Here is a 112,833-nt window from a genome sequence, read left to right as displayed (position 1 = left end):
ATCAAAAGAATGCCCGACGATGAGCTGTATATCATTTATACATCCGGTTCAACCGGGCAGCCCAAGGGAGTACGGTTATTAAATAAAACGCTCAATAACCTGATTAAGTGGCAACAAGATGTATCTGAGTGCGGTCAGGGAGATTGTACTTTGCATTTTATGTCACTTTCTTTTGATGTATCGGTTCAGGAGATCTTCGGCACGTTAGCCTGCGGTGGGCGCTTATATATCGCCAGTGAAGAAGAGCGGAGAGACCTGGATCATCTGCAAGAGGTTATCCAGGAGCAGGGAATTAATCGGCTCTATTTCCCCTATGTTGCTTTGCAACAGTTCGCGCATTTGAGCGCATTGGCCAACAGGCAATTCCCGAGTTTAAAAGAGGTCTACTCCACTGGGGAACAGCTCGTACTCACTGCGGATATTAAACATTTTTTCAGGCAACCCGTTCGCCTGATTAATCTCTATGGTCCCTCAGAAAGCCACGTCTGTTCCGCATATGTGCTGCCGCCGGAGAGCGATAAATGGGGAGATGCAGCGTCCATTGGTTACCCTCTACCCGGATTCACTCTGCTGGTGGTGGATGCGCATCTGCAGCTGGTTCCCGCCGGCGTCGCCGGTGAACTGCTTATCGTTAGCGATTTTCTCTCTCCCGGCTATCACAATAAAAGTGAAGAAAGCGCTCGACGTTTTATCTCTGCTGAGGGCTTTGCCGCACAAAGTTGCCACGCGTATCGTACCGGTGATCTGGTGAGGCTGGAGCATGACGATCGGTTCAGCTATCTTGGCAGGCTAGACAATCAGTTAAAAATACGCGGTTTTAGGATCGAACCGTCTGAAGTCGAGGCGGCCATTAATGCCCTGGAGGGCGTGCAGGTTTCAGCGGTAGTTGGCAGGGCAGATAATTCAGGAAGCAAGCAGCTCATCGCCTTTATTGCTGGCTTATTGGATGATAAAGGCAATCAAAAGGATAAGATCAAACGCGGCCTTCGCCTGGTGCTGCCGGAGTATATGGTTCCCACAGAGTTGGTCTTTGTGGATAAGCTGCCGACCACGCCTAGCGGGAAAATCGATCGTAAGGCATTGCTTAAGGTGGATATTATTATTGAATCATCCACGCAGATGCCGGAGCGGTCTCTGACCAAAACGCAGGAGCAGGTCAGGGCGCTATGGGAAACGCTATTTCCGGGTCGTCATATCGCACTGCACGATGATTTTTTCGCCATTGGTGGACATTCTTTGTTGGCCACACAGCTGGTTTTTCTGCTGCGTAAGGCGTTCGATTGCGATATTCCTCTACGTTTGTTATTTAATCATCCGACCTTGTCGGCTATGGCTGAGTCCATCGACGGCTATATTGCCAGTGAAAAGGGGCCCGTCGATGCCGTTGATCGTTCCTTTGTTCAGGACGGATACGAACGCATACATTGGCAGGGGGGAGTGCGTTCAACCCCTGGGCTGACGCTGCTCACCGGGGCGACAGGATTTTTGGGCATCTACCTGCTGCGTTCATTGCTATTGGCCGGGACCCAATCCGTGCTCTGTATGGTAAGAGCCAGGACAGATGAGCACGCGTTGGCTCGTTTGCGTGAAAATGCGATGCGTTACGGAATCGCCGATGAGATTGATTTTTCCCGGGTTGAAGTTTGCCTCGGCGATATTGGTCAGCGCAATTTAGGGTTAAGCTCTGAAGCGTATAGCCGTTTGGCAGAGCGAGTAGACACGGTATTCCATGCGGCCGCACAGATTAATTTTTTGCTCTCTTATTCTTCGGTAAAACAGTCAAATGTGCAGGGTACGCTGAATATTTTAGCTTTCTGCGGTTGTGGCGGACGAAAAACGCTGCACTATTTATCCACTATCGCGGTCTTTTCTCCACGCTATCCGCAATCGCCTATCGTGGAACATTGTGTTCCGGGGCATCCGGAAGCACTGTCGATAGGTTACACGCAAAGTAAGTGGGTGGCTGAACGCTATGTTATACAGGCCAGAGAACAGGGACTTGATGCTAACGTATTCCGCATAGGACGTATTGGCGGAGACAGCAGAAGTGGGGCCTGCCAGAGCGATGATTTTTTATGGCGACAGATAAAAACTTTTATCCAGATGGGATTGGCACCCGATCCGTCTTCACTATCAACGGACCTGCTGCCTGTCGACTTTGTCGCTGAAGCGATAGTTGCATTAGCGCGTTCAGAAGCTACGCGACAGGAAAACTTCCATATTTTCCATCCGCAGAGCACTCGATTTGACCCGGTGTATCGGGCGATTCGTTCTCTGGGCTATCCGTTGGAAACGACTTCTGACGGCGAGTGGTTGCAACAACTTGAGCTGTGTGTCACCCAGGGGCGCGAGGTTGCGCTGGGACCGGTCATTCATCTCTTTAAAGAGAATTTGTTGGATACTGGCGATAACGCCTACGGTAATCCAGAGACGACTAAGCGTATTACACAACTGGGTTTGCGCTTTCCTGAACTGTCGGAGGAGACGTTCAAACGTATGATTGTTTATTTCCAGCGGCAGAACGAAATTGTCTAACAAGACTTTTATCAATTTCATCAAGAGGATAATAAAATGGTTCCGGCGTTATTTGATAAATATATTTCGGCAGTGATGGAGAAGTCATCGGATAAGCTGGCGTCCCTTTTCTCTGTTAACGGGCGTTTGTCGTTGCCTTTTCGTCGCAACAGGGAGGTGATTGTTGGACGTGAGAATATTCGCTTACACTATGCTAATGGCTTTGGCGTTGCGCCCTTACGCTTTACCTCCATAGAGGATGAACGATTTCATTATACGAATAATCCCGATGTCGTCATTGTTGAATATAAACTACATGGGAATACTCTGCCGGATGGAAAACACTTCTCTTTGTTATATGTTAATGTGATTGAAATAAATAATGGTGAGATAATTGAGTTAATAGATTATGAGGATGTTTTGAACAGAGAATATATCTTTCAGGATTAGCAGGACAGTTCTTATGTTGTTAATGGGGGCAAAAGGTATGATGACTTTTCCTTCCTTGAAGGGATGTGGTAAAATAGTAAGCTTAACTTATTGTAAACGGCATCAGGAGAATGTATGGAAATGAATAAAAAAGTGGCTAGTGGTTCTGAACGCGAAATATCATTGAATCGTCAATTTGAAGATGCTTTAGGAAATTTGCAATGCGTACTTGTTGCTCGTCGCTCGTTGATTAATCCTGATGGTATTAACTGGCCACAATACGATACGTTGTATATTTTACGCCAGTTCCAGCCCATGACTCCAAGCGCAATTGGTGAAAAGCTCGGTTTTGCGCGTAGTAAAATGTCCAAGATCCTGCGGATGTTGAAAGATAAGCACTTTGTTGAACAGGAATCGGCAGAAAGCGACAAACGAGAAATGCTGACGCGGATTACGGAAAAAGGTATTGAGTTCCTGCATTCTGCAGAATCCAGCAGGCGCATAATGGCTGAGCAGGTGGCATCGTGCATGTCGCAGGGTGAAATTGCTATTTTCGCTGAGCTTTGTACAAGGGCTGCAAATATATTACATGAGAATATTAAAGGTAAACTCGAAGACACCAGCGAAAATTAATAAGGTTTATGGTGATAAAACGCTAAACTGGTCGCTGGCGTGGAGTTCTCTTTGCCCAATGTCCAACCCAATATATGGCATAAGGATTGTGCTAAAACATTACTATGGGATGATGTTGGACGCCAATTATATATGTCAAAAATGGGAAGGTTTTTACCGCAGGACATAAATAAAGTTAGACTAGACTGGTATAGTTAGTGTGTTATTCGCCAAACGTTGCATCATCGTATTGAGATTTTAGTTATTTTTGATTAAGCGTCATAACAACCTGTGCTGATAAACGCGTCGTCAAATAACTGTACCGGCTTTGGCGTCAGAGACTTGTCGCGAAGAACTTTTATGCAAAGCGCGACACGCCCGGCGAAGGGTATATCAATGATTGCGTTTTCAACGCGTTTTATCTAGAATCCTCGCTTTCGGAGATAGAAAATGTCCGTCGCAGATTCCCTTCTTGCTTATTCCTTTGCCGCGCTGCTGCTCACGCTGACCCCGGGTCTTGATACCGCGCTCATTTTGCGCACCTCCACCGTTGAAGGCGGAAAAAAGGCCTTTCAGGCGGCATTGGGTATTGATACTGGGTGTTTTATCTGGGGCGCGGTGGTGGCCTTCGGCCTCGGGGCGCTGCTGGCGGCATCGGCCCTGGCGTATGACCTGCTTAAATGGTGTGGGGCCGTCTATTTATGCTGGCTGGGCATTCAGTTAATTCTCAAACCGCGCAGCCACTTTAACAGTCAGGAAATAGCCGCGCCGTCGGCCAGCAACTGGTTTTTAAAAGGGATGCTGGGCAATGTGCTGAATCCGAAAATGGGGATATTTTATGTCTCTTTCCTGCCGCAGTTTATACCGGCGGGCCACTCGCCAACCATCTGGACATTTCTGCTGGTCGCTATTCATGTTGCGATTGGTACGCTCTGGTCGTTAACGCTGATTCTGGCCAGCCGGTACGCCGCCGGTCTTCTGAAAACACCGACCTTCATCCGCTGGATGGATCGCGCAACCGGCGGCGTCTTTATGCTGTTTGCCGCCAAACTGGCGCTCAGCCACCGCTAAAACATGCTGGACATGGACGTCCAGCCCTCACGTCATACTTCGTCGCCCGGCGAAGCGTTTCCCGGCATTCCCCGTAAAGTCATCGGCAGACAGGCCCATACGTCGCTTGCGCGTTGGGTTGACCGATATCATAATAAAAAGAGAATTATATAAATTTATAATTCTCTTTTTGAGAATAATCGCGGAGGTAGCGGGTGAACGTTTTTGAACTCAGGCCGGGGTTAAAGGCCTTTCTGCTAGCGCTGGCCGGTTCGGCGGTGCTGATGATTGGCATGGGCTACGGGCGTTTCGCCTATACCGGGATCCTGCCACTGATGCTGAACGAGCAGGTGCTCTCGCTGCGTGAAGGCAACCTTGCCGCTTCGGCCAACTACGCGGGTTACCTGGCCGGCGCGCTGCTGCTGGCGAAAGCCAGGCCCGCGGACGCCAGAGTGTTAAATCAGCTTTCCGTATTGCTCACGCTGCTGTGCCTGACGTTACTCGGCTGGCTGGTTTCGCCGCTGGCCATTATCGCGGTACGCGGAATAGCCGGACTGTTAAGCGCGGTTACGCTGATTGCCGCCTCCCTGTGGCTGCTGCAGCATATGAAGCACCATAACGGCGCGCCGGTGCTGTATTCCGGCGTCGGCATGGGGATATTTTTGTCGGCGGAATGTATCTCGCTGGGCAAGACCCTGGCGCTCTCCAGCCAGCAAATATGGCTGCTGTGCGCAATAAGCGCCGGCGCGCTTTTCATCCTGGCGCTGCGCCTGTTGCTGAGCCCGGCAGACTATCTTATTGCCTATCAATCGCCTGCTGGCGTACAGGACCAGCAGGCGCAAGGCCGCGTGCGTGAAGCGTGGAAGCTGCTGCTGGTTTACGGCCTGGCCGGCTTTGGCTACATCATCACCGCCACCTACCTGCCGCTGTTTCTCAGCGGCTCGCTGAACGCTATCGATCCGGTGCAGATCTGGGCCATTTTCGGTCTTGCCGCTGTGCCCTCGTGCTTTATCTGGCACCGGCTGGTCATCAGGTTTGGCTACCGTCGCGCGTTCACCCTTAATTTGCTGATTCAGGCCGTCGGCGTCATTCTCCCGGCGTGGAGCCACGCATTGCCGTTTTGTCTGCTGAGCGCGCTACTGGTCGGTTTTACCTTTATGGGAACGGTGACTATTGCGCTGCCGCAGGGAAGGCGGCTGAACCATCTGGTCTCATTCAATATGATTGCCGCCATGACCGCGACCTATGGCGTCGGGCAGATTGTCGGCCCGCTGGTTGCCGGCGCGCTGTATGAGCGCAGCGGGTCGTTTAATCCTTCGCTCAGCGCGGCGGCAGGGGCGCTGGTGGTGGCCGCCGCGCTGGTTGCCGCCGGAGGGCGGCGAGCGTCAAAGGTCGGAGGCTGATGTAAGAAGCTGGCGCATTTTATCGAGGGCGGGGGACGCGTAGCCTTTACGCCAGATAAGCTGCGTGACCGCCTGACCGACCGGGCGCACCCGGCTGGCTTCAGGCAGCGTCAGCGTATCGAGCACGCTCTGCGGCAGTATGCCGGCGTAGCCGCCGGAGGCGATACAGGCGAGCATCGCGTGATAGGAGCCGACGTCCTGGATCTCGCTCTCCGCCGCCTCGGATTGCGCCAGATACGCTTCACCCATCGCCCGGTAGGTACAGCCCTCCGCGAAGGCGGCAAAGCGAAAGCGTTGGCGATCCGCGGGAAGCACCAGTACCAGCTGTTCTTGAAAGAGCGGCAGATATTCCAGGTCTTCGGCGGGGGAAGCGCCCTGCGGCAGGCATACCAGCGCGCAATCGAGCGCGGCGTCCAGCACCTGCAGGGTCAACTGGCGGCTGGGTTGGGTTTTGAGCGTCAGTATCACCTCCGGGCACTGGGCATGAAACCGGGTAAGCAGCGGCGGCAGGCGGCTGGCGGCGGTGGCGTCCATCGCCCCCATGCGTAAATTACCGCCCGGGGTGGCGGGGTGCAGAGCCTGCCGGGCCTCCTCGGCAAGGCTGAGGATTTTCAGCGCATAGGCCAAAAAACGCTCCCCGGCGGGCGACAGCGGCATCTTCTTGTTACCGCGGGCAAACAGCTCAACGCCCAGCTCTTCTTCCAACTGGTGAATGCGGGTCGTAATGTTGGACTGCGCCCGCCCCAGCAGCTTTGCCGCGCGGGTGACGCTCTGTTCTTCCGCCACCGTTTTGAAAATCTGTAATGTGGTGTGGTTCATACTTTTATTCTTAATTTGAAAATAATGTTGATCTTATCATCTCTAAAAGAGATTTTAATTGCCTCAACGCACAAATTTCATCAGGGCACACCATGAGCAACCGGCTTACGCGGCAGCTTGATATTGATTATCCCATTATTCAGGCGCCGATGGCCGGCGTGTCGACGCCGGAGCTGGCGGCCGCGGTTAGCGACGCCGGCGCGCTCGGCTCGCTGGGGCTGGGATCCTCCACGGTAGAGCAGGCCGAGGCGCTTATCAACCACACCCGGCGCTTAACCACCCGTCCGTTTAACGTCAACGTTTTTTGCCACGCCCCGGCAATAAGGGACCCGCAGCGTGAAGCGCAGTGGCTGGCGCGACTGCGCCCTGAGTTTGCGCGCTTTGGCGGCCTGCCACCGGAGACGCTGGCGGAAATCTACCTGAGTTTTCAGCAGCAGCCGCGGATGGCCGAGCTTTTGCTCGATCTTACTCCGGCGGTGGTCAGCTTCCATTTTGGTGTTCCGGAGCGAGGGGTCGTTGACCGGCTGCGTGAAAAAGGCATCGTTACCCTGGCGAGCGCCACCAGCGTGGAGGAGGCGCTGCTGGCCGTAGAGCAGGGCATCGATATGGTGGTGGCGCAGGGCTATGAGGCCGGCGGTCATCGCGGCATCTTCGATCCCCAGGCGCCCGACGGGCAGATGAGTACCTTTACCCTGATTCAGGCGCTTAAGCGGCGCATTGATATTCCGCTTATCGCCGCAGGTGGCATCATGGACGGCGCGGGAGTGAACAGCGTAATGCATCTCGGCGCCGAAGGCGCGCAGCTGGGAACGGCTTTTCTGCTGTGCCCGGAATCGGCAGCGGACGCCGGCTACCGCGAGGCGATTAAAGGCGCGACTGACGGACACACCGTGTTAACGTCGGCGATTTCCGGGCGCCCGGCAAGATGTTTGGTTAACGGCTGGCGCGCAATAAACGATCGCCACCTCGTACCGGATTATCCCGTGGCCTATGACGTCGGGAAAGCGCTGGCATCGGCGGCGAAAGCGCAGGGGGACCGCCAGTACGGCGCGCACTGGGCCGGGCAGGGCGTCAGCCTGATTCGCGAGCTGCCGGCGGCGGAGCTGATTCGGACCCTGGTAAACGAATGCGGGTTTTAAGCGCGGATGGCGCGCAGCCATCCGCTTAGCGTTAACGCCGGTGGGCGAGGCCGCGTACCAGACGGTCGCCGGCCATCTGCACGCCCTGCACCAGCGCGACCAGAATGAGCACCGTGCCGACCATCACCTCGTTATTAAAGCGCTGATAGCCGTAGCGAATGGCCAGATCGCCCAGCCCGCCGCCGCCAATCACGCCCGCCATCGAAGAGAAGCCGATCAGCATGACGATGGTCAGCGTGATGCCTGCCAACAGGGTTGGCAGCGCTTCCGGCAGCAGCGATTTAAAGATAACGTGCCAGATGTTGCCGCCCATCGATAAAATCGCCTCGATACGCCCGTAATCCACTTCATCCAGCGCATTCTCCGTCAGCCGCGCAAAGAACGGAAAGGCGCCAATGGTGACCGGAACCACCGCGGCGGTACTGCCGAGGGTGGTGCCGATAATCAGCCGGGTAAAAGGGATCAGGGCGATCAGCAGGACGATAAACGGCAGCGAACGACCAAAGTTGATAATCGCGCCCAGCACGGCGTTGAGTTTCGGCATCGGCGCCAGGCCATTGCGGCGCGAAACAAACAGCAGCACGCCGGTCGGCAGCCCGAGCAGCACGGTAAACAGCGCCGCCAGGCCGACTATATAAACGGTATCTACCGTGCCCTGAAGCAGCAGCGGCCAGAGATCTTCCCAACTCATGCTACTCCGCATAATGGCCTCCCGTGAAAACCGTGGCGGGCGAGGAAATCCCGCTCCGCCTGAGGATCGTGCAGCAGCGACTGCCGTAGCCGCGACCATGGCGCCACCAGCAAATCGGCGATTCTGCCGCTTTCAATAATCTCCCCGTGCTCCAGCAGCGCCGCGTGGTCGCAGAGGGTTTTCACCACGTCCAGTTCGTGGGTGATCAGCACGATGGTGAGGTTCAGCTGTTGATTGATATCCGCCAGCAGGCTGAGTACCGAGGCCGTGGTCTCGGGGTCGAGGGCGCTGGTGGCCTCATCGCACAGCAGCACGTCCGGCCTCGCGGCCAGCGCGCGGGCGATCCCGACACGCTGTTTTTGCCCGCCGGAAAGCTGTGACGGAAAGGCGGCGGCTTTGTCCGCCAGCCCGACCAGTTCCAGCAGCTCCGCCACCCGCGCCTGCCGCGCCGCTTTCGGCACTTTGGCTATCTCCAGCGGCACCGCGATGTTGTCGGCGACGCTGCGGGCGTGCAGTAAATTAAAGTGCTGGAAGATCATCCCGGTGCGCAGCCGGTACTCGCGCAGCGCGGTTTTATCCATCCGGGTAATATCGTTCCCGTTCACAATAATGCGGCCCGACGTGGGCCGCTCCAGCAAATTCAGGCAGCGTATCAGCGTACTTTTGCCTGCGCCGCTGCGCCCAAGGATGCCGTAAACGGCTCCTTTCGGCACCTGCAGAGAGACATCGTTTAGCGCCGGTCGGCCTGTTCCGGCATAGGTTTTACTCAGCCCGGCAATCTCAATCATGACTGAGGGGCAACCGGGATCACCGAGCCGTTATACTGCTTACGAATAAATTCGGCGACCTGCGGCGAAGTGAGGTCTTTGGCCAGCGCCTTGATGCGCGGATCGTTTGCCAGCGCCGGCGTTGTCACCAGGATATTGGCGTACGGGTTGTTGGTCGCGCTCTCCAGACCCAGCGCATCTTTGGCTGGCACCAGCCCGGCTTCCAGCGCGTAATTGCCATTAATCACCGCCAGGTCGACGTCATCCAGCGACCGCGGGATTTGCGGTGATTCAATCTCAAGGATTTTCAGGTGTTTCGGGTTTTCCACAATATCTTTCGGCGTCGCCAGGGTGGTCGCCGGGTCGGTGAATTTGGCCGCCAGCTTAATCAGCCCCTGATTTTGCAGCAGAAACAGCGCGCGGCTCAGGTTGGTGGTGTTATTCGGTACCGCCACGGTGGCGTTCTCGGGCAGCGATTTAAAATCTTTATGCTTGCGCGAATAGATCCCCAGCGGCTCAATATGCACGGTCGCCGCGACGGCGAAGGTTTTACCCAGCGCTTTCTCCTGATCTTTCAGATAGGGCACGTGCTGGAAATAGTTGGCATCGACGTCGCCGTTGGCCAGCAGTTCGTTGGCGTTAACGCCGCTGGTGAGTTCGACAATTTTCAGGTCGAGGCTGGGATCGATCTTTTTAATGTAGTTAAGGATTTCGGCGTGCGGCACCGGGTCCGCGGCGACGCGCAGCGCGGCGGCCTGGGCGGAAGTCCATGCCAGAGAGAGAGACAGTGCAACCCCTGCCAGTTTAAATGCGGCATATTTCATCATCTTATTCCTTGTGTTTGTTGTTATGTTTAAACGATCAATTGCTCGGCGCGTTCGCGAAAAACATCCTGGTAGTAGCGTTCGGCGACATCAGGATGCGAACGCAGACGCCCTTTCAGGTAATTCCAGCCCACTTCGCGTAGCAGCGGGTTTTGCGGGTCGCTATCCGGTCCGAGGGCTTCGCGGGCCAGCTCGTCAGGTAGGGTGTAGACGGGGACCACGGCATCCAGCTGGGCGCCGAGGAAAAAGGCTATCGACAGCCGCTGCTGGTCGGCGGGCGGCGAAACGACCCGGTGCACCGTTGCGCGCAGATAGCCATTGGTCGCCAGCTCCAGCAGTTCGCCGATATTCACTACAAAGCTGCCCGCCAGCGGGGTGGCGTCAATCCAGCGGTCGGGGGAGACTTCGACCTGCAATCCTTTCTGCTCATCCTGCAACAAGAAGCTGAGGAAACCGGAGTCCTTATGCGCGCCAACGCCCTGGGCGCTCTGGGTTTCCTGCTGGCCGGGATAGCGGATTAGCTTGATATGTTCGTTGGGTTTTTCGCCGTACAGGCCATCAAAGGCATCCAACGGCAGGTGCAGCGCTTCGGCGAAGGCGCGCAGCAGGGTGATCCCAACCTGGGTCATTTCCCGTTGCCAGGTTAACAACGTTGGTCTGAGCGAGGGCAACGCCTCTGGCCAGAGATTCGGCCCCTGCAGGCGCTGCCAGCGCGGAGCGCGTTCGTCAAGCCTGAGCGCCGGACGTTCGGCGCCGATATCGAACTGCTCGCGCCAGTCGGGCTGACCGCGGGTTAATTCCGACGCGGCGCGGTTGTAGCCGCGAAAATGTGGGGAGTGAATCATCGCCACGCTCTGCTTTTGAGCGTCGGGAAGGGCAAAAAAGGCGCGGGATTGCTCCTGTACGGCCTGCTGCAGCGACTCATCAACGCCGTGGTTGATCAGATAAAAGAAGCCGATATCGCGGGCGGCGTGGCGCAGGTCGGCGAGAAACGCCGCTTTTTCAGCGGGATCCGCGTAGCGGGCCAGATCCAGTATCGGTAAAGTTGTCGCGTTCATTGTGTTCTCCGAAGGCGGTATTCAGATGTTTTCGTCGGTACAGGTCCAGGGTTCGGGGACAACAACAGCGCATGATCGATTCCTCAGTCGGGTGGTTGAAGCCAGCTTGCCTTAAGCGAAAATATTCAACCAATAACGTTCTTTTCTAATTTATGACCGAGGAGGGTTCTGTGCTTTTGCGAATTTTGGATAAGGGAGAGGCGGGGCGGTTGCGATTGGCGTCTGGAGCCAGTATGGTGAGCAAAATTTTTAATTCAGGTAAAAGACGCAATGCAGCACCCAAACGATCCTCTGCACGGCATCACGCTGGAGGCGCTATTAAACGCGCTGGTCGCGCAATATGGCTGGGCCGAACTGGCGAAACGCATCAACATTAACTGCTTTAAAAGCGATCCGAGCATTAAATCGAGTCTGAAGTTTTTACGCCGCACGCCGTGGGCGCGTAAAGAGGTGGAAGCGCTGTATATTGATTCGCTGTCCGGTGCAGAGACAGCAAAAGAGGACGCGCCGGCGGATAATCCGTGGGCTCACTGGCAGAAAAAGTAAGGCGCGCAGCGGATAATTCCGCGCGCGCCTTGCGCTGTGTGTTACTGAAGATTGCCTGCGGTCAGGCTCTCTTTATCAAAGGCATGGCTGACATCTATATGATTCTGATGCACAGACGTATCGATATTTGAACCTGCCTCCGGGCGCGCAAAGCTATTCTCTGCGGCCATCGCGCCGGACGAGAGTGTAGCAGCCAGAAGCAGTGCGGTGACTACGCCGATATTTTTCATGTTGTGTTCCTTATTTCATCGTGTTGTCGCTGTCGCCTGTTTCTTGCGGCGGCCCGGCAATGTTGTCGATTTTATTTAGTCAGCTCAGCGGTCATATGTACGCGGTTATTGAACTGTGCGCTGGTGATTTTGTAGGACGCGCCTTGTTCTGCGGCCTGAGCGGCAATTTTGGCTTCTGCGCGGTCCAGAGTGGACGCGCTGGCGCTGATGCTCTGGGCAAAAGAGCCGAAAGAGATCAGGGAGAGAGCGGCAACTGCAACGAAAGTTTTGATGGATTTCATGGTCGTATTCCTTAAGTGTTTTATCAGTGTTGGAGCGTTGTTGCCCCGATGTGATAAATGATAGGCCAACATGGTGATAATGAAAATCGAAACAATTTGCTCTCATCATTCAGTAAATTTGAATGATAAATGACGGTTTCCGCCATCCTGTTTTGCTAAGAAGATCTGATTACAATCCCGCCTCATTGTCATAACAAATATATAAAAAGTTATTTTTTAACTTTCGATAGACTATTTTCTTGTTTGCTATCGTCTGAACCCCGGCAATATAGTTTTTACACAGCAATCAATGCCGATAAGCAGCGGTTTTTTAAATCCTTCACGACTATCTCATTATGATGACTCTCAATAAGATCAGTAAAAGTTTCTCCGGGGAAAGCGTACTAAAAGAGGTATCGCTTAGCGTTAATTCCGGTGAGATTATTTGCATTATTGGCCCCAGCGGCTCAGGAAAAACCACGTTGTTGCGCACGCTTAATTTCTTAGAGCCCGCCGATAGCGGGAAAATAAAAATAGATGATGTGGCGCTGGATTGCGCAACGGCGGGGAAAAAAGAAATTGAAAAACTACGCGGTAAAACCGCCATGGTTTTTCAGTCGTGGAATCTGTTTCACAATCTTACCGCAGTGCAAAATATTACCGAAGGATTGATTTACGCTAAAAAACGTCCGCGTCAGGAGGCGCTCAATATTGCTGAGCGGCTTTTAAAGCAGGTGGGTTTGCTGCATAAAAAAGACCACTATCCCCACAGTCTTTCCGGTGGCCAAAAGCAGCGTATCGGGATTGCGCGCGCGCTGGCGATGAGCCCCGCCGTGCTGCTGCTGGATGAGCCGACCTCCGCGCTGGATCCTGAAAAAGTGGGTGAGGTGCTTGAGCTTATTCAGACCATTGCCGCCGCGGGCCAGACGATGATCATCGTCACCCACGAAATGGCGTTCGCCCGCCAGGTCGCTTCCCGGGTGATATTTATGGAAAACGGCGAGATTGTCGAACAGGGTCCGGCGGAACAGATATTTGGCGCAGCCCAGCAGGGCCGCACCCGGGCTTTCCTTGCGCAACTGCACTATCACGCCTGAGGCTGAAGATGAACAATAACCCGCTGTTTAGCTGGCAGGATATTGCCGGGATACTGCCGAAGCTGCTGGAAAACCTGCCCGTGACCCTCGGGATAGCGCTGGCGTCGCTGCTCCTTGGTTTGACGATCGCGCTGCCGATCGTGGTGCTGCAATTTAGCCGCATTAAGCCGCTCAGAGCGGCGGCAAACGGGTATACCGACATTCTGCGCGGCGCGCCCCTGGCGCTGCTGATCCTGCTGTTTTTCTTCGGCGGCAAATTAATCCTCACCGCGCTGTCGCTGCCGCCGCTGCTGATTAGCGATACCACCTTTGCGATTTTGTCTATTTCGGTCAGCATTAGCCCTTATTTTGCTGAAATGATGCGTTCAGCATGGGGCGCGGTGGATAGCGGCCAGAAAGAGGCCATTACCAGCCTGAATATCCCCTGGCATACCGGGCTGCTGCGGATCATATTCCCTCAGGGATTCATTATTGCCGTCCCGGTGTTTGGTAATCTTTTAATTAACCTGGTGAAAATGACTTCACTGGTCAATATCATTGGCATTGTTGATATTTTTGGTCGCGCGCAAAAGATTTCGCAAAATAGCTATGGAGCTAAACAGGTGGCGGCCTTTATCAGCGTTATTATCGTCTACTGGGTACTGAATAGTTTTATTCTCTATTTGACTACTCGTATTGAAAAGAAATATCAGTTCCTGCTGGAGTGATAGATAAACATGTTTAGCCTGACGTTCATTCGGGATAATTTTACTTTTATATTAAGCGCGTTGCCGGTCACGCTGGCGATAACATTATTATCATTGCTGTTTTCCACGCTGCTGGGCGCGGCGCTGGCGTGGGCGATTATTCGTCAGATTCCGGGCGTTCAGGTTGCGGCGAAGGTATTCCTCTCCTTTGGCCGTTCGGTCCCGGTACTGGTGATGCTGTATTTCTTCTTTTACGTCTGGCCGTGGGTGGCCGTCGGGCTGTTTGGCGGCCCGCAGGACACTATGTTCGGCTATAAACTCTCGCCGCAGGCGGCGGCGGTCACTGCGCTATCGTTGATTTTCAGCGCTTATTTCGCTGAAACCTTTCGCGCCGGGTGGAACGCGGTTGATAAGGGGCAGCGGGAGGCAGCATGGTCAATTGGGCTAAGCGGATTCACGCAGTTCCGACGCATTATTTTGCCGCAGGCGGCGGTATCCGCGTTGCCGAATTTTACCAGCGTGCTGATCGATCTGATTAAAGACACCTCGCTGGTTTACACCATCACCGTTGTTGATCTGATGGCGAAAGCCAATATCGCCGCCGCGCGCGGGTTTCATTTTGTCGAAGCCTATTGCGTGGTGCTGGTGATTTATATCCTGCTGTGCCTGGCGATTGCCAGAGCATTGCGCAGTGCAGAAACGTTTCTGAGCGCCCGCTGGCAAGGAAACGGACAAAAAAGTGGTCCACGGTTATCATTTTGGGGAAAGTATTTTGAAAAATAAAATATTACTGGTGAGTTCGCTCGCGTTGGCAATGGGAATTACCGGCGCGCAGGCGGTTGAGAAAAGCGCTAATGCCAAAACGGTTGAGGTGGTCGTCAATGCTAACGGTTTTCCCTTTAGCTTTGTTGACGATAACAACAATATTACCGGTTACGATGGCGACCTGTTAAAGGTGCTGGACCAGCGGTTAACCGACTATACGTTTCATTTTAATGCGGTCTCGCGCGACGCGATGATCGTCGGCCTATCGACCGGCGCCTATACCCTCGCGGCGGATCACTTTTATCTCACCAAAGAGCGGGCGGAAAAATACGACCACTCAGACGAGCCGACCGGGATCAGCGATTTGCGTCTGATTGTGCGTAACGATGAGAACGATATTCATAACCTTGGCGATCTTGCCAGCGGTAAGAAAAAACTGGTGCCGATCCACACCTCCGACGCCCGGTATACGGTGATTGAAAACTACAATAAAAAACATCCGGGCCAACAAATTAACCTCCAGCCCAACGGCGAACAGTCCGCCGCCGATATTTTCAAAGCCGTGGCCTCCGGAGAATACGATGCGGCGATTTATCCCATTGGCGCGCTGCTGGCGCTAAATAAGGCGCTAAATCTAAATCTGAAAGCTTCGGATTCCGTCGGCCTGTTTCCTAACGTCTATTTGTATAAAAAGAATACCGACCCGCAGCTGATCAAAGCGATTGACGCGCAGCTGGTTGCCCTGAAAAAGGACGGCACGCTCGCTGAGCTCTCGCGAAAATGGTACGCCGAAGATGTGTATGCCCTGCCGGGCGCCAGCGACGTGAAAGTGAATACCGACTGGGAATAAGCGCATGACGCCAATAAGTTCCGAAACGGCGCATAACGCCGCCAGCTTAAACGATGAGGTGACCCTGGCGCTGCGCGCCATTACTGAAAAACGCGCGGCAACCATCGGTTATTTGTTGGACGAAAGCCGCCAGCGCCAGATCGCCGATGATTTTGCCCGCGAGGCAATACGTCATTATGGCCGCGATCTCGGGTATAAGATCCGCGCGCAAATGGAGGATGAACGGGATTTGCAGGCGTTTGCCGGGCTGTTTACCCGCGGTCTGGAATCTCAGGTTTATGAGATGGAACCCGTCAGCATCGGCCGGGCCGAGTTTATCGTGCTGTTTCACTACTGTCCTTATGTCAACTGCTGGCGGCAGCAGGGGCGAGGCGCCAGCGACATTGCGACGTTGTGCGATATCTGCATGGAAGGCGATCATGCATTAACCGACGCGTTTCCGGGGCTGCATTTAGAGGTGCAGACCGCGCTGGCCCGCGGCGATGCCGCCTGTCGGCTGCGTTTTTATCAGGCAGAGGAGCGGGAGGGAGAATGACAACCTTAACGTGGGACCACGCGGTCCAGTTTGTTAATCAGCCTGAAGCGGCGATAGAGGCGCTGAGCGGGCAAAAGCTCAACGCGGTGGCCGGTGGGCGCCATCCGGGCTGGGGGACCCGGAATGCGCTGAGCTATTTCGGCCTGACCTATATCGAATTTCTGGCGATTGCCGATGGCGCAGAGCTGCTCTGCGCCGCAGAGACGTTTTTACTCTCCCGGGATGCCTCACGGCTGCTGCCGGAAAATGAAGCGCTGTATCGGGTGGCGCTGCGTAGCGACGATATTGCGCGCACGCATGCGGAGCTACATCAACAGGGCCTGCGGGTTTCGCCGATCGTCAACGGCCAGCGCAACGATCCGCAGGGCAACGTTATCAGCTGGCGGATCTTCACCATTGACGGCGACTTTGATGGCCTGGTCTATCCGTTCGTTCTGCAATGGGGCGAAGAGGATGACGCCCGGTTGATCCGCCTGCAGGCCCAGGGTCTCGCTGCGCCGCATCCGCTGGGGGAGATAGAGCTGCAGCGCGCGGTTTTTGCGGTTCACAATCCCCGGGCGGTACGCGACCGCTGGCAGCGGCTGTTTGGTTTTACCCCGCAAGGCGAACTCGGGCTGGAGGTGGGCGGCCGTGAGTTTATCTTCCGCCACGGCGCGGCGAACCAGCTGACTGAACTGGTGTTTCGCGTTGCCGAACCGGCGCTTAAAGGCCGGCGCTTTCGCGTTGGCAACGGCGAATATCTCTTTGAATAAGGAGCAGGAACGATGGCAAAGATCCATTTTATCGGCGCCGGACAGATGGCGGAGGCGATTATTCGCGCGTCATTAAGCAACGGCGCACTGCGGGCGGACGCGATCTCGCTGGAGGATATCGACAGCGCGCGAGCCGAGCATCTGTACGCCCATTATCGGTTGTCGGGCGACGGCGGCGTAAACGAGGCCTCTTTGCTGGTGCTGGGGATCCGTCCGCAGGACGATCTGGCGGGGGTGGCGAACCGCGTGCGCGCGCAGCTTAACGGTTTGACGACGGTGGTTTCTCTGATCGCGGGAGTGACCCTGGAAAAGCTGGCCTCCTTGTTTGGCGAGGCCACGCCGATTGCCAGAGCGATCCCCAATACCCTGACCGATACCGGATTTGGCTATAGCGGCGTGACCTTAAACGCTCACGCCAGCGCGGCGGAAATCGAACCGTTTCTGCGCGGCTTTGGCAAGGTACTGTATCTGCCTGAACGGCTGATCGACATCTTTACCGGCTTTGCTGTCGCGGGCCCCAACTATATCTACTATTTTATCGAGTCCTTTACCGACGCCGGCGTGCTGGCGGGGCTATCGCGACCCCAGGCAACGGAGGTGGTGCTGGAAAATCTGCTCGGCGCGGTCGAGATGCTGCGCCAAAGCCAGAAGCATCCGCGCCAGCTGTTGGATATCAATAATTCCCCGGCGGGAGTCGGGATCCACGGTCTGTACGAGCTGAATAACAGCGATTTTGCCGCCGGGCTTCAGCGTAGCGTACTGGCGGCGGTCAGGCGAACCCGTGAACTGGGACAGCGCTAAGCCTCTTGCTCCCGCGCCGGCTCGCGCAGCGCGCCCGGTGCTTTTCCGATAATGCGTTTAAAGGCGCGGCTGAAGGCGGCATGGGAACTGTAGCCCAGCCGGAAGGCCACTTTTTCCAGCGCCTGACCCTCATGGGAAATGTACTGCACCGCGAGGCGCATACGTAGCTCGGTCAGATAGCGGGCGGGCGTGGTGCCGGTGGCGGAGAGGAAACGTTCAGCAAATACCGAACGCGAGATCCCCGCCTCGCGGGCCAGATCCTCGACTTTCCAGTTAATGCCGGGCTGCTGATGCATCACGTAAATGGCCTTGGCCAGCTTAGGGTCGCGCAGCACCTGCACCCAGCCGGTGGCGTTGCCGCAGCCACACTCCACCCAGCCGCGGACAATCAGCGCGGCGACCACATCGGCCAGCCGCGCCAGTATACCGGCGTAGCCCGCCTGCCGAGTGAGGCTTTCGCGTTCCATCGCCGCCAGCATCGGCGGGATCTCCGGGCGGCTGGTCAGCAGGCTGCTGACCATCATCACTTCGGGCATCGCTTTGACCAGCGGCTGCATGCCGCCCAGCTCAAAGTCCATACAGGCGCTAAAGATAATGGCGCTGTCGTTTTTCGCGTCGTCGCACGCGTTTTTGACGCAGCTTACCGAGTCGCAGACCGGTTCGCTAGGCAGCCTGGACACATTCACCACCGCCGCCTGGTCGTCGGAGAGCAGCACGTGGCCATCGCCGTTGGGAATAAACAGCGCATCGCCGCTCTGCAGCATCAGGCGCTTGCCGCTGACCATGCGCAGCAGTACCGGCCCCCGGCTGATAAAGTGGAACTGCGCTTTACCGGGCACGAAGCCGAACTCGACGCCGAACGGGCGGGAAGTTTCGATGCGCCGGTAGTTGACGCCGGACAGGCGCATGCCGCGCAGGAGTTCGCTGGTGAGATCGAGGGCGTGCTGAGTCATAACATCATTCCCGGACGAATTATCAATAATCAAGGAGTATGCATCATAGATCGTCCGAACAGAAGCGCTTAACCTTAACGAAATGTTAATTGTTCTGGAGAGATGTTTATGAGTTCCTGCATTGCAGCTGAAGAGAGCCAGGCTAACGCCAGGCCCGCGTGGCGCGCCGTCTATGCGCTGGCGCTGGGGGTGTTTGGCCTGATTGTCGCCGAGTTTCTTCCTGCCAGTTTGTTAACGCCGATGGCGGCCAGCCTGGGCGTTAGCGAAGGTATGGCGGGGCAGGCGGTGACCGCGACGGCGCTGGTGGCGTTAGTGACCGGGCTACTGATCACTACCGCGACGCGAAATATTGACCGCCGCTGGGTGCTGATGTTCTTCTCGGTTTTGCAGATTATCTCCAGCATGATGGTGGCCTTCGCCGGTTCGCTGGAGTTTTTGCTGCTGGGTCGTCTGCTGCTGGGGATCGCCATCGGCGGCTTCTGGTCGATGTCGACCGCGACCACCATGCGCCTGGTCCCGGCGGCGATGGTGCCGAAAGCGCTGGCGATTATTTTTTCCGCCGTTTCAATCGCGACGGTGGTTGCCGCGCCGCTAGGCAGCTATTTCGGCGCGCTGATCGGCTGGCGCAACGTGTTTCTTATTTGTGCGCTGCCGAGCGTGGTTGCGCTGCTCTGGCAGCTGTGGGTTCTGCCCTCCATGCGTCCGGAGAGCGCCGGCAGCTTCGCTACGCTGTTTAAGGTACTGCGCCGTCCCGGTATGATTGGCGGGATGCTGGCGACCATCCTGATTTTCAGCGGCCATTTTGCTTTCTTTACCTATCTGCGCCCGTTCCTTGAAACCGTGGCTCAGGCCAGCGTCGAAGGGGTCTCCTTGATCCTGCTCGGTTTTGGGGTAGCGAACTTTATCGGAACCTCGATTGCCGGACATCTGTTAGCCCGAAGCCTGCGCTTGACGCTGGCGCTGGTGCCGCTGGCAATGAGCGTGCTGGCGCTGATGATGGTGGCGTTCGGCCACGTGGCGCTGCTGGATGGTCTGCTGGTGGCGATGTGGGGCTTTGCTTTTGGCCTGGTGCCGGTGGGCTGGTCGACCTGGCTTGCCACCACGGTGCCGGATGAAGCGGAAAGCGCCGGCGGCCTGCTGGTGGCGTCTATTCAGCTGGCGATTAGCGCCGGTGCGGCTGGCGGTGGGGCGGTGTTCGATCTCAACGGCGCGAGCGGCGTTTTTGTCGGCAGCGGCGTGCTGCTGGTCAGCGCCATGGTGATTGTGCTGTTTGCGGTAAGAGTCAAACCGGTTGTGAGCGAGGAGTAGGGCATTTCCCGGGCTACGGATCCTGCTGATTTTGTAGCCCGGACAGGTGCGCGAGCACCGCCTCCGGGAAATTCTGCTACTCCGCGCTCTTCCCCCGGGGGCGGCGCAGAGCGCCTGCCCGGGCTACAGGACCGCAGATTGCGGGTAATCCGTAGCCCGGGTAAGGCGTTTTCGCCGCAACCCGGGATAGTGCGCGAACATCGCCTCCAGGGAGACATTAAATCTCGCCGATATCGTCGAGCAGATGTTGAATCAGCAGCGGAATCGGCCGGCCGGAAGCAACGCTTTTGCCGCCTTCGCGCCACAGCGCCGTGCCGCTGACGTCGAGATGGGCCCAGGGGATCTCCGGTGGGCAGAAATGCTGTAAAAGCCAGGCGGCGGAAGCGCTGATCGCCGCATTATTGCCCGGCGTGTTGCACAGGTCGGCAATGGCGCTTTCGGTCTGTTTCTTCAGCCTGCTATCCAGCGCTTTAACCACCGCGCCGGTCAGGGTTGCCATATCGATAATATAGCGCGCCTGCGGATGCCGCTGGCTGGCCCAGGCAATGGCGTCGGAAAGCACCAGCCGACCTTCGGCGTCGGTGTTATTGATCTCTACCGTCAGACCGTTACAGGCCCGGGCGACGCTGCCCGGTTGCATAGCGTCGGGACCAATCGCGTTTTCCGCCAGCGCCAGAACGCCCATCGCTCGCACAGGTAGCGCCAGCTCGGCGATGCTCAGCATCAGGCCGAGGACGTTGGCCGCGCCGCACATATCGTACTTCATGGTGTACATCCCGGCGCCTTCCTTCAGCCACAGCCCGCCGGTATCAAAGGTGACGCCTTTACCGACGTAGCAGCGAACCGGGCCATCGCCGCCACCATCATAATGTATCGCCAGCAGGCGCGGCGGACGCGCGGACCCTTTCCCCACCGCATGCAGCAGGCCGAGCCCCTGTTCAACAATCGCGTTTTCATCGAGTACTTCGCAGCGCAGAACAGGGATATCGATGCACAGACGCCGGGCCTCGTCCACCACGTACTGCGGGGTACACTGCTCCGAAGGCAGATCCGCCAGCCGTCGTGCGGCAATCATGCCGTGCGCGATCGCCTGCTGTTGACGCACAAGGGTTTCCAGCGTCGGCCGCTGTTCAGGCAGGGCGTAGAGGGCGAGCTGGCGCAGGCGTGGCCTGACGGCTTTCACCTGATGCAGGCCTAAGTCATCAAGCTGCCAGTCGAGGTTAAACAGTTCGCGCAGCGCTTTGGTTAGCGTGCCGTTGCTCTGTTCCAGCGAACAGTCGAGGATAAGCGCTTCGCTCAGCGGCTTTTTGCATAGCGGCCGCAGCGCCTCGGCCAGGCCGTCGTTCAGCGCATCCTGCCACAGCGGCCGCGGAATAAGGGTGATGCGCGCGAAGGGGGAGCAGCCGAAGCGGGTATCCGCCACCTCGCCGCGGGCGGCCTGTGCCACCATTTCCGCGAGCAGGGGACTTGAGTTGAGGGGGGCCTGGGTTAACAGCGTGCTGCCGGGCCAGGTCACCAGATGCGCGCCATGGCAGGCGCTATCCAGTCGGTTGATAAAGCGGTAATCCAGCATGACTTACTCCTCGATGGGGGCGCGAATACGTGCGGCGTAGGCCTGCATCCATTCGTCGTCCACCGGACGGTAGTGGGTTTTCTCCTGCACGCGCTCGGCGCAAAACACGGTGAGCGGCTGGGTCGCGCTGGCGACGACAAAGGAGAAGGTTTTGATATTGGTGGCGGCGCCGAATTCGCCGCGGCGGTTCATGCACACCACCGAAAGGTCGCCCGCGCGGCCAAAGCGCGACATCAGTTTGTCTTCCAACTCGTAGACTACCGAGTCCGCCGCCTGTTGCGGCGTCATTCCCTGGGCCATGCGCCGGACGATTTCGTAGCTGGCGCAACCCTTCATCAGATCTTCACCGACGCCGGTGGCCGTGGCGGCGCCGGTCTCGCTATCGCAGTAGAAGCCTGAGCCGATAATCGGCGAATCGCCCAGCCGCCCGCGTTTTTTCATAAACAGGCCGCTGGTGGAGGTGGCGACGCTCATGGAACCCTGTTTGTCGAGACCGATAATGCCCACGGTATCGTGGCCGTCGTAGGGGCTGAGGCCTTTATCCAGCGTTTCGCGGCAGCGTTTGCGGTAGTGCTGCATGGCCCGCTCGGTCAGCATTGATTTGGCGGCGAAGCCCTGGCTTATGGCCCACTCTCGGGCGCCCTGGCCAACCAGCAGGCTGTTATAGCGCTGGCGGCTGAGGGCGTGGGCGACTTTCACCGGGTTGGCGATATCCACCAGGTTGCCGACCGCGCCGAAGGCCAGGGTATCGCCATCCATAAAGGCGGCATCCAGTTCGACCTCGCCGTTTTCCGTCGGCAAACCGCCGTAGCCTACCGATTTGTACAGCGGAAAATCTTCTACCGCCGCCACCGCATTGACCACGGCGCTGGCGGTGTCAGCGCCGGAGGCCAGCGCCGTCGCGGCTTCGGTTACGCCTTCCAGCGCCATTCGCCAGGTGGCAATCATTCCCCACATTGGTTTACTCCTGTTTAGCAAGCGTGTTGTCCGTTTCGGCTCGGGCGGTGATTTCCGCGGCGCGATACTGCTTATCGACGATGCGCATGAAGGGCAGGTACAGCATGGCGCCAATCAGCAAATTAAGGATCTGCATCACGCTGCCGCTAAGATGCCCGGTGACGATAAAACCGCTGATCACCGGCGGCAGCGTCCAGGGGATAAAGACCCCGGTGGTGACGGCCACTGCGCCGATTTTCATCGCTGCGTACTGCACGGTGACCAGCACTAGCGGCACGAGGTTAAACGGGATCAGCATGATCGGGTTCATGATCACCGGCAGGCCAAAGAGGATAGGCTCATTGATATTAAAAATGGAGGCGCCGGCGCCGAGGCGGGCGACTTCGCGCATATTTTTGCTGCGGGCGAAAATCAGCATCGCAATGACCAGCGACAGCGTTGCGCCCGCGCCCCCCATCCAGATCATGTCGAAGAACTGCTCGGTAATAATGTGCGGCGGAGTGACGCCAGCCTGAATAGCCGCGATGTTATCGGTCTGATTTTCCATCCACAGCGGACGAATAATGCCGTTAATCATCGAACCGGAGTTGATGCCGACCGACCATAGAATGGTAATGCTGAAAACGGTCATCAGCGCGCCGAAGTAGGAGGTACCGTAATGGCGTACCGGCGAGGCGACGACTTCATAAATAAACTGGTGGATGGTGGCGTAGTGGGTGTGCTCAAACCCGATACGAATCGCCAGGATCAGAATCATTACCAGCAGCGCCGGGATCAGCGCGGCGAACGACTCCTGTACCGCGGGCGGCACCCCGTCCGGCATCTTAATCACCAGCTTCTTGCGCTTAAGCCAGCAGAACAGTTCGGTCCACAGCAGCGAACCGATCATGGCGACGAATAATCCTTTGGTGCCGATCCATTCCACGGGGATCACCGTGATGCCGCCGTTTTCAGCGACTTTAATAAATGGCGTGAGGATCAGAAACCCCACCAGCGAAAGGATGCCGCAGGAGATGCGGTCATCGCCGTAGTGCTCCGCCAGACGATAGGCCACCAGGAAGCTGATAAACAGCGACATCGTCGAAAAGACCGCGTTGAACGGAATTTCGATAATCGCGCTCCAGCTGGCGCCGAAGGTGCTGGCCATAAACTGCTGATAGCTCTGGTTGGGGAACGACGAGATCACCAGCAGAATAGAACCGACAATAATAAAAGGCATAAATGAAACATAGGCGCCGCGAATAGCGCCGAGGTGACGCTGTTGGGCGGTTTTCGCCGCCAGCGGCATCAGTTTGGCTTCAAGAAATCCCAGAACATTGTTCATTGTGAACTCCGTACAAGATCGACAGGGGATGAGTGTGTTATCTATGGCGGATTATGAGAGAAAGCGGTGGGCTTAAAGGTGAAGCGGTTCACATTGTGTTCTCTACAATAATATATATCTCATATGATTGGTTATATTTTCTGTCGAGGATCGTATGGAAATTAAGCTGCACGCCAACGCAACCACCACGCCAAGAACGCGCAAATATCTTCAGGAATCGACCAAAAGCGACCGCGAACTGGCGCAGGAACTGGGGATTTCTATTACTACGGTGCGCCGCTGGCGCAACCGCAGCCAGATTTCCGATAACCACACCACGCCGCATTTGATACACAAAGTATTGAGACAAGAGCAGGAGAACCTGATAAATGCCCTGCGCGATGCGCTGCGCGCGCCGCTGGATGAGCTGCTGTTTATGGTGAATGAGGGGCTGGGCATCGCCATCTCTCGGGCCACCCTGAACCGCTATCTGCGCCCGGCCCATGAGGGGCGGAAAAGCGCCGCGCCGCAGGGAAAGAAAGCGTTAAAGGCAGGGATGCGCGCCGATACCCTGACGCTGCACTACCGCCAGCTTGCGCTGTCGATGGACGACGGTGGTGAACATCATCTGCTCTGGGCGCAGGAGCCGATCAGCGGCTGGTGCTTTGGCCGCATCTATTCGGGGATCTCGCCCGCGCTGGTCGATAGCTGGCTGAGCCAGGCGCTGGACGCCTGTCCGGCGCGGATACAATGTCTTGAGATTTATGCTCATGCCGGCTTTCAGCCCGCGCGCGCGGATCTGTCGTGCGCAACGGTGGCGATGGCGGAGAGCGGGGCGGTGCAGCTTAGCGAGCGATTAGCCGACGTTATTCCGGCGCTGGACGAACCGGATGCGACGCTGCAGCGGCTGTGCGCGCTGTGGAACCAGGGACGGACGCAAAAAAAGCTCGGCAACAACACGCCGCAGGGCTTTCTTGCGTCGCTGAATCACAACTCATGGCGGAGTCAGGGGGACGCGCAGTAGCCGCATTTTTGCCGGGTTACACTGACTCATCGTAGGCCCGGTAAGGCGTCGGCCGCCAGCGGGCAACGCCTGCAACCCATGAATGTCTGCGCCAGAAAAAACGAACCGCCGCCGGCTCAGCCGTTGTTGCCCGCGCGGGTCAGCCGTTTCGCAGGCCATCAATCGCGCTGTCGCTCAGCTCCATCACCGTTTTTACGCTGACGCTGATTTTATCGATGATGGCCTGTCGCGGGCCTTCGCGCCACGCCGGGCTACGATAGAAGCGCTCCTGCGAGGTATTTAAATGCGTCAGGTCGTCATAGGCCCGTATCAGATAATAAGCGTCGTTGTCCTCGACTGAGTTGCCGAAGGCGACGATATCCATGCCGGCTGCACGGTGGCAGGGCGCGCTTTGTTCTTTCATTAGCCGGTGAAAATCGTTCCCGGAACCCGGTTTAAGGGTATAAAGCAAAAACTCTACCGTTTTCATCCTGACATTTCCTGTGCAAATCCGTTGAAGGTTGCAGCAATACACCACAGCGCCGTGCTGAGCACAACTCCCCATGTTTCGGCGCTTGGCTTTGGCCAGCCCCGAAGAGCAGTTGCAAATCATCGTTAATAATTGTTATGTTATAATATAACAATTAAAGCATTATAAAATATGTGACTATTCACCTTTCTTTTTAAATGATAATGATTATCATCTATTTTCTGAGGTGAAAATGAACAAGAGAGTGCGTTTCGCTAATCCGCGCTTAAGAGCAAGGGAGAACGGCTAATGGAGGAGAGTTTGACAAAGGGTGGTACGACCAATGTCCCGGTGCTTAGCGTCAGTATCGCATCGTTGCCGCGTCCCGGCGGCGGGGACATTCTCGCCGACATTCATTTTAGTGCCGGTAAAGGGGAGTGCCTGGCGGTCATTGGCCCGAACGGCAGCGGAAAAACCTCTTTATTGCGCGCGATAGATCATGAACTGACGGTGCGGGAGGGCGACGTTCGCTTATATGGCCGCTCCGTCTCCGCATTAACCCGGCAGCAGCGGGCCCGGCAGATAGCGGTACTGGCGCAGAACGACGCCCCCGATATGCGTCTGGCGCTTGAGGATTATGTCGCTCTTGGACGTATTCCCCACGCCCGGGATATGTCACGGCGCGAACATGAAAGCATCGTAACCCGGGCGATTAACGATACGGGATTGCAGAAGCTGCGCACGCGCTCGCTCTCCGCGTTATCCGGCGGCGAGCGACAGCGGGCGGCGCTGGCGCGGGTGCTGGCCCAGTCGCCAAAACTGGTGCTGCTGGATGAACCGACCAACCACCTCGATCCGCAGGCCAGGGTGGAACTGCTGGCATTAGTGAAAAGCCTGGGGATCACGGTCGTTGCGGTACTGCACGATCTTTCCCTGATTGAGTCCTTTGCCGACCGGGTTTTGCTTTTATCGCAAGGGCGCGCCCTGGCCTGGGACGTGCCGGAGCGCGTACTGGTTTCAGAACGGCTTTACCCGGTCTTTGGCTTGACCAGCTTTACCGTACCGCATCCCGAAACGGGGAAGGCGCTGCGGATTTTCGAGGTTCCGGGCTATGCGTAATACATTATTGAAGGATAACGAAGCATGAAAAAAGGGTTTGCAGGCATGATGGCGGTTCTTTCCATTTCAGCGGCGAGCGCGGCTGATTTCCCCGTCACTATTGAGAGCTGCGGAACGCCGGTGACCTTCACCCAGGCGCCGAAAAGGGCGGTTATACACGACCTGAATATGTCTGAAATGGCTTTTGCTCTCGGGTTGCAGGACCGCATCGTGGGCTTAACCGGCATTACCGGGTGGTACAAAATGACCCCGGAATTTAAACACCAGATGGGAGCCATTCCCGAGCTGGCGCCAAAATATCCCTCTCTGGAAACGCTGCTGGCGGTGAATCCTGATTTCTTTTTCGCAGGCTGGAATTACGGCATGAAGGTCGGCGGCGAGGTCACGCCTTCCGTGCTCGATAAATACGGCATCAAAACCTTTGTGCTGAGCGAGAGCTGCGTCTTTACCGCGGAGCATAAACGTAAAGCGAGTATGGACCTGCTGTACAACGATGAGCTGACGCTGGGCAAAATTTTTGGCAAGCGGCATGAGGCCCAGACGCTGGTTGACGGCTGGAAGAAAGCGCTGAACGCGTTGCCTAAGCCGCCGCGGGGCGTACAGCCATTGAAAGTGTTTGTCTATGACTCTGGCGAAGATAAGCCCTTTACCAGCGGGCGGTACGCCATGCCGACCGCGATTATTGAAGCGGCCGGAGGGAAAAACGTGATGGACGGCCTGGAGATGAGCTGGGGAACCACCTCCTGGGAGAGCGTGGCGACGGCGGAGCCTGACTTTATTATTCTTCTCGATTATCAGACCGGCAGCGGCGCTGATTCGCTGCGCCGTTTCCTCGAAAATCATCCGTTAATGAAGCAGACACCGGCGGTGAAGCAGCAGCGCTACCTGAAGCTGCAGTATGCTGAATTGACGCCCGGCCCGGCGAATATCAACGCGGCGGAAAAGCTGGCTCATGCGCTGTATCCAGCGGCTAACCAATGAGGGGCACTCAATTTCGTTACTGCTGGGCAATGTGGGGCGCGCTGCCGCTGTTAGCCGGTTTGATGCTGCTCAGCGTTGCCAAAGGGAGCGTACCGTTATCGCTAGCCCAGGTTCTTGGAGCCTTGCGGCTGCTGGATGTGCCGGTATCGGAGATGATCGGGCGTATTGTCATTGATTTACGCGTGCCGAGAACGCTGCTCTCGGTGCTGGCGGGCGCCGTGTTGGCCATCGTGGGCGGCCTTTTACAGACCACCACGCGCAACGATCTGGCCGATCCTTTTTTATTTGGTCTCTCCTCCGGCGCATCGGCGGGCGCGGTGCTGGTGATTACCCGATTCGGCGAGCGGCTTGGCGCGCTGACGCTGCCGGTATCGGCATTCGTTGGCGGCCTCTGCTCGGCGGTGGCGGTGATGCTGCTGTTTCATTTTAAAAAGCAGCGCGGCGCCGAACACTTAGTGATTTGCGGGTTGGCGATCTCCTTTTTATTCGGCGCGCTGACCAGCTATCTGATTTTCTCCGGCGATCAGCGGGCCGCCAGTTCGGTACTGTTCTGGTCGTTGGGAGGGCTCGGTCTGGCGCGCTGGGATAATTTACCGTATGCCGTATTCAGTCTGCTGTTTCTCGGCGCGTTCGTACTGTTACGCTGGCGCTCGCTGGATGGCTTACTGGCCGGCGAGCAGACCGCGCAGTCGCTGGGTATTAACGTTGGCCGCCTGAGAATAGAGGTTTTTTTCTGCTGCGCGCTGGCCACCTCGCTGCTGGTGGCTTTAACCGGAGTGATTGGTTTTATCGGCCTGATGGTGCCGCATATGTGCCGCTACTTTTCCGGCGTCAAACATCTGTTGCTGCTTCCTTTATGCGGCCTGTGGGGGGCCGTGCTCCTGTGCGGCGGCGACATTGTCAGCAGGACGCTGTTGGCCCCGCAGGAGCTGCCGATTGGGATCATTACGGCCGGAATCGGCGGATTGTTTATCATTATCCTGCTTGCCAGAAACCGGGCGTAAACTTCTTCGCGCCGTGTCATCACCCGGCGCAGACTTAAACGAATGGCAAATAAACATTGGTAAAATGAATAAACGCTTTACGTTCCTTCGCGGGTAGTCTTGTTAATGTGGAATAATATTTCGATAAATATATTTATTTGATTTAATCAATCGAATTTACATAAAATATCAGTGTATTATTCTGCTTATTGCGCTTATTCCGATGTCTAATGAGAAAATTCTTAAAATAATGATTGATTGGATCGCCCTGCGCGGGCTGACGCAAAATTAATCAGCGCGGTTATTGCGGGATTTTTCTGAAAAGCGCGCGTCTGGACAATAAATATTAAACAAACTTATAATTCACCCACTTCACTCATGGGTAAATCCCCATGGCGCGTATTTTCGCCTTTTTATAAGGATTATTCGGCTTTCGTGAGGGAAAGGAATGGTGACGATTGTCAGCCACAATCATTTTTTTAAAAAAGCCATGCGGCTGAAAATAAATGACGTAAAAGCGGCGAAGCAGGCGAATCTGGTCGATTTGTGCTTAACAAGGTACCCAACCAGCAGGCGCGCGCAGTTTCATTTTCTGATTAACAGCTTTGAAATGAAAAAGAATTTTGTTTGCTTTAAGGTCGAAGATAATATTGTTTGTTTGATAAATAAGAGGCGCACCGCGCATATCGCCAATATCATCGACAGGGTAACTGACGGGATCCCGGTGGGGGAAGATATCACTTTAACAGAGCGAGAGTTTCAGTATATTTTTGTAATGAAGTTTAACGTGCTGGCAAAGGATTATCCGGAACTGCTCGGCATTTCACCGAAGGCTTATAGCTGCAATAAAAGAAAAATAATTGAAAAGTTTGGCTTTCATTCATTTCATGCGCTACTGGCGCTGTCTAATTATTTACACGCTTTTTCGCTGATCGATAAATTCATGCCGGAGTAATTGCCGCACGTTACCGTTATCTGTGCACTTTCATTTTATTTTTCCGCCTGCGGCGCTTTTCAGGATGGACACGTTGAGCCAACGTGTCTCATATCATTACCCGGAACCGGTGAAGAGGGATAACCACTCTCCAGGGCTTCATTTGCTTATCTGATCGATGGTTTGAATCAAACTCAGCCGTTTAGCCGTCTTTTCACCTCTCTGGCGATGTCGGCTGGCGACTCCCGCCCAGCCTTCGTCCCGCCGTCATCGGCCTTAACATATTCGCCTCCATCGCATTCCGATAGGCATAATCCTTTGGACTCTTCCAGAACTATATTTATTCATCACTTCCCCATCCCTTGAAAAAACTGTCGTGACTATCCCTTTCACAAAAAGATTAAACAAACCTTAAACCGCAGTGCTATAATTTCCATGAGTTTTGTCAAGAAATCAAAATAACGTAGAGGGTACCCATAACACCAGGTTTTATTTTAAGAAGAAAAGTCTGAATATACCTTATAGAGGGAGTTATGGAGAATGAATCTGTTTATGGATGAGAATGTTCGCATTGATATTAAAATTATAACTATATGATTTTGCTGTCATTTAACAAAATACAATCTTTAATTTATCTTATCATTAGAATTTACTTATAGAAAATCGCCTCCTTTAGTTAAATCTTCTGGTTTAACCGGTTGCAACGGATCTTATTCAGAATAATTACAGGTCAGCGGTAAAATTAATTGATCAAGGTCAATTAACAACCCCTGACGCCGTCACAATTATCGGAATTGGCATAAAAACCAGGAACTTTTAATTTTAAGTCTCTTTGCGAATTATCGCATAATAGGTTCGCTCAGAAGGCATCTGAGATTTGATATTTTATTAATAGTTAGGGGCGAAATAATATGAAATTAAAATTACTTACAGTGGCCGTCTCTACACTTCTTGCTGCAGGAACCGTGCAGGCAGCAGAGGTGTATAACAAGGACGGAAACAAACTCGACCTCTACGGGAAAGTGACCGGCCTGCATTACTTCTCCAGCGATAAGTCTGAAGATGGCGATCAGACCTATGCGCGTCTGGGCTTCAAAGGTGAAACGCAGATCAATGACCAGCTGACCGGCTACGGCCAGTGGGAATATAACTTCAGCGCCAATAACGTTGAAGGCGACAATTCCGGCGACAAAACGCGTCTCGCCTTCGCTGGCCTGAAGTTCGGCGAATATGGTTCACTGGACTACGGGCGTAACTATGGTGTCGCCTATGACATCGGCGCCTGGACCGATATGCTGCCGGAGTTCGGCGGCGATACCTGGACGCAAACTGACGTCTTCGCCACCGCGCGTACCACCGGCGTTGCTACCTACCGTAACAACGGTTTCTTCGGGCTGGTTGATGGTCTGAATATCGCCGTACAGTATCAGGGTAAAGAAGAGGGCAACGGTCGCGATTTGGCGAAACAGCATGGCGATGGCTGGGGTCTGGCCTCTACCTATGAGTACGAAGGTTTTGCCGCAGGTGCAGCCTACGCGGCGTCCGATCGTACCGATGCGCAGGTTAAAGCGGGTCGCGACAATCCGAACGCATACGCCCGCGGCGAGAAAGCGGAAGTATGGGCGGCCGGTCTGAAGTATGACGCCAACAACCTCTACCTGGCGACCACCTATGCTGAAACCCGCAATATGACGAAGTTCGGTAGCGGCTATATCGCCAATACCGCGCAGAACTTTGAAGTCGTGGCCCAGTATCAGTTCGATTTTGGTCTGCGTCCGTCCATCGCCTACCTGAAATCGAAAGGCAAAGATCTGGGCCGCTACGGCGACCAGGATCTGGTTGAATACCTTGATGTCGGCGCGACTTACTACTTCAATAAAAACATGTCTACCTATGTGGACTACAAAATCAACCTGCTGGATGAGACGAAATTCACCAACGATGCCAAAATCAGTACCGACAACATCGTTGCCGTGGGTATGACCTACCAGTTCTAAGCACAGACGTCCATTGTGCCATGCCTGCCAGCTTACCCTCCTGGCAGGCATTTTTAATGGCGGGCGGGGCGAAAAAGCCCGACGCCGTTTTCCGCGCCGGGTAGAGTGAGAAGGGCGATTTATGGCGCGGTACTGAAAAACTCGCCGAATTTTAGCGCCAGCCAGCCAACCGGCGTGGTTGCTCCGCCAACGATATTGGTAATTTCAGACATGCCTTCCGGTACCGGAATATGAGAGTTGACCGCGGCCTGGGTATACTCGTGCGAAATATCCGTCCCAACGTACAAAATACAACTGACCACCAGGGTGCCGGTAATGAACATGCGAAACATGTTGCGCTTGCAAAACGGCGTTACCATTGCCAGCAGGAACATCAGTGAGGCCAGATCGACAAACGGCAGCACGCGGTTGCCCGGCAGAATAATCGCCAGAACCACCGCCATGGGGATCAACAGCAGTCCGGTCGCCAGCACCGAGGGTTCGCCTATAAGCAGCGCGGTATCCATGCCGATATAGAAGTCGCGGTCAGGAAACTTAGCCTTCAGCTTCGCTTCGGCGGCGTCGCGCACGATCAGCAGGCCCTGAACCAAAATTTCGATCATTTTCGGCAGCAGCAGCATGGCGGCGGAAACTTTAATCGCCAGCGAGACCGCAGCGGAAACGTCGTATCCCGCAAGGAAGGCCAGCAGCAGTCCCAGCACGAAGCCCAGAGTCAGCGGTTCACCAAAGACGCCGAATTTTTTATTAATACTTTCCGGGTCGAAATTAATTTTATTGATCAGCGGGATCTTATCAATAATGTAGTTACAGGCAATCCCAAAGGGGACGTAGGTTATACAGGTAAGATGGGGAAACGAAATCCCCTGGAGATTATAGTTTTTTTGTAAATAGGGAGCGGTTAAATCCGCCGCCAGCAGGGTTAAGATAAATATACCGAAGGTGATACCGACGGAGAGCCAGTAGTTACCGGTTCCGGCATACACCACCGAACCCATAATCAGGAAAATCCAGTAGTTAAATATATCAATATTTACCGTTTTGGTTAATTTCAGCAGCAGCATGGCGATATTGATAACGATAAACCCCACCACCACCGGCAGCATCAGCGGCGAACCCCAGCCGATAGTCGAGGCGGTCGGCCAGCCGGTATCCACCACCGTCAGGTGCAAACCGATACGCTCGACCATGGCCTGCGACGCCGGGCCAAGGTTGGTCAACAGCAGACCGATCACCAGACCCACCCCTTCAAAACCGATCCCCACCAGCATCCCGGCTTTAAATGCGGTGCCCACTTTTACGCCAAAGCACAGTGCGATAATAAAGAATATTACTGGCATCATTACTGATGCCCCCAGACTAATAATGCTGTTGATAATATCCATAATATTTCCTTAAAAGGCGGCCGAATTGGGCGCGAGCGAACCCGTGCCCAATGGGCCCGATAAAAGCGTAACTGGCTCTTTTAATCGTTAACCGATTTTTTTCAGCAAGATCTCAGAAAAAAGCTTCGGTGAATTGCTGAAGGCATCAATAGTACTGCCGGCGATATGCGGCGTTATCGTGACGTTATTCAGCGAATAAAACGCGCTATCGTCCGGCAGGGGTTCATCATCAAAAGTGTCGAGGGCGGCGCCCATGATTTTACCCGCCCGAAGCGCGGCAATCAGATCGGCTTCGTTAATGAGGCCGGAGCGAGCCGTGTTGACGATAATGGCGCTCTCCTTCATCAAGTCGAAATGATGCGCGTTGATCAGGTTTTCGGTTTCCGCCGTCAAGCGGGCGTGCAGCGAAATCACATCCGCACGTCGAACCAGCTCATCAAGAGAATCCACCTTTTCATAGCTGTCATGGCCAGCGACGTACTTATCGTAAAAGATAATCTCGCTGCCAAAACCGCGCAGGAAGCCAGCCACCAGCTGAGCGATATGCCCCAGCCCGACCAGACCTACCACTTTGCCGCCCAGTTCAGGAATGGCCCGGTGGTTAGGGCTCTCTTTGCGCCAGAACTTATCGCGCAGCGCATCGTGCGAGCGGGCGATGTTGCGCATCTCCGCCAGAATCATGCCGACGGTAAACTCAGCCACGCTGCGGGCATTACGCCCCGGCGTGTTCATCACTTCAATCCCGCGCGCTTTGGCCTCCGCCTGATTAACGTTTTCAATGCCGCCGCGCAGCACGCCGACGTATTTAAGCTTTGGCAGCTTGTCGAATACCGCCGCGTTAACCGGGGCGAACTGGACTATCAGGATCTCCGTCTCCTCAGCGCCCTGAAGCAGGGCGGCAGGCAGCGCCAGCGCCTCTGAACCTTGCTGTTCCACCAGCAAATTATCCTCCTGCAGTTTTTCAATCGACTCGTGCGACCATTCGCGCACTTCCACTGCAATACCTTTATCTTTCAGCGCGTTCAGACCCGCGTCCATCATCGCTGCATTGATAAAAAGATCGGCAATTGCCAGACATTTCATAGACATTCTCCATAAGTTAACGCATCAACATACCGCCGGTGACATCCAGAGTCGCTCCCGTCATATAGCTGGTTTTCGGAGAGACCATGAAGACGCCGATATCGGCAATTTCGTGCGGCTGGGCCACCCGGCCTACCGGAATACGGCTGACGTAATAGTCAGGATTCTGTTCAATGTTTTTACGGATCATCGCGGTATCCATAATGCCGACGGCGATGTTGTTGACATTGATTTTCTGTTTCGCCACTTCGCGCGCCAGCGAAATGGCGAATGCCACCAGGCCCGCTTTACTGGCCGCGTAATGAGCATGACCGGTGGTCGAACCGTGAAAGGCCGCCTGAGAGGTGATATTCAGAATGCTGCCGGCCCGATCTTTCGCCAGGCAGTGGTTTACAAACAGCTGGCTCAGGTGGAATACCGCCTTCAGGTTGATGTTCATCACCTTATCCCAGTCCTGTGGGGTAATTTCAGTAACGTAGCCGCTCAGCCAGATCCCGGCGTTATTGACCAGAATATCGGCATTTCCCAGGCGGTCGATACAGGTGGCGAACAGATTCTCACGGCTTTGCTCGTCGGAAAGATCGGTTTTCACCGCAACGATCTCGACGTTGGTAGTGCTTTTCACCGTTTCGACCAGCAGTTCAGGGTGCTCGTCTTCATGCATATAGGTGAAGCAGATATTGACTCCTTCTCTGGCGAGGGAAAGGACAAACTCTTTGCCGAGGCCCGTAGCGCCTCCGGTAACAATAGCCGTGCGGTGGTGTAAATTCAGATCCATACTTTCCTCGCTTAATGCGTGATGTAGTTGCTGCAGCTTTTCCACGGAGACTGCATTTCCGCTAACAGATTTTTGTAGAGCTGATACTTATCCTGATAGACCTTGTTGTTGTCGGGGTTCGGCGTGACGGTTCGCGAGACGCGCACCATTGCATTTGAGGCGTCGAAAACGTCATCAAACCAGCCAACCATCACCGCCGCGGTCATCGCGGTGCCGAGCGTGCCGTGCTCTTTCACGTCGACAATTTCCAGCGTGGACTGAAAAATGTCGGCAAATACCTGTAACCAAACCGGAGAGTGGGTGACGCCGCCTGCAATCCGAATGGTGCGGCTTAACTGTGGGTTGATGTTGCGTAAACGTTCGGTGTGATAAAGGTGGCTGAAGGCGACGCCTTCATAGATAGCGCGCAGAAAATGCGCTTTTTTATGGAAACTATTCAGGCCGATAAACCCCGCAGAAGCATCCGGGATGGTGTTAGAGCCGAAGACAAACGGGAAGAACAGCAGGTGGCTCTCAGCGGGCGTCGTTGTGGAAACCAGCTCATTGCACAGATCGTAGACGGACATACCTTGCGCGGAAGCGGCCGCGCGATCGCCCTCCATAAAGTTATTGATAAACCACTCCAGATTGCTGGCGGAAGTGGGGCTGGCCTCGGTGATTAGCCATTTACCCTCAATCGGATAGATCGAGGTCATAAACAGATCCTGGTCAATAACCGGATGGTCGGTCACGTATTCGTTAATGCTCCAGGTCCCGGTAATAATAGCCAGCTTATCCAACGTATTGATCCCGGAAGCCACGGAAGAAGCCGAGATATCAAAAACGCCGCCGGAAACCGGCGTCCCGGCGCACAAACCGGTCAGCTGCGCCACCTCGTCGGTTATGTAGCCGCAGCAATCGGTGGAGCGTTTAATCGGCGGAAGCTTGTCGCGCAGATCGCCGAGCCCCCACCAGGCCAGCAGCGAGGCGTCATAGTCGCGGTCGCGAACGTTAATCAGGTTGGTTCCTGAGATATCGGTAAGTTCGAGAAAAGCTTCACCGGTCAGGTAAAAACGAATCAGATCTTTGACCATGAAAATGTAGCGCGCTTTGTTCAGCGTTTCCGGCTCGTACTCTTTTAGCCAGGCGAGGAGGGCGACGGGCTGCCCGGCCCAGATAGACTGCATGGTTTTGGGCAAAATATCGCTAACGAACGTCGGCTCGCGGTACCACTTTTCAACCCAGGCCTTAGCCCGGCTGTCGGTGGAGATAATTCCGTTGCGCACCGGGGCACCGGTTTCATCCACCATATACAGCCCGTTGCCGTGGCCGGTTACCGCCACGCCTTTGATTTGGCTGGCGTCGATACCCGACTGCGCGATGGCTTTTTTAATGACTTCAACGTTAGCCGCCCAGAGTTCGTTGATATCGCGCTCGGTATGAAATTCTTTTGGCGTCAGCATTTGCGTTGACTGCGACGCGATAGCGACCACGTTGCCGCTTCGATCGTAAATCGCCGCTTTTGTAACGGTTCCGCCATTATCAATGCCCATGACATAGTGTTCTTTCATTCGCGTGGACTCCTTATGAGTTACCATAATCCGGGTTCGCTGCTGGTAATTCCTTTAAATCCGGCATGGAATATTTTATCTACAAGGTATTTCCGCTTAACAAAGCCTCCGGCGATGAATATCACGTCAAAGCCTTTTAAATTCCGGCTAATCAATTCCAGACACTGGCAGGCATATTCAGCAGGTAAGATCTCAATGGCATCCGGCGGGTTATGCTTAACAATATCGATGGACTGATCCAGCGAACGTGAGTCGATCAGCAGTACCCGAAAGATAGTTAACAATCCCTCTTTTTTTGCATGGCGTAGGGCCGAGAGATTGGAAGAAATAACACCATCAACCTTGTAGTAATTTTTGAGCAGACTAATCCCCGCCTGGTCGGGTTTAAAACCGCCCAATAGCTCCAGGTGAATAAGTACTTTTTTGCCGCTTTGATGACATTTACCAATCAGCGACTGTAAGTTGCCGATATTCGCTTCGGATAACAGTACGTATTCTGATGAACAAGACAGCGCCTGCTCAAAATGTTTATATTTTCTGACGGAAGGAATGATGGTGTTATTTAAGTGCATATTAATACCCGTATGTTTAAACCATGTAGAGGCTGTAAGCATCTTCCGCTGTGGCATTTTCATGGATGATGGCATTCAGACCTGCTACTACTTTTTCTGGCCGTGGGTCCTGCGTAATATTGCGACCCACCGCCACGCCTTTTGCTCCCACCTGCATACAGTGATGAACAAATTTAAAATAGCCGTCGATGCCGGTTTTAGGGCCGCCGAGCGCGAGCACCGGCACTCCGGCGGCTTCGACGATGAGTCTATCGTCTTCGGTACCGGTAAAGCGGGTTTTGATGACATCCGCGCCGAGCTCAACGGCGACGCGGGCCGAGGCGGCGATGATAGCCGGATTATTGGAGTCGTCGCTGGTGACGGGATAGCCATAGGGCAGAGATTCCACTATCAGCGGCATGCTCCAGCGATCGGCCGCCTGCGCCAGCTGCATGGCCATGATATGCGTTTTCTCTTCATTGAACGCGCCGGGGAAGGTCATGCACACCACGCCATCAGCAGCCACTTTCAGCGCATCTTCGATAGAAAAAACAGGGGTGGTATCGGGAACGGTATTATCAAAAATACTCACTGTGCTATCGACGCGTAATACAACGGGAACGCTGTTGAAAATTTCGCGAAAATTTTTCAACATACCCCAGGTCACCAGCGCGCAATCCAGGCCATTTTCGACCAGTACCGGGAGCTGCTTTATCGTATTATCAATACCATTTGTGTTGCTGGAAAAATAGTAGCCATCCAGCGCCAGCGTGACTGATTTACCATCTTTTGCGAAAATTCGGGAGAGACGACGTTCTTTAGACATTGATTAACTCCTGTGAGAGAAAAAAACAAAAAGGCCCTCAGAAACTTTCGTCTCTGAGGGCCTTCGATTCACTTACCCTTTTGATAATCGTTCAGTAAGCCAAACCATTATCAATTAATTTTTCAGCCTTATGGGTAGGGTTTAAATGGCGTTTAATTTAAATCCGTTCCCTTGCTTGAATTAATTACTAGCATGCCTGAGTTCTTTCTGTCTAGCCGTTGTTGATAAACTGAGATGCTTATCACGAATTAGATTTGAGTTTAATCTTATTAGTGCTGGCGCGCTTTGACACTAAAGCCCATTTTTATTGTGCTTATACCGAGAGCAAAGACTCTACCGCCAGCTGCGCCAGCAGCAGCAGAAAGGCGATCAGCGTCAGCCATTTCGCCGGATGCAGCTTGCGCTGCGGAATGGGAGTATTACGCAAACGTACAAACCATTGATTCATTTTCATTATTGACCTCCTGTCCCTGATGTCCATTAGCGAGAAGGGCAAAAATTGAATGCCGATCTAATTGCCTGATATTAATAGATTAGTCGGCAATAACCCATGAATAAATGAAGCTGGTTTAGCTTTCATTCAATAATTGGGACCTAAATCATATCCATAAAAGCTAATGATAAGGGTCCGTCGATACGCGCGGTTGCAGACCCTCATCCGGTTTTCCGTTGTTTACAGGCCTGGTCTCTGCTGACTTCGGAGTTCATGGTCCCAGGGCGGGTTAGCTCCTGGCCTGGAAACCGTCACCGCGGCGGCGCGCATCCCCAGATCGACCGCGCGGCGAACCTGCTCACGTGACAGTGTCACTAGCTTCTCTTTTTCAAGAAGCCCGGCCTGCGAAAGGCTGGCGAGAATACCGGCATTCACCGTATCTCCCGCGCCGACGGTATCGGCCACCGCGACGCGAATCGCGGGCACGTGAAGATGAAAATCTGCGGTCCAGGCATCGGCGCCGTCTGCCCCGCGGGTAACCACAATAAGCTTTGGTCCCAGCGCCAGCCAGCGGCGGATGACCTCATGCTCTTCGCCGGGTTCGGCAAACCACGCGAGGTCTTCATCGGAAAGCTTGACGATATCCGCCAGCGCAATCATGCGCCTCATGCGCGCCAGGTGCTTCTGCCGATCCGCGATGAAAATTTCACGGATATTGGGGTCGAGGTACATCACCCGGCGCGGCGCCTCTCGCGCCATCAGCGTTTCATAAACGCTGCCGCACGGCTCCGCGATGAGGCTGATGCAGCCGAACAACACGGCGGCGACATCATCTCTGAGTTCCGGCAGGTCGCTTTCCCTCAGCATTCTGCCGGCGCTATTTTCATCGTAAAAGGTATAGCGGGCCTGACCGCCTACCAGCCTGACGAAGGCCAGCGTGGTTGGCAGCGGCGCGCGGGTTGAGGGCGAATAATCCACGCCGGATGCGTCAAGCGTGTGGCGCAGCATATCGCCCATAAAGTCATCCGATAAACCGGAAAACAGACTGACCGCCATCCCCTGACGGCCCAGGGCGACGGCGGTATTAAATGCCGCTCCGCCGACGCAGGGAGTAAAAGCGGGGTCATTTTCGCGGCTCTGGCAGGGCAGCATGTCGATGAGGGCTTCTCCGCAGCAGAGGATCATCAGTTATCTCCTTTACGTACCGTGACCACCGGCGGGGTTTCCAGCCGATCGGCGATCTGCATCCAGTTTTCGGCGAAGATCCCGCAGGCGGTCTTGATCTCGACGCCGACGGGGAGCTCCGGACACTCATTTTCGCCGTTGCTGCCCCAGTTAACCCATCCGGACTGGCGGCGCTGGACTATCTGAAACGCGCCGGAGGGGCGGGAGGTCCACCAGATCATCGCCCGGCCGCTAGCCGAATCATACTCGACGGTTTTACTGGCCGGCCCGGGGAAGATGGTTTCATCCGCGACGGCGGAAACGTTAACCGGCGAATCGGTCAACAGCCATTCCCGCTCGGTCAGATCGGCCCGAAGATGCGCGCGGGCGCGCACCTGACTCAGCCGTTCGCGAATCTCCGCGTCATCCAGCACGTGCTCCCAGCGACAGAACATCCGCCAGTAGAGATCCCAGTGGGCAGAAGCCATATCGGTGAGCTGTTCGCGGAATTCGGCAAATTTCGGGCTTTGATTTTCCGATGTGGCGACGGTATTGGCCACCATCGCCGCCAGCTCTTCGGCGTAGGGGTCGCCCGCGCGGTAGCGGGTGCCGCCGTAGGCCGCGAAGCGGTCGAACAGCAGGTTTCCCGGACCGCTCTCAAATTCGTCGCCGACGGTGATCTTGTTGGTCACCGAACGGCCGTTGATCACCGTCGAAAAGTCATCCACCCAGTAGCGCCGCTGAAACCACGGCGTGTTCCAGCTAAATTTCCAGTCGATGGCGAAGCGCTTACCGCGCAGCTCCGGTAATAACCCGTCGGGGATCGCGCCGCGCATGCGGTAGTGATGATAGACCGGACCCTGTTCAACGACCTCAATATCAACGACGGTATGCTCCGGCGGGTTAATCAGTCCGTTCTCCGGGGTAAAGAACGGACCGTAAAAACCGCCGATGGCGTTATTCCCCGAAGGAAGCAGTTCGACGCCGTCCTGCAGAGCGCGGAAATGGCGCAGCCCCCATTTTGATGAACCGACGCCCTGAGCGGTTCCCCGACACATTTCCAAATCGAAACAGCCGGTATTGAGGCGCGCAAAACAGTCGCTCTCCCGGCCGGGCAGCGTCTGGATACCGGATATGTCATCGACTTCAGCCGCCGTGAGCGGCCGGTCAAGCCGCATCTTAAGGGTGCCGCTGAAGCTGACCGTCGCGATAAAAGCGGTACTGCTTACCGACGATTCATGCTCGAGGCGCTGGCAAAGGATCCGCTCGTCCTCGTCGGTAATGGCCCACCACAGAGGTTCCGCCAGCCTCTCCGGGAGGGTAAACGTAATCGGTTCGCGATCCCGGGGGCCATTCATCGGGTCCGTCAGGGTAATGTGGTATGTCATGGGCGTGTACTCCATCAGATTTTAAGCAAACGAAAACCCGCCGCCGATGCGGCGGATAAACAACGCGTCAGGGAAAGCTAGCGGGGACGGGCGATCTCTTTTTTCCGCCAGAAGGTAAACAGTTCCGGATGCTGCTTCAGTCCGTCAATCGCCACGGCGAGGATGATGACGATGCCTTTGATTAAGAGTTGGGTGAAAAAGGGCACGCTGAGCAGAATCAGACCGGTACTGAGTACGCCAAGTATTATCGAGCCAATCAGGGTGCCGATAATTCGCCCGCGGCCACCGGCGAGGCTGGTGCCTCCCAGGACAACGGCCGCAATGGCGTCCAGCTCATATCCCGTTCCGGCAGTAGGCTGGGCGGAAATCACCCTGGCGGCGAAGATAATGCCCGCCAGACCCGCGCAGACACCGGCAATCATATACACCGCCGCCAGCACGCGTTTGACCCGTACGCCGGCCAGGCGTGCGGCCTGGGCGTTGCCGCCGACGGCGTAAATGTGACGGCCAAAGCGGGTGCGTTCGAGAATGAACCACGCCAGCAGGTAAACCACCAGCATGATAATGACCGGGATGGGGATCCCGATAAGATAGCCGTTGCCCAGCTCGCGGAAGCTAAGGCTACTCGAAACAATAGGCTGCCCTTCGGTAATGGTGTAGGCCATACCGCGCAGGAAGGTCATTGTCCCGAGGGTGACGATAAACGGCGCGAGGGCGAGATAGGCGGTGAGAACGCCGTTAAGCAGACCGCAGAGCGCGCCAACGCCAACCCCGGCCAGAATCGCCAGCGGCGCGGGGATCCCGGCCATCGCCGCCACCACCGAGACCACGCCGGATACGGCGACGATCGACCCGACGGATAAATCGATACCGCTGGTTAAAATGACGAACGTCATACCCGCCGCCAGAATGGCGTTGACGGAAATCGAACGGGCGATATTCAGCAGATTATCGACGCGGTTAAAGTTTGGCGCGAAGGTCGACATGAGGATCAGCAAAACCAGCAGGACGATTAAGATCCCCACCCGGTCCCACCATTTGGCAAAATCAAACGGCGCTTTGACCGGCAGTTCCGTCACAGGTTTATTGTTGTCCATGGCATTCTCCGGATTGACTGGTAAAGGTTCCTGTTGCGTGCAGCATCACTTCTTCTTCCGTGGCTGAACATGAGGGGAGCTGGTGGACGATTCGCCCGCCGCGCATGACCAGCACGCGGTCGCTGATGCCGATGGCCTCCGGCAAATCGGAAGAGATCACCAGGATGGCTTTGCCGGCGCGAGCGAGCCTGTCTATCAGCTCGTAAATTTCCCTTTTGGCGCCAATATCTACGCCGCGGGTCGGTTCATCGAGGATAAGCAGCCTCGAATCGCGCAGCAGCCAGCGCGCCAGCGCCGCTTTCTGCTGATTTCCGCCGGACAGGGCGCTGACGGGCAGTTCAACCGCGTTTTCCCGCAGCCGCAGCCTGCGCATCTGCTCAAGGACGGCGGCGCGGATGGTTTTGCGTTTAACCACGCCGCCGGCGACAAAGTTATCCAGCGAACTGATATCAATGTTGTGCTCAACCGAATGACCGAGAAACAGTCCCTGGGTTTTACGGTCTTCGGTCACCATTCCAATACCGTCGGCAATAGCGGCGGTGGGGTCTGACGGCTGGCTCTCCCTGCCGGCAAGGCGCACGCTTCCCTGGCTGCGCGGATCGGCGCCGAAGAGCAGGCGGGCAACTTCGGTTCGCCCGGAGCCCACCAGACCGGACATGCTCACCACTTCGCCCGCGCTGACCTCAAAGGAGACCGGGCCGGTCGCACTGCCTGCCAGATCCCGCACTTCCAGCAGGACGTCGCCGGGCGTACGCGGCTCGTGCTGATAGAGATCGACGATTTGCCGGCCGACCATCATGCGCACGATATCGGTGGTTGAGACGTTGCCGAGGTTTTCCGTGCCGATCCACGTGCCGTCGCGGAACACCGTGACCCGGTTTGCCAACTGCCACACCTCTTCCATGCGGTGCGAGATGTAGACCATGCCGACGCCGTCCTGGCGCATCTGCGCGATCAGCCGGTATAGCTGGAGAGTCTCCGCCCGCGACAGGGCGGCGGTCGGCTCATCAAGCACCAGTACTTTCGCGTTTTCACTGACGGCGCGGGCGATCTCCACCATTTGCTGACGCCCGATGCTCAATGACCCGAGCGGCGCCTGCGGGTCGATATCCGCGTTAATTCGATTCAGCTTCTCTTTGGCCTCCCGGTGCATCCGTTTGCGATCGAGAATACCGGCGAAAGAGGTGGGCTCCTGGCCGAGAAACAGGTTTTCCGCCACCGTCATATCCGGCACCGTGTTCAGCTCCTGGTGGATAATGGCGATACCATATTTGCGCGCGTCCCGGGGCGTGCGAATATCAATCGCTTGTCCATCGATAAAAATAACGCCGCTATCGCGCTGCTCGTTGCCGGAGAGGATTTTCATCAGCGTGGATTTACCCGCGCCGTTTTCCCCCATCAGGGCATGGACCTCTCCGGCGAATAAATCAAAGCGTACGTTGTTCAGCGCGAGCGTCGCGCCGTAGCGTTTTGAAATCCCTTCCAGCCTGAGTAAGGGAGGTGATGATATGTCGGCCATTGTCTTTGCCCTCAGGGATGAACCTGAGGGTCATCCCGTTTGTTGCTGCTTAGAGTGACGATGTGATTACCAGCCCGGATAGCTACCCACGTTATCGCGGGTGACCAGTACGCTCGGGATCAAAACGGTACGGGAGGCGATCGGCTTACCGTCGACCATATCCTGAGCAAGCGATATGGCCTGGCGAACCATTTCTCCCGGGTTTTGCGTCGCGGTGCCGATAAAAGGCGAGCCGCCGCGCTTGAGTTCTTCAACCGCCTCCGGGCTACCGTCGACGCCGGTAACGTTGATCGCGCCCGCTTTGCCCGCCTGTTCAACCGCCAGCACCGCGCCAAGGGCCGAAGGATCGTTCATACCGAAAATACCGGAGACGTCCGGGTTGGCCGTGAGCATATCGGTGGTGACCATCAGGCCCGATGCGCGGTCGTTGCGCGATGCCTGCTGGCCGACAATTTTGATATCCGGGTATTTTTGCGCGACGTTTTTACAGCCTTTAATGCGGTCGATAATGGTCTGAATTGGGGTCCCATCGACCAGCAGCACTTTGCCTTTGCCGCCCATCTGGCTGAACAGGTACTCGCAGGAGGTCTCCCCGGCCTGAATGGCGTTGGTCATGATCGCCGCGTCAGCGCCTTTAGCGGGGGTATCGACTGCGATAACGATAATGCCGGCGGCTTTTGCCCGCTGTATCGCCGGTTCGATCCCGGACTCATCGACGGCGGAAATAATAATGAGATCCACTTTCTGCTGAATAAAAGCGTCAATCTGCGTGTTCTGGTTTGCCAGATCGACCTGTGCATCCTGGACATTAAGGGTTGCGCCGATTTTAGCCGCAGCCTGCTTAGCGTTCCTCTCCATCGCGGAGAAGAACGGGTTGGACATGTCCTGCACCATTAATCCGATACGGGCGATTTTTTTGCTTTCCTGCGGCGCGGCGCTGGCTGCGGGAGCCAAGCCTGTCATGGTGGTGATTACCGCGGCAACCGCGATAGCCAGCCATGCTTTACGAAGTTTGGTCATATTCTGCTCCTTTCATTTTCTTGTGGTACGAGGTACGGCCAGGTGTGGGGATGCCTCAGAAATAATCCCCTGATGTTGTTTTTTAATCGCGACTGAATAATTCAGCCGTTATTTAAAACGCTAAAACGATGAAAGAGTGGCGGCAAAATTGTTTCGCTCGGGTTAGCCGCTTTTTGGCTGGAAGGACAGAACCGCAAGAGCAATGTCTGTCGGCCCGTACAATGCCGTCTGGGCAGCCATCTCAATCGTGTCTTTTTAAGTGTTATGGGCTTTTCTACAGCCGCAGGACTGGCGAATCACCAGCGCGGCGGGAACTTTAAGTTGGGTCTCTATTTCGCCTTTTCCTTCCTGATTAATTAAGCGAATCAGCATCTCTGCCGCCTGCCTGCCGATCTCTTCACTGTTTTCATTGAGCACCGTGAGCGGTGGATTTAACAGCGGCGCCCAGTCGAATTCGTCATAGGCAATAAGGGCCATATCGCCGGGAATGGCTATCTGGCGCTGCTGGAGCTGGTTGAGCGAACCCAGCAGAATAGGGTTGTTCCCGGCAATAAGCACGTCCGGCAGCGCTTCCCCGCGCGCCAGATATTGGCTCAGTTTTTCAGAGGCCGACTGTGCGTCGTTCTCCGTTTCCAGGACTTCAAGCGTGGCGCCGCACTGCTCAGCGGCTTCGCGGATCCCGCGCTCGCGTTCAAAACGCGTGGTCCAGCGGTCCGGGTAGATCAGCAGCAGCCAGTTTTTATAGCCGTGCTGCGCCAGATGGTTCCCCACCAGCAGGCTGGCATGGTAATTGTCGGTGGTGACGCTGGGAAAATTGTGCTCGCCGCGGGGAGGAGAGTCGACAAAGACCACCGGGATATCCCATTTCGCCAGCAGGCTCAGGCTCTCCGGCTGGAGCGTCACCGTCGAAATGATCCCGGCCATCCGCGATTCGATCAGGCGGTTAATCATGCGATCTTCCTGCGCCCGGTCGTAGATCCCGTTTACCGCGATATCGCCAAGCACCACGGTCCACTGCGAAGGCTGCAGCATCTGCTGAATCCCGGACATCAGGTTGAGGTAGTAAGAGTTCGACGCATGAGCCGTAATCACCGCCACCGAGTCTCTGCTCGAACGGCGTAGCGCCTGTGCCGCGCGGTTAGGGACGTAGCCGAGCTCGCGCGCCACTTTTAAAATCAGCTCCCGGCTATCATCAGCTACGCCATCGCCACCGTTAAGCGCGCGTGAGACGGTGAACATTGAAAATCCCGTCGCCTCACTCACGTCCCGCATCGTCGCTTTTCGCATTTTTCGCTCTCTGCATTTATGAAAATTACCCGTGATATAAACGGTTATTTCCTTAACCTAAACGTTTATGAGACAAAACATAAACGTTTAGGTTTGTTTGATCAGTGAGCCGCTTCTCGTTTTGTGAACAGAAGGTAAACAATGCTGTTTATGAATGAATTCTCTGTATTTATTGATTTAATGCATGCCTTTACCCTTAGCCGCTTTGTTACGCTTAGGCCCATTCATTGGCGGTCAGACAGGGTAGTCGTGTTGGAAATCTTTTTTTAACCCACTGAAAAGTATCCTCTAAATATTTTTCACATCGCAAAAATCACGGTCCGTTATCGACGGATCCGCTTTTGTATAGGTTAAAAAAGGTTCACCATGAAAGTCACATGGAACGTCAGCCCCGTGGGCTACCAGCTGATTAGCAAATGCTGCCCCGCCTGTCATGGGCAGCAGGATTTCACCCCATCCGGCGCCTTCCGGGTCAATTCACAAAAAAAGATGCTTGATGTCTGGAGTATCTATCAGTGCGTCCGCTGCGCGTATACCTGGAACATCAGCCTGTTCTCTCGTTTACCGATCAGCAAAATCAATCCGCAGCTCTACGAGCGGCTTATCGCTAACGATAAATCTGCCGTCGAGGCTTATTCTCACGATCTGCTGGTGCTGCGGCGTAATCGCGCGTCGCCGTCAGGATCGCCTGAATTCATGGTCAAGGAGCGCTGGCGAATCAGCCTTGTTCGCGCTTCTCAGGTGAGAGTGGAGGTTACCGTCGCGCGAGCCTTTCAGACCAGCCTGCTATCGGTGCTGCGAAGTCAGCTGTGCCTTAGCGGTAGCGCTGTCCGTAAGCGCCTTGCGTCGGGAGATATCGGCGGCATCACCCTGAAGGCGTTGCGATCGCCCCGGCTGAGGCCGGAGGGATATACGCTTTATATCACCAGGGAGGTTCTCCTCGCCCGCAGGCGCATTCCGTTGTCTGCAGGCCCGGATCGCAGAAGACGATAGCCAATGTCCCCGGATAGTGGTTCTATCCGGGGAGCAGGCTCGCAAAAATGAGTGCGGATTGCCATAAGGGGAAAATTAACCTTGCCTTCATTACTGTGTATTTATACAGTTTGTGGCGGCGGCACGACGAGAATATCGATCGCGACAGCGAAGGGCTTGGCGGATGCCGCGACGGCTAATTCCGTTGACCAGGGAGTGAATGAGATTTATGGATACGCGTAAAGAAGTGTTGTTTGTGCTCATCGAGGAGTATGCCGACTGGGAGTTTGCCCTGCTGGCGCCAGGGCTGCGCCGGGGGTTTGGCATATGGGAGCCGCAGTATGATGTCAGGACCGTTGCCGCGGATGCGGGGCCGGTGATGTCCATTGGCGGGGTCCGTTGCCTGCCGGATTATACCTTCGAGACGATACCCGATGATTACGCCGCGCTGGTGTTGGTGGGCGGTATGAACTGGTGGGGAGAAGAGGCCCGGCGGGTGGTGCCGCTGGTAGAGCAAGCGCAGGCCCGGCAGATCGTGGTTGGCGCGATATGCGATGCTTCGGCATTCCTCGGCGCGCACGGCTTTCTCAATGATGTCGACCACACCTCGAACGGGCTGGCCTACCTGCAGAACAGAGCGGGCTCCGCCTACAGCGGCGCTGCGCGCTACCGAAGCGTGCCTTCGGTTCGCGACGGCAATCTGGTGACCGCCAATGGGGTTGGCTTTGTGGATTTTACCTGCAATATGCTGGCGGCATTAAACGCGACGCAGGCGGGCGAAATCGAAGCGATGCGGGCGGCGTTTACGTCGGGAATGTTTACTGAAGGCTGAGTCAGAAACGACCGCTGCTGTACGGCAACGGGCTGAAACAAAATGCCTTTCTCGTGGGCGCGCCGTGAATGACCGGTGAGCGCCGAAGGTGAAACAGGCGGCACGAGCCCTGCGCGATGTTCAGCAACGCGCAGGGTTTCGCCATGCGCGAACCCTGCCTTAACCTCCCGTTCTGCGGGCTTAGCCTGCGTTTGCGTAATACACAAACGCCAGCTTATTGCCGTCCGGATCTCTGACGTAGGCGCTGTGGAAGCCCTCACCGTACTGCGGACGGTGTCCAGGGGCGCCTTCATCAGTTCCCCCGAGGTTCAGCGCCAGCTGATGCAGCTGCTGAATATGATCAACTGAACGAGCGTTCAGCGCTACCATCACGCCGTTACCCGTCGTCGCCTGCTGCTGGTTAAACGGTCTGCCAACGCACAGTCCGATGGTGCTGTTTCCGCTGAATGTCCCCCACGATGCGCCTTCATCGCTCCGACCGCTCTGGGGATGCCCCAGCATTGCCATCAGCGGGTCGTAAAAACGCAGCGCGCGCGGCAGATCGTTGGTGCCGAGCATGATGTAAGAAAACATGGCTCCTCCTCATAGTTGGTCTGAAGGTCGATGCCAATCTAGCAGCAAGGAGGAGGCCATGCAGGCCGGGGGGCTAAAAATCATACCTTCATCGCGATTATTCCGCGATTTTGCCCGTGCGCGAGCTGGCGACTCAGCTCAGGTCGTGCAGATCTTTCTCGTTTGGCGGCAGCAACGCTATATCGTGGAAATTAACCCGTAGTCCGCTACGCTGCGGCGTGCAGCACATGACGCCGATCTTCACCGCTCCGCTGGGAAAAGGGCACAGCCGCAGCAGCGGCCACTGACGGCCATCCGTAGAGTACTGCAGGCGCAGCGCTTCCCCCCGACGGGTCAGACGCAGCCAAAATTCGCCGGGGTCGCCCGGGAAAACACCGGTCGCCCAGTCTGATTTCCCCTGCGTCAATACGCTGCCGATAGCGGGCGCGCCGTCATTGTACTCAATACCGGCCTTGAGCCAGCGTTGCGCGTCCTGCATAAGCAGGATCCCCGCCTGGTCATACAGGGTGCTGAAGTCGGCGCGGACCCGCACCTGAAAGGTGAAATCCGCTGCGGCCTCCGTCGCGTAGATATGGCCGGAGAAGCGCTCAAATCCGTACCAGGTTTCGCGCCAGAAGTCGGTTTGCGCATCGGTGACTACGCGGAGTACGCCGTCCTCTTCCGACCATGTCGCGGGTTCGTTAATCCAGTGAAATACCTGATGCATTAGGCCTCCTGTGTTTGCTGAATAAGCGTTAAAAAGCGCAGCGTGTCCTCGTCTGCCTGCTGAGCGAGGCGCGCGTCCCATGCCGGGCTGTCGGCATCGCAAAAACCGTGCAGCGCATTGAACATCCGGCAGGTCACGGAGGGAATTTTCTCCAGCTCGTTTTGCATGACGCGGGGATCGAACGCCGGTTCATCGCGGGCGATGATAACAAGCGTCGGGCAGGGGGGCGCAACGTCGCTGTACAGGCGGATCCGCGATCCATAATGGCACACCGCGGCGTCGCAGAGCCCGCTCCTGGCGGCCAGCCAGGCTAAAGTGGCGCCCACGCTGTAGCCGATAAGAATTAGCGTGCCGTATTTCGCTCTAAGCTCGGCCAGCAGCGACACAATGGCGGCGGTATCAAATCCGACGTTATCGGAAAAGTGGCGCCAGGCCTCGTCCTGCTGGTCATAAGCAAAAGGCGCAGAGTGGGGAAAAAGCGCGGGCGTAAAGACAGCGTAACCGCGGCTTCTCCAGGTCGCGGCGGTTCGCTGAATATGCGCGTTGAGGCCATAGATTTCATGCAGCAGGACGATGGCTTTATCGCAATCAGGTAACATAAACGCGCCTCTGGCGGACAAAATAGGGTTTATTACCGGTCGGATGGACAGTTTATCAGGGCTGAAGCCTGTAGTATAAACCTACCGCACGGCAGGTTGCTCGTGCATTAAGGTCTTTGATTTTCCTTCGCGGACGATCGCCACGATGCGGCATGACATCAAGGTACCGTTATTTTTTTAGCTTATCTTTTACCCCGTTAGCGAGGCCGTATGAATGTGAACCGTGCCGATATGGCCGACCTTATCTATTTTTGCGCCATCGCGCGCCATCATAGTTTTAGTAAGGCTGCCGTCGAACTTGGGGTGAGTGCCTCGACCCTAAGCCACGCCCTGAAGGGGTTTGAGGCGCGGCTGGGCGTACGCCTGCTGAACCGCACGAGCAAAAGCGTCACCCTGACGGCGGCAGGCGAGAGCCTGGCCAGCGCGGTAAGCGAGCCGGTCGCCTCCATCGATGCCGCGATGGAACAGCTCAACCAGTTCCGCGATTCGCCGGCGGGGCATATTCGGCTTAACGTCGCCGTTGAGGCCGCCACGCTGCTGCTGGCTCCGGTACTGCCGGTTTTTGCCGAACGTTATCCCGATATTGAGCTGGATATCGTGGCCAGCAATCGCATTGTCGACGTCACGGAACAGCGCTTCGACGCCGGGATCCGCTATGGCGGAACCGTGCCGGAAGATATGGTGGCGCAGCGCCTGTCCGCCGATGTGCGCTGGGTGGTCGCGGCGTCGCCGGAATATCTTGCCCGCTTTGGCGAACCCCGGCATCCCAACGATCTTCACCAGCACCGCTGCGTCAGCAATCGTCTGGGAAACAACCGGATTTATAAATGGGAGTTTGAACGCGGCGAAGAGCAGCTCACCGTCAAAGTGCCGCCGCTGTTAACGGTCGATCTGGCGGAGACGGGCGTAGTGGCCATTCTGCAGGGGTTCGGCCTGATGTACCTGCCGGAACCGCTGATAGCAGAGCACGTCAGCGCCGGGCGCCTGCGTCTGGTGCTGACCGACTGGGCCTCATACGGACCGGGATTCTATATCTATTACTCCAGCCGTCATCAGCTTCCCACCGGGCTGCGCCTGTTAATCTCCCTTGTGCGGGAAATGAAGCCGCTCGGTCTGTAGCCCGATTGATGAAAATAACTCACAGCCCCATTCGATAGCGAGGGCTGGCTCCTTCTTATTCCGCGCCTTAACCTGTGGCAAAAGAGAAGGAGAGCTTGATGAACTATTCGCACCGCTGTATTCCCGGTCTGTTCTGGCTTTTGGCCGTCACCGCGTTTCTGTTTAGCTTTACCCCTACCAGCCGTGCCGCCGAGGCTAACACGCTGGTTATTGTCTCCCATCCTTATCCTGAACAATCGGTCATGACCAAAGGTCTGGAGGAGGCTGCGCGAAGCGTGCCCGGCGTGACCGTACGCAATCTCGAGGCGCTTTACGGCTTTGACAGCCGAAACATCAATGCCGATGAAGAGCGACGGCTTATGCGGGAACACGCGCGCGTCGTTTTTATTTTCCCGACCCACTGGTTCAACATCACGCCGATGATGAAGGCCTGGCTGAACGATACCTGGGGTAGCGTGGGGCCGGGGATATGGCAGGGCAAAGAGATGATGATCGTGACGACGGCCGCGGGAGGTGAATCCACCTACGGCGAGTCCGGGCGGATCGGCGTCAGCCTGGCCGACGTCTTTACGCCGATGAAGGCCAGCGCGCTGCATGCGGGCATGACCTGGCTTCCCCCGCTGGCTTTTGAGAATGCCAGCCGCCGCCGGCTTCCTGAGTACCAGCGCCAGCTGGTGGAAAGGTTGACGAATTAATATGCCGATGAGGAATTTATCGTGAAAGCTTTTATTACCGCTGCCGCCATGTCGTTGATGCTGGGCGCTCCCGTCCTGGCTGAAGAAAAAAGAGGTGAAAAAATGGCTCCATTTAGCCCAACCCAGTTGTCCGTTGAAGATGTTCAATCCGTCGCGCCCGCGCTTGCCCGTTTCGGCAGCGAGGTGTTGACAGAGGACCTCTGGGCGCGAAATGAACTCTCGCGCCGCGATCGCAGCATCGTGACCGTAGCGATCCTTATCGCCCGTCACCAGCCCGCGGAGCTAAAACATTACGTTGACGTTGCCCTGGATAATGGGGTCACAGCGGCTGAAATCTCCGAGATCGTTACTCATCTGGCTTTTTATTCCGGCTGGCCTAACGCGATGTCCGCCGTTGCGGTGACGAAAGATATTTTTATCGCGCGCGGTATTGGCCGCGAGCAGCTGGCTTCGGCGTCCCCGGAGCTGCTTCCTCTTAATCAGGAGATGGAAAAGCAGCGCTCAACAACGGTAGAGCAGAACGTCGGCGCGATTTCCCCCGGGCTGGTAAAGTTCACAACGCAACCGCTGTTTCTTGACCTGTGGCAGCGCCCGGGGCTGAAGCCGCGCGACCGCAGCCTGGTGACGGTCAGCGCGCTGATTGCCGCCGGGCAAAGCGCGCAAATTGGCTACCACCTTAACCGGGCGATGGATAACGGCCTCACCGCGGAAGAGGCGGGAGAGGTCGTTGCGCATGCCGCTTTCTATGCCGGCTGGCCAAACGCCTTTTCGGCGGTAGCGGTGGTCAGTGAAGTCCTGCGCGCTCGCGGCCTGGCAGGGTGAGCGGATGTTCAACTCTCTTAGCGCCACGCTAATCATTTTTATGGCAACAACGGGCGCGGCATTCTCTGCCGGGCAGGAGAACGGAGTGAAGATTCAGTTTGCGTTTAACGCAACGACGGTAGTCGGTTTGCTGGATGAGAGCGCAGCGGCTAATGAGTTCCTGGCACAGCTGCCGATGACGGTGAAGCTTGAGGATTATGGTTCCACGGAAAAAATCGCCTGGCTGCCGGCTAAATTGCGCCAGGCGGATCCTGGCGCATCGCTAACCCCACGGCGCGGCGACATCGCCTATTACGCGCCGTGGGGCAATCTGGCCATTTTTCGCGAGAATTTTCGCCAATCGTCCGGGCTGATAAAGCTTGGCCGAGTGGTCGAGGGGCTTAAATCGCTTGACCAGCCGGGCACAGCGACGGTGACCATCAGCCGGTATGTTGAGTAGGCATAGCGCGTTAAATAAACAGATCGTTATTTCACTTCAGCATGATGAATGAAACTGTCCAGGTTCTGGACAGTTTCATTGCGTTGCGATATCCCATTCTGCCGTAGCCATTGCCGCCCGCTGAGGATTATCTGCCAACCGCGCCTCCCGCATCGGCGAAAATCATCTACACTTTTCCAGCCAGGTCGTTTTCAAACCTAACGAGACACTATCGTCATCGGACAGAACATCCAGCCTTTACCCCCGACTAACTGCAGGCGTCAGGCCCGCAGCCTTGTTTTCTCAATAGAGGAGTTTGTAACATGGCATTTGTGACAACCAAAGACGGCGTCAATATTTTCTTTAAAGACTGGGGCCCGAAGGAGGCGCAGCCGATCGTATTTCATCACGGCTGGCCGTTGAGCGCCGATGATTGGGATAACCAGATGCTGTTTTTCCTGGCAGAAGGCTTCCGGGTGATTGCGATTGACCGACGCGGTCACGGTCGTTCCGATCAGGTAAGTGAAGGTCATGATATGGACCATTATGCCGCCGATGCTTCGGCGGTGGCGGAACATCTGGATCTGCATAACGCCGTGCATATCGGCCATTCTACCGGCGGCGGGCAGGTTGCGCGCTACGTTGCGCAGTATGGTCAGCCGCAGGGGCGTGTGGCCAAAGCGGTGCTGATCAGCGCGGTTCCGCCGCTGATGGTAAAAACGGAGAGTAATCCTGGCGGTACGCCAATCGAGGTATTTGATGGTTTTCGCAAAGCGCTGGCCGCCAACCGCTCACAGTTTTATCTCGACGTGGCGTCCGGGCCGTTCTACGGCTTTAACCGCGATGGCGCGGAGGTGTCGCAGGGCACCATTCAGAACTGGTGGCGTCAGGGAATGACCGGCAGCGCGAAGGCGCATTATGATGGGATTAAGGCGTTTTCTGAAACGGACCAGACCGAGGATTTAAAAGCCATTACGCTACCGGTGCTGGTGATGCAGGGCGATGACGATCAGGTTGTGCCTTATCAAAACGCCGCCATTCTGCAGGATAAGCTGCTGCCGAACAGCCAGCTAAAAATTTACCCCGGCTTTCCGCACGGTATGCATACCTCGCACGCCGATGTCATTAACGCCGATCTGCTGGCGTTTATCCGCGCGTAGCTGCGGGATAAGAAAGGCCGCCATCCGGCGGCCTTATCACACACTTCAGGCCTGATTCAGGCTTTCATGCTGGAGGATTTTCAGCATTTCATCCTTCAACAGAAGTTTTTCTTTCTTCATATGTACGAGCTCGAGACTGTATCCTTTGCCATCGACTCCTTCTATGCGGGAAATGTCGTGATCGAGTGCATTATGTTTTTCGAATAGCGACTGAAAGCGCGGGTGCGTGGTTTTCAATCGAGAAATTAGCTCTCTGTATTCTGGAAACATGTACCTTCCTTGTTGATGGTGATAAGTGTGTACGCTGACACACACATTCAGATTACCCATATGAATAAAATGGTAATGCGAACGAAGTCGCGTTTATGTTACATACCCATTGAATCTCAGGGGCCGGAAGCGGCCTGGAGGCATAGATGACAGTTGAAGAACCCACCATTGCGCTGGTAGGCCCGGGCGCAATCGGTACCACCATCGCCGCTGCGCTGCACGAGGTTGGCCGTACGCCTCTGGTATGCGGTCGCCGCGCGCATCCGCAGCTGTCGCTGCGTTTCGATGGCGGGAAGATTGTGGTGCCGGGGCCCGTCGTGACGGAACCGGCATCGGTCGTCGCGCCGTTCGACCTGGTCTTTGTGGCGGTAAAAGCGACGCAAATTACGGCGATTGCGCCGTGGTTGAAAGCGCTATGCCACGATCGCACGGTTGTCTGCGTGCTCCAGAACGGCGTTGAACAAAAGACGCAGTTCGCACCGTACGTAGCGGAAGCGACCGTGCTGCCATCGGTCGTCTGGTTCCCGGCGCAGCGTGAACCCGAGGCGTCAGTCTGGCTGCGGGCGAAACCGCGGCTGACGCTGCCCGATGTCCAGGGGGCTGAACGGGTGAAGCATGCGCTACGGGACACCCGCTGTGAAGTGGACGTTAGCGCTGATTTCCTCTCCGTTGCGTGGCGGAAACTTCTGCAAAATGCGGTCGCTGGTCTGATGGTGCTGACGGGGAGGCGGGCAGGGATGTTTGCCCGCGAAGATATCACGGCGCTGGCTTTAGCCTATCTGCAGGAGGGGCTGACGGTGGCGCGCGCCGCAGGCGCCAGCCTGGGCGACGGCGTGCCGCAGGAAATTCTCGCCGGTTTCCATCGCGCGCCCCCGGATTTAAGCACTTCAATACTTACGGATCGCGAGGCCGGGCTGCCGCTGGAGTGGGATATTCGCAACGGGGTCGTGCAGCGATATGGTCGTATTCACCATATCCCCACGCCGCTCAGCGATGTGATTGTGCCGCTGCTGGCCGCCGCCAGCGACGGCCCGGGCTAAAGGCGCGGGACACCGGCGTGATAACGTTTCCCGGGATCAGATTGATTCCGCCAGCCGGTCGACAACCACGTTGCCGCTATTATCAAACTGGGTGATGCGGTAATTCACGCAATAGGAACGACGGGTGGTAAATTGATTGAATAACGCCACCCGGCCTTTTTTATCGCCATTTTTATTCACAATAATCCATTCGGTGACGTCCGTTGAATTAACTTTATCGCTGCTGGCGTCCTGTTGTTCGACCAGACGATCTTCTTTTTCTACCTTCAAAAAATCACGTAACATTTATTTATCTCCGCTCATCATTGTTTTTAACAATACTCTTTTTATCGATTCATTCAATTAAACATTTTAATCAATGATGTTGATTATTAGCCTGAGATGAAGTGTGCTGATTATTTATGTAACATATTGTTTATAATAAATAAAATGCGTCACCCTCTTGTGGGGAAAGCGTTTTTTTCCATAAGCAGCGGTATTCCCTTTGAAGCGTTTATATGTGACAACGTCACTTTATCGTCCCCGGCACGATCCTCTTACAGATATTATTTCTGTTGCCTGAAAGTCACCGGTGTACTGCGTCGTTATCGCGTTTTAAATATCTACCGCCCTCACAGATAGAAATTTTATATGACCGATGCGAACTTGATCACTTGACTGGTCAAGTGGGGCGGGCCTATGTTGAAAGCACCTTCTTATCCGTTCCGGGGAGTAAGTAACATGGGCATCATTCGAACGTTAAACGGGGATATTTCCGCTCATCAGCTGGGTGTCACCTACAGCCACGACCATATCTACTGTATTCCGCCCTATTGGGCCGAGCGTCAGGATGACGATCTGTTACTCGACGATCCACAGGCATCAGAGCGTGAATTAAGCGATTTTCGTGAGGCGGGCGGCCGCGCCATCTATGACGCCACCGCGCCGGACTATGGTCGTCAGGCCGCAGCCGTCGCCGCCATGGCGCAGCGCCAGCAGCTGCACATCATCGCCACCGCCGGTTTCAACAAAGGTTTTCTCTGGAGCAGCAAGCGGCCAGGCTCAGCGCAGACTTTTGCCGAGTGGATCGAACATTCAGAGATTGATGAACTGGTTGAGCACGTCTGTCGCGAGGTCACAGAGGGAATAGAGGGCACCGCGCATCGGGCCGGCGTGGTGAAGTGCGGCACCGGCTACAACACCATTTCCCCGCTGGAAGAAAAAACCATGGAGGTTATCGTTCGCGCCCAGCAGCGCACCGGCGCGCCAATGCACAGCCATACGGAAATGGGGACGATGGGACTCGAGCAGGCGCGGATCTTCAAAAAATGGGGGCTGGATTTATCCCGCTTATGTTTTGCTCATATGGATCGCAACCCCGATCCCTGGCTGCACCGTCAGATCGCCAACACCGGGGCGTTTCTCTCTTTCGACGGTATCAGCCGCATCAAATACCACCCTGAGCATATCCGCACCCAGGCCATCCTGGCGCTGTGCCAGCGGGGTTATCAAAAACAGATCTTAATCGGCGGTGATTTTGCCCGTAAATCAATGAGCGCGCACTACGGCAAGGGGGGGCTGGGGCTGAAGTTCATCCTTAACGACTGGCGGCCAAGGTTCCTTGAAGAGGCGCGGGAAGCCGGATTTGACGGCGAAGCGCTGCTGCACGATTTTTTCGTCGACAACCCGGCTCGTTACCTCGCTTTTGCCTGAGGAGGCGTCATGAAGCTGCATCATTTAAACGAACGCGAGGCCAGGCGGGCGCTACAAAAGGCGCGGATAGCCTTATTGCCGCTCGGCGCCGTCGAACCGCACGGCGACCACCTGCCGCTGGATACCGATAACCTGCTGGCCGAGCGGTTCTGCGCGCTGCTTGATGACCAGCTGGGCGAGTGCGCCCTGAGCCTGCCGGTCGTTTCCTACAGCCAGGTCTGGTCCCTGCGCGGCCACGCGGGCGCGATTGATATCGGTAATGAGCGGCTGACCTCGCTGCTGGTGTCGCTGGCGGAAAACATGGCCAGCTACGGTATCACCACCACGGCGGTGATTAACGCGCATTACGGTAATTTCGACGCCATTAAAGCCGCTTCCCGTCAGCTTAAGGAGCAGGGCATCACGCTACTTGGCTACAGCTGGGCGGGGATGGATGAGGAGGTAAAAAAGCGGCAAACCTCGGCGGTGGCTTATCCCGGTTATATGCATGCCGACGAAGTCGAGACCTCATTGATGCTGGCGCTGGCGCCGGAATTCGTCAACATGACAAAAGCTCGGCAACACTATCCTGATTTTCCGCAGAATTTTCGTTATCAGCCGATACCCTGGACCGCGTTCTCTGATTATGCGGTGCTGGGCGATCCGACTGCCGCCAGCGAAGAGAAAGGGCGCGCGTTTGTCCAGCGGGCGCTGGAGACCACGCTGGTTTCCATCCGCCAGCATTTAGCGCAAGGAGCCTCTCATGATTGAGCGTCAGGCAATAAACGTCGACTGTGCGGCCAACAGCCCGGAAGAGGCCATCCGCGAGGCGGGGAACGCGCTGTGCCGCGCGGGAGCCTGCAGCCCGCAATACGTCCAGGCAATGGTCGATAGCTACCGCGAGCTGGGCCCGTATTTTGTCATTGCCCCCGGGCTGGCCCTGCCGCATGCCCGCCCGGAACAGGGGGCGATGAAAGCGCAGATCAGCGCGATCAGGCTGCGCGAACCGCTGGCGTTTGGTCATGCGGAAAACGATCCGGTGCAGGTGGTGCTGGGCCTGTCGGCAACCAGCAGCGATGCGCATATCCGCCTTATCCAGCATATCGTCACCGTACTCAGCGATGAAAATAACCTGCATACCCTGATGCATTCTCGCGACCCAGAACAACTTTATCGGCTGTTAGCCAGCGGCTCGCAGCGTTTGTAGCGTGATTAACACGGAGTGAATAGCGATGAAAATTCTGACAGTCTGTGGTTTAGGTATGGGCTCCAGCCTGATTTTAAAAATGAACGTTGAGGCGGTATTAAAACAGCACGGGATTCAGGCCTCCGTGGAACATATGGATGTCTCTTCCGCCGCGTCGGCCAACGCCGATGTGGTGATAACCAACGCGGAACTGGTAGATAACCTTAAGCATCTGTCCTGCCCGGTGGTGGTGGTGAACAATTATATCGACAACGCGGAAATCACCGCGGCGCTGACGCAGGCGAACATTCTGCCCGCGGGAGAGCCATCATGAGCGAGTTTCTTGGCGTACTGCGCTGGATAACCATCAATATCTTTGGTGAAGCGTCGATTTTAATTGGCCTGATTGTCTTGCTCGGCCTGGTGCTGCAAAAGAAATCGCTGGCGGATATTGTGTCCGGCACGCTGAAGGGGATCCTGGGCTTTCTGATCATCGGCGCGGGGGCCGGGATTATCGTCTCCGCGCTGTTGATATTTCAACCGATATGGACCGAAGTCTTCGGGCTGAGCTCGATGAACCTGACCAATATTATCGGCCAGGCGCGCTTCAGCGAACGCTACGGCAGCAGCGTGACCATCGCCATTGCCGGCGGATTCGCCATTAATTTGCTGCTGGCCCGGCTGACGCGCTTTAAGTACATCTACCTGACCGGACATATGATGTTCTGGACCACGATGATCTTTGCCGGGGTGATGGTGAACACCGCGCCCGCTATTTCCGCAGTACAGCTGACGCTGATGCTGACGGTTATTATGGGCGTGTACTGGACCTTACAGCCCGCGCTGGTTCAGCCCTGGGTGCGGAAAATCACCGGTAACGACAACGTGGCCCTGGGGCATACTTCCGCCTCGGTCGCGCTGCTGGGGGCGATTTTCGGCCAGATATTTGCCCGCAACAAAATCAGCTCCGAGGATATTAAAGTTCCTAAAAAGCTCGGTTTTTTGCGCGATTCCAACGTGGTGACCGCGTTAACCATGGCGCTGTTGTTCTTTATTGGCACCTTTATTCTGCAGATAAAAGGTACGCCGAAAGCCGCGGAGATCCTGGCGCAATCCGGCGATCTGAGCTTCTACATTTATGCCCTCAAACAATCGCTGATGTTTACCGGCGGCATCGCCGTGGTGCTGCTCGGCGTACGGATGTTTATTGGCGAAATGGTGCCGGCGTTTAACGGCATCGGCTCGCGGCTGGTCCCCGGCGCAAAACCGGCGCTCGACTGCCCGATACTGTTCAACTTTGCGCCAAACGCGGTGGTGCTGGGGTTTGTCGGCGCGTTTGTTGGCTCGCTGCTGTGGCTGACCCTGATAGGCCGCTATACCGGCTACGTCTTTATTCCCAGCATGATCGTGATTTTCTTTCACGCCGGGACGGCGGGGGTCTTCGGCAATATTACCGGAGGCTATAAAGGCGCGCTGCTGGCGGGGTTTATCACCTCCACCGTGGTCGCCTGGGGGCAGTATTTCTGCGTCACCGGCTTTATCGACAGCACGATCCCGGATACCGCGCTGTGGGCGGGCGACAGCGATATGTTTGTCCTCGCGCCGGTCATTCATCTTTTAACCCGCATGCTGACGTTCTGATATCGGGAGGAAGTCTATGAGTCAGGCACTGAAACAGTACTACCGCCAGATCCGCCAGAAGCTGGCTTTGCTTGAGCAGCGCCCCGATGATCTCACCCGGGCGGCGGAAACCATGACCGCAAGCATTCTGGCCCAGCGCAACATCTTTGTCTTTGGCGCCAGCCACGCAGGAATTCTGGCGGAGGAGATGAGCTATCGGGCGGGCGGCCTGGCCATTATCAATCCGCTTTTCACGCCTGCGCTGATGCTTAACGTCAGGCCATTAACCCTCACCAGCGCGGTGGAAAATGTGGAAAATCTCGGCCGGGTACTGGTGGAGCAGTCGCCGCTAAGGGCTGACGATACGCTGCTGATCCACTCGGTTTCCGGGCGGAATGCCATTACCATTGACGTCGCGCTGGCGGCGAAAGCCTGCGGCGCAAAAGTTATCGCGATTACCAGCCTGGCGACGGCGGCGCGCGTGACCTCTCGCCACTCCAGCGGCAAACTGCTGGTGGATATTGCCGATATCACCATTGATAACCACTGCGAGTATGGCGATGCGGCGGTGAGCCTGCCGGGGATGGCGCAGAAAGCCGCGCCGCTCTCTACCATCATGGGCGCGGCTATCGCCAACAGCCTGGTATTACGTATTTGCGAAATCATGTTGGAAAATGCGCGCACGCCGCCCATTCTCGCCAGCGCAAACATAGACGGTAATCAGGCGATAAATCAGGATATACTGAGCGCTTACAGGAGCCAGATACACTACCTCTGAGTTGGAGCACAAGTATGTTTGAGTCGGATGGACTCCCTCTCTATTTAAGGATAAAAGACGTTATCCTGCAGCGGATCCTCTCTTTTACCTATGACGATAAGCTCCCGGGCGAACTGCTGCTCGCCGGGGAGTTCAAGGTCGCGCGCGGCACCATTAAACAGGCGATAGATTCGCTGGCCAGTATTGGCATGGTGTACCGCGAGCAGGGTAAAGGGACGTTTATCAACCGCGATGCGCTGCAGAAATACTACACCGACCTCCCGGACGTACTGACGAGCTTTGCTGAGCCCGGTGAGATAGCCGTAGAAGTACTGTCGCTGATTTCGACTATGGCCGACCGCCAGGTGGCGGAGCAAATGGGGCTGGATTTAGGCTGTCAGCTGATGCGTCTGGAACGGTTGTTAGTGCAGGGCGATCGGCCGGTTGGCCATGTGCTGACGTGGCTTAATGGCCGTATTTACAACGATCTCAGCCACGTGGACGGCAGCCGATCGCTATACAAGCAGCTGCGGGAAACGTTCGGCTACTCGCCGGCCAACGCCACGGAGCGCTATACGCCGGTGTGCTGCGATAGCCGCACGGCGGGATTGTTAAATATCACACCGGGAGCGCCGCTGTTTCGCATTGAACGGGTGGCCCGCGATCTGAATGATGTGGTGCTTGAATACAGCGTCACGCATACCCTTGACGCCAGCCTGTCGCTGCAAATCGCCACCAGCCAGAGCAGCATGAGCCAGCAGTGGGCCTGCACCATCGAAAAAGGGCGTTAATCCGCCTCCCAGGCGAGAATATCGGCTGGCAGATTTTTGCCAGCGTATCGAAGCGCGAGGAAGAGGCGAAAAACTGAATCGTAGGTTGCTCGCGCGACGCCGGCTGACGGTTAAAAGCATGCTGTTTCAGGGGATAACGCGTGCGGCTCTCAGCTGCGCGAACAGGCGGAAAAACATGTCGTCGGTGGCCTGCATGTCCGTGAAGCCCGCCCGGCGCAGTTTGCTGCCATCGCCAAACATGTCGTAGTTCCAGCTAAAGACGAAATCGGCAAACGTACCGTCGTTCAGCCGTAAAATATCCGCCTCCACCAGATCCTGCCCGGCCAGTTCGCGCCACTGCGCGCGGTAATCGACAAACAGCTGGTGAAAGGAGAGCCTGACCGGCGGCGCGGAAGGCAGTTCAAACCAGTCCGCGATGCGCGGCCACAGCTCGCACCAGCGCCAGAGGTCGCCGTTATTGACGTTGAACGCCTGATTTTCCGCCTGCGGCGAGGTGGCGGCCCACAGCGTGGCCTCCGCCAGCAATCCGCCGTCAGTATGATCGACGATACTGCGCCAGGTTTGTTCCGAGCCGGGGAAGCGCAGCGGTAAATTCTGCGCCCGACACAGCGAGGCGTAGAGCGCGATGCTCAGCGCGAGATTCATGGCGTTGCCGGGCACCGTGCTGCCGACCACGCCCGGCCTGAGCGCACTCCAGCGCCACGTTTTTCCGCGCTGGAACTGGCTGAGCCACGTGAGCTGAGCGGCATTAAATTCGGCCCCGGGTACGCCGGGATCGCTTTCTCGCGCCGGGGTTTTGAACGGACCAAGATGCGCGCCATAAACTTTATATCCCTGCATCAGGCTTACCGTGCGCAGCGGTGAGGTTTTCTCGATGTTGCTGACCAGATTGCGCAGCATGGCGACGTTCGGTTCAACCATTTCCGTCCAGTTCGCCGCGTTCACCCATGCGCTGTAAAAAATGTGGGTGATGCCGTTGAGCGATTGCAGTTTCTGCGCGCTGTCCCGCGCATCGCGTAAATCGACGTTAATAACGGGAATGTCATCCGGGTGAGGCGAGGCATGGCGGCTGAGGCCAATGACCTCCCACCGATGGCGCAACAGCGTTTTCACTAACTGTCTGCCTACAATGCCGCTGGCGCCGGCGACCAGCGCGATCCTGGGTTGCGGTTTCTTATTCACGTTGCTTCTCCAAAGGGGGGACGGAGGCAGTGTGATATATTATTTTTTTCACGCATATCCCATAAATTCGATGGTACTTATAAGAAGAATCATTAAATGAATAATAAGCTCAACGCCATTGCCACCTTCCTGCGCGTCGTCGAAGCGGGATCTTTTTCGGCGGCGGCCCGCCAGTGCGGGATGAAACAATCCGCAGTCAGCCAGCAGATCGCGGCGCTGGAGGAGGAGCTCGGGGTGGTCTTGCTGCATCGAACGACGCGGGCGATGGCGTTGACCGAGCAGGGGGAAAGCTACCGGCGCGATATGCAGCTTTTGCTGGAAGCGATGCGCGACGCTGAAAGGCGCTTAAACCCCAGCGAGAGTCAGCGGCAAGGCAGGGTACATGTGCAGCTACCGAGCGGCCTGGGACAGATCTTTTTGCCGCACCTGCTGGCGCTGCAGAAAATGACCCCCGGGCTGCATCTGACGCTTTCACTTGATGACCGCATTGCCGATCTGGTTACTGAAGGGGTGGATGTCGCGCTGCGGTTAAGCAGTGAAGCGCCTCAAGGGCATGCGGCGCGCGTGCTGGCGCGTATTGAAACCGCGCTATTCGCCGCCCCGGGTTTTAAAGAACTGCATTGCGTGAGCGAACTGGCTGCCCATCCGCACGTACGTTTCAGCGGCATCGCGCAGGACGCGCCGCTGCGGCTGGTCTCGGGTGATAAAACGGTCGATGTGAAAGTCAATACCGTGTTTCGGGCTAACACCAGCGAAGCGCTGCTGCAGGCGCTGGATTCCGGTATTGGTATCGGTGGCATGCAGTTGCCCCTCGCGGCCAACGCTTTACAATCCGCCAGGCTGGTGCCGGTCTTACCCGCCTGGCGATTACCCGATCGCTTCCTCTATGCGGTTTACCCTGACGCCCGCTTTATTCCGCAGCGGGTCAGAAGCATTATCAGCGTGATTGAGCAATTACTGCCCAAGATAACGGGGAGTCGCTAAAAACGGGGGGATCTCTTCTTGCGCGATAGGGAGTAGAGTGGCATGTGTTGTTGCTGAAAAAGGCGTCTTTACGATGAATCCCTATGAAAAAATGTACCGCCAGCTGCTGGAAAATGGCGCCATCGCCTGGGCTGGCGAGGGTTACTTAAGGGCAAAGAAACAACAGGAGCGGGTGTTTAGCTGGCTTGATTTACAGCAGTACTTTCCCCAACCCGGAGCGCCAGTCCTTGAGCTGGGGTGCGGGAATGGCGCCATGGCAGCGCAGTACTTTGCTGAACGAGGCTATTCCGTGTGGGGGATGGATTTGTCCGCAACCGCGATCCGCTGGGCAGAAAATCGTTTTCAGCAAGCGGGGCTGGCGGCTCAATTTTTTGTCGGGGATGTCTGCCATATTCATCAGTGCCAGGATGCGACGTTTGAGCTCATTATCGATGGCAGCTGTACGCATTGCCTGATTGACGAAGCTCGCCACCTTTGCTTTGCCGAAGTCAGAAGATTGCTCAGGCCGGGAGGACGGTTTGTCGTCGGTTCGATGTGCGGAACCCCTCGCCACCCGGAAGACGTGGCCGCTTACGATCCCATTCGCCATCATTTATTTAAAGAGGGTCAACCCTGGCGTACGCTGCGACCGCTCCAGGCTCTCCTGGACGAGATCCGCGATGAACATTTTGATGTGCTTGAGGTGAACGTCAATGAGAACCCATGGTGGGATCATGCGACCGTGGTATGTTGCGTAAAATAAGCCCCGGAGAGTCGGTTTATGGCCGTTTTGAGCACCAGACGGGCGGTGTAAAAGCGGACATCAAGGTTGTCCGCAATTTCCCGCAGGTATGACGTGTTAAAACGCCATCAGGTTATGACGCCTTAGGCGACGAAAATTTTGCCGCGATCGCTTCAGCCGTGGGCTGAATACCGCCCAGACTCCACTGTTCCGGCTCATGCTCGTCAATACGCACCCAGACTGAACGCCGAAATTCAGGATCGCCTTTCCCTTCGATTTCGACAATCAGATCGGTCATGCGGCGTAAAAGTTCTTTTTTTTGCTCCGGGTTCATAATTCCTTTAATGGTTTGTACATTGACGAAGGGCATTGTATTCTCCTTAATAATCTAGGTCTAAAATTCATACTCAGATTAGAGAGCGAAAGCGGACATGTCAAAAAATAATTCAGTAACGTACTTACTACCGGAGCTGTGCGGGCTTTCTGCGGCAGCGGAAATCCTGGGAGATCAGTGGGTTTTGTTGATTTTAAGAGAGGCTTTATACGGCGTGACCCGCTTTGAAACGATCCGCTCGCATACAAAAATGCCTAAGCAGACGTTGGCAAACCGGTTAAAGAAAATGACGGAGCTGGGTTTACTGAGCAAAACGCCCTATCAGGAAGAAGGGGCGCGCGAACGTTATGAGTATATTCTTACGCCAAAAAGCCGCAGCCTGGCGCCGATCCTGTTTTCCCTGATGGCGTGGGGGCATAAAAATATCCTGCATGATGAGCCTCATATTGCCCTGCTGGATAAAGAGAGCGGGGACTTTGTCCACAACGCCTTTGTGACGACAAAAGGCACCGTTGTTGACTCTCAGAACATCCAGATAGTGACTCTTAAGGTTAGCAACCCGTAGCGCTGGCAACAAAAGCGGCAAACGTTGTCAGCTTGAGCGGGGAGGCGTAATATACGAAACATATATAAAACGTTATGGTATGTATAAATGGGTATTGTAAAAATTTCCGACCTGCTGCACGACGATATTCGTGATGCCAGCAAGGCGATGTCGCGTTCGGTCAACGCCCAGGCGGAGTACTGGATCCGTCTGGGTATGATGAGCGAACTCTATCCCGAACTTAACCATCAGCAGATCAAGCTGATGATGCTGAAGTCCGGCTCCGACCGCTTGCTGGAGGTGATCAATGCTATCAATTCCCATTAAGACTGCGGACGAACTGGCCAGACAGCGCCGCGCAGGCGAGCTGTTGGCCTCGGTTTTCGACATGCTGGATACCTTTATTCAGCCCGGTATCTCCACCATGGCCATCAACAACCGGGTGGAGGATTTTATCGTCAACGATCTGCATTCACGCCCGGCCAGCAAAGGGCAGTATGATTTCCCCTACGTGCTGAATACGTCGATCAACGAAGTGGTTTGTCACGGTATGCCAAAGGAGAGCGAGCATCTGAAATCCGGCATGATTGTGAACGTGGATATTACGCTGGAAAAAGAGGGGCTGATTGCCGATTCCAGCAAAATGTACCTGATTGGCGACGTTTCGCCGCTGGCCCGTCGGCTGGTGCTGAAAACTTACGAAGCGATGTGGAAAGGGATCAAGGTTGTCAGGCCGGGCGCGACGCTGGGCGATATCGGCCATGCGATTCAGACGTATGTCGAAGGCAACGGCTATAGCGTGGTCAGGGAGTACTGCGGCCACGGCGTAGGGAGAGAGATGCATGAAGATCCTCAGGTGCTGCATTACGGTATACCCGGCACCGGCGCCGTACTTAAGGAAGGGATGGTGTTTACCATTGAACCGATGGTGAATCAGGGCGATAGCCGGATTAAAACCAAAAAAGACGGCTGGACGGTGGTCACCCGCGATAAAAAGCTGTCCGCGCAGTGGGAGCATACCGTCGCCGTCACCGCGGAGGGATTCGAGGTTCTGACCCTGCGTAAAGATGAAGTGATTCCAGACTAGCCCCAACAACAGGTTTCACGCACGGGCAGTGAAACCTGTCAGACCGCGACTACACGGGCATCTCTTTACGGCCCATGTAGCGCTCTTTCCATAATGCCCCGGCTACGCCGATATCCAGGAACGGGGAAGGCGGCATAAAGTTTGCCTGGCCGAGCGACTGCATGGCGGCGATCAGCGGGTTGTCCTGTCCCATCGCCAGATCGGCAAGTAGCGTCCCGGCGATGGTTTGTTTGGATACCCCGGCGCCGTTACAGCCTCCGGCTGTCCATACCTTCGGCGCAAGCTCTCCCCAGACCGGCGCGCCGTTGCGGGTGACGCTGATGGTCCCGGACCAGGTTCGCTCCAGCGTGACATCCCGTAGCTGCGGATAGGCCGTGTGGAACAGCGCCAGATGCTGGCGCGCGGCGGTGGCGGTCTGCCCGGCGGTAATCACGCCGCGCAATGCCGGATCGACATGCTGGCGAACCAGGAAACGATGATCGTGGGTATAGCGTAGCGTGGCCCCGGCGATAGCATTGACCGGCGTTAACCCCCAACTTTCCATTTCTGGCAGGCGCTGACGCTGCTCCGCCGTGAGCGGGGCGGTAATGCTGGCGTAGGTCGCCATTGACGCCTGACGGCTCACGGTCGGCGAGAGTTCGCGGGAGAGGGCATTGGTCGCCAGCATGACCTGGGCGGCGCGGATTGTACCCTGCAGCGTCGTCACCCTGACGCCGCCGTTTTCCTGGCGCATAGCCAGCGCCGGGGTCTGATGGTAAACGGTGACGTTTTCCGGCAGATGACGCGCGAGGCCCGCGATCAGTTTTGCCGGGTTGACCAGAATACAGCCGGGAGTATAGATCCCTTTACTGTAGAGGCGGGTTCCCAGCTTCTGGTACAGCGCTTCGCCGTCCAGCAGGCTGTAGGGCTCCTGCATCAGCTGCAGGTTATCCACGTACTCCTGCATAATGGCTTCGCTGGACGGATCTATCTGGCAGTGGTATTTGCCGACGTTTTCCCATTCGCAGGCGATCTGGTGCTCGGTCACCGTTTCATCGAGCAGGCGGATCCCTTCCTGCAACAGGGCGCGGTAATCCTGCGCTTTTTTCAGCTCGGCGGTAGAGCTGCCGATATTGTGCGGCAGGCCGATAATAAAGCCGGAATTTCGCGCTGAGGAGCTGGTCGCGGCGCATTCAGCGTCGATGAGCACGATATTCAGCTGCGGATTGAGGCTAGCCAGCCGGCGGGCAAAGCTGACGCCGGCATAGCCGGAACCGACTATCACCCAGTCGGCCTGGATGTCGCCGCTCAGCTGCGGTTGTCTGTGATGGTCAATGTCGTTGAGCGGCCATCCCACCTGATTCTGATTGAAAGGAACTGATGCAAATCTCACGATAATTCTCCCTGTAGAAAAAAACACCTGCGCGTCAGGTGTGAATAAGCTCGCCGTTCTTCCTTTTATTGGTTTCAATATTGAGCTGGCAAGAATAGCGCCGTGGCCAGGAGAGTTTCTGCAGCAGCGTAATGCTGAATGATAATCACCTGGACAACAATTCAGCAGAATAACAAGGAACGGGCAAAATAACACCTCTTGATGTACGGGTTTAACTTTATCTTTTGCTTGCGATTTAACCTGGAGCGGTTAGTCGGTTCTATCAGCTGCCGCGATAGGGCAACAATTCATATCTTGTCGCTTCCTGTACGAAATTCTGTAGAAATTTTTGCTGTGGATCATGATCGTCCTGGCCACATATCTATAATGTAGCCTCGTCTATAAGGCGTATTTTTGACCAGGTGGTAAAAATATCGCTCCTTCTCGCTCTTCTCTATATAGAACGCCCATCCATTTCATAGGATTTTTCGTCTTTTGAACCCCCTTTTTTGCATTATGTATTAGGAATTTTCTCATGGAAAAATCCTAATGTTATTAAATTCCTGGGTATTTGTCCAAGCGTCTGAAAAATAACAGTTTTTATTTTTGTGTAACTATGCGTGCGATCTTTTTAAATTATACAAATAGTTTATTTTAAATTATTAGTAATATTTTCACATGCGTTGTCGTATTACCTTACACGCACGGGATTTTATCCTGTTGGATATTTTTTTATAAAATTATTAGCTCGTAATGATCGTTTCAGCAGGTGCATATATTTGATTGTAAGATTTTTCGCGTTAGTATGAATTCGCTGTCAGGAATAAGCGTAACTCGAGAAGAAATATAGAGGTTTTTATCCCTCTATCTGCGTTCAGTCTCTTTGAGGGTTATTTTTCAGGATGGTTATCCAGTAACTTTTAATATAACGGAATGTATTATGAAAATTAGCAAAATTGCATCTGCTGTTGTTCTCACTATGGGTGTTGCCTCTTTCGCAGCTCAGGCCGATCAGGGAAGCGGCAAGGTCACCTTCTGGGGTTCGATTATTGATGCTCCATGCTCAATTAAAAATGGCTACGGCGATCAGCGTATCGAACTGGGTCAGATTTCCAATACGCATTTGGATAACGGCGGTATCTCTACTCCTCGTCCGTTCGACATTGAGCTGGAAAACTGCTCCTTCGCGAAGGATTCAAACGGCGACCCGATGTTTAACACCGTCACTGTCACCTTCAATGGCGGCAACGTTCCTAATGACATGACCATGCTGGCTATTACCGGTCAGGCTGCGGGCGCTGGCGTTCGTATCCAGGATTACTCAGGCACGATGGTGACTTTAGATAAGCCTACTGCCGGGCGCGTTCTTGGCATTGGCGACAACACTCTGAGCTTTAGCGCTTACCTGGAAAAAATCGCGTCAGTGACTAACGTCACTCCGGGTGATTTTGAGGCGGTGACTAACTTTACCCTGGCTTATCAATAAGTCTTAGCCTGTTCTCAAGTAGTTTTATTCGGGCTGCGTCTGCAGCCCGATATTCAGGAGCACAGTCATGGTAAAAATTACGCGTTGCCTGACGTTGAGTCTTTTATTGGCAATATCTTCTGGCGCTGTGGCATCCGATCAGGGCAGAGGGCTTGTCACAATGAATGGTCAAATTCAGGAATCAGCTTGCTCTATTCATACTGATGATATCTGGCAGGAAATACCCTTTGGGGTGATTTCTTATAATGACCTCGACGAGGAAGGCAAAGCGATTATTAAACCCTTCGCTGTTCGTCTGGTGAACTGTTCACTGGAAAGAAGTCATGGCGATTTATGGCAAAGCGTGAACATCACTTTTAGTGGGGAAACGGAGGTATTTCGTCGCGATATATTTAAAGTTTATGGCAATGCTCAGGGGCTTGGGCTACGTATTCACAGCCAGATCGGCGATGTGGCGCAAGACGGCATTCCGATGCCAGCCGTCATGTTACAAAATGACAATAATGAATTGCGTTATTTATTATCGCTGGTGCGCGGCGGAAAATCGTTGTCGGAAGGTGACTGGTACGGAATTATTCGCTTTATGGTAACTTATCAGTAAGTTAAGGCGTTATTAAATGGCTGGGAATCTTTGTTCCTCCTCATCCATTTTTCCCGTAATAGATACTTTCCCACTGGTGAATTCTGGTAGGCAATAAATGGATTTAAAAAAATGAAAAAAAGCAGACCACCAGCTTATTACCTGCGGCGTCTGGGTATTTACATTGCTATTGCCATTTTTGGTTCTACATCACCCGTTGTGGCGGTAGAATTTAATGTGGATATTCTGGATTCTGAGGACCGCGAGAATATTGATTTATCCCGCTTTTCTCGGGCCGGATATATTATGCCCGGGACCTACACGCTGAGTATGCGACTTAACGATCGCGGGATTTCCGATCAGGATATTACTTTCGTTGAAAGAATACGCGAGGATCAACTGGTTGTCGAAGCCTGCCTGACGCCTGAACAAGTCGATTTACTTGGGCTGCGTGAAGACGCGCTCAAAATGATTCAGTGGCTTGACGGCGGTCGTTGCGCCGATTTCAGCGCGCTTGAAGGTATTGTCTTACGCGGCGACCTGGCCGAATCCTCCTTGCAGGTTGCCATGCCTCAGGCATGGCTGGAGTACCAGGATGCTTCCTGGCTGCCAGTTTCCCGCTGGGAAGAGGGTATTCCTGGCCTGCTATTTGATTACAACCTCAACACTAACGTCACCTTCCCACGGCGCGGGAATCAGAGCCAGAGTGCCAGCGTCAGCGGCACCACCGGGGTGAACCTGGGTCCATGGCGCTTAAGAGGGGATTATCAGGGAAGTTATTACAACACCACTGGACGGCCGAACAGTACCAACTGTGACTTTGACTGGAGCCGATTCTACGCCTATCGCGCGCTGCCTGGCATTATGTCAAAGCTTACCGTTGGTGAAGATTATCTCACTTCCGATCTTTTTGATTCGTGGCGCTACACCGGGTTATCGCTGGTCAGCGATGAAAGCCAGCTGCCGCCGAAACTGCGCGGTTATGCCCCTGAAGTTTCGGGTATCGCGCGGACGAACGCGAAGGTTACGGTCACCCAGCAAGGGCGAGTGATCTATGAAAGTACCGTTGCGGCGGGGCCGTTCCGTATTCAGGAACTGAGCAGCGCCCTGACCGGCAGGCTGGATGTGCGGGTTGAAGAACAGGATGGCTCGGTGCAGACCTTTGCCGTGGATACGGCTCAGGTTCCTTATCTGACGCGTCCCGGCCAGCTTCGTTACAAGCTGACCACCGGTCGGCCAAGGGACTATCGCCACAGTACACAGGGACCTTATTTTGCGACCGGTGAGCTCTCCTGGGGCCTGACGAATGCCTGGTCGGTGTATGGCGGCGGTATTTTCTCGCAGGACTACAACAGCGTGGCACTCGGGGCAGGTCGTGATATGAGCGTCTACGGCACCTTGTCCGCTGACGTTACCCATGCCAGCGCCCGCTTCCCGGGCGATAAAAACCGTCACGGAAGATCCTGGCGGCTCAGCTATTCCAAACGCTTTGATGAACTCAGTAGTGAAGTCACGTTTGCCGGCTACCGCTTCTCCGAGCGCAACTATCTCACCATGGGTGAGTATTTAGATATTCGCTACCGGGAAGGTTATATCGGTAACAGTAAAGAGCTGTATACCCTCCAGGCGACCAAGAATTTCGAGGACCTGCGCCTCTCCACCAGTATTAACTGGTCGCATCAGACTTACTGGAACCGCCCGGCGACCGATCGCTACAGCGTTTCTCTTAACAAGTATTTTGATCTGGGCGACTGGAGACATCTTTCGTTATCGCTCAACGCGGCGCGCAGCGAGTTTAACGGACGTAAGGACGACACGGCCTATATTTCGCTCACCATGCCATTTGGTTCAGGCACGGTAGGGTACAACGGAAGCATTAACCGCGACCGCTATACGCAAAACGCCAGCTGGAGCGATCGTCTGGAAAATAATGATTATTACCGCATTAACGCCGGTAACAGCATAGGCGGCGGGCAGGGAACGCGCAGTCAGATGAGCGGCTATTACTCGCACCCTGGCAGTATGGCCGATGTTACTACCAACTTTAACTGGGCACAAAGCCAGTATACCTCTTTTGGTATCTCAGCCAGCGGCGGTATGACCGCAACGGCTGAAGGCGTGGCGCTGCACTCAGGTGGGGTACAGGGGGGGACCCGGCTGATGGTCAGCACCGATGGGGTGAGCGGAGTGCCTGTGGGGTATCAGAGTTACACCAACGCCTTTGGTATCGCGGTGATCCCTGGCGTGCCGAACTATTTCCGCACCAGTGCCGAAATTGACGTTAACCGCTTACCAGACGACGTTGAGACTTCAGGCTCGCCAATTGCTGAGCTGGCGCTTACCGAAGGCGCCATCGGGTTCCGCCGTTTCGATGTGTTAAAGGGCGCGAAAGTCGTCGCCATCCTCAGCCAGGAAGATGGTCGTCATCCGCCGTTTGGCGCGACGGTGCATAACGCCAAAGAGCGCGAGCTGGGAATGGTCAGCGATGGCGGACTGGCCTGGTTGACCGGCGTGAATCCGGATGAGCATTTAACCGTGCACTGGGGCGGTTCCGCCCGGTGTGAAGTCGTACTGCCGCGAGTCCTCCCTGCACAGCAGCTGTTACTGCCATGCAAACCGATATCTCGCGGCTGAGAAAGTGGATGGTGAAGGAATGAAAGTAAATAAAACGACGATGGCTATTCTGCTGGGAACGCTGACGTCAGGTCTGCTGAATGATGCACAGGCGGCGATCGCCCTGGACAGAACGCGGGCGATTTTTCCCGGTTCGCAGAAGAGCATTTCCCTGAACATTACTAACGACAGCACGTCAATGCCTTACCTGGCCCAGGGATGGATTGAAGATGAGCAGGGGAAAAAAATAAGCGGTCCGTTGGTCGTGGTCCCCCCGCTCCAGCGGCTCGAGGCAAAGGGAAAAAGCGTTTTGCGCATTAATGCAATGCCGGACGCGGCGTTATTGCCTCAGGACAGAGAGAGCCTTTTTTATTTCAACGTGCGTGAAGTACCGCCTAAGAGCGACCGACCTAATGTGATGCAGCTGGCGCTGCACACCAAAATAAAGTTGTTTTACCGGCCAAAAGCCATCCTGCCGGAGAAGTATAGCCGTTGGGATAACCAACTGGTGCTGCAGAAGGTGAACGGCGGATATCGGGTGGAGAATCCGACGCCGTATTACATGACGGTGATTGGCATTACCCCCGCGCCGAACATGGCCGTGGCGAAGGGGTTTCAGTCGGTCATGGTCGCGCCAAAATCGACGGCGATGGTGAGCAGTTCGCACTTTACGACGCCGCACGTCACCACGATTAACGACTTCGGCGGTAAACCCACTTTGCCGTTTAGTTGCAACGGTAATGTCTGCCGTGCGACAGCCAAACCCGCATCCTGATGGAAGCGGGTGTTGGACACAGGAGATGCCTGATGAAACATGGATTCGGTCGTACCACCTTGATTCTGTGGCTATTAACAGCCGGGGTCGTTTCTGTGGCTAGCGCCGCAAACTGGGACACCGACGGCCTCAACGGTGGGATTCGCGCCACGGGCACGCTGGTTGCGTCTCCGTGTGTACTGCTGCCGGAATCGGCGGAACAAGAGATCGATTTGGGCAGTACCGTCGCCTGGGGACTGGATCAGCCAGGTTCGGTTACGACGCCGGTGGCGATATATATCAAATTAGATCGCTGCCCCGGCGAGTATCAGTTTATGCGAGACCATCAGTTGATGCGGGGTTCGCTGATGCTTAACGGGCAATCCGCCGTAAGAATGACGATTTACGGGGAAACAGAACCTACGGATAGTCGGTTCTTCAGGGTTCATGGAGGCGTGAAAGGGGTGGCGCTGCGATTGAGCGACCCGCGGGGCGAGCTTCTGCGTCCTGGTATGTCAAGCCGGCCGCAGATCCTGACTCCCGGGCGCAACGATCTGGTGTTTCAGGCGCAGCTGTGGCGTCTTCCTGCGCCGCTGTTGGCCAATGAATGGCGCAGCGTAGTGAATGTCGGCCTGGAGTACGAATAATGAAAAGACACATAGCGCGAGCGCTAAGCCTGATGGTTTTTCCCATGCTGCTGCTGGTCAGTGTACCGGCCACGCATGCTGATACGGATGTTTACTTCACCGGTAATCTGGTGGCTGACCCGTGTGAACTGCACGTGGATTCAGAAGATCAGATCGTTGATTTTCGCAACATACCGTCGAAAACGTTTATCAAATATCACCTGAGTGAACGCGAGCGTTTCTCGATCATGCTCATCAACTGCGACCTGTCTTTGGGAAGCACGGTAAAGGTCACGTTCATGGGCACAGAAGATGTCGATCAGCCAGGACTTTTCGCGGTTACCGGGACAGCGGGCGGGATCGCTATCGCCGTTGAAGACGCGGATGGTACGCCGGTATTACCTAATACCGCCATGCGTCCGGCAACCTTGACGGCGGGTGACACCAATTTAAATTTCCAGGCTTTTGTTTCCGCGCCGGTCCATAGCCGGGTGCGCGAAGGGGATTTCGAATGCGTGACAACATTTTTGCTTGAGTACGACTAGAGGTAGCTCGTTATGAAGAAAACGCTCGTTTTTGCCACGGTTGCAGTGTTATCGGCGAGTTCTTTGTTACCCGCTGAGGCGGCATTAACGGTTAGCCGTTCACGGGTGATCGTTAATGAAGGAGACAAAAGCGTCAGTATGAGCGTGACGAATCGGAATACTCAGGAACCCTATCTGGCGCAGACCTGGATAGAAGATGAAACAGAGGCTAAAGTCACGAGCCCATTGATGGTATTGCCGCCGGTGCAGCGCATTGAAGCCGGTTCCAAAAGCGCGGTGCGGGTTCAGGTTCTACCGGATATCGGCAAGCTGCCGAAAGACAGGGAGAGCGTGTTCTGGTTCAACCTGCGTGAAATTCCGCCGCGCAGCGATAAGCCAAACGTGTTAACGCTGGCGCTGCAGACCCGGCTGAAAATTTTCTGGCGTCCGGCCTCCATAAAGGTTGATGCGAAATACGATTCCTTTCCCGGCATTCAGAACGTGACGCTGGCTAAAAATGGCAATCGCTACACGCTGAATAACCCGACGCCGTACCATCTGACGTTTGTTGAAGGTCGTAGCAGCGTGAAGGGAAAGGGCAAGGAAGGATTTGAACCGATAATGGTGGCGCCAAAGGCCCAGACGGCGCTGAACGTGGGCGCAGCTGACCTGGGCGCAACGCCAGTTCTGGTTTTTGTGAATGATTACGGTAGCTTACGTTTGCTGCCATTCCAGTGTACCGGTTCCGCCTGTAAGGCGCAGCCGGTTATCACGCCTGAAAGCTGACGGGAGGCAGAAAGTGAAAACATGGAAATTAGGGCGCCTTGCCGTTCTTTGCTGCCTGATAGCCGCATCACCATACGGCCTGGCATCAGACGGTGGAACAACCACGTTGACTATCACCGGCAATATTGTCGAACCTGAATGTGAAATCAATGACAATCAACAGATTGTGGTCAATTTTGGTGAAGTACTGACCACCCGAATTGATGGTGCGAACTACGAAACGCCGATTGTCTATACGCTGAAATGCACAAACCTGCTTCGTAATACGTTAAAAATTAATCTCAAAGGTAACGGCGCGTCATTTAACGGCCAGCTGTTTACCACAGATGTAACGGGCCTTGGGATAAAAGTGTACGACGCGAGTAAAACGACTATCGCTCCCAATAGCGGAGTGCTGAGTTTTACCTATGCCGAAAATAAACCTCCGGCTCTGTATGCGGTTCCGGTCATGCAGACCAACGCCTCGCTACCAGACGGGGCATTTAACGGTTCAGCGACTATGGTGTTTAGCTATCAATGAGGATTATCTAATGCGTCAGCTAACAACAGCCGCGCTTTTACTCAACATCCTTTTCGTTGGCGTTAGTCCGGCGATGGCCGCCAATGAAGCCGACGTCATCTTTAAAGGGATGCTGGTCAATCCGCCGCCGTGCTCGATAGACAACGATAAAACCATTCACGTGCCGTTTGGCGATCGTCTGTCGATCAAAAAGGTCAGTGATGGCGTTTATCGTCAGGATGTGCCGTACAACCTGGTATGCGACAGCACTGCCGGTAGAGACTGGAAACTGATGCTTAGCGTTCGGGGAACCCTGGCGACATTTGATACTACCGACCGCGCGACGGTTGCCACATCGATGGGCAATATCGGCAATCTTGGGGTGAAGATCTTTCGTGACGGTCAGCCTTTTCAGTTTGATTCGCCGATAGAAATCAGCCTTTCGGCGATACCCAAAATCGAAGCATTGCTGGTGCAAAGGCCGAATATTGAGTTGGCTGAAGGGCCGTTCGAGGCGACGGTGACCTTGAAGGCGGAATATCTGTAACGGAATCCGTGGTCGGAATTCTATTTAACGCGGTAGGGTGCTTATGGAAAAGAGAAACTTAAAAAGATTGATACTGGCGGCGGGTATAATACTCGGCAATGCTCTGCTATGGTCTGAAACTGCTTCGGCGGCGGATTGTAATGCCTTTGGCAATCAGGGGGGCGGATGCCCGACGGTACAGTCTCTCACGGCAAACGGGGGTTCCGTCGCGGTCAACTGGGCTACAGATTTAAATGCGCAGACTTTCGCCTCGATAGAAGCAACCAGGGCCGCAACCTGGGGGCTATATATGATTTATGGTTGGACAACGTCAATGAACGGTCACTGGTTTGGCGGGGGAACCAGGCAACCAATTATGACCGTAAGCAATACCGATCCTGTGCGTAAATCTGATGGCAGCACTACAACAGATTATTGTACTGATAATCCGTTTTATTGTACGCATCAGATGATGGCCGCTCGCTTCTATCAGAAATATGGTTTCTCCGGTACCGCCAGCGTCGCATTGCCCCCATCGTCATCGTACCCTGCTCACGCACCGCCGTGCCTGATTTTTGGAGCAATAAACCCGGGGACCGGTGATTTCTACACCGTTTATGCTCCTGGATTAGCGGAACCTTGTCAGCCAGGATTCCCTGGGACCGTTGATCCTGAACCCGATCCGGAGTGGTGTGGCATGAGCACCAGCGCTCTGTCCTTTCCATTTGACGATATGGCGCCGGGGGCCGTATCAGGGCAATCGCTGACAAGAAGCGCAACGATGGCCTGTAGCGATGCAGGGGTGACTTACAGCTTATATCTGAGTAACGTTTCTACCACCGGCAGGGACACCATTGATTTGGGACGTGGCGTTACCGCGAAGGTTACTGTTAATGGTCTGGCGCTACAAACAAACAGAGTTTCATCCGGTAAAACAAATAACTTAAATGTTACGGTAACCCTGAATGGTACGCCGACCAGTACCGGTCCAATTAGCGGAACCGGGATACTGGCTGTAAATTATTTATAATTAAAATCGCCCTGAATGTGTTTCAGGGCGGTATTGAATGGCATATTCTTCACCATCGCAACCTTCATAAATATTCATTGTCACGCTGGCGATGAAGAAATAGCGATGAATATTAATTCTGGAGTTAAGAAAATAATGATTAAATCAGGCGTTGTCGCAGTTATCATTGCGGGATTTTTTTTAACCGGCTGTGTTCCTAAAAAAGCACCATCGCTGGTGACTTCCTCAGGGGAAGCGGTTGCGCCGCCGACAAATCCGGAAGGAGAAGTCGATATGGTACAGTGTGAAAAAGAGTTAAACGCATTGGGAACTGTTAATCAACTCAGATATGCCGAATTAAAGGCCCGGTTTGAGCGTGTCATGCACGGAGCTTCCGGATATACCACCGTGCGTAACTCAGTAAATCCAGAAACGCGTCATGCCATTGATGCTTTATATAAGTTCCAGGCGGTAAAACTATGTTCAGAGATCCGTGGAGAAATGCTAAATAGTCTGGCAGTCAAACCAACAGGGGATAAACTCGAATGAGTCATCGAGCAGGGAATGCAATCGTCTTCATTCTCGGTGTCACGATGATTCCATGCGTTCAGGCCGATGTCTTAAACTATGCCAGGGATTGGACCCAGCGCGAAGAAGTCAATAAAAGCAGCGAGCAATCGCAGGAAGAGAGACGTCCTGCGCCGCGGGAAAAATCAAAGACGCCGCCAAAAGCGTCTGCTAAAGAAAAGATTAACGCCAGGCCGTCCGTCGCGGTGAAAGCCACAACGGCGCCGGCAAAAATAAAAGAGAGAGATGAAGAATCTGCGAAAACTCCTGATATTCCGCCTTCTGGCGTTATCAAATATCCGGAGGTGAGGAGGGAGCAAAAAACAATAAACAAGAACGAAATAGACGTTTATCTTCCTGATTCTCGTATTTTTGGTCGCTGGCTGAAATCGGTTATTCAACATATTTCCGCCACGCCTTCAGAGCGAATGATACAAGAGCTATATCTGAAACAGAAAGACGAAATAAAAAGCATGCGCGATAAGTTAGCCCAGCGTGAGGGTGAAAATGTTATTTTAAAAAATAACGACAAAGAACGTCATTTAATTATGTCAAAGCTCGGCAAACTGGAGGCGGAGAATGGGCAGTGGAAGCGTTTGACGCAGGAAATGCAAAAAAATCTGAAGCTGGCAAAGTATCCACCACTCCCTACAAGTGAACAAGATTTAGCGGATTTTGCCGCCGGTATGGCGATGGGTGTTGATATTGTTGAACTGCTTGAACAGCGAAATGAACAAGGTGTTCAGATTGATCGTAAATTATTTCTGGCGGGGATAACGGAAACGCTACGCGGAGAACGCCGCCTGTCTCAGGAGGCGTTTGAACAACATCTTGCCAGGGCTAATCAGCGCGTCAGCGATGCTATAAAGAAAACCATGAAAAACAGGGAGGTACGCGACAAGGAATGGTTACATAACTTTATTAAACAGGAAAATACATTAGCCGCCGGTAACGAAGCCTGGTTCCGGGTCATCCATACCGGTAACGAGGTATTACCCGACAATGAGTCGGCAACCGAATTAACGCTTTCGTTTATACGTCGTCTGACTGACGGAACCTTGATTGCAGACTCCGATCTTTCTGGTCTGGTACTGCAAGAAAAAATTAGCGAGCTGCCGACCTGGCTGCGGGTGGTTGCAAAAAAAATACGCTTGAATGGTGAAGCCGAATTAGCGGTGAAAGTAAATGAATACGGCGACCCAGCAGAACGGGGAAACTATGTCGAGCATTGGAAAGTTCGAGTGGTTAAACAACGTACAATGTAAATGTAAAGGTTAAATATTTACTTTTCTTTTAATATATAATTCGTGTACTCGAGAGTCTTTGTACTAATTCAATTGTATAATTAACTTAAGCTCATATATGTAAACAGGACGAGCTGAATCAAACCGGAAGGAGGTTCATTATGGTACCTACTGCTAAACCACTACACTTGCCAGTGCATATAGCAACTGAGAATAATTATTTTTCCATGGGGCTTATATTCCTGTTGAAAGAGTTGTTTGAAGAGGAGTATCAGGGCGGAGTGATTATCTCTAAGACTAGCGAGCCTATGGCCGCGGATCTGATCGTGAAATTCCACACGCCGGGTGAAAAAGTGTTTGATTGGGTGGGGTGTCATGAGTTCCGTACACACAATGAATATAAGTTCAAAATGTTAGGTAAAAAATGGTTAAGCGTATATCCGCGTAGCGAGCATTACGATCGGAATATTAACTGTCCGGTCATCAATGCCGTTATTACCATGAGAAACTCCGTGGCCACTATTCGCAGAAAATTGTTTTCTTTATTTTTCGCTGATTCGATGAGTGGCCCTCCGGATCTGCGTAAGCCAAACTGTTCTAAATGCCCTGGGCCTTACCAACTGGTATGGCGAGAACAGTTGATGTTAGGGTATTTAAGTCAAGGCTTGGGGCATCATGAAATTTCGCAAAAAATGGGTTGTTCTATAAAAGCATTGAGCAGCTATCGCCGTTCTATTATGCGTAAACTCAATATAAAAAGGTATAGCGACTTCGTACTGTGGTTAGGCTCTCAGGCTGTTTCAAAAAAATACGCTGAAATTATCCAGCATCATGTTCCGGAATATGCTGACGATCGGCTTATCTGGAAAACAAAACTTTCTCCTGAAGGCGGTGATGAATCAGATGATAAGTACCGTACGTTACAAAGCATGAAACGCCTGACGACCAGTCGTTTACATTTAAAACAATCCGAAAGTGAAATCTGGCTGACGACACGAGAGATCGCCAACGAAATGGATATTAGTATTTACAGCATGCGCTATTTATTATGCCAGATGGAAAACTCCGGAGCCGTAATAAGCATTAAAACCGGGAGCGGGAGAAGTAATACGCTACGCTGGAAATTAGCAAGTTAAGCACAGGACAACTATACAATACGCTGTCTCGTTTGAATAAGAATATCGTTAACTCATTTTTTCATAAATGATTAAATATACTAATGCTATTATTGCGCCTTATCAGAAAAAACGGCGCGCAGTGGTGTTGAGGTTATAAAGAAGAACGTCTCATTCAGGAGGCGGGTGCTCAGGCTCTATCTCTTATCAATTTAGCGCTTCATTTATCATCAGAAATACGCCAGCCGGCGGGGGGGGACCTTGGCCGGTAACCAACGCCATGCCCCCCTCACGAGCGGATCCGCATGGCAAAAAAATCGGTCAGTGAGTCAGCGCGCTAAGCCGCGGCTGGCAGGTCCCGCAGCCCGGAACGGTGGGCTGGGGATAGAGGGCAAAAATATAACGACACAATACCATGCGCCAGAACATCAGCATGCCGATCGCGGAAATGGCCCACGGTATAAATCCGCCGATCGATGACGGCGTAACGTTTAGCAGAAAATGGTGCCGTAAACGCCCGGCTGAATAACAGAGTCAATGGTGCACTCCGGGGCATCTTCGACTTCGGAGTTGAAGAGACATAAAAACACCCGGAACAGGCGGTTTGATGAAGGTCCACGCGTCTCTCGCGCAGCGGCGTCAGCTTTTTGCTCCCGCAGCGGACAGAGACAAACAGCGCCACGCCGATAAAAAAAACATACTGTAACGCCCACAAGAGCCAGCCGATCTCCTGGGAGCGAGACCGAACCTGTTCTTTTTTTGCCTGGATGTGCGGAACCCGAGAAGCGTCGGCGCTCGCAATGCCCGACTGCCCAAGAAACGGTAGTTTACTTTTGCCCATATTTTCCCCTCGCGCGGCGGCTAAGAAATATTTACAACATCATTGACTTGCTTGTGATACATAAACAGTGTTGATGATTCGTAGTGTAAAAATCTCGGCGGGGGGATCGCTATTGTGGTTAACCACATACCCGTCTAATAGTTGATTTAAATCAATATAGTGAAAGGGATGGTTGAGTGGGAGCGAAAACGATGGGGCGTTTGGCGCTGCTGATCTCTACATTACTGCTGATCTGTCCGGCACGGGCGGACTCATGGTATATCGGTCTGCTGTCGATTCGCGGCGATGCCATTGCTCGCAGCAGCTGGCAGCCGCTGGAATCATTTCTGAATCAGCAGATGCCGGATCAGCAGTTCCATATTCGTCCGCTGGATCTCCATGAGATGCAGGAAGCGGTCAAGAACGGTAGCGTGCAGTTTGTCGTGACCCACCCCGGGCAGTTTGTTCAACTAAATACTCATTTCCCCTTACGTTGGCTGGCCTCATTGCGCGCTTCTCATGGCGTGAAGAACATAATAGGAAGCGTCATCCTGGCCCGTCGCGACGGTGAAATTAAGACGCCTATGGATTTGATCGGGAAAACGGTTGGCGCCATCGATCCCCTGGCTTTTGGCGGCTACCTGTTGGGATACAAAGCGCTGAGCGATGCCGGATTGCGGCCAGACAGCGATCTCCATCTGCGCTTCACCGGATTTCCAGCCGATGCGCTTATTTATCTGCTGCGCGAAAATGCCGTGCAGGCAGCCATTGTTCCGGCGTGTCTGCTGGAAATGATGGATGAAGAGGGGCTGATTGATAAAGTTGATTTTGTCGCGCTGATAACACGCCCGGAATCCGCACCTTGCGTAACCAGTACCCGGCTTTACAGAGACTGGTCTTTTGCCGCGCTGCCCACCGTAAGCGACGAGGTGGCCGATCGCGTGACCCGCGTGTTGCTTAATGCGCCTGATAATGCGGTTTTTCGTTGGGGCGCGCCTGCCTCAACCAGCCAGGCCGAAGCGCTCATGCGCGAACTGAAACAGCATCCTCAGCAGCGACTGTTATGGATGGATGTCAGGAACTGGTTTGTTCAGAATCGCCTGCTGGTGGCGGGAGCCGGGCTGATATTGATACTACTGATACTCAATTATATCTGGGTGATGCTGCTGGTGCGACGGCGCGGCAGGCAGCTTGAACGCAGCGCCATCCGGCTGCGCGAGCAGGAGCAGGCCCTTGAAACGGCCCGTCAAATAAGCGTACTCGGCGAAATGACTTCGGGTTTCGCACATGAGTTAAATCAGCCGCTGTCGGCTATCCGGCACTATGCTCAGGGCTGTTCGATCCGCTTGCAGAAGCAGGATCCGCAGCACCCTTTACTGTCGGCGCTGGAGAACATTGATCTTCAGGCGCAGCGCGGGGCGGAGACGCTGCGTAATCTGCGGCTTTGGGTGAGCCAGGCGCAAGGAGAATCCGTTACGGCCGAAAAGTGGGAGAGCGTTCGCATTGTTCAGGCGATTGATAATGTCTGGCAGTGGCTGCACGTGCCGCGACAGTTTCCCGGACTTCGGATGATAAGCAACATAGACCACGCCCTGACCATCGTCTTACCGCCTGTTCTGCTTGAGCAGGTGCTGGCGAATCTGATCCTCAATGCGGCGCAGGCCGGAGCGAAGATGCTGTGGATTGATGCCGTTCGCGATGCCGGAAGCGTGAGGATCGTCCTGCAGGATAACGCCGGCGGTATCGATGACGCGCAGCTAGCGCAGGCATTCCAGCCGTTTAAGAGCAGCCGGCAAGAGGGAATGGGGCTGGGGCTGGTTATCTGTCAGCGGCTGGTGCGTTATGGCCGGGGAGAGATCGGCATAAGGAATCAAACGGCGCCCGATGGACGGCCCGGCGCGGTAGTGGTACTGGCATTCACGCATCAAGAAGAGCGGAGCGACAATGGCGATAATTCATCTCTTAGATGACGATCCGGCAGTGACCCGGGCATGCGCTTTTTTACTGGAGAGCCTGGGCTATGAGGCGGTGTGCTGGGAAGAGGGGGAACGGTTCCTTGCGCAGGCCGATCTGTATCAGGTCGGTGTTGTGCTGCTGGACATGCGGATGCCGGTGCTGGACGGCCAGGCGGTTCACGAGGCGCTGCGTCAGCGCGGTAGTACCCTGGCGGTGGTGTTTCTGACCGGGCATGGCGACGTGCCGATGGCGGTAGAGGAGATGAAACGCGGTGCGGTGGATTTTCTGCAAAAGCCGGTTTCGCTAAAACCGCTGCAGGCGGCGCTGGAACATGGGCTCACGGTCTCCGGCGAGCGCTTTGCACAGAAAAAAGTCGTCGATTGCTATCAGCAACTTACCCCCAAAGAGAGAGAACTTGCGCTGCTGGTGATGAAAGGGCTCATGAATCGGGAGATTGCGCAGGCGATGAGTATTGCCGTACGCACGGTGGAGGTTCATCGGGCGAGGGTGATGGAGAAAATGCAGGCGGGGAGCCTGGCGGAGTTAGTCAGCAAATTACAGCGGGTTACCCGGTGATGGGTTCTCAACATGGCGGTATGGCCGCCGGCACCTACACCGCAGCGGCGTCTATCACAACACAATAAATGGTAGGGAAGAGGGAGGAATATGTAATTGCAAACGATATTCATTTTCATTATTGTTTGCATTCCGTAAAATACTGTAAAGAAAAATTACATGTCTATCGCATCCCTGAAGAAAGCCGTGCGCGGCGCGCTGGTCATTTCGTTTTCTCTGCATGCGCTTTCTGCGTCGGCAAAAGATTTCAGCGAGCGGGAATTCCGCTCTCAGCCTCTTGGCCATGGCGTTTATGAACTGGCCTATGATCGCGGTCAGAAGGCGCTGTATGCCGCCTCCGCGCCCTCATTTGATAAAGATAAAACGGCGGGCGTCGTGTTTCGACTTGCGGCCGACTCTCTGCGGATTGATGAGAAAATCGCCACCGAACGCCGCGCCTTTGCGCTCTCTCTGGATGAAGAAAACCATATCCTGTATTTGGGCAATGCGCTGGATGGTTCGCTGACGCTGCTGGATACGCAGACCAATAGGGTGATTAAAACGCTTCAGCTCAGCGATGATTCAGATCCGGAAAAACAGGCCCACGTCCGCGAAGTGGTGCTGGATAAGCTAAACCAGCGTCTGTATGTGTCAGGGATCGGGCGCAAGGGCCAGGGCCTGCTTTGGGTGGTCGATAGCCGCAAGCAGCAGCTAATTGATACGTTGAAGAACATCGACCCGGTGGGGTTTGCCGTTGCTACCGCGGGTGAGAAGGTTTATGCGGTGACCGGCAACGGGGAGTTGGTTATCCTCGATGGCAAAACGTCGAAACTGCTTTCCCGGGTGAAGGTCGACCCGGCTGAATCCGAGCACTATTTCCTCAATATCGCCCTGAACAGCGCCGCCGGAGTCGGATATATCGCCGATACCAATACCCGCGATGTGCTGGTGGTGCGGCTGGACTCCGGCAAGCTGGTCGATCGTATCGCTTCGCCAAACTCCATCGCCGTGCTCTATCACGCCGGGCGCGATGAAATCTATGTGACCCATCGTAACGATCGCTCGATAAGCGTCATCGACGCGAAAACCAACCATCTCAAACACACCATCAAAACGGCGGCCATGCCCAACAGCCTGGTGCTTTCAGCGGATGGCGGAACGCTCTATGCCAGCGTCAAACAGGACGAAAAAAGCGACCAGGCTGACTACGTTCTCAAGATTGATCTAACTAAATTCTAAGGATTTTTTTGTGACGATAAAAACACGCCTGGACGTGGCGATGGCGCTCGCCTTGAATCTACCCGCGGCAGCCTTCGCCGCAGATGGCGCTTCGGTAAACGAAGAGCAGATGGTCGTCACCGCCAGCGGGTTCAGCCAGGAGCGACGCGAGGCGCCGGCGACGATCTCGGTGCTCGATGAGAAGGCGCTGAATACCCGCTCAAACCAGAACATATCCGAAGCGTTGCGCGAGATGCCGGGCGTGCTGGTGGGCAACGGTCACGGCAGCCTGGCGACCGGCGATGTTCAGATGCGCGGCATGGATTCGACCTATACCTCGTATATGGTGAACGGCATCAAGCAATCTACCCGCGAATCTCGTCCCTACGGGCATCATATTGGGACGGAAGCGGCGTTTATGCCGCCGCTGGCCGCTATTGAACGGATTGAGGTCATTCGCGGGCCGATGTCCTCGTTGTACGGCTCTGACGCTATTGGCGGCGTGGTCAACGTCATCACCAAAAAGGCGTATAACCTCGACGCATGGACGGGGGTGCTGGAGGATAATTACTTCCTGCAGGAGAAAAGCGAATACGGCAACACCAACCAGACTAACGCGTTCTTTATGGGGCCGGTAGTGCCGGGTAAACTCGGGGTCAGCGTGGGCGCGGATTATCTTGATCGTCGCGATGATGACAGCCCCACGAAAGAACGTTTTGTTAAACATCAGTCCGGAAATCTGGATGCCACGATTTCTCTGTCGCCAACCGATACCCAGCTCTGGGATCTGAACGCCACCAAAGGCAATCAGGAGAAAACCCATAACGATAAAGAGTGGTACTGGGGTTTTGACCGCGATGCGGCCTCGCTGTCACAGCATGCGTGGTACGGTGATGACCTGCTGGAGGTGAAGAACTTTATCAGCTACGAAAAGGCCCGCACGGAATATCGCGTGCCCGGCATGGACCCGCAGTTTATTAAGCAGAATAATTTTGAGGCCAATAGCGCGAACACCTTTACGCTGGCCGATCACAAGCTGACGTTAGGCGTCAACTTTACGCGCAACGAACTGAATGACACCTTCGGTATCGCGGACAAACAGGCGCCCGGCGTCACCCCGGTCAGTAAAATTACCCGCCACGGCTGGGCGGTATTCGCGGAAGACGCGTGGATGATCGTCCCGGACTTTACCCTGACGACCTCGGCGCGCCTCGATCATGATAGCTATTTCGGTTATCACGTTACGCCTAAGCTGTACGGTAACTGGGCCATTGACGAAACCTGGGCGCTGAAAGGGGGCGTGTCCGCCGGCTATAAAAAACCGGATTTACGCCAGAATAATGCCGGTTTTACCAGCGTCTACGGGGCTTATCCTTATTCTGAAATCGGTATTGGCAACGACGATCTCAAGCCGGAACAAAGCATCAATACCGAGCTGGGCGTGTACTGGCAGCGGGATGCCCTGGCGCTCGACGCCACCCTTTTTTACACCAAATTTAAAGATAAAATCAGCGACCATACCATCTGTACCTCATCGGCTACCCAGAAGTGCCAATACAACGGCTATACCGCCGATAGCGTGTCGCAATATATTAACGTCGGTGATGCGCAGATCTACGGTGTGGAGCTGAACGGCGACTGGCAGGTGACCGCAGCGCTGAAGGCGAACGCCAACTATACCTACACCCACAGCGAACAGAAAAGCGGCGAGTATAAAGGCTATGCGCTAAACGATTTCCCCAGCAGTATGGCCAACGTTTCGCTGACGTGGAACACCACTTCCGATCTGGAACTATGGACCAGGGCCAGCTGGCGCAGCAGATCGCCGGATATCGGCAAGTCCAGCGCAACGGACGCCTACGCGCTGGTGGATTTAGGCGCGCGTTACCACCTGACTAAGCGCGTCACCCTGATGAGCGGGATCTACAATCTGTTTGATGTAAATCCGGTTTACACCACCGCCTACCGGCAGACGGCGATGCTGGAAGGGCGGCGCTATAATTTCGGCGGGCGCATTGAGTTCTGACAATGAAGCAGGGGCCGAATGGCCTCTGCGCAAGGATCCCACAAAGATCTGTCAGGGCCTGAAGTCCAGAACGACATGACTGAATGTTTGATAGGTTTTTTCGTCTGGCGCAGGCGGGATTGTGGCTTGTTTCAGCGCGGACATCACCTCCGCGCATAGCGCCGGATCGCCGTTCTCGACCGTTGGATTCTCCACCGTCCCGTCACGCTGTAGCGTTAAGCGCACCGAGCATGTTTGCCCTTGCCAGGACGCCGGCTGGTCTATCTTAGCGAAGATAGCCTTCTGGATCTGGGCCAGATAGCGTGAGGCATTGGCCTGCGGTGAAGTATCTGAACCCGTATGATAATCGCGAAGTATCTTATCCACTTCTGCCGATATTTTAGCGTCTTCGGTGCTGTCCGGCGCAGAAGCACTACCCGAGCAGGCGGAAAGGAGTAAAGCGAGGGTGCAAATGAGCAGCGGGCTGATTTTCACGAACATGGTAATGCCTCCTTGCTGGCGATGAGCTATTCCGGATGCGAGGCGGTTATCCTCTGTTATTCCGCGATTTTATTCAAACGCTAATCGCTGATTTTTCCTGCGGCGGATTGAAGGCGCGGCAGCGGCATTAAGTGACACTGTCACGTATTTTTTGCCTTCGCCGCGGCCGATTTACGCCATCCAGTCGCGAATCAGGTTCCCGTACAGCTGTTCAGCCTCCTCCAGCCGGCTGAGCAGGCAGTACTCGTCGGTTTGATGAGCCATAGACGGCTCGCCGGGGCCGAGAATGATACAGGGCGGATTGCCCAACGCCGGCAGCAGCAGCGAGGCGTCGGTAAAGTAGGGCACCACCCGCGGCTCAAGCGGCCGATCGTGCAGCGGCTGGCAGCGCTGATAAACCTGTTTTATCCACGCGTGATCCTGTTCGCTGAGTACCGCGGGCAGATCGACCAGCGTCGACACCGTGACGCTCTCGCCAAGCAGCGTGGTCAACCGCTGGCGGATGGTGGCGTGCTGTAAATCAGGCGCGCTGCGGATATCGACATCGAAACGCGTGCGGTCCGGCACGGAATTAATATTTAGCCCGCCTTCAATACGTCCGACGTTTACCGTGGGCTGCTTCATCAGCGGATGCGGCGCGCCCGGCGAAAAATGTTGGATTTTAGCCAGCGCATCCGCCGCCAGATAGATAGCATTAATCCCCAGCTCCGGCATCGCGCCATGGGCGGTTTTTCCCCGCGTTTCGCAGCGTAGCCAGAGCGCGCCTTTATGGCCGATAACCGGATAATTGGCGGTGGGCTCGCCGACGATCAGCGCGCCCACTTCCGGCAACGGCGCGGAGGCGATCAACGCCCGCGCGCCGTCGCAGCCCGTTTCTTCCCCGCCGGTAATCAGCAATACCGCGCCGCGCCCGGCGAGGATCGTTTCCCGCTGCTGAACGCAGGCGACGGCAAACGCCGCTATCGCCGCTTTCATATCGCTGGACCCGCGTCCATAAAGGCGCCCGTCTTCCATCTGCGAGCCGAAAGGGTCGTACCGCCACCGGGCATTTCCCAGCGGCACGGTATCCAGATGCCCGGTAAAGGCCAGCGGTTTACCAGGCGTTGCCCCGGGGAGCCAGGCGATCAGATTGCTGCGACTCTCGCCGAATGACGACAGCGAAACTGCAAAACCGTTAGCGTTAAGCCAGTCGGCAAAGTACCGCATGCAGTCCGCTTCGCTGCCCGGCGGGTTGATGGTGTTAAAGCCCAGCAGCTGCCGGGCGAGTTCAAGGGTGGTGGTCATCAGCGATGTTCCGTCAGCCAGTCAAGGCAGTTAATCCACAGCTGACGATAGCCGGGCCATTTGGCAAACTCTTCCGGCAGCCAGTGTGCCGACATATCGCTGGTCCACACCAGCGAGCGACCCTGTTGATATTCGCGAATGGCCAGCAGCGGATGACCGGTACCGGCGACCGTCGCCAGCAGTTTGCCCTCCGGATGCATTTCGACTTCGTTATAACCCAGCAGCCACGGCCATTCGCCCGGAATATCGTTAAACAGCGCGTGGGATTCCGTCACCTCGGCATAGCAACCTTCCGGCGTTTCAATGCGATCGTCCCATGCCAGACAGCGGACCGGCAGCACTTTCTCCACCGCGGTATTACGATAACGCGCGCCGCCGTTGATTCCCTGGAAGCTGTAATAGCCGCCGATCATCATCAGCGACCCGCCGCCGGCCACGTAGTCATGCAAAAGCGTCAGACGGTTGGCGGTTCGGCGGCTTTTCAGCCAGGTGTCCGGATGCAGCAGCAGCGTATTGGCGCCGATATCCGACAGAATAATCGCATCCCACTGCAGCAGCGCTTCCAGCGTCAGCGGAAAGTCTGTCGCCGCCGCGTGGGCGGGCATGTAGGTAATGGCGTAGGCACTGTCCGCGAGCGCCGCCAGAAAATCCGTCGCGCCGGTGTGCCAGGTGGCGGTGGCGAACTGATCGAAGCCTTTAACGTGTGTTGACGTGCTGGTCCAGGACTCACCGACCAGTAAGATTTTTTTCTGCATTATGACTTTCCTTTTATCCGCCGAAGACCCGTTGGGGATTTCCAATCATCAAGGTTTCAAGCTGTTCGCCGCTGACGCCGTGGCGCCGCAGGCGGGGAACAAAATGCTTGAGTATGTAGCCGTAACCGTGGCCGCCGTAGCGGGTGAGCATGGTTTTCAGGAAGACGTCCTGCGATAGCAAAATTTGCTGGATATAGCCGTCGTCAATTAGCTCGCGAATTGCGCGGGCGTTCTCCTCGTCGGAGGGCGACTGCGCCGACTCGTCGGCGTAGTAATAGCTCATGCCGATCATGTCGTATTCGAGAAACGCCCCGCGCTGCGCCAGCTCCCGCTGGTAGCGCTTATCGGCAAAGCTGGGATTCATATGGCACAGCACCGTATGGCGCAGATCGGCGCCTTCCTGCTCGAGAATGTCCAGTACGCGGTGACCCAGCCGTTCCCAGCCGGGCAGGTGGACCTCGATCGGCACGCCGGTCGCGGCGCTGGCCCGGCCCGCAGCGCGCAGGGATTTCTCCTCATCCGGGGTAAAGCGGCTTGAGATACCGATTTCGCCGATGAGCCCGGCGAGCACCTCCGGTTTCTCTTCCCCGCCGCCAAGATCGTAGATTAGCCGCTCGGTCAGCCGTTCAACGCTGCTGGTTCTAACCCACTCGGGGTGCGAGTGTTCCAGATAGAGGCCGGTGCCCATAATAATGTTCAGGCCGGTCAGACGGGCGATACGCGCCAGCGCTTTGGGATCGCGGCCAATGCCGATATTGGTCGGATCGACTACCGTTTCCCCGCCAAGGGCGCGATATTTCGTCAGCTCTTCAATCGCGACGTCGACGTCAAACAGCTGACAGTTATCGCGGCTCATCAGCGGGTTCAGCGACAGTTCGCCGAGGTTTTCCATTTTCACCGGCATTTCGGCAAGATGGCGATCGCTACAGCAGCAGGGCGGCACCCATTTGCCGGAGGCATCCAGCAGAATATGCTCATGCATCAGCGTCACGCCCATTTCACTTATCGGCAGCGGGCCGAGCACCGTCATCACGTAACCGCTGCTGACGCCGACCGGCAGCGGGTCGGGATGGCGAAAAATTGATCCTTTCATCTGCTATCCTTTTGCCGCGGAGCGCGCGGGGTTGAGAATGCGGGTGTTCAGCCAGATAGCCAGCAGGATAATAGTGCCGGTGGCGATCTGGGTGTAGAACGGCGAAATATGCGACAGGATCAGCCCGTTCTGAATCACCGCAATCGACAGCGCGCCCAGCAGCGTGCCGATAATGGTGCCGAAGCCGCCAAACAGGCTGGTACTGCCGAGCACCACGGCGGCGATGACCTGCAGTTCAAAACCTTCGCCCTGGTTGGAGGAGCCGCTGCCGAGGCGCGCGGTGATAATCATCCCCGCCAGCGCGGCGGCCATGCCGCTGATGATATAGACCTTCATGGTCACCGCTTTGGTGTTAATCCCGCTGCGTCGCGCGCCTTCGGCGTTGGCGCCGATAGCCGTCACGTAGCGGCCAAAACGCATATGGTTGAGAACGATGTGCCCGATAAGCAGAATCATAATGCCGATCAACGCAGGCATAGGGATTCCCACAACCCACGCGCGGCCAATAAAGGTAAACAGGCTGTCAGCCGGAACCGGGATCGAGTAGCCCTGGGTGACCAGCAGCGCGATGCCGCGAACCACAGCCAGGGTGGCGAGGGTGACGATAAACGCCGGTATGCCCTCATAGGCGATAAAGAAGCCGTTGATGGCGCCAACGATGCCGCCGAGCAACAGGCCGCCGAGCAAAACCACCGGCCACGGCAGTCCCCAGTTGTTCAGGGCGATAGCGGAAAGCGCGCCGACCAGCGCGAGGGTGGAACCCACCGACAGGTCGATGCCGCCGGTGGTAATGACCAGGGTCATTGCCGTCGCGACGATCAGCAGCGGGGCGCTTTGACGGATAATGTTGAGCCAGTTGGTGCCGGTGAGAAAGTTGCTGGTGATCAGCGAGAACACCACGCAGCAGAAGACGAAAAAGAGCGCGATGCTGACCACGCCGGAGTGGTTATGCAGCAGGCGGCGCGGCAGCGAATGCTGGATCATGCGGGAGCTGCTTAAGTTCATGATACTCATCCTGTTACCTCAATGTGCGGCCGCAGAGCGGGCGGTGAATTTTTCGCCCACAATCAGGTTAACGATATCGCTCAGGCTGGTGTCGGCCACCCGTCTGTCGGCGACGTTAGTACCTTCATACATCACCATGATCCGGTCGCAGACCAGAAACAGGTCCTGCAGGCGGTGGGTAATCAGAATCACGCTCACGCCGCGAGCGGAAACGCGGCGAATCAGCTCCAGCACCGCCTCAACTTCCGCGACGGCCAGCGCGGCGGTGGGTTCATCCATAATCAGCACTTTCGGGTCAAAGGCCGCCGCGCGGGCGATGGCAATGGCCTGACGCTGGCCGCCGGAGAGATTTCGCACCAGCAGGCGGGTATCCGGAATGGAGATCCCGAGTCCTTTAAGCATCTCCCGGGCGTCGGCGTGCATTTTGGCCTCGTCGAGAAAGGGGATACCGAGGACCGATTTCATCGGCTCGCGGCCCATAAACAGATTGCCCGCGACGTCGACCGTGTCGCACAGCGACAGATCCTGGTAGACCATCTCGATATGGCAGCGGCGCGAATCGGCCGGATTAGCGAACTGCTGCTGTTCGCCGTCGATGCGAATCGTGCCGCCGGAGGGGATCACCGCCCCCGAGAGTACTTTGGTCAGGGTGGATTTCCCCGCGCCGTTATCGCCCACCAAGCCCAGCACCTCGCCCGGAGCCAGCTCGAGATTGACTCCGCGCAATGAACGTATCGACCCGTAGGTCTTGGTGATGTTGATCATCTCCACCCTTGGCGGGGTAGTGTGTGGCTGCTGCATCTGATAACTCCCATCGCTGTTGCCGGGAAAATGTTCGCCATTCTGCGGAAAATGCCCCCTCCGACACGGTTTACATGCTAGTAAACCGGTTTACCTGCGGAGTGGAGCACTCGCCAACACAGTCAGGACAAACGCTACGTAAGATATTTGTTCGCCAGTAAGAACATTGCAGCATCCGTGCCAAGGCAGGAACAACACAGCAGCCCTGTAACTTAACCATATGTAATCAATAGAGTTTATTGATTACATTCCGGTAAACCGGTTTACTGATTATAGTGAGCAGATTGTAAATCGATCGTTTTTTGCGCCAAAACTGGGCGCTTTTGCGCCATTTTGGGACGCGCTTAACAAATCTTGATTGAGTCGCGACCGATCCATTCTACCGGCAGGCGGGTTTCTGCCGGGATATCCTGGTCGTTGTTCAGCAGGCGCATCATGATATTCACCGCGGTGCGGCCCAGTTCGCGGGCGGGCTGGCGGATAGTTGAGATACGCGGCTGGGTGAAATCGGCATAGTTGGCGTCATCGAAGCCGACCAGCGACAGCGCCTCCGGCGCCTGAAGCCCACTGGCGCGCAGCCCGTCAAGCAGACCCAGCACCAGGTAGTCGCTGGCGGCGAAGACGGCGGTCGGGCGAAGCGGCTGGCTAAACAGGTAACGCAGCGCCTGCTGGCCGAACTCGCGCTGGTAGTCGCCGTACATCACCCATTCGGGCGGCCAGCTCAGACCGGCCTGCTCCATCGCGGTGCAGAAGCCCTGATAGCGCTCGCGGACGCTCATCAGCTTGTCGGGACCGCCGACGAAGGCGATATGGCGGTGTCCGGCGGCGATCAGCTTTTCGGTGGCGATCCGCCCGCCCTGAACGTTATCGGCAAACACCTTTGGCACCGTACTGCCGGGTATATCTTCATCCAGCAGGACAATGCGTTCGTGACGCTGGACCTCTTTGCGCAGCAGGCCGTTATCAGGGCGGTTAGTGGTGAACAGCAGGCCATCGACCTGGCAGGTATCCAGCCAGCGGATGAACTGGCACTCCTTTTCCGGATTATTGCGGGTGATGCACAGCACCAGGCTATAACCGCTGGCGGAAGCGGCCTCTTCGGCGGCGTCGGCCAGCTCGGCAAAGAAGGGGTTGGTGATATCGGGCAGCACCAGGCCGAGCGTCTCGCTGCCGCCTTTGCTAAGACGGCGCGCCAGGCTATTACCGCGATAGTCCAGTTCGCGAATCGCCGTTTCGATACGGTCGATGGTGTCCTGCGGCAGCACAATACTGTTGTTCATATAGCGCGACAGGGTGGCTTTCGACAGTCCCGCCAGCTTTGCGACATCGGATAACAATACGCGTTTTATACTCATTTCCTGCGCCATTTCTGCCAGAATCGGCTATCTGTAACATAGTTAAGCGCGCTGGATACAGCAATTTCTCTGCCCACAATCGCCTCAAATAAACGCTTGACAAATTTTAATCTGCGGAGAATTGTATAGGCAGTTTACCGCATCATCCGGGAAGTCATTCCCAAACCCGTTTAAGTCATTCCAGTCGCGCGCCGACACGGACCGGTTGCCGGAATGAAGTTAAACAGGTATTCGCCGAACGATCGATGATGGTTCTGGCCACATAGACGATATTTGCCCGCCAAAAAATAATCCTTCTGCGTTCGCATGCGGCGCGGAACTCTGCTGGCTATCACCTATTCCCGACGAGGATACTGATGATGTTATTTAACACCGGAAAACTGCGTTTACTTGCTGTCGCCACGACGATGCTGGCATCAATGAGTTTTATTTCGACCGCTGGCGCGGCCGCTCCGACTTATGCCCTGGTCCAAATCAATCAGCAGGCGCTGTTCTTTAATCTGATGAATAAAGGCGCGCAGGATGCGGCAAAAGCCAGCGGCAAAGATTTAGTGATATTTAACTCTAACGATAATCCCGTGGCGCAAAATGACGCCATTGAAAACTATATTCAGCAAGGCGTTAAAGGCATTCTGGTTGCCGCTATCGATGTTAACGGAATTATGCCCGCGGTAAAAGAAGCCGCCGCCGCTAACATTCCGGTGATTGCGATTGACGCCGTATTACCGGCTGGACCACAGGCGGCCCAGGTCGGCGTTGATAATATTGAAGGCGGCAGAATTATTGGTCAATACTTCGTGGACTACGTGCAGAAAGAGATGGGCGGCCAGGCGCGGCTGGGGATCGTCGGCGCGCTGAACTCGGCTATTCAGAACCAGCGGCAGAAAGGGTTCGAAGAGACGCTGAAAAGCAATCCGAAGATCACCATCGCTAACGTTGTCGACGGGCAGAACGTGCAGGACAAAGCAATGACCGCGGCGGAAAACCTGATCACCGGTAACCCGGACCTGACGGCGATATATGCCACCGGCGAACCCGCGCTGCTCGGTGCGATTGCCGCCGTGGAAAACCAGGGCCGCCAGAAGGACATTAAAGTCTTTGGCTGGGATCTGACGGCAAAGGCGATTTCCGGTATTGACGGCGGCTACGTGACCGCCGTACTGCAGCAGGACCCGGAAAAGATGGGCGCCGAAGCCCTGAAGGCGCTGAACAGCATCACTTCGGGTAAAACCGTGCCGAAAACCATTCTGGTTCCGGCGACGGTGGTGACCAAAGCGAACGTCGATTCCTACCGTTCGCTGTTTAAGTAGGTCAGCGCGCGCCGCCCGTGGTTAACAGGGCGGCAAGCTCATGGCTGCCGGGAAACGCGCTGAGCGTCCCCCGGCGGCTAACGGTAATGGCGGCAGCCCGGCTGGCGTGCGCCAGCGCTAGCGCATCCGGCGCGACGTCGCGCAGCAGGGCGGAGGCCAGCATCACGGCGAGGAACGTGTCGCCCGCCCCGGTAGTATCAAGCGCCTCGGCGGGCACGGCGGGACAAAACCGGCGCTGGCCCTCCTGGACCAGCCAGGCGCCTGCGGCGCCCTGGGTAATGACTAAGCTTTTCACCCCGTATGGCTGGAGCAGCTCGGCCTCAGATTCATTGACTACCGCGATGTCGATGAGCGGCCACAGATGGCAAAATTCAGGATTGACGGGCGAGGGGTTGAATACCGTCGTCATACTGCGGCTTTTGGCGTACTGGAACAGCGCCCGCGTTTTGTCCAGGGAGAAATTGCCCTGCTGTAGCAGAATATCGCCGGCGACGGCATCCGCGATATGCGGAATAATGTCATCCAGGCGGAATGTATCCGCGGCGGCGGTAGTGGTAATAATGGCATTGTCGCCGTCAGCGCTATTTAAAATAATCGAGGTATCGCTATGTTGATTGAAATGACCGTCGGGTAGTAAGGTCAGTGGTTCATTTTTTATCTGCTGACGGATCCACACGCCGTTGCTGTCATTTCCCGTGGCGGCAATTAGGCGCGTTTCTATTCCGCAGCGGGCTAATATAATCGCCTGGTTCGCGCCTTTACCGCCGATATCCTGCGAAACTTTAACGCCGTGAATTGAAGCGCCTTTTTTCGGTATATCCGGAATGGACCAGGTTTCATCTACGGTAATATTACCGGTAACGTAAACACGCATAGTGTTCCCTTAACAGGATGGATAAGATGGTTGCTATCTCAGCAGAAAAAACGAATGCAATACAAGCTATTTTTTCACGCAGCAAAGCGGTTGTTGGGGTTATTCATTGCGATCCTTTTCCTGGTGCACCTAAATATCGAGGGAAATCAGTCTCTGATATTATTGAGCGCGCGCTTCGCGATGCTGAAAATTATATTTCAGGCGGCGTTCACGGACTGATTATTGAAAACCACGGGGATATTCCTTTTTCCAAACCTGAGGATATCGGTCACGAAACTTCCGCGCTAATGGCGGTGATTACCGAGAAAGTGCGCGAGCGTTTTGCTGTGCCGCTGGGCATTAACGTCCTGGCGAACGCGGCGATCCCGGCGATGGCTATCGCCCTGGCGGGCGGAGCCGATTTCGTCCGCGTAAACCAGTGGGCCAACGCCTATATCGCCAACGAAGGATTTATTGAAGGGGCGGCCGCTAAGGCGCTGCGCTACCGCAGTATGCTGCGCGCTGAGCATATTCGCGTTTTTGCCGATAGCCACGTCAAGCACGGTAGCCATGCCATCGTTGCCGATCGTTCGATTCAGGAGCTGACGCGCGACGTCGATTTCTTCGAGGCTGACGCGGTGATCGCCACCGGCCAGCGTACGGGCGATAGCGCCACGATGGCGGAAATTGACGAGATCCGCGCGGCGACGGAGCTACCGCTGCTGGTGGGCTCGGGGGTGACGCCGGCCAACGTGCGCCAGATCCTCGGACGGACTCAGGGGGTTATCGTGGCCAGTACTATGAAGGTCGATGGCGTGTGGTGGAACGATGTTGAGCTGGCTCGGGTGAAGCATTTTATGTCAGTCGCGCAGGCCGCGCTCGAGGAGGCATAATGGAAGCGTTTAGCGAACGCCTGCTGCGCGAGCATCAACCGGCGTGGCAGGCGATGCAGCGGCACCGTTTTGTGACTGATATCGAAGAGGATCGTCTGCCGACAGCCGTCTTTAACCGCTATCTGGTATTTGAGGGCAACTTTGTCGCGACGGCAATCGCGATTTTTGCCCTCGGGGTCAGCAAAGCGCCGGGTATTCATCAGCAGCGCTGGCTGATTGGCGTGCTGAATGCTCTGGTTGACACCCAGATCGCGTGGTTTGAACAGGTGTTGTCAGAGCGGCGGGTCGATCCCGCTGCGTACCCGGACGATCTGCCCGGCGTGCGGCGCTTTCGCGACGGCATGCTGCGAACCGCCCGGGAGGGCAGCTACGAGCAGATCGTGACGATGATGTTCGGTGCGGAATGGATGTACTACGTCTGGTGCCGGGGGGTAAGTGAGCATCGCCAGAGCGACGCGGACGTCCGGCGCTGGGTGGAGATGCACGCCGAGGACGAATTTTATCAGCAGGCGCTCTGGCTGAAGAACGAACTCGATCGCTGCGCCACGACGCTGAGTGAAAGCGAAAAGCAGGCGCTGTCGGCGCTTTACGGCGATGTGCTGCAGTGGGAAATTGATTTCCATCACGCCGCGTACGAAGCGTAGCCGCGAGGTGAATAACAGGGGGCGCCTGAAGCGGCGCCTCCTGAACGCTGATACACTGAGCGGATCGATCGCCGTTTACAGGGAAACCATGAAATATCAGAACCTCTTGCAAAGCGTGTTGTTAAACGACCCGATGAGAATGAACGCGCTGTACGCCGTGCAGGCGCTGGAACTCAACGATGGCTGGATTGGCGCCGGCTTTGTCAGAGATGCTGTCTGGGATCATCTGCACGGCTACGGGCTAAGGCCAGTTTCGGGTGATGTGGATGTTGTCTGGTTCGACGCGAAAAGCGCGACTTCCGCCTGCGATAGCGCGCTGGAAGAGAGGCTTAGCCAGCAAAACTCCGTTTTTAACTGGTCGGTGAAAAATCAGGCCAGAATGCATCAACGCAACGGACATCAACCTTATCGTTCAACGGAGAATGCGCTGCTGTACTGGCCTGAAACCGCGACGGCTATCGCGGTCAGATTGGGAGCAACAGATCATGTTGAGGTTATCGCGCCCTACGGGCTGGACGATCTCTTTGAGCTCCGTCTGCGGCCAACGCCGGTATTTACGCAGCATAAGCTGGCTATTTTCAGCCAGCGCGTCGCGGAAAAACGGTGGCTACAGCGTTATCCCGGCCTGCGGCTTCTCGTCCCGACATAACGCAAAGCCGCTGTTCGCCTGGTTTTCGTCAAAAGCGCCAGTCGGCCGCGGTTGAAAGCGCGACAAACGGGCCCGCCAGCGTTCGGTTGTGATGGCCAATGATGTCCTTAGCGGATAAATGAGGATTATCGATTGTGGTATGCGCATCGGAAATCAGCACGGCCGTGAATCCCAGCTCCGGCGCTGCCCGGCAGGTGGTATCGACGCAAAACTCTGTTTTCATCCCGGCAATCACCAGCTGCTTTACGCCTCTCTGCGTAAGCTGGCGCTGTAATTCGGTGTCGCGAAAGCCGCTGGGATACGTTTTGGTTAAGACGATATCCCGTTCAACGTCCACATCCAGCTCGGCTATCAGCCTGGTTAACGGGCTGCTCGCAGAGAAGGGGGAGCCGTCGGGTCCGACGTGGCGAATAAAAAAGATCGGTACCTGTGACTGCCTGGCTTTAGCGATGAGCAGAAGAATATTTGTCAGAACGGCATCAGCGGAATGAGGAGAAGCCGGACCGCGGAAAAGCCCCTCCTGCATATCAATAATCACTAGCGCATGTTCAGATGAAATCATGGGGCGTGTCTCCATTCAGTATGTGATGAACGGAGAGCTGTTTGTCCCCGTCCGCTTTAACGGGGAGTGAGGTTCTGTTCTGTCAGGTTCCAGCCACAGATACGCACACGCCGCCGCAGGTTGCGGTGGTGATGGTGCGTGTCGTTGTTGAATAGGCTGGATGAATCATTTTCTGACCTTATTATTCATTGAAGATCAATAACCAGAAACGGACGGAACCGCTTAAAACTACACGCCTTATACGATGAAGGTCAACTGCTGATTTCATGACATGTCGCCCGGCCAGAATACAGACTTTCCTGCCATTGCCGGGCAAATATCCTGCACTTTGACGCTTATTGATTATACTTTGAGGGCAGGTTGTGCTGCTTCAGGCGGCCGCCGCGTTGGCGGGGTATCAAAACGTATATCCTGGAATTGACTTAGCGGCTGTTGATGAAAATGCGATCATGAAACAGTCATGGAGGTATGGAACGATGGGATTATTAAATTTTGTCAAAGAAGCGGGCGAGAAAATATGGGACGCCGTCTCCGGCGGCAGCAAGGAAGATAAGGCCGACAAGCTGAAAAAACATATTGATGGTCTTAATCTTCCCGGCGCCGAAAAGGTCAATATCGATGTTGCGGACGACGGCACCGCGACGGTTACCGGCGATGTCGGTTCGCAAGAAGATAAGGAAAAAATTCTGGTGGCGGTAGGTAACGTCACCGGCGTTGGTCAGGTTAATGACAGCGTGAAGGTGACGCAAAGCGGGGCGGAAAGTCGTTATTACACGGTCAAATCCGGCGACACCCTGAGCGCCATCTCTAAAGCGATGTATGGCTCCGCCAATGAGTATCAACGTATTTTTGAAGCCAACAAACCGATGCTGACGCATCCCGATAAAATCTATCCGGGCCAGGTGCTGATTATTCCGGCGAAGTAAGCGGCGAATTCCTTGGGCTGCAGGCCGATGGAATTATCTTCAAGGCCGGCCAGTGACAATATAGATTTTGTTGCTGGCTGGGGTTCAGGCATTCTCCTGACGTCAACGAGTTAAATTCCGTGATGGCAGGGATGCGATTATTGCATCCCTGTATCGTTGGATCAGAAGAAATCAATTCGCGTATTGATACCGACAGTGCGGCCCATATTAACCTGCGCGACGGCGCTGCTGCCGTTCATATATCCATAGGTACGGTAACGACGGTCGAACAGGTTATCGACATAGACGGAAATATTCATCCGTTCCGTCGCCTGCCAGCCAATGCTGCTGTCCAGGGTGGCGTAGGCGCCTTGCCGCAGCTGGTTGTCGCCATCGAAATAATGCGGCCCCACCAGATTAACCGCCAGCCGGGGCATCAGTGCGCCATAGCGCGTATCAATCACGCCATTCACGCTGCCTCCCGCGCCGTAACGCGGTACGAACGGCACCCGGTTGCCGTGGTACAGCTCGCTGTCGTTGGTGAATTCGGAACGGATCATGTTGCCATTGATATCCCATGACCAGCCAGGGGCAAACCGCCATTTCGCTTCCAGCTCAACGCCGGTGGCGTCGGCTCTCCCCGCATTGCTTAAGGTCTGCATTCCGACCGGGCCAGAGTAGAGCTGCATATCTTTGGTGTGGGTATAAAAGGTGGCGGCTTGCAGCGTGACGTCGGCGGTGTCGTAACGGGTGCCAATTTCATAGTTGATGGATTTTTCCGCGTTGAACGGTTTGGCATCAAGACCTGCGGTAGGCACGATATTGTATCCGGAAGGTTTATATCCCTGGGCGACGCGGGTATATACTCGCCAGTCGTCGGTCAGCAGATAGCCTGCGGAGAGCTGTCCGAGCACCCGGTCGTCATTGCTTTTACCCTGGTCGCCAAATGGGTTTCCCAGCATGTTGCCGTGATACTGCGTGCTGGCTTTATCATGCGAGAAACGCACGCCGCCGCCGATGTCAAAACGCTCGGTTAAATGCCAGGTCAGATCGCTGTAGGCGGCAAGGGTTTCAGCGGTGGTATAGCCGGTGCTGCTTAAATAGGGCATCGTCGGCATATCGTAGGCGGAGTTTAGCTTTTCGCGGGTGTTCTGCCGGTACAACCCAAATACCATATCCACGGTACGCGTATCGCCGAGGGTGGCGGCGCGTAGCTCCTGCACATCCTGGTTCCAGCGCTGGGGCATATTGACGATCAACGAGCCGGAAGGGAAGGTCCGGGAATAATTCTGCTGCTGCCAGGCGCCGATCAGATTGAAAACCCAGTCATCGGTAGCGTATTTACCGCTTAGCGTCTGGCTGTCAGTACAGCGCCGTAGGTACGGGTCCGGTGAACCCTCGCTAAGAGACAGCGTACGGCTTTTGAGATCATTCCATGCCACGTAGGCATCCTGTGTAGCGCGAGTGCATTCGCGCGAGGCGGAAAACCCCATTTCCCAGGGCTGGTCGTCCGGCGCCAGACGCAGTTTCACATTCCCGATACTTGCGCGGGTACCGCCTAAATCATCGCTACCGGTCGAGGGGTTAATCATCTCGCCGTCATCAACCTGGCGTAAAAGGGTCACGCTGCCGTATAACAGGCCATCCTGAATCGGGCCGCTCAGGTTGAGTTTGCTTCGATAACTGTCACGACTGCTGACGCCACCTTCAATATAGCCGCGCGGGGTGCTGTCCGGCTGCTGGGTGACGATGTTAATGATCCCGCCCTGGGCGCTTTTGCCATACAAGGTTCCCTGCGGTCCTCTCAGGAGCTCCACGCTCTGCACATCGGTCAGTGCCTGGATGGTGTTGGTCGAAAGCTGTGGGACGCCATCGACATACAGGGTAACGGCGGGGTTATAAAAGTCCTGGGCCGAAGAGATGCCGCGTAGCGAGATCGTTGAAAAAAGCATGTTGCCGCTATTTTCAATATTCAGCCCAGGCAACACTCTGGGGAGTTTGTCACTGGCGGTAACGCCCGCGTCGCTTAACTCCGTCGCGCTGATAACGGTAGAAGAGACATTATTGGCTGATGCCGAGCGGGAAGACTGTTTACTGGCGGTGACCACCAACGTGCTTTCGTCTTGCTGTGAGGTTTGGCTATGAGCAGCGGCCGGGAGTAAAAATCCCCCCAGAACCAGAGGATAAAACCGTGTCATTTTCATTGTTATGAATCCCTGAAAAACGGCGAGACGCCAAAATACCGATAATGGTGAATTGAAAATGATAACTATTTCTAATTGCGCTGCTACCCGAAACGGGTTTATTTCCACCTGTTTCGGGTAGCGGGGCGCTTATTGGGCTGAATGGCGATAACGCTCAATGGCGAGCGCCGTCAGGCGCTTTTTATCTACCTTGCCGACGGCGGTGAGCGGCCAGTGGGTCAGAAACTCAATTTGATCGGGAATCTTCCACGCGCTGATCCCCATTTGGACCAGCTTTTGACGCAGCTGTTGATAGTCAGAGGGAGTGCGTTGCGCGATGATAAACGCGCATATCCGCTCGCCAAGCAGCGTATCCGGCGCGGCGACCACGGCGCAATCCTTTACGTCTTCCAGACGCATCAGTACCGATTCCACTTCCGCAGCGGCTATTTTCTCTCCGGCGCGGTTGATCTGCTCTTTTATGCGCCCCTCAACGTACAGATTTCCCGCCTCATCGAGCCTGACATTGTCGCCAGTACGGTAAAATCCTTGAGCAGTAAAGGCCCGCGCATTGTGCTCGGGAGCGCGATAATAGCCCGTAATAGTATAAGGACCGCGCGTTAATAACTGTCCCGTTTCGCCAGGCGCAACGTCGTTTTCCTCTTCGTCAACGACGCGAATTTCATCCAGGGGAGACATAGGGCGCCCCTGGCTGTGAAGAACGGTGGCCAGAGGATCGTCCAACCGGGTAAAGCAGAGCAGGCCTTCCGCCATACCGAATACCTGTTGCAGGGGACAATCAAACGTCGAGATAACCTGCTCAGCAAGCGTTGGGTCAAGCCGGGCGCCGCCCACCTGAATGACGCGTAGCGAAGAGAGATCGCTGTCTTCCCACTCTCTGGCCTGCACCCAGAGCTGCGCCAGCGCCGGTACCAGGGCGACATGTGTCACGCCTTGTTCAGCGATTAAAGGCATCACCTCATCGCAGCTGCCGCTGTCGGTTAATACCACCTTTCCGCCGCAGGCAAGGGTTCCCAGAATACCGGGACAGGCCAGCGGAAAGTTATGCGCCACGGGGAGGACGGCGAGATACACGCTCTGTGGATTAAGGCCGCACAGTTCGGCAGAGGCGCTGAAGTTATAGCTATAGTCAGCGTGCCGTCGCGGGATAAGCTTTGGCGTCCCGGTGGTGCCGCCTGAGAGCAGCAGCAGCGCGGTGCCAGCAGCATCGGGCTGCAGCCACGTCTGCCGTTCGCCGCGCAGCGAGAAGAGCGGCGTAAAATCGTCGCCTTCGGTCTCACTTGCGACCAGAACTTGCCGCAGGCAGGCGTGTTTGCGCGCCATCTGGCGGGCCAGGTCCGCGTGGCTTTCTCCGTGAATCACATAAGCGGCCGGTTGCGCCAGCGCCATCAGCGCGTCGATATCCAGCGCCCGCTGCGAGGGCATCGCCAGAACAGGGATAACGCCCAGTCTTAACAGCGCGAATAGCAGGATCACAAATGCGTTGCCGTTGGGGAGCTGGATAAGCACATGTTCTCCCGGACGCAAACCCAGCGATGATAACCCCGCAGCAAGCTCATCGACCTGAAGATCGAGCGCGCTGTAGGTCAGCGAGTCTTTGGCATCAACGACAGCAATTCGCGAGGGATAGCGAGCCGCCCAGTGGCGCAGCTGTTCAGCAATGGGGAAGGGATACTGTTTTATCAGAGAATCAAAGGAAGAGTGCATGCGTCACCTTTCAGAAGTGCAGGACCGATTTTGCAAAGCGGCCGTCGCAGAAAATACGTGGGGAAAATGGTGAATAATCTGCGTAAAAAAGGCCCTGGATTGTTGCAGCAGATAAAAATGGTCGCCGTCAATCACCACCTCGCCTGCGATGTGGTTCAGCCACGGACGCCAGGCCTCCATCTCCGGCCAGGAGGCTTCACGATCGCGGCTGCCGCATACCAGCAGCGCAGGCGTGCGCAGCGGCGGGAAATCGTCGAGCGAGTCGTAGTGATAGTGCTCAGTAGCGTAAAAATCAGCGCGCAGAAGAGGAAGAAATAGCGACAGTAGCTCCTTGTTTTCCTGTAGTTCAGGCGAACATCCGCCGATATCGATCAGTTCAGCGATAAAGTCGGCATCCTCGCGGTCGCTGAGCCTGCGCCGGGAATGCAGATGAGGGGCATGGCAGCCGGAAATAATCAGCCCTTGTGGGGGAAGCCCCCGTTGTTCCAGAAGCCGGCAGGTTTCAAACGCCACCTGTGCGCCCATGCTGTGCCCGGCAAGTAAAAGCGGGGCGTCAGGCGATACGCTCTCTTCCAGTTCGTCCGCCAGCAGCGACGCCAGTTGCGTAATGCTGCTGAGCGGCGCCAGATGGCGCAGGCGATCGCGTCCCGGCCAGGTCACCAGGGAAAGCGCGATCTCCGCCATGGGGTGGTCTCGCCAGCGGCGAAACGCGCTACTGCTGCCGCCCGCGAAGGGGCACATCACCAGATGCGCCGTACTGGCGTTGCGGGCGGGCCATAACGGAATACACATCGCAGATTGCATCACAGGGACTCCTCATCGTGGCGGTAGAAAGCCGGTAACCGGTCGTGACGCGGCGGCGTCAGATGTCGGATCTCCGCATGGCCGGTCTTACGTAAAATCTGCTGCCATAAATGTGATAACGCGAGCTGATGAGCGGAGTGGCAGGCCGCCGGCAGATTTCCGCCCGCCAGATAGCTGCGCAGCTGTTGTAGCAACCTGCCGACCCCCTCCGGTCCGGCGGTTTCACAGCAATCACGCCAGCTCAGGGGAGCCGCGCTGCGCGTCTGACCCGGCGGGTCGCGCAGGATCTCCGGCCTGCGGTAGAGACTACGAACATTCGCCTGATGTTCTGCGACAAACAGGCTGGATGACCAGACCACGGGGCCGTAGCTTGCCTCCAGCGAAAGATGACCTTCCGGCCAGCCCAGCAGCAAACGGTGCATAATCAGGCTGTGCATATCAGGATCGTCAGGATCGAGATAGCGCTGAAGCAGCAGACAGGCTTCTCCCGCCGGCCAGAAAAGTCTCAGACAATGAAAGTCGCTAAAGCTACCGACCACTTCACAAGCCACGCTGGCGGCATCAACCTCTAGCGCCAGCAACAACAAATCCAGCGTGGAGTAGAGCAACTGTCGGCTGGTGGTGGCGTGGACAACCGACGGCGCCTGACCCAGGCTGCGACGTAAGCGCTGCGCATCCCCGAGCCAGACGCGACCCGCACGCGCGTGCGGATAAAACGTGTTGACCCAATAGCAGCGGCCCCGTTCCTGCGCCAGCGCTTGTAAAGAACGGACGTCATCCGGATGGAGGGGATGCTCCTGAATCACGTGCACGCCGCGGGTCAAAAAGTGCCGGGCAAGCTGGGTTCCGCTCCCGCCGGCGACGGTTGAGCGCACGACGATACAGGCAATATCCGGCATCTCGGCGATCTGTTCCGGCGAGGTATACAGCGGGATTCCAAACGCATAGGCCAGTTCTCTCGATCGCGCGCTTCCCTGTGACAGAAGACCAACCAGTTCCAGCCCCTCCTGGGACTGCATAAAGGCGTTGAGGTACATTTCGCCAAATTTAGCGCCCACAATCAGTACGCGTAGCTTAGGGGCGGCGGACGACATCATAACGTGTTCTCCGGTTGCGTTGAGGTTGCGCCGAGCCAGCGCTTGATATGCTGCGCACAGGTCTGAACGTGGGGGGGCTCCAGCATGATTTGCCAATGGCTGGCTTTAATCGCATGGCTGTCGGCGCGGTCTATCCAGGTTTGCCACTCGGTTTCCGCTGGCGTCCAGCGCGCGGGTCTCATCGCGGCATGCACGATGAGACAGGGGAGCGGAACGGTTTCGTCCAGCGTATGCTCGGTCAGTAAGCGCAGCAGATGCGCGATGTTGTCGATCCACGCTTCCGCCGCCTGTAGCGTCAGGTTTTGCGCCATCATTCCGGCCGTTCTGGCAAGGTCGATAAAATCGGCAAGCTGGCGGTCGGGCGTCAGCCGATCGAAATGTTCCGGCAGCGCCAGCGGCGTATCGCCTTCGGCTAACAGCCGCAGCAATGCCGTCCGGTTTGCGCAACGAAAATCCTGTCGACACACGGGATCGATTAACGCGAGCCGTACCTGCTCGCCTTTAGCATCCAGGCGCTGCGCGGCGCCCGCCGCAAGAAAAGCGCCATACGACCAACCCGCCAGCGCATAAGGGCCGTGCGGCTGCTGGCGGCGGATACTCGCAACATACTCATCGATCATTCGATCAAGCGTGGCAAAACGCTGCGGCGATTTTGCCTGCAGGCCGAAAACGGGCATATTCAGCGCGCTGGCGAGCGGCAGCCAGGCGCTGATATCGCCGTCTGAAGCATGGAAAACAAACAACGTTTCGTCGCCACCGCCCTGGCAAATGGGCACAGGATTCTCCTCTCCCGACGAACAGGCCTGCAGATGGGCGCAGAAGTCGCTGAGCGTTGAATGGGTGAACAGATCCTGAAGGCTGGCGCTGGCAATCCCTCTGCGGTTCAACTGCGCGACCATCCTTGTCGCCATCAGGCTGTCGCCGCCCAGCGCGAAAAAGTCGTGATGTCTGGCCACGGGGCGAGACAGCAGCGTTTGCCAGAGTTCAGCGACCTGTTTTTCCAGCGCCGGCTCGCCTCCGGCGATCGGTGTCGATTCAGCTGGCGCAATCTGCGCGTCAGGCGGGGCCGATAGCGGAGTAAATAACGCTTCTCTCTGCCGGATCTGCAACGCGGGCAGGGTGGCGCCAAAACGCTGCTGCAGATAGCGGCTCACGGCTGCTTTAGCCGGGCGATTCACCCCAGGCGAACGTGCGACCAACAGATGCTGGCGCAGCGGCGATGATTCCTGCTCCGGCCAGGCCAGCTCGTTGGCAAAACCGGCCTGCACAAGCACTTCCTGCCACGCCGAACGGGTGAGCATAGGTTTTTCATCCCGGCGGCGGAAATCGCGGTATCCGCTTAACCCTTCGATAAAACCGACGCTCGCCAGCTGGAATACGCTGTTTCGTTCCGTCGCTTCAACGATCAGCAAGCGTCCGCCGGCTTTCAGCAACCGCTTTAATCGGCGCAACGATTGTACGACATGGCTGGCGTCGTGAAGCACGTTGACGGCAATAATCAGGTCGTAACCCGCCTCCGGGTGGGCGGTAAAATCCAGCGGCTGGTTGATATCGAATAAGGCGTAAGACACCCGCGATTCATCATGGAAACGGGTTTGGGCGTCGTTGAGGAACTGCGCGGAGACATCCGTGAAGTGGTATGACAGCCGCGTGTTTCGCGTGGCCTTCAGCACCGGTTCCGCGGTGGCCGCGGTTCCGGCGCCCACCTCGAGGATCCGTTCTGCGCCGCAAAGAGCGGCAATCTGCGCGGTATAGCGATTCAGACAAGCGCTGGCGGGGTTTTCGCGATACAGCGCCTCGGTTACGCGCAACGACTCGTTGAACAGCAGTTCCAGCGGCGAACACTGCCCGGAGAAGAGGTCGTCGTGCCGGGCGATGCAGGCGTCCAGATACTGCGCCAGCGCCTGGCTCCAGTGGGTCTGCGGGCACGCTTCGTGAGGCTCGGGAATGTCGCTGAGCGTAATGCGGCAGCGCCAGCTATCCCCCTCGCGCACTAACCATTCCCTTTCCGCCAGACACTGCAGCCACTGGCGTAGCAGGCGCCGGTGTGACGCTTGCGCGCCCAGCGCCTGTACTATTTCGCCAAATGGGTGGGCAACCTCCGGGGTGGTGAACAGACGGTGGCGATGTAGCGTGGCGGCGATCCCCTGCAGTGCACGCGCCTCCAGCCAGCGCCAGGTCGCTTCCAGCTCGTCAAGTTGCGTCTGTTCAGGCAACGGCAGCGCCAGTGAGGCGAGATCGTGCTCATCATGTAACGGCGCTGAGGGCGGTGGATCCTCGGTCACAACAATATCCAGGGTTAACGCGCCATTTTCGCTAAGTTCCGCTCTGGCCTGTTGGATGCCGGGGTATTCCTGCGCCGCTTGCTCAATATCCCGCAGATCGTAGTCCGTCTGCGCGTTCAGCGGCCAGCGGCGGCGGGGAATGTGTTCGGCAATGCCGCTGTCAATGGTCTTCAGGCCTTCAGGGTTGGCAATGGCGGCCTGCAGGATGGCGCAGTAGTCATTAAACATCGCTTCAGCCGCGCCCGGTTCCAGCACGTTGTCCATGCAATACCAGCTAAACGTCAACGCGCCATCGCTCTCCATCACCTGATGATCCAGCCAGACCTGCGGCGTTTGCGTAAAGACATAGCAGGGTTCACCGAACAGATGACTCATTGCCCGGTCGATAGCCATTCCTTCCAGCGTCATCCCCAGCATGCTGGTAAACACCACCGGCATCAGCGGTTGACGCTGGGATCCGCGCTGGCGCCCCAGCTCGCGGATCGCCTCAACGCCGTTCACTTCGCTGTGCGCCATGTTTTGCCAGAGACGCTGCTGGGTCCGTTGCATCTGCTCCTGCAGCGTTAGCGGCGTTGAGAAGTTAAAATCAACCAGCGTGACGGAGGTAAAATCCCCGATCAACTGGTTGATTTGCGGGTGGATCGGTTGGCGATTAAAGAACGTCAGGTTCAGCGTAAATGCCGTGGTACGACTCCAACGCTCAAGGGTGGCGGCAAACAGCGTGAGCAGCGCGGCGGAGGGGGTGAGGCCCTGCTGCTGCCAGCGTTGTTTCACCGCCTGCCACTCTTGCTTATCAAGCGTCGAAGTAAACGTGGTGAAGTGCGGGGTTTCCGGCGGAGTCTCCACCACCGGCAGTTCCGGCGCTGAAGGCAGTTGCGGTAGTTTTTCCTGCCAGTAATCCCAGGCATCGTGCCATGCTGTTGTTTGTCGGCGCGCCTGTTCAGCCATCACGTAATCGCGGAAGGTGATATCGAGCGGTGGCAGCGTTTCTCCGCGCCAGACCTGGGCTAAATCGTCCATCATGACTTTGAAGCTCTGCACATCGAACTGCAGAAGATCGAGGTTCATGTGCAGGCGGTAGCGGCAATCATCGATTTCGCTGACCACCAGCTCAAAGAGCGGCCACTGGTCGGCAGGTAAAACGCGATAGCTCAGTTCATGGCGCCGTTTTTCCAGCGCCTGGCGCTGCTCTTGCGGGGAAAGCGCGCGCAGATCGTCGCGCGGGATACGATACGTCGGGGTTGTCGCCAGAACGCGCTGTTGTCCATCGGCATCCACCACCATCCGCAGCATATCGTGGCGGGCAATGAGCTGGTTCCATGCTTTCTCCAGTACGGCGAGATCGAACTCATCGTGGCGTTTATCCCATTCAAACAGCACGTGACAGGCAACGCCGCCATAGCCAATAAGATGGGTTCTGCCCAACCAGTAGGCATGCTGAATCGGCGTCAACGGGAAGGGCGCGTAACGCTCAGCGGCATCGTGCTGCAACGCTTCCGGCGGCGATACGGCAGGCGCCGTCTCTGCCTGAGAGCAGATAAGCTGCGTGAGCCCGTGCGGCGAGAGATCCTGCCACGCCCGTTCCGCGTTGATGCGTACACCCAGGTCATGTTGAATATCGCTGCTGAGTTCAAGAAAGAGCAGCGAGTCCATTCCCAGCTGTAACAGATCCTGATCTGCGTTCAGCGAAGCCGGATCGTTCAGTCTTAGCTGAACCGCAATGCGGTTTTTCAGCCATGTCATCACCGCCGCTTTATCGCTGATGCTACCGTGAAAAGCATGCTTATCAGCGGGAGGCGCTGCCGTAGTCGCGGCGTGTTCTGTTACTGCGGCGTTAAACAGAGCCTGCTGCAGCGGGGGCATTTTGTCGGTGAAAACGCGCATGGCCAGTCGCCAGGCGGCGCCGCGCATCACCGCTTGTTCAAGGTGCCAGCGCCCCTCGGCATCGCTTAACGCGCCCATGCCGCGATCGGCAAGGGTCGTCAGCATCTCCGTCGTAGCCGCCCGGCCGCTTTCTCCCCATGCGCCCCAGGCGATGGAGAGCACTTTCGGCGTATCAAGTGAGGAGAACTGCTGGGCGAGTCCGTCAAGATAACCGCAGGCCAGCGCATGGGCGCTCTGGCCAGGCGCGCCGAGGGCGGCGGCAGCGGACGAGTAGAGAATCAGATAACGGGCGTCGTGGTTGCCCAGCGTCTGTAACAGCTTGCTTGCCGCCTGCGCTTTGACCGCGAAAACGGCGGCCAGCTGGTGGTCATCGAGTTCCTGCAAGGGCCCATCAGCCAATACGCCAGCGGTATGAATCGCTCCGGCAATGCCGCCGCTGGTCGCCAGCTCATCAAGAACACGGGCCAGCTCTCCGGCATCACCCACATCACAACGGCAGACGCGAATCTCCACGTCCGCTGTGTCGCCTGGCCATGACGCATCCACGCGCGGCGCCAGTAGCGCGATGCGGCGCGCCCCTTTTTCTCTGAGCCAGTTTACGGCAAGGCGGCCCAGTCCGCCAAACGCCCCGGTCACCAGATGCCAGCGGTTATCGCCGGCAAACACCTTCGCCGGTAATTCGGCGGCGTATCCCGCATTGGGCGCCAGCGAAGGGAGCCAGAAGCCGTTATTCCGGGCGGCAAGCCAGCGTTGTGACAATGAAACAACGCTCAATCCCTGACGCAGCGTTTCCCATGGCGTGTTTTCGGCCAGATCGATGGCGGCAATCAACCGTTCCGGCTGTTCATTGGCCGCGACGCGAAGCATAGCCCACAACGCGTGATGGGCCGCTGATAGCGCCTCATTTTCCTTGATTCGCCACGCGCGGCGGGTGACGACAATCAAGCCGCTTGGGCTGGCGGTGAGCGCCTCCTTCATCTGCGTCGCTAACGCCAGCGTCTCCTCGCTCTCATCGACAATCATCAGGACAGAAGGAGCTTGCGGATCGTGAAGAATGCCGTATTGCGCCAGCGCCTCTTCGCGCGCAAGGGTACCGGCGCTGAAGCGGAATGCCAGCGGGCGGCTATTGCAGTCAATACTGAGGGACCTCCAGCGCCAATGATAATGCGTCTGCGGCGCAGGAACAGGCGCGTCGGGCGCCAGCGGCAGCCACTTGCCGTCTGGATGACGGGCTTCCACGCGCATCTCGCCGCGGGAAAAGGCTGCGTTTCGCCAGCTTAAGCGCACCTCCCTCAGCCATTGCGGGGCGGTAACGAGGGGCGGTTTCATGGGGGAATCGTCGCCGTGCCGCGCGGAGAGCCGCCGCCAGGCCTCCTGCCAGCGGGCGGTAAACCGTTCCGGCTGACCTGCGCAATCGGACCAGTCGGCGAGATAATCAGGGTTATCCGGCAACGGCTGTTCCAGCGCGGGTTCTGATGACGCGGACGCCCCCTGGCCGGGCAGGGTGGCGAGAATGATATGTTCGCTCATAGCGGCGGTCGGGCTGCCGTCCTGCGGTAGCCACGCCACTTTGCTGAATCCGGCGCGGCGGCACTGCTGCTGCCACTGATGGGGGGTGAGGAAGAGCTCGCCTTCTCGGGCGTCGATATCCTGTAGCGGGAGGACCAGCGGGCCGAAAACGAAATCAAACAGACGCATTGGCTGGGTGATTTCTCGCATCAGCAGGCGCCCGCCTGGCTTGAGCAAGGGACGCAGATTATCAAGGGTTCGACCGATATGGCGCGTGGCATGGATCACGTTAGCCGCGACGATAAGATCGAAAGACTGCGCCGCAAAGCCCTGAGACTGCGCCTCTTGTTCGAGATCCAGCTCGTCGTAATGGACAAAGTCATAGTCGGCGAATTTCTGCTGCGCGCGGCGGGTGAACAGCGCGGAGATATCGGTGAAGTGGTACTCCAGCGCCGGTACGTCTTTGAGTTCCGGCAGCAGCCATGCGGTGGTGCCGCCGGTTCCGCCGCCGACTTCAAGAATGCGCAGCGGCTGATGGGGCTGACGCGCCTGGACGATACCCCGTAGTACCCCGGCGGCAATCTGGTTGAAATAGCGGCCAAAGCTGAATTCCTGATACAGCACCTCTACGCCGTCGGAAGCGCCTTGCGGGAAGATAATCGCCACCGGCTCTTCCGCGCCGCTCATCATGTCGTATAACCGATCGCCGGCACGGGCGATGGTATCGGGGATAGCCTGATAACCTTCACAATAATCGGCGAGTTCCGTCAGCAGGATTTCCCGCTGCTGATGTTCAATGGGGCGGGCGCGGTAGTAGCGTCCCTCAGCGCAGCGGTAATCGCCGTCGACCACGCAGTTATTTAGCAGGCGCTGAAGCAGCTGCTGGTAGCGGGGCATCAGTCGTCCATGGCGCATAATGGTGATGGCGTCCACGCCGTTATCTATCGCATCGCCCGTACAGCGTTGTACCAGCCGATCGACATAGATGGCGTGCAGTCGCGTGGCGCACTGTTTAAGCGCCTCCAGACGGGGGAGTTCGAGCGCTGTCGCGGCGCTGCTGGCTACCTCGAGTCCAGCGGCAAACACAGCATCGGCTGGCTCGCAGGCGGAGGTGGCGGGTTCTTTCCAGTAACGCTCGGTCGCAAACGGATAGCATGGCGCGGAGATACGTTGCCCATCGCCTGCGAGAAGAGCGGCCCACGGTAAGGTGACGCCGGCCGCGTAAAGCTGGAGAAGCGCCTGATTCAGGACCGCGCTCGCCTCCTGGTTACGCCGGGCGCTGGCTATCCAGTAAGCGTCATCGCGGTATTCGCGCTGTCCGGAGGCAATCAGCTGGGCGTCGGGCCCCATTTCAACAAAAACGCGGGCGCCGAGCTTGCGCGCCGCCTGAATACTCTGAATAAAACGTACCGGCTGGCGCATATGGCGGCGCCAGTAATCCGCCTGGTTGAGCGTCGCCTCGTCAATGACTTCGGCGGTAAGCGTGGAAATCAGCGGTATTTGCCCCGGCTCGGCGAGCAGACCCGCGCAGGCCTCCTGGAAGCGATCGAGTATTGGTTCAAGTAAAGCGGAGTGCGCCGCGCCGGTTACGCGCAGGCGACGATAGTCGATCTCATGTTGCGAAAGCGCGGCGCAAAACTCCGCGATACGGGCTTCCGGCCCGGAAAAGACCGTATGCCGGGTGCCGTTGTTGGCGGCGAGATCCAGCTCGAACTGACGGGCCAACGGCATCAACGCCTCTTCTTGCGCAAATACCGCCACCATCGCGCCGCTTGCGCACAGCTGCATCAGCGCGCCGCGCCGACATACCAGCGGCATGACCTGCTCAATGGTATAGTGTCCGCAGACAACGGCAGCGGCAAATTCGCCGACGGAGTGACCCATGGCGAAGTCGGCCTTCAGTCCTTCAGCGCGCCAGTGGGCCGCCATCGCGATTTCGAACGCGACAATCGCCGGCTGGGCCCAGGCCATATTGTCAAGCTGCGCTGAATCGGGATTAAACATCGCTTCCCGTAGCGAAGGCGTGAGCATGTCGCGACAGGCGCTAAAACAGCGCTCCAGCGTATCGGCAAACGCCGTTGAGTGCAGGTACAGAGACTGACCCATAGTGCGCCAGTGCGAACCCTGCCCGGTAAACAGCCACACCTGTTTGCCGCTGGCGCCGTGGCCGCTATAGACCGGCGAATCCGATTTCGCGCCAGCCCAGGCGCTGAGCGCGGCGGCGGTGTCATGATTTAATGGCGCCGCCAGGCGGAAGGGAAGATCGAGACGGCGCGCGCGTAATGCCGTGAAGGCCAGATTGTTGGCATCCGCGTTCTCCCTCAGCGCCGCGGCATAGTCCGCTGCCAGCTGCCGCAACGCGGTGTCGCTGGCAGCGCTGAGCAACAGCGCGGAACTCTTGCTGCCGTCATCCGCGGCGGGGTAGCTTATGTTGAGTTCGTCGGGCAGCGAAGCGACGATCATATGGCAGTTGGTGCCGCCAATACCGAAGGAGGAGACGCCCGCGTAGCGCACTTCGTCCTGCCACTCCTGCGCCGTCACCGGCACGGTAAAGGGGCTTTCCTCGAGCTTAAGCGCCGGGTTTGGCGTGTGAAAATTCAGCATTGGCGGAATTTTTCCGCGACTGACCGCCAGAACGGTTTTCAGCAGTCCGGCAATGCCCGCCGCGGTATCCAGGTGACCAACGTTGCTCTTCACGGAACCCAGCGCGCAGCGCTGTTGCGGCGGGCGGGGAGCGTAGACGTTGCGCAGGGCTTCTATTTCAATCGCGTCTCCCAGCGGCGTGCCGGTTCCGTGGGTTTCAATGTAGCCGATCTGCCTGTCGTCGATGGCCGCCAGCATTAACGCCTCTTCGATGACCGCTTGCTGTCCTGCCACCGACGGCGCGGTATAACCCACTTTTCTGTTTCCGTCGTTGTTGACCGCGCTGG

General features: G+C 55.9%; 111 protein-coding genes (2 of these 111 running past the window's edge). 63 read left to right on the top strand and 48 right to left on the bottom strand.

From position 1 onward, the window contains the following. The 5 genes from BWI76_RS15070 to BWI76_RS15050 all read left to right on the top strand — a co-directional run. On the top strand, nt 1-2,535 hold the 3' portion of the coding sequence (locus BWI76_RS15070; protein WP_084402793.1) for a non-ribosomal peptide synthetase. The gene continues 1,836 nt to the left of window position 1, outside the view; 2,535 of the gene's 4,371 nt are visible here — the last part of the coding sequence; the start codon falls outside the window, past its left edge; it ends in the stop codon at nt 2,533-2,535. 36 nt (nt 2,536-2,571) lie between these two features. Then, a complete protein-coding gene (locus BWI76_RS15065; RefSeq protein ID WP_024358088.1) occupies nt 2,572-2,964 on the top strand; it encodes a nuclear transport factor 2 family protein in 393 nt (130 codons plus the stop codon). 114 nt (nt 2,965-3,078) lie between these two features. After that, on the top strand, nt 3,079-3,576 hold the full coding sequence (locus BWI76_RS15060) for a MarR family winged helix-turn-helix transcriptional regulator (RefSeq protein WP_024358089.1): 498 nt from the start codon (nt 3,079-3,081) through the stop codon (nt 3,574-3,576). Between the two features lie 429 nt (nt 3,577-4,005). Then, on the top strand, nt 4,006-4,626 hold the full coding sequence (locus BWI76_RS15055; RefSeq protein WP_049086540.1) for a LysE family translocator: 621 nt from the start codon (nt 4,006-4,008) through the stop codon (nt 4,624-4,626). Nucleotides 4,627-4,820: 194 nt separating this feature from the next. Beyond that, nucleotides 4,821-6,008, top strand: a complete 1,188-nt coding sequence (locus BWI76_RS15050) for a YbfB/YjiJ family MFS transporter (protein WP_049086539.1) — start codon at nt 4,821-4,823, stop codon at nt 6,006-6,008. On the opposite strand, the gene BWI76_RS15045 is transcribed toward BWI76_RS15050, so the two are convergent. After that, nucleotides 5,991-6,827: a LysR substrate-binding domain-containing protein gene (locus BWI76_RS15045; protein WP_024358092.1), complete on the bottom strand. Its 837-nt coding sequence runs from the start codon at nt 6,825-6,827 to the stop codon at nt 5,991-5,993. The genes BWI76_RS15050 and BWI76_RS15045 overlap by 18 nt on opposite strands. A gap of 92 nt (nt 6,828-6,919) precedes the next feature. On the opposite strand from BWI76_RS15045, the gene BWI76_RS15040 reads away from it, so the two are divergent. Next, entirely contained in the window at nt 6,920-7,966 is a 1,047-nt protein-coding gene (locus BWI76_RS15040; protein ID WP_004134106.1) for an NAD(P)H-dependent flavin oxidoreductase, read from the top strand. A 31-nt stretch (nt 7,967-7,997) separates the two neighbouring features. Here BWI76_RS15040 and BWI76_RS15035 read toward each other — a convergent pair whose 3' ends face one another. From BWI76_RS15035 to BWI76_RS15020, 4 genes are read right to left on the bottom strand one after another with little or no spacing between them, the layout of a single operon-like run. Further along, entirely contained in the window at nt 7,998-8,657 is a 660-nt protein-coding gene (locus BWI76_RS15035) for a methionine ABC transporter permease (RefSeq protein WP_186439790.1), read from the bottom strand. Further along, nucleotides 8,654-9,445, bottom strand: coding sequence for a methionine ABC transporter ATP-binding protein (locus tag BWI76_RS15030; protein ID WP_004134108.1), 792 nt, complete (start codon nt 9,443-9,445; stop codon nt 8,654-8,656). The genes BWI76_RS15035 and BWI76_RS15030 overlap by 4 nt, the downstream gene beginning before the upstream one ends. Continuing rightward, entirely contained in the window at nt 9,442-10,248 is an 807-nt protein-coding gene (locus BWI76_RS15025) for a MetQ/NlpA family ABC transporter substrate-binding protein (RefSeq protein ID WP_004134110.1), read from the bottom strand. The genes BWI76_RS15030 and BWI76_RS15025 overlap by 4 nt, the downstream gene beginning before the upstream one ends. Before the next feature lie 29 nt (nt 10,249-10,277). Next, complete coding sequence (locus BWI76_RS15020) at nt 10,278-11,306, bottom strand: isopenicillin N synthase family dioxygenase (protein ID WP_049130283.1); 1,029 nt, start codon at nt 11,304-11,306, stop codon at nt 10,278-10,280. Between the two features lie 270 nt (nt 11,307-11,576). Here BWI76_RS15020 and BWI76_RS15015 point away from each other — a divergent pair, with 270 nt between their 5' ends. After that, nucleotides 11,577-11,852 (top strand): VF530 family DNA-binding protein, encoded by a 276-nt coding sequence (locus BWI76_RS15015; protein ID WP_049130285.1) that lies wholly within the window; start codon nt 11,577-11,579, stop codon nt 11,850-11,852. A 41-nt stretch (nt 11,853-11,893) separates the two neighbouring features. On the opposite strand, the gene BWI76_RS15010 is transcribed toward BWI76_RS15015, so the two are convergent. Further along, nucleotides 11,894-12,082, bottom strand: coding sequence for a hypothetical protein (locus tag BWI76_RS15010; protein WP_004134116.1), 189 nt, complete (start codon nt 12,080-12,082; stop codon nt 11,894-11,896). A gap of 71 nt (nt 12,083-12,153) precedes the next feature. Further along, nucleotides 12,154-12,363 (bottom strand): YdgH/BhsA/McbA-like domain containing protein, encoded by a 210-nt coding sequence (locus BWI76_RS15005; protein ID WP_004120044.1) that lies wholly within the window; start codon nt 12,361-12,363, stop codon nt 12,154-12,156. Nucleotides 12,364-12,698: 335 nt separating this feature from the next. On the opposite strand from BWI76_RS15005, the gene BWI76_RS15000 reads away from it, so the two are divergent. From BWI76_RS15000 to BWI76_RS14970, 7 genes are read left to right on the top strand one after another with little or no spacing between them, the layout of a single operon-like run. Further along, the gene (locus BWI76_RS15000; protein WP_024358097.1) at nt 12,699-13,439 is read left to right on the top strand and encodes an amino acid ABC transporter ATP-binding protein; all 741 of its coding nucleotides are present in this window, start codon (nt 12,699-12,701) and stop codon (nt 13,437-13,439) included. An 8-nt stretch (nt 13,440-13,447) separates the two neighbouring features. Continuing rightward, entirely contained in the window at nt 13,448-14,146 is a 699-nt protein-coding gene (locus tag BWI76_RS14995; RefSeq protein WP_004134119.1) for an amino acid ABC transporter permease, read from the top strand. A 9-nt stretch (nt 14,147-14,155) separates the two neighbouring features. Further along, nucleotides 14,156-14,908 (top strand): amino acid ABC transporter permease, encoded by a 753-nt coding sequence (locus tag BWI76_RS14990; RefSeq protein WP_004134121.1) that lies wholly within the window; start codon nt 14,156-14,158, stop codon nt 14,906-14,908. Continuing rightward, a complete protein-coding gene (locus BWI76_RS14985) occupies nt 14,898-15,740 on the top strand; it encodes a transporter substrate-binding domain-containing protein (protein ID WP_004134123.1) in 843 nt (280 codons plus the stop codon). The genes BWI76_RS14990 and BWI76_RS14985 overlap by 11 nt, the downstream gene beginning before the upstream one ends. Nucleotides 15,741-15,744: 4 nt before the next feature. Then, on the top strand, nt 15,745-16,275 hold the full coding sequence (locus BWI76_RS14980; RefSeq protein ID WP_004134125.1) for an L-2-amino-thiazoline-4-carboxylic acid hydrolase: 531 nt from the start codon (nt 15,745-15,747) through the stop codon (nt 16,273-16,275). Further along, the gene (locus tag BWI76_RS14975; RefSeq protein WP_064371776.1) at nt 16,272-17,027 is read left to right on the top strand and encodes a VOC family protein; all 756 of its coding nucleotides are present in this window, start codon (nt 16,272-16,274) and stop codon (nt 17,025-17,027) included. The genes BWI76_RS14980 and BWI76_RS14975 overlap by 4 nt, the downstream gene beginning before the upstream one ends. 12 nt (nt 17,028-17,039) lie before the next feature. Further along, nucleotides 17,040-17,828, top strand: coding sequence for a pyrroline-5-carboxylate reductase family protein (locus BWI76_RS14970; RefSeq protein WP_024358102.1), 789 nt, complete (start codon nt 17,040-17,042; stop codon nt 17,826-17,828). Here the strand turns inward: BWI76_RS14970 and BWI76_RS14965 are convergent. Next, the gene (locus BWI76_RS14965) at nt 17,825-18,781 is read right to left on the bottom strand and encodes an AraC family transcriptional regulator (protein ID WP_004134130.1); all 957 of its coding nucleotides are present in this window, start codon (nt 18,779-18,781) and stop codon (nt 17,825-17,827) included. The genes BWI76_RS14970 and BWI76_RS14965 overlap by 4 nt on opposite strands. Before the next feature lie 108 nt (nt 18,782-18,889). Between BWI76_RS14965 and BWI76_RS14960 the strand changes: the two genes are divergently transcribed. After that, nucleotides 18,890-20,089, top strand: a complete 1,200-nt coding sequence (locus BWI76_RS14960) for an MFS transporter (RefSeq protein ID WP_004120066.1) — start codon at nt 18,890-18,892, stop codon at nt 20,087-20,089. A gap of 217 nt (nt 20,090-20,306) precedes the next feature. On the opposite strand, the gene BWI76_RS14955 is transcribed toward BWI76_RS14960, so the two are convergent. Genes BWI76_RS14955 through celB form a run of 3 tightly spaced genes read right to left on the bottom strand, consistent with a single transcriptional unit; the run spans nt 20,307 to nt 23,943 of the window. After that, complete coding sequence (locus BWI76_RS14955; RefSeq protein WP_004134353.1) at nt 20,307-21,662, bottom strand: leucyl aminopeptidase family protein; 1,356 nt, start codon at nt 21,660-21,662, stop codon at nt 20,307-20,309. Nucleotides 21,663-21,665: 3 nt separating this feature from the next. Continuing rightward, on the bottom strand, nt 21,666-22,619 hold the full coding sequence (locus tag BWI76_RS14950; protein ID WP_004134354.1) for a N(4)-(beta-N-acetylglucosaminyl)-L-asparaginase: 954 nt from the start codon (nt 22,617-22,619) through the stop codon (nt 21,666-21,668). A 4-nt stretch (nt 22,620-22,623) separates the two neighbouring features. Beyond that, the gene (gene celB / locus BWI76_RS14945; RefSeq protein ID WP_004120071.1) at nt 22,624-23,943 is read right to left on the bottom strand and encodes a PTS cellobiose transporter subunit IIC; all 1,320 of its coding nucleotides are present in this window, start codon (nt 23,941-23,943) and stop codon (nt 22,624-22,626) included. Between the two features lie 154 nt (nt 23,944-24,097). On the opposite strand from celB, the gene BWI76_RS14940 reads away from it, so the two are divergent. After that, a complete protein-coding gene (locus BWI76_RS14940) occupies nt 24,098-24,946 on the top strand; it encodes a hypothetical protein (protein ID WP_024358104.1) in 849 nt (282 codons plus the stop codon). 139 nt (nt 24,947-25,085) lie between these two features. On the opposite strand, the gene BWI76_RS14935 is transcribed toward BWI76_RS14940, so the two are convergent. Beyond that, nucleotides 25,086-25,415: an NIPSNAP family protein gene (locus BWI76_RS14935; protein ID WP_004136323.1), complete on the bottom strand. Its 330-nt coding sequence runs from the start codon at nt 25,413-25,415 to the stop codon at nt 25,086-25,088. A 288-nt stretch (nt 25,416-25,703) separates the two neighbouring features. Between BWI76_RS14935 and BWI76_RS14930 the strand changes: the two genes are divergently transcribed. The 5 genes from BWI76_RS14930 (at nt 25,704) to ompC (ending at nt 31,408) form a co-directional block, all read left to right on the top strand. Continuing rightward, on the top strand, nt 25,704-26,513 hold the full coding sequence (locus BWI76_RS14930; RefSeq protein ID WP_004136324.1) for an ABC transporter ATP-binding protein: 810 nt from the start codon (nt 25,704-25,706) through the stop codon (nt 26,511-26,513). Nucleotides 26,514-26,537: 24 nt separating this feature from the next. Continuing rightward, the gene (locus BWI76_RS14925; protein ID WP_024358106.1) at nt 26,538-27,494 is read left to right on the top strand and encodes an ABC transporter substrate-binding protein; all 957 of its coding nucleotides are present in this window, start codon (nt 26,538-26,540) and stop codon (nt 27,492-27,494) included. Next, the gene (locus BWI76_RS14920; protein WP_064371775.1) at nt 27,491-28,498 is read left to right on the top strand and encodes a FecCD family ABC transporter permease; all 1,008 of its coding nucleotides are present in this window, start codon (nt 27,491-27,493) and stop codon (nt 28,496-28,498) included. The genes BWI76_RS14925 and BWI76_RS14920 overlap by 4 nt, the downstream gene beginning before the upstream one ends. 427 nt (nt 28,499-28,925) lie before the next feature. After that, complete coding sequence (locus tag BWI76_RS14915) at nt 28,926-29,432, top strand: hypothetical protein (protein WP_004136330.1); 507 nt, start codon at nt 28,926-28,928, stop codon at nt 29,430-29,432. An 890-nt stretch (nt 29,433-30,322) separates the two neighbouring features. Continuing rightward, nucleotides 30,323-31,408 carry a porin OmpC gene (ompC, locus tag BWI76_RS14910; protein WP_004136332.1) on the top strand — a complete coding sequence of 362 codons (1,086 nt, stop codon included), beginning with the start codon at nt 30,323-30,325 and terminating at the stop codon, nt 31,406-31,408. A 119-nt stretch (nt 31,409-31,527) separates the two neighbouring features. Here the strand turns inward: ompC and BWI76_RS14905 are convergent, their stop codons facing one another. The 13 genes from BWI76_RS14905 to BWI76_RS14850 all read right to left on the bottom strand — a co-directional run bounded on the left by BWI76_RS14905 (nt 31,528) and on the right by BWI76_RS14850 (nt 45,486). Next, entirely contained in the window at nt 31,528-32,790 is a 1,263-nt protein-coding gene (locus tag BWI76_RS14905; RefSeq protein WP_004136334.1) for a PTS galactitol transporter subunit IIC, read from the bottom strand. A gap of 87 nt (nt 32,791-32,877) precedes the next feature. Beyond that, nucleotides 32,878-33,873: a 2-hydroxyacid dehydrogenase gene (locus tag BWI76_RS14900; protein WP_004136336.1), complete on the bottom strand. Its 996-nt coding sequence runs from the start codon at nt 33,871-33,873 to the stop codon at nt 32,878-32,880. 16 nt (nt 33,874-33,889) lie between these two features. Then, nucleotides 33,890-34,651 carry an SDR family NAD(P)-dependent oxidoreductase gene (locus BWI76_RS14895; protein ID WP_024358109.1) on the bottom strand — a complete coding sequence of 254 codons (762 nt, stop codon included), beginning with the start codon at nt 34,649-34,651 and terminating at the stop codon, nt 33,890-33,892. Between the two features lie 11 nt (nt 34,652-34,662). Further along, nucleotides 34,663-36,201: an FGGY-family carbohydrate kinase gene (locus tag BWI76_RS14890; RefSeq protein WP_004136338.1), complete on the bottom strand. Its 1,539-nt coding sequence runs from the start codon at nt 36,199-36,201 to the stop codon at nt 34,663-34,665. Between the two features lie 20 nt (nt 36,202-36,221). Then, the gene (locus tag BWI76_RS14885; protein ID WP_004136340.1) at nt 36,222-36,773 is read right to left on the bottom strand and encodes a glycerol-3-phosphate responsive antiterminator; all 552 of its coding nucleotides are present in this window, start codon (nt 36,771-36,773) and stop codon (nt 36,222-36,224) included. 16 nt (nt 36,774-36,789) lie between these two features. Further along, nucleotides 36,790-37,578: a class I fructose-bisphosphate aldolase gene (locus tag BWI76_RS14880; RefSeq protein ID WP_004136342.1), complete on the bottom strand. Its 789-nt coding sequence runs from the start codon at nt 37,576-37,578 to the stop codon at nt 36,790-36,792. Nucleotides 37,579-37,891: 313 nt separating this feature from the next. Further along, nucleotides 37,892-38,032, bottom strand: a complete 141-nt coding sequence (locus BWI76_RS28335; RefSeq protein ID WP_165775014.1) for a hypothetical protein — start codon at nt 38,030-38,032, stop codon at nt 37,892-37,894. Between the two features lie 219 nt (nt 38,033-38,251). After that, on the bottom strand, nt 38,252-39,196 hold the full coding sequence (locus BWI76_RS14875) for a carbohydrate kinase family protein (RefSeq protein WP_004136344.1): 945 nt from the start codon (nt 39,194-39,196) through the stop codon (nt 38,252-38,254). Beyond that, nucleotides 39,196-40,563 carry a hypothetical protein gene (locus tag BWI76_RS14870; protein ID WP_004136346.1) on the bottom strand — a complete coding sequence of 456 codons (1,368 nt, stop codon included), beginning with the start codon at nt 40,561-40,563 and terminating at the stop codon, nt 39,196-39,198. The genes BWI76_RS14875 and BWI76_RS14870 overlap by 1 nt, the downstream gene beginning before the upstream one ends. A gap of 77 nt (nt 40,564-40,640) precedes the next feature. Next, the gene (locus BWI76_RS14865) at nt 40,641-41,660 is read right to left on the bottom strand and encodes an ABC transporter permease subunit (RefSeq protein ID WP_004120114.1); all 1,020 of its coding nucleotides are present in this window, start codon (nt 41,658-41,660) and stop codon (nt 40,641-40,643) included. Further along, nucleotides 41,647-43,179 carry a sugar ABC transporter ATP-binding protein gene (locus BWI76_RS14860; RefSeq protein WP_004136348.1) on the bottom strand — a complete coding sequence of 511 codons (1,533 nt, stop codon included), beginning with the start codon at nt 43,177-43,179 and terminating at the stop codon, nt 41,647-41,649. Before BWI76_RS14860 ends, BWI76_RS14865 begins: the two co-directional genes overlap by 14 nt. Before the next feature lie 66 nt (nt 43,180-43,245). Beyond that, nucleotides 43,246-44,199, bottom strand: coding sequence for an ABC transporter substrate-binding protein (locus tag BWI76_RS14855; protein ID WP_004136350.1), 954 nt, complete (start codon nt 44,197-44,199; stop codon nt 43,246-43,248). A gap of 255 nt (nt 44,200-44,454) precedes the next feature. After that, nucleotides 44,455-45,486 (bottom strand): LacI family DNA-binding transcriptional regulator, encoded by a 1,032-nt coding sequence (locus BWI76_RS14850; protein WP_024358115.1) that lies wholly within the window; start codon nt 45,484-45,486, stop codon nt 44,455-44,457. A gap of 366 nt (nt 45,487-45,852) precedes the next feature. Between BWI76_RS14850 and BWI76_RS14845 the strand changes: the two genes are divergently transcribed. Together BWI76_RS14845 and BWI76_RS14840 are read left to right on the top strand one after the other, a co-directional pair. Beyond that, nucleotides 45,853-46,479 (top strand): DUF1062 domain-containing protein, encoded by a 627-nt coding sequence (locus BWI76_RS14845; RefSeq protein ID WP_064371774.1) that lies wholly within the window; start codon nt 45,853-45,855, stop codon nt 46,477-46,479. Between the two features lie 208 nt (nt 46,480-46,687). Next, a complete protein-coding gene (locus tag BWI76_RS14840; protein ID WP_004136356.1) occupies nt 46,688-47,290 on the top strand; it encodes a DJ-1/PfpI family protein in 603 nt (200 codons plus the stop codon). A gap of 180 nt (nt 47,291-47,470) precedes the next feature. Here the strand turns inward: BWI76_RS14840 and BWI76_RS14835 are convergent, their stop codons facing one another. The 3 genes from BWI76_RS14835 to BWI76_RS14825 all read right to left on the bottom strand — a co-directional run bounded on the left by BWI76_RS14835 (nt 47,471) and on the right by BWI76_RS14825 (nt 49,168). After that, a complete protein-coding gene (locus BWI76_RS14835) occupies nt 47,471-47,863 on the bottom strand; it encodes a VOC family protein (protein ID WP_004136358.1) in 393 nt (130 codons plus the stop codon). Nucleotides 47,864-47,996: 133 nt separating this feature from the next. After that, nucleotides 47,997-48,569: a DUF1349 domain-containing protein gene (locus BWI76_RS14830; protein WP_004136360.1), complete on the bottom strand. Its 573-nt coding sequence runs from the start codon at nt 48,567-48,569 to the stop codon at nt 47,997-47,999. Beyond that, nucleotides 48,569-49,168: a dienelactone hydrolase family protein gene (locus BWI76_RS14825; protein WP_004136362.1), complete on the bottom strand. Its 600-nt coding sequence runs from the start codon at nt 49,166-49,168 to the stop codon at nt 48,569-48,571. Before BWI76_RS14825 ends, BWI76_RS14830 begins: the two co-directional genes overlap by 1 nt. A 210-nt stretch (nt 49,169-49,378) precedes the next feature. Between BWI76_RS14825 and BWI76_RS14820 the strand changes: the two genes are divergently transcribed. The 5 genes from BWI76_RS14820 to BWI76_RS14800 all read left to right on the top strand — a co-directional run bounded on the left by BWI76_RS14820 (nt 49,379) and on the right by BWI76_RS14800 (nt 53,382). Further along, nucleotides 49,379-50,287: a LysR family transcriptional regulator gene (locus tag BWI76_RS14820; RefSeq protein ID WP_004136364.1), complete on the top strand. Its 909-nt coding sequence runs from the start codon at nt 49,379-49,381 to the stop codon at nt 50,285-50,287. Nucleotides 50,288-50,385: 98 nt separating this feature from the next. Further along, a complete protein-coding gene (locus BWI76_RS14815; RefSeq protein ID WP_004136365.1) occupies nt 50,386-50,982 on the top strand; it encodes an NAD(P)H-dependent oxidoreductase in 597 nt (198 codons plus the stop codon). A gap of 21 nt (nt 50,983-51,003) precedes the next feature. Beyond that, nucleotides 51,004-51,804 (top strand): carboxymuconolactone decarboxylase family protein, encoded by an 801-nt coding sequence (locus BWI76_RS14810; RefSeq protein ID WP_004136367.1) that lies wholly within the window; start codon nt 51,004-51,006, stop codon nt 51,802-51,804. 4 nt (nt 51,805-51,808) lie between these two features. Then, nucleotides 51,809-52,243, top strand: a complete 435-nt coding sequence (locus tag BWI76_RS14805) for a cyclophilin-like fold protein (RefSeq protein WP_004136369.1) — start codon at nt 51,809-51,811, stop codon at nt 52,241-52,243. Between the two features lie 302 nt (nt 52,244-52,545). Further along, entirely contained in the window at nt 52,546-53,382 is an 837-nt protein-coding gene (locus BWI76_RS14800; RefSeq protein ID WP_004136371.1) for an alpha/beta fold hydrolase, read from the top strand. 45 nt (nt 53,383-53,427) lie between these two features. On the opposite strand, the gene BWI76_RS14795 is transcribed toward BWI76_RS14800, so the two are convergent. Then, nucleotides 53,428-53,652, bottom strand: coding sequence for a YdcH family protein (locus BWI76_RS14795; protein WP_004136373.1), 225 nt, complete (start codon nt 53,650-53,652; stop codon nt 53,428-53,430). Nucleotides 53,653-53,798: 146 nt separating this feature from the next. Here BWI76_RS14795 and BWI76_RS14790 point away from each other — a divergent pair, with 146 nt between their 5' ends. Further along, the gene (locus BWI76_RS14790) at nt 53,799-54,692 is read left to right on the top strand and encodes an oxidoreductase (RefSeq protein ID WP_049100428.1); all 894 of its coding nucleotides are present in this window, start codon (nt 53,799-53,801) and stop codon (nt 54,690-54,692) included. A 36-nt stretch (nt 54,693-54,728) separates the two neighbouring features. Here BWI76_RS14790 and BWI76_RS14785 read toward each other — a convergent pair whose 3' ends face one another. Continuing rightward, nucleotides 54,729-54,977 carry a hypothetical protein gene (locus BWI76_RS14785; protein ID WP_004136375.1) on the bottom strand — a complete coding sequence of 83 codons (249 nt, stop codon included), beginning with the start codon at nt 54,975-54,977 and terminating at the stop codon, nt 54,729-54,731. Between the two features lie 435 nt (nt 54,978-55,412). Here BWI76_RS14785 and BWI76_RS14780 point away from each other — a divergent pair, with 435 nt between their 5' ends. The 7 genes from BWI76_RS14780 to BWI76_RS14750 are packed head-to-tail and all read left to right on the top strand — an operon-like array spanning nt 55,413 to nt 60,717. Continuing rightward, nucleotides 55,413-56,384, top strand: coding sequence for a phosphotriesterase (locus BWI76_RS14780; protein WP_024358125.1), 972 nt, complete (start codon nt 55,413-55,415; stop codon nt 56,382-56,384). 9 nt (nt 56,385-56,393) lie between these two features. Further along, nucleotides 56,394-57,134: a creatininase family protein gene (locus tag BWI76_RS14775; RefSeq protein ID WP_024358126.1), complete on the top strand. Its 741-nt coding sequence runs from the start codon at nt 56,394-56,396 to the stop codon at nt 57,132-57,134. Next, nucleotides 57,127-57,570: a PTS sugar transporter subunit IIA gene (locus BWI76_RS14770; protein WP_004136382.1), complete on the top strand. Its 444-nt coding sequence runs from the start codon at nt 57,127-57,129 to the stop codon at nt 57,568-57,570. The genes BWI76_RS14775 and BWI76_RS14770 overlap by 8 nt, the downstream gene beginning before the upstream one ends. Nucleotides 57,571-57,595: 25 nt before the next feature. Then, nucleotides 57,596-57,883 (top strand): PTS sugar transporter subunit IIB, encoded by a 288-nt coding sequence (locus BWI76_RS14765; RefSeq protein WP_004136384.1) that lies wholly within the window; start codon nt 57,596-57,598, stop codon nt 57,881-57,883. After that, nucleotides 57,880-59,190 carry a PTS ascorbate transporter subunit IIC gene (locus tag BWI76_RS14760; RefSeq protein ID WP_049089761.1) on the top strand — a complete coding sequence of 437 codons (1,311 nt, stop codon included), beginning with the start codon at nt 57,880-57,882 and terminating at the stop codon, nt 59,188-59,190. Before BWI76_RS14765 ends, BWI76_RS14760 begins: the two co-directional genes overlap by 4 nt. 16 nt (nt 59,191-59,206) lie before the next feature. Next, nucleotides 59,207-59,947: a sugar isomerase domain-containing protein gene (locus BWI76_RS14755; protein WP_004136388.1), complete on the top strand. Its 741-nt coding sequence runs from the start codon at nt 59,207-59,209 to the stop codon at nt 59,945-59,947. Between the two features lie 14 nt (nt 59,948-59,961). After that, nucleotides 59,962-60,717 (top strand): GntR family transcriptional regulator, encoded by a 756-nt coding sequence (locus tag BWI76_RS14750; RefSeq protein WP_004136390.1) that lies wholly within the window; start codon nt 59,962-59,964, stop codon nt 60,715-60,717. A gap of 126 nt (nt 60,718-60,843) precedes the next feature. Here the strand turns inward: BWI76_RS14750 and BWI76_RS14745 are convergent, their stop codons facing one another. Beyond that, nucleotides 60,844-61,899: an SDR family oxidoreductase gene (locus BWI76_RS14745; protein ID WP_004136392.1), complete on the bottom strand. Its 1,056-nt coding sequence runs from the start codon at nt 61,897-61,899 to the stop codon at nt 60,844-60,846. A gap of 96 nt (nt 61,900-61,995) precedes the next feature. On the opposite strand from BWI76_RS14745, the gene BWI76_RS14740 reads away from it, so the two are divergent. Together BWI76_RS14740 and BWI76_RS14735 are read left to right on the top strand one after the other, a co-directional pair. Beyond that, a complete protein-coding gene (locus tag BWI76_RS14740; protein WP_064371773.1) occupies nt 61,996-62,883 on the top strand; it encodes a LysR family transcriptional regulator in 888 nt (295 codons plus the stop codon). A gap of 73 nt (nt 62,884-62,956) precedes the next feature. Next, on the top strand, nt 62,957-63,625 hold the full coding sequence (locus BWI76_RS14735) for a class I SAM-dependent methyltransferase (protein ID WP_004136396.1): 669 nt from the start codon (nt 62,957-62,959) through the stop codon (nt 63,623-63,625). A gap of 112 nt (nt 63,626-63,737) precedes the next feature. Here the strand turns inward: BWI76_RS14735 and BWI76_RS14730 are convergent, their stop codons facing one another. After that, on the bottom strand, nt 63,738-63,974 hold the full coding sequence (locus BWI76_RS14730) for a tautomerase family protein (protein ID WP_004136398.1): 237 nt from the start codon (nt 63,972-63,974) through the stop codon (nt 63,738-63,740). Between the two features lie 61 nt (nt 63,975-64,035). On the opposite strand from BWI76_RS14730, the gene BWI76_RS14725 reads away from it, so the two are divergent. From BWI76_RS14725 to map, 3 genes are all read left to right on the top strand, one after another. Continuing rightward, nucleotides 64,036-64,503 carry a winged helix-turn-helix transcriptional regulator gene (locus BWI76_RS14725; RefSeq protein WP_004136401.1) on the top strand — a complete coding sequence of 156 codons (468 nt, stop codon included), beginning with the start codon at nt 64,036-64,038 and terminating at the stop codon, nt 64,501-64,503. 87 nt (nt 64,504-64,590) lie between these two features. Next, nucleotides 64,591-64,809, top strand: coding sequence for a ParD-like family protein (locus BWI76_RS14720; RefSeq protein WP_004102160.1), 219 nt, complete (start codon nt 64,591-64,593; stop codon nt 64,807-64,809). Further along, the gene (gene map, locus BWI76_RS14715; protein ID WP_004136403.1) at nt 64,790-65,569 is read left to right on the top strand and encodes a type I methionyl aminopeptidase; all 780 of its coding nucleotides are present in this window, start codon (nt 64,790-64,792) and stop codon (nt 65,567-65,569) included. Before BWI76_RS14720 ends, map begins: the two co-directional genes overlap by 20 nt. Nucleotides 65,570-65,618: 49 nt before the next feature. Here map and BWI76_RS14710 read toward each other — a convergent pair whose 3' ends face one another. Further along, complete coding sequence (locus BWI76_RS14710; RefSeq protein ID WP_004136405.1) at nt 65,619-66,941, bottom strand: NAD(P)/FAD-dependent oxidoreductase; 1,323 nt, start codon at nt 66,939-66,941, stop codon at nt 65,619-65,621. A 919-nt stretch (nt 66,942-67,860) separates the two neighbouring features. Between BWI76_RS14710 and BWI76_RS14705 the strand changes: the two genes are divergently transcribed. From BWI76_RS14705 to BWI76_RS14650, 13 genes are all read left to right on the top strand, one after another. Beyond that, nucleotides 67,861-68,406: a fimbrial protein gene (locus BWI76_RS14705; RefSeq protein ID WP_004136407.1), complete on the top strand. Its 546-nt coding sequence runs from the start codon at nt 67,861-67,863 to the stop codon at nt 68,404-68,406. Between the two features lie 67 nt (nt 68,407-68,473). Further along, complete coding sequence (locus BWI76_RS14700; RefSeq protein ID WP_024358135.1) at nt 68,474-69,007, top strand: fimbrial protein; 534 nt, start codon at nt 68,474-68,476, stop codon at nt 69,005-69,007. A 111-nt stretch (nt 69,008-69,118) separates the two neighbouring features. Further along, on the top strand, nt 69,119-71,620 hold the full coding sequence (locus tag BWI76_RS14695; protein WP_004136411.1) for a PapC/FimD family outer membrane usher protein: 2,502 nt from the start codon (nt 69,119-69,121) through the stop codon (nt 71,618-71,620). Between the two features lie 19 nt (nt 71,621-71,639). Further along, complete coding sequence (locus BWI76_RS14690; protein WP_004136414.1) at nt 71,640-72,374, top strand: fimbria/pilus periplasmic chaperone; 735 nt, start codon at nt 71,640-71,642, stop codon at nt 72,372-72,374. Between the two features lie 32 nt (nt 72,375-72,406). Continuing rightward, complete coding sequence (locus tag BWI76_RS14685) at nt 72,407-73,000, top strand: fimbrial protein (RefSeq protein ID WP_004136415.1); 594 nt, start codon at nt 72,407-72,409, stop codon at nt 72,998-73,000. A gap of 44 nt (nt 73,001-73,044) precedes the next feature. Then, complete coding sequence (locus BWI76_RS14680; RefSeq protein WP_227493322.1) at nt 73,045-73,524, top strand: fimbrial protein; 480 nt, start codon at nt 73,045-73,047, stop codon at nt 73,522-73,524. 12 nt (nt 73,525-73,536) lie between these two features. Next, nucleotides 73,537-74,289, top strand: a complete 753-nt coding sequence (locus tag BWI76_RS14675) for a fimbria/pilus periplasmic chaperone (protein ID WP_004136419.1) — start codon at nt 73,537-73,539, stop codon at nt 74,287-74,289. A gap of 13 nt (nt 74,290-74,302) precedes the next feature. Further along, on the top strand, nt 74,303-74,809 hold the full coding sequence (locus BWI76_RS14670) for a fimbrial protein (RefSeq protein ID WP_148677672.1): 507 nt from the start codon (nt 74,303-74,305) through the stop codon (nt 74,807-74,809). Nucleotides 74,810-74,819: 10 nt separating this feature from the next. Further along, nucleotides 74,820-75,335 (top strand): fimbrial protein, encoded by a 516-nt coding sequence (locus tag BWI76_RS14665; protein WP_004136423.1) that lies wholly within the window; start codon nt 74,820-74,822, stop codon nt 75,333-75,335. A gap of 43 nt (nt 75,336-75,378) precedes the next feature. Next, nucleotides 75,379-76,344 carry a hypothetical protein gene (locus BWI76_RS28125; RefSeq protein ID WP_145977452.1) on the top strand — a complete coding sequence of 322 codons (966 nt, stop codon included), beginning with the start codon at nt 75,379-75,381 and terminating at the stop codon, nt 76,342-76,344. A 105-nt stretch (nt 76,345-76,449) separates the two neighbouring features. After that, nucleotides 76,450-76,872, top strand: a complete 423-nt coding sequence (locus BWI76_RS14660; protein WP_224231806.1) for a hypothetical protein — start codon at nt 76,450-76,452, stop codon at nt 76,870-76,872. After that, nucleotides 76,869-78,155, top strand: a complete 1,287-nt coding sequence (locus BWI76_RS14655) for an FKBP-type peptidyl-prolyl cis-trans isomerase N-terminal domain-containing protein (RefSeq protein WP_004136426.1) — start codon at nt 76,869-76,871, stop codon at nt 78,153-78,155. The genes BWI76_RS14660 and BWI76_RS14655 overlap by 4 nt, the downstream gene beginning before the upstream one ends. 140 nt (nt 78,156-78,295) lie before the next feature. Further along, nucleotides 78,296-79,270 carry a helix-turn-helix transcriptional regulator gene (locus tag BWI76_RS14650; protein ID WP_004136428.1) on the top strand — a complete coding sequence of 325 codons (975 nt, stop codon included), beginning with the start codon at nt 78,296-78,298 and terminating at the stop codon, nt 79,268-79,270. A gap of 316 nt (nt 79,271-79,586) precedes the next feature. On the opposite strand, the gene BWI76_RS28120 is transcribed toward BWI76_RS14650, so the two are convergent. Further along, a complete protein-coding gene (locus BWI76_RS28120; protein ID WP_145977451.1) occupies nt 79,587-80,090 on the bottom strand; it encodes a hypothetical protein in 504 nt (167 codons plus the stop codon). A gap of 176 nt (nt 80,091-80,266) precedes the next feature. Here BWI76_RS28120 and ttrS point away from each other — a divergent pair, with 176 nt between their 5' ends. The 4 genes from ttrS (at nt 80,267) to BWI76_RS14630 (ending at nt 85,824) form a co-directional block, all read left to right on the top strand. Then, complete coding sequence (ttrS, locus tag BWI76_RS14645; protein ID WP_004136430.1) at nt 80,267-82,039, top strand: tetrathionate respiration histidine kinase TtrS; 1,773 nt, start codon at nt 80,267-80,269, stop codon at nt 82,037-82,039. After that, a complete protein-coding gene (gene ttrR / locus BWI76_RS14640) occupies nt 82,014-82,601 on the top strand; it encodes a tetrathionate respiration response regulator TtrR (protein ID WP_024358141.1) in 588 nt (195 codons plus the stop codon). The genes ttrS and ttrR overlap by 26 nt, the downstream gene beginning before the upstream one ends. A gap of 159 nt (nt 82,602-82,760) precedes the next feature. Further along, nucleotides 82,761-83,819 carry a YncE family protein gene (locus BWI76_RS14635; RefSeq protein ID WP_064371771.1) on the top strand — a complete coding sequence of 353 codons (1,059 nt, stop codon included), beginning with the start codon at nt 82,761-82,763 and terminating at the stop codon, nt 83,817-83,819. Between the two features lie 40 nt (nt 83,820-83,859). Then, nucleotides 83,860-85,824, top strand: a complete 1,965-nt coding sequence (locus BWI76_RS14630) for a TonB-dependent receptor domain-containing protein (RefSeq protein WP_049089816.1) — start codon at nt 83,860-83,862, stop codon at nt 85,822-85,824. A 51-nt stretch (nt 85,825-85,875) separates the two neighbouring features. Here the strand turns inward: BWI76_RS14630 and tolA are convergent, their stop codons facing one another. From tolA to BWI76_RS14595, 7 genes are all read right to left on the bottom strand, one after another. Continuing rightward, complete coding sequence (gene tolA, locus BWI76_RS14625; protein ID WP_064371770.1) at nt 85,876-86,304, bottom strand: cell envelope integrity protein TolA; 429 nt, start codon at nt 86,302-86,304, stop codon at nt 85,876-85,878. A gap of 171 nt (nt 86,305-86,475) precedes the next feature. Next, nucleotides 86,476-87,588 carry a M20 family metallopeptidase gene (locus BWI76_RS14620; RefSeq protein WP_004136962.1) on the bottom strand — a complete coding sequence of 371 codons (1,113 nt, stop codon included), beginning with the start codon at nt 87,586-87,588 and terminating at the stop codon, nt 86,476-86,478. Continuing rightward, a complete protein-coding gene (locus BWI76_RS14615) occupies nt 87,588-88,343 on the bottom strand; it encodes a glutamine amidotransferase (protein WP_004136964.1) in 756 nt (251 codons plus the stop codon). Before BWI76_RS14615 ends, BWI76_RS14620 begins: the two co-directional genes overlap by 1 nt. A gap of 13 nt (nt 88,344-88,356) precedes the next feature. Further along, on the bottom strand, nt 88,357-89,436 hold the full coding sequence (locus tag BWI76_RS14610; protein ID WP_004136965.1) for a phosphotriesterase: 1,080 nt from the start codon (nt 89,434-89,436) through the stop codon (nt 88,357-88,359). 3 nt (nt 89,437-89,439) lie between these two features. Continuing rightward, a complete protein-coding gene (locus BWI76_RS14605; protein WP_004136967.1) occupies nt 89,440-90,441 on the bottom strand; it encodes an ABC transporter permease in 1,002 nt (333 codons plus the stop codon). Nucleotides 90,442-90,459: 18 nt separating this feature from the next. Further along, nucleotides 90,460-91,206, bottom strand: a complete 747-nt coding sequence (locus tag BWI76_RS14600; RefSeq protein ID WP_024358147.1) for an ATP-binding cassette domain-containing protein — start codon at nt 91,204-91,206, stop codon at nt 90,460-90,462. A 380-nt stretch (nt 91,207-91,586) separates the two neighbouring features. Then, nucleotides 91,587-92,609 (bottom strand): LacI family DNA-binding transcriptional regulator, encoded by a 1,023-nt coding sequence (locus tag BWI76_RS14595; RefSeq protein WP_024358148.1) that lies wholly within the window; start codon nt 92,607-92,609, stop codon nt 91,587-91,589. A gap of 344 nt (nt 92,610-92,953) precedes the next feature. Between BWI76_RS14595 and BWI76_RS14590 the strand changes: the two genes are divergently transcribed. Further along, on the top strand, nt 92,954-93,907 hold the full coding sequence (locus BWI76_RS14590) for a substrate-binding domain-containing protein (RefSeq protein WP_004136977.1): 954 nt from the start codon (nt 92,954-92,956) through the stop codon (nt 93,905-93,907). A gap of 1 nt (nt 93,908) precedes the next feature. On the opposite strand, the gene BWI76_RS14585 is transcribed toward BWI76_RS14590, so the two are convergent. Further along, nucleotides 93,909-94,781, bottom strand: coding sequence for a PfkB family carbohydrate kinase (locus tag BWI76_RS14585; RefSeq protein WP_004136979.1), 873 nt, complete (start codon nt 94,779-94,781; stop codon nt 93,909-93,911). A 26-nt stretch (nt 94,782-94,807) separates the two neighbouring features. Between BWI76_RS14585 and BWI76_RS14580 the strand changes: the two genes are divergently transcribed. The 3 genes from BWI76_RS14580 (at nt 94,808) to BWI76_RS14570 (ending at nt 96,946) form a co-directional block, all read left to right on the top strand. Then, the gene (locus tag BWI76_RS14580; RefSeq protein WP_004136981.1) at nt 94,808-95,653 is read left to right on the top strand and encodes a BtpA/SgcQ family protein; all 846 of its coding nucleotides are present in this window, start codon (nt 94,808-94,810) and stop codon (nt 95,651-95,653) included. Then, nucleotides 95,653-96,297 (top strand): TenA family protein, encoded by a 645-nt coding sequence (locus tag BWI76_RS14575; protein WP_004136984.1) that lies wholly within the window; start codon nt 95,653-95,655, stop codon nt 96,295-96,297. The genes BWI76_RS14580 and BWI76_RS14575 overlap by 1 nt, the downstream gene beginning before the upstream one ends. Before the next feature lie 88 nt (nt 96,298-96,385). Beyond that, nucleotides 96,386-96,946: a nucleotidyltransferase family protein gene (locus BWI76_RS14570; RefSeq protein WP_004136986.1), complete on the top strand. Its 561-nt coding sequence runs from the start codon at nt 96,386-96,388 to the stop codon at nt 96,944-96,946. A gap of 28 nt (nt 96,947-96,974) precedes the next feature. Here the strand turns inward: BWI76_RS14570 and BWI76_RS14565 are convergent, their stop codons facing one another. Further along, nucleotides 96,975-97,508, bottom strand: a complete 534-nt coding sequence (locus BWI76_RS14565; RefSeq protein ID WP_004136989.1) for a cysteine hydrolase family protein — start codon at nt 97,506-97,508, stop codon at nt 96,975-96,977. A 476-nt stretch (nt 97,509-97,984) separates the two neighbouring features. Between BWI76_RS14565 and lysM the strand changes: the two genes are divergently transcribed. After that, nucleotides 97,985-98,434 carry a peptidoglycan-binding protein LysM gene (gene lysM / locus BWI76_RS14560; protein WP_004136991.1) on the top strand — a complete coding sequence of 150 codons (450 nt, stop codon included), beginning with the start codon at nt 97,985-97,987 and terminating at the stop codon, nt 98,432-98,434. 161 nt (nt 98,435-98,595) lie between these two features. On the opposite strand, the gene fyuA is transcribed toward lysM, so the two are convergent. The 5 genes from fyuA to irp1 form a co-directional block, all read right to left on the bottom strand. After that, complete coding sequence (gene fyuA, locus BWI76_RS14555; protein ID WP_004136993.1) at nt 98,596-100,617, bottom strand: siderophore yersiniabactin receptor FyuA; 2,022 nt, start codon at nt 100,615-100,617, stop codon at nt 98,596-98,598. Nucleotides 100,618-100,746: 129 nt separating this feature from the next. Then, nucleotides 100,747-102,324 (bottom strand): yersiniabactin biosynthesis salycil-AMP ligase YbtE, encoded by a 1,578-nt coding sequence (gene ybtE / locus BWI76_RS14550; protein WP_064371769.1) that lies wholly within the window; start codon nt 102,322-102,324, stop codon nt 100,747-100,749. 3 nt (nt 102,325-102,327) lie between these two features. Continuing rightward, nucleotides 102,328-103,131, bottom strand: a complete 804-nt coding sequence (locus tag BWI76_RS14545) for a thioesterase II family protein (protein WP_064371768.1) — start codon at nt 103,129-103,131, stop codon at nt 102,328-102,330. Beyond that, nucleotides 103,128-104,225 carry a thiazolinyl imide reductase gene (locus BWI76_RS14540; protein WP_004136996.1) on the bottom strand — a complete coding sequence of 366 codons (1,098 nt, stop codon included), beginning with the start codon at nt 104,223-104,225 and terminating at the stop codon, nt 103,128-103,130. The genes BWI76_RS14545 and BWI76_RS14540 overlap by 4 nt, the downstream gene beginning before the upstream one ends. Continuing rightward, on the bottom strand, nt 104,222-112,833 hold the 3' portion of the coding sequence (irp1, locus tag BWI76_RS14535; RefSeq protein WP_064371767.1) for a yersiniabactin polyketide synthase HMWP1. 865 nt of this gene lie beyond the right edge of the window; the window shows 8,612 of its 9,477 coding nt (coding positions 866-9,477); its start codon lies beyond the right edge, outside the window; the stop codon is at nt 104,222-104,224. The genes BWI76_RS14540 and irp1 overlap by 4 nt, the downstream gene beginning before the upstream one ends.

Origin of the sequence: Klebsiella sp. M5al, assembly GCF_002090195.1 — a bacterium.
In the GTDB taxonomy this organism is placed as follows: Bacteria; Pseudomonadota; Gammaproteobacteria; order Enterobacterales; family Enterobacteriaceae; genus Klebsiella; species Klebsiella grimontii.
This window is presented reverse-complemented; position numbering and strand designations above follow the sequence as displayed.

Bases quoted from the DNA above. Each gene is read 5' to 3' on its own strand.
- BWI76_RS14890 (WP_004136338.1), bottom strand. From the start codon at position 36,201: ATGAAAGAACACTATGTCATGGGCATTGATAATGGCGGAACCGTTACA.
- BWI76_RS14785 (WP_004136375.1), bottom strand. From the start codon at position 54,977: ATGTTACGTGATTTTTTGAAGGTAGAAAAAGAAGATCGTCTGGTCGAA.
- BWI76_RS14930 (WP_004136324.1), top strand. From the start codon at position 25,704: ATGGAGGAGAGTTTGACAAAGGGTGGTACGACCAATGTCCCGGTGCTT.
- BWI76_RS14590 (WP_004136977.1), top strand. From the start codon at position 92,954: ATGATGTTATTTAACACCGGAAAACTGCGTTTACTTGCTGTCGCCACG.
- BWI76_RS14820 (WP_004136364.1), top strand. From the start codon at position 49,379: ATGAATGTGAACCGTGCCGATATGGCCGACCTTATCTATTTTTGCGCC.
- BWI76_RS14915 (WP_004136330.1), top strand. From the start codon at position 28,926: ATGGTGACGATTGTCAGCCACAATCATTTTTTTAAAAAAGCCATGCGG.
- ybtE (WP_064371769.1), bottom strand. From the start codon at position 102,324: ATGCACTCTTCCTTTGATTCTCTGATAAAACAGTATCCCTTCCCCATT.
- BWI76_RS14685 (WP_004136415.1), top strand. From the start codon at position 72,407: ATGAAACATGGATTCGGTCGTACCACCTTGATTCTGTGGCTATTAACA.
- BWI76_RS14585 (WP_004136979.1), bottom strand. From the start codon at position 94,781: ATGCGTGTTTACGTTACCGGTAATATTACCGTAGATGAAACCTGGTCC.
- BWI76_RS14980 (WP_004134125.1), top strand. From the start codon at position 15,745: ATGACGCCAATAAGTTCCGAAACGGCGCATAACGCCGCCAGCTTAAAC.
- BWI76_RS15035 (WP_186439790.1), bottom strand. From the start codon at position 8,657: ATGAGTTGGGAAGATCTCTGGCCGCTGCTGCTTCAGGGCACGGTAGAT.
- BWI76_RS15025 (WP_004134110.1), bottom strand. From the start codon at position 10,248: ATGAAATATGCCGCATTTAAACTGGCAGGGGTTGCACTGTCTCTCTCT.
- BWI76_RS14775 (WP_024358126.1), top strand. From the start codon at position 56,394: ATGAAGCTGCATCATTTAAACGAACGCGAGGCCAGGCGGGCGCTACAA.
- BWI76_RS14750 (WP_004136390.1), top strand. From the start codon at position 59,962: ATGTTTGAGTCGGATGGACTCCCTCTCTATTTAAGGATAAAAGACGTT.
- BWI76_RS14575 (WP_004136984.1), top strand. From the start codon at position 95,653: ATGGAAGCGTTTAGCGAACGCCTGCTGCGCGAGCATCAACCGGCGTGG.
- BWI76_RS14835 (WP_004136358.1), bottom strand. From the start codon at position 47,863: ATGTTTTCTTACATCATGCTCGGCACCAACGATCTGCCGCGCGCGCTG.
- BWI76_RS14870 (WP_004136346.1), bottom strand. From the start codon at position 40,563: ATGACATACCACATTACCCTGACGGACCCGATGAATGGCCCCCGGGAT.
- BWI76_RS14690 (WP_004136414.1), top strand. From the start codon at position 71,640: ATGAAAGTAAATAAAACGACGATGGCTATTCTGCTGGGAACGCTGACG.
- BWI76_RS14655 (WP_004136426.1), top strand. From the start codon at position 76,869: ATGAGTCATCGAGCAGGGAATGCAATCGTCTTCATTCTCGGTGTCACG.
- BWI76_RS14960 (WP_004120066.1), top strand. From the start codon at position 18,890: ATGAGTTCCTGCATTGCAGCTGAAGAGAGCCAGGCTAACGCCAGGCCC.
- BWI76_RS14995 (WP_004134119.1), top strand. From the start codon at position 13,448: ATGAACAATAACCCGCTGTTTAGCTGGCAGGATATTGCCGGGATACTG.
- BWI76_RS14700 (WP_024358135.1), top strand. From the start codon at position 68,474: ATGGTAAAAATTACGCGTTGCCTGACGTTGAGTCTTTTATTGGCAATA.
- BWI76_RS14845 (WP_064371774.1), top strand. From the start codon at position 45,853: ATGAAAGTCACATGGAACGTCAGCCCCGTGGGCTACCAGCTGATTAGC.
- BWI76_RS14875 (WP_004136344.1), bottom strand. From the start codon at position 39,196: ATGATCCTCTGCTGCGGAGAAGCCCTCATCGACATGCTGCCCTGCCAG.
- BWI76_RS14680 (WP_227493322.1), top strand. From the start codon at position 73,045: ATGCTGCTGCTGGTCAGTGTACCGGCCACGCATGCTGATACGGATGTT.
- BWI76_RS14790 (WP_049100428.1), top strand. From the start codon at position 53,799: ATGACAGTTGAAGAACCCACCATTGCGCTGGTAGGCCCGGGCGCAATC.
- BWI76_RS14665 (WP_004136423.1), top strand. From the start codon at position 74,820: ATGCGTCAGCTAACAACAGCCGCGCTTTTACTCAACATCCTTTTCGTT.
- BWI76_RS14830 (WP_004136360.1), bottom strand. From the start codon at position 48,569: ATGCATCAGGTATTTCACTGGATTAACGAACCCGCGACATGGTCGGAA.
- BWI76_RS14920 (WP_064371775.1), top strand. From the start codon at position 27,491: ATGAGGGGCACTCAATTTCGTTACTGCTGGGCAATGTGGGGCGCGCTG.
- BWI76_RS14720 (WP_004102160.1), top strand. From the start codon at position 64,591: ATGGGTATTGTAAAAATTTCCGACCTGCTGCACGACGATATTCGTGAT.
- BWI76_RS14595 (WP_024358148.1), bottom strand. From the start codon at position 92,609: ATGGCGCAGGAAATGAGTATAAAACGCGTATTGTTATCCGATGTCGCA.
- BWI76_RS14770 (WP_004136382.1), top strand. From the start codon at position 57,127: ATGATTGAGCGTCAGGCAATAAACGTCGACTGTGCGGCCAACAGCCCG.
- BWI76_RS14840 (WP_004136356.1), top strand. From the start codon at position 46,688: ATGGATACGCGTAAAGAAGTGTTGTTTGTGCTCATCGAGGAGTATGCC.
- BWI76_RS14955 (WP_004134353.1), bottom strand. From the start codon at position 21,662: ATGCTGGATTACCGCTTTATCAACCGACTGGATAGCGCCTGCCATGGC.
- BWI76_RS14610 (WP_004136965.1), bottom strand. From the start codon at position 89,436: ATGAAAGGATCAATTTTTCGCCATCCCGACCCGCTGCCGGTCGGCGTC.
- BWI76_RS15065 (WP_024358088.1), top strand. From the start codon at position 2,572: ATGGTTCCGGCGTTATTTGATAAATATATTTCGGCAGTGATGGAGAAG.
- BWI76_RS14765 (WP_004136384.1), top strand. From the start codon at position 57,596: ATGAAAATTCTGACAGTCTGTGGTTTAGGTATGGGCTCCAGCCTGATT.
- BWI76_RS14815 (WP_004136365.1), top strand. From the start codon at position 50,386: ATGAACTATTCGCACCGCTGTATTCCCGGTCTGTTCTGGCTTTTGGCC.
- BWI76_RS14990 (WP_004134121.1), top strand. From the start codon at position 14,156: ATGTTTAGCCTGACGTTCATTCGGGATAATTTTACTTTTATATTAAGC.
- BWI76_RS14760 (WP_049089761.1), top strand. From the start codon at position 57,880: ATGAGCGAGTTTCTTGGCGTACTGCGCTGGATAACCATCAATATCTTT.
- BWI76_RS14755 (WP_004136388.1), top strand. From the start codon at position 59,207: ATGAGTCAGGCACTGAAACAGTACTACCGCCAGATCCGCCAGAAGCTG.
- BWI76_RS14705 (WP_004136407.1), top strand. From the start codon at position 67,861: ATGAAAATTAGCAAAATTGCATCTGCTGTTGTTCTCACTATGGGTGTT.
- BWI76_RS14925 (WP_024358106.1), top strand. From the start codon at position 26,538: ATGAAAAAAGGGTTTGCAGGCATGATGGCGGTTCTTTCCATTTCAGCG.
- BWI76_RS15000 (WP_024358097.1), top strand. From the start codon at position 12,699: ATGATGACTCTCAATAAGATCAGTAAAAGTTTCTCCGGGGAAAGCGTA.
- BWI76_RS14905 (WP_004136334.1), bottom strand. From the start codon at position 32,790: ATGGATATTATCAACAGCATTATTAGTCTGGGGGCATCAGTAATGATG.
- BWI76_RS14675 (WP_004136419.1), top strand. From the start codon at position 73,537: ATGAAGAAAACGCTCGTTTTTGCCACGGTTGCAGTGTTATCGGCGAGT.
- BWI76_RS14620 (WP_004136962.1), bottom strand. From the start codon at position 87,588: ATGACCACCACCCTTGAACTCGCCCGGCAGCTGCTGGGCTTTAACACC.
- BWI76_RS14975 (WP_064371776.1), top strand. From the start codon at position 16,272: ATGACAACCTTAACGTGGGACCACGCGGTCCAGTTTGTTAATCAGCCT.
- celB (WP_004120071.1), bottom strand. From the start codon at position 23,943: ATGAACAATGTTCTGGGATTTCTTGAAGCCAAACTGATGCCGCTGGCG.
- BWI76_RS14900 (WP_004136336.1), bottom strand. From the start codon at position 33,873: ATGAAATGTCTGGCAATTGCCGATCTTTTTATCAATGCAGCGATGATG.
- BWI76_RS15005 (WP_004120044.1), bottom strand. From the start codon at position 12,363: ATGAAATCCATCAAAACTTTCGTTGCAGTTGCCGCTCTCTCCCTGATC.
- BWI76_RS14795 (WP_004136373.1), bottom strand. From the start codon at position 53,652: ATGTTTCCAGAATACAGAGAGCTAATTTCTCGATTGAAAACCACGCAC.
- BWI76_RS14635 (WP_064371771.1), top strand. From the start codon at position 82,761: ATGTCTATCGCATCCCTGAAGAAAGCCGTGCGCGGCGCGCTGGTCATT.
- map (WP_004136403.1), top strand. From the start codon at position 64,790: ATGCTATCAATTCCCATTAAGACTGCGGACGAACTGGCCAGACAGCGC.
- BWI76_RS15015 (WP_049130285.1), top strand. From the start codon at position 11,577: ATGCAGCACCCAAACGATCCTCTGCACGGCATCACGCTGGAGGCGCTA.
- BWI76_RS14860 (WP_004136348.1), bottom strand. From the start codon at position 43,179: ATGGCCGACATATCATCACCTCCCTTACTCAGGCTGGAAGGGATTTCA.
- ttrR (WP_024358141.1), top strand. From the start codon at position 82,014: ATGGCGATAATTCATCTCTTAGATGACGATCCGGCAGTGACCCGGGCA.
- BWI76_RS14825 (WP_004136362.1), bottom strand. From the start codon at position 49,168: ATGTTACCTGATTGCGATAAAGCCATCGTCCTGCTGCATGAAATCTAT.
- BWI76_RS14805 (WP_004136369.1), top strand. From the start codon at position 51,809: ATGTTCAACTCTCTTAGCGCCACGCTAATCATTTTTATGGCAACAACG.
- BWI76_RS14730 (WP_004136398.1), bottom strand. From the start codon at position 63,974: ATGCCCTTCGTCAATGTACAAACCATTAAAGGAATTATGAACCCGGAG.
- BWI76_RS15060 (WP_024358089.1), top strand. From the start codon at position 3,079: ATGGAAATGAATAAAAAAGTGGCTAGTGGTTCTGAACGCGAAATATCA.
- BWI76_RS14885 (WP_004136340.1), bottom strand. From the start codon at position 36,773: ATGCACTTAAATAACACCATCATTCCTTCCGTCAGAAAATATAAACAT.
- BWI76_RS15040 (WP_004134106.1), top strand. From the start codon at position 6,920: ATGAGCAACCGGCTTACGCGGCAGCTTGATATTGATTATCCCATTATT.
- BWI76_RS14660 (WP_224231806.1), top strand. From the start codon at position 76,450: ATGAATATTAATTCTGGAGTTAAGAAAATAATGATTAAATCAGGCGTT.
- BWI76_RS14580 (WP_004136981.1), top strand. From the start codon at position 94,808: ATGGTTGCTATCTCAGCAGAAAAAACGAATGCAATACAAGCTATTTTT.
- BWI76_RS15045 (WP_024358092.1), bottom strand. From the start codon at position 6,827: ATGAACCACACCACATTACAGATTTTCAAAACGGTGGCGGAAGAACAG.
- BWI76_RS14950 (WP_004134354.1), bottom strand. From the start codon at position 22,619: ATGTGGGGAATGATTGCCACCTGGCGAATGGCGCTGGAAGGCGTAACC.
- BWI76_RS14615 (WP_004136964.1), bottom strand. From the start codon at position 88,343: ATGCAGAAAAAAATCTTACTGGTCGGTGAGTCCTGGACCAGCACGTCA.
- BWI76_RS14850 (WP_024358115.1), bottom strand. From the start codon at position 45,486: ATGCGAAAAGCGACGATGCGGGACGTGAGTGAGGCGACGGGATTTTCA.
- BWI76_RS14895 (WP_024358109.1), bottom strand. From the start codon at position 34,651: ATGGATCTGAATTTACACCACCGCACGGCTATTGTTACCGGAGGCGCT.
- BWI76_RS28120 (WP_145977451.1), bottom strand. From the start codon at position 80,090: ATGGGCAAAAGTAAACTACCGTTTCTTGGGCAGTCGGGCATTGCGAGC.
- BWI76_RS14970 (WP_024358102.1), top strand. From the start codon at position 17,040: ATGGCAAAGATCCATTTTATCGGCGCCGGACAGATGGCGGAGGCGATT.
- BWI76_RS14600 (WP_024358147.1), bottom strand. From the start codon at position 91,206: ATGATCAACATCACCAAGACCTACGGGTCGATACGTTCATTGCGCGGA.
- BWI76_RS14570 (WP_004136986.1), top strand. From the start codon at position 96,386: ATGAAATATCAGAACCTCTTGCAAAGCGTGTTGTTAAACGACCCGATG.
- BWI76_RS14740 (WP_064371773.1), top strand. From the start codon at position 61,996: ATGAATAATAAGCTCAACGCCATTGCCACCTTCCTGCGCGTCGTCGAA.
- ompC (WP_004136332.1), top strand. From the start codon at position 30,323: ATGAAATTAAAATTACTTACAGTGGCCGTCTCTACACTTCTTGCTGCA.
- BWI76_RS15010 (WP_004134116.1), bottom strand. From the start codon at position 12,082: ATGAAAAATATCGGCGTAGTCACCGCACTGCTTCTGGCTGCTACACTC.
- tolA (WP_064371770.1), bottom strand. From the start codon at position 86,304: ATGTTCGTGAAAATCAGCCCGCTGCTCATTTGCACCCTCGCTTTACTC.
- BWI76_RS14940 (WP_024358104.1), top strand. From the start codon at position 24,098: ATGGAAATTAAGCTGCACGCCAACGCAACCACCACGCCAAGAACGCGC.
- BWI76_RS28125 (WP_145977452.1), top strand. From the start codon at position 75,379: ATGGAAAAGAGAAACTTAAAAAGATTGATACTGGCGGCGGGTATAATA.
- BWI76_RS14725 (WP_004136401.1), top strand. From the start codon at position 64,036: ATGTCAAAAAATAATTCAGTAACGTACTTACTACCGGAGCTGTGCGGG.
- BWI76_RS15030 (WP_004134108.1), bottom strand. From the start codon at position 9,445: ATGATTGAGATTGCCGGGCTGAGTAAAACCTATGCCGGAACAGGCCGA.
- BWI76_RS14780 (WP_024358125.1), top strand. From the start codon at position 55,413: ATGGGCATCATTCGAACGTTAAACGGGGATATTTCCGCTCATCAGCTG.
- BWI76_RS14935 (WP_004136323.1), bottom strand. From the start codon at position 25,415: ATGAAAACGGTAGAGTTTTTGCTTTATACCCTTAAACCGGGTTCCGGG.
- BWI76_RS14650 (WP_004136428.1), top strand. From the start codon at position 78,296: ATGGTACCTACTGCTAAACCACTACACTTGCCAGTGCATATAGCAACT.
- BWI76_RS14630 (WP_049089816.1), top strand. From the start codon at position 83,860: ATGGCGCTCGCCTTGAATCTACCCGCGGCAGCCTTCGCCGCAGATGGC.
- BWI76_RS15020 (WP_049130283.1), bottom strand. From the start codon at position 11,306: ATGAACGCGACAACTTTACCGATACTGGATCTGGCCCGCTACGCGGAT.
- BWI76_RS28335 (WP_165775014.1), bottom strand. From the start codon at position 38,032: ATGAAAATGAATCAATGGTTTGTACGTTTGCGTAATACTCCCATTCCG.
- BWI76_RS14540 (WP_004136996.1), bottom strand. From the start codon at position 104,225: ATGATGTCGTCCGCCGCCCCTAAGCTACGCGTACTGATTGTGGGCGCT.
- BWI76_RS14800 (WP_004136371.1), top strand. From the start codon at position 52,546: ATGGCATTTGTGACAACCAAAGACGGCGTCAATATTTTCTTTAAAGAC.
- BWI76_RS14735 (WP_004136396.1), top strand. From the start codon at position 62,957: ATGAATCCCTATGAAAAAATGTACCGCCAGCTGCTGGAAAATGGCGCC.
- BWI76_RS14880 (WP_004136342.1), bottom strand. From the start codon at position 37,578: ATGTCTAAAGAACGTCGTCTCTCCCGAATTTTCGCAAAAGATGGTAAA.
- BWI76_RS15055 (WP_049086540.1), top strand. From the start codon at position 4,006: ATGTCCGTCGCAGATTCCCTTCTTGCTTATTCCTTTGCCGCGCTGCTG.
- BWI76_RS14605 (WP_004136967.1), bottom strand. From the start codon at position 90,441: ATGAACTTAAGCAGCTCCCGCATGATCCAGCATTCGCTGCCGCGCCGC.
- BWI76_RS14965 (WP_004134130.1), bottom strand. From the start codon at position 18,781: ATGACTCAGCACGCCCTCGATCTCACCAGCGAACTCCTGCGCGGCATG.
- fyuA (WP_004136993.1), bottom strand. From the start codon at position 100,617: ATGAAAATGACACGGTTTTATCCTCTGGTTCTGGGGGGATTTTTACTC.
- BWI76_RS14565 (WP_004136989.1), bottom strand. From the start codon at position 97,508: ATGATTTCATCTGAACATGCGCTAGTGATTATTGATATGCAGGAGGGG.
- BWI76_RS14695 (WP_004136411.1), top strand. From the start codon at position 69,119: ATGAAAAAAAGCAGACCACCAGCTTATTACCTGCGGCGTCTGGGTATT.
- BWI76_RS14855 (WP_004136350.1), bottom strand. From the start codon at position 44,199: ATGACCAAACTTCGTAAAGCATGGCTGGCTATCGCGGTTGCCGCGGTA.
- lysM (WP_004136991.1), top strand. From the start codon at position 97,985: ATGGGATTATTAAATTTTGTCAAAGAAGCGGGCGAGAAAATATGGGAC.
- BWI76_RS14865 (WP_004120114.1), bottom strand. From the start codon at position 41,660: ATGGACAACAATAAACCTGTGACGGAACTGCCGGTCAAAGCGCCGTTT.